The 115,343-nt window shown below is 37.0% G+C and carries 102 protein-coding genes, 1 tRNA gene and 1 pseudogene (1 of these 104 running past the window's edge); 56 read left to right on the top strand and 48 right to left on the bottom strand.

Annotated elements, in window-relative coordinates; all coding sequences use genetic code 11:
- Positions 1 to 739 carry the 3' portion of an acyloxyacyl hydrolase gene (locus BLW28_RS07790; RefSeq protein ID WP_073217690.1) on the top strand. Its footprint begins 527 nt before the window's first position, so only the last 739 of its 1,266 coding nucleotides appear in the window; the start codon falls outside the window, past its left edge; the stop codon is at positions 737 to 739.
- 151 nt (positions 740 to 890) lie between these two features.
- Here BLW28_RS07790 and BLW28_RS07785 read toward each other — a convergent pair whose 3' ends face one another.
- Both BLW28_RS07785 and BLW28_RS07780 read right to left on the bottom strand, forming a co-directional pair.
- Positions 891 to 1,838, bottom strand: a complete 948-nt coding sequence (locus BLW28_RS07785; RefSeq protein ID WP_073217720.1) for a phosphoribosylaminoimidazolesuccinocarboxamide synthase — start codon at positions 1,836 to 1,838, stop codon at positions 891 to 893.
- Positions 1,839 to 1,943: 105 nt separating this feature from the next.
- On the bottom strand, positions 1,944 to 2,897 hold the full coding sequence (locus BLW28_RS07780) for a PhoH family protein (protein ID WP_073217688.1): 954 nt from the start codon (positions 2,895 to 2,897) through the stop codon (positions 1,944 to 1,946).
- Positions 2,898 to 3,093: 196 nt separating this feature from the next.
- Here BLW28_RS07780 and BLW28_RS07775 point away from each other — a divergent pair, with 196 nt between their 5' ends.
- From BLW28_RS07775 to BLW28_RS07595, 36 genes and pseudogenes are all read left to right on the top strand, one after another.
- A complete protein-coding gene (locus BLW28_RS07775) occupies positions 3,094 to 3,933 on the top strand; it encodes an SAM hydrolase/SAM-dependent halogenase family protein (protein ID WP_073217685.1) in 840 nt (279 codons plus the stop codon).
- An 84-nt stretch (positions 3,934 to 4,017) separates the two neighbouring features.
- Positions 4,018 to 4,314 carry a putative quinol monooxygenase gene (locus tag BLW28_RS07770; protein WP_073217682.1) on the top strand — a complete coding sequence of 99 codons (297 nt, stop codon included), beginning with the start codon at positions 4,018 to 4,020 and terminating at the stop codon, positions 4,312 to 4,314.
- 61 nt (positions 4,315 to 4,375) lie between these two features.
- Positions 4,376 to 6,775 (top strand): gliding motility-associated ABC transporter substrate-binding protein GldG, encoded by a 2,400-nt coding sequence (gene gldG / locus BLW28_RS07765; protein WP_073217679.1) that lies wholly within the window; start codon positions 4,376 to 4,378, stop codon positions 6,773 to 6,775.
- A gap of 213 nt (positions 6,776 to 6,988) precedes the next feature.
- Positions 6,989 to 8,107, top strand: a complete 1,119-nt coding sequence (gene dnaN, locus BLW28_RS07760; protein WP_073217676.1) for a DNA polymerase III subunit beta — start codon at positions 6,989 to 6,991, stop codon at positions 8,105 to 8,107.
- 133 nt (positions 8,108 to 8,240) lie between these two features.
- A complete protein-coding gene (gene mnmE, locus BLW28_RS07755; protein ID WP_073217674.1) occupies positions 8,241 to 9,662 on the top strand; it encodes a tRNA uridine-5-carboxymethylaminomethyl(34) synthesis GTPase MnmE in 1,422 nt (473 codons plus the stop codon).
- 242 nt (positions 9,663 to 9,904) lie between these two features.
- A complete protein-coding gene (locus tag BLW28_RS07750) occupies positions 9,905 to 10,255 on the top strand; it encodes a helix-turn-helix domain-containing protein (protein ID WP_073217671.1) in 351 nt (116 codons plus the stop codon).
- Complete coding sequence (locus BLW28_RS07745) at positions 10,255 to 11,349, top strand: site-specific integrase (protein WP_073217668.1); 1,095 nt, start codon at positions 10,255 to 10,257, stop codon at positions 11,347 to 11,349. Before BLW28_RS07750 ends, BLW28_RS07745 begins: the two co-directional genes overlap by 1 nt.
- A complete protein-coding gene (locus BLW28_RS07740) occupies positions 11,346 to 12,362 on the top strand; it encodes a hypothetical protein (RefSeq protein WP_073217665.1) in 1,017 nt (338 codons plus the stop codon). The genes BLW28_RS07745 and BLW28_RS07740 overlap by 4 nt, the downstream gene beginning before the upstream one ends.
- A gap of 231 nt (positions 12,363 to 12,593) precedes the next feature.
- Complete coding sequence (locus BLW28_RS07735; protein ID WP_073217714.1) at positions 12,594 to 12,893, top strand: helix-turn-helix domain-containing protein; 300 nt, start codon at positions 12,594 to 12,596, stop codon at positions 12,891 to 12,893.
- The gene (locus BLW28_RS07730; protein WP_073217662.1) at positions 12,890 to 13,186 is read left to right on the top strand and encodes a helix-turn-helix domain-containing protein; all 297 of its coding nucleotides are present in this window, start codon (positions 12,890 to 12,892) and stop codon (positions 13,184 to 13,186) included. Before BLW28_RS07735 ends, BLW28_RS07730 begins: the two co-directional genes overlap by 4 nt.
- A complete protein-coding gene (locus BLW28_RS07725; RefSeq protein WP_083540702.1) occupies positions 13,173 to 14,093 on the top strand; it encodes a BT4734/BF3469 family protein in 921 nt (306 codons plus the stop codon). The genes BLW28_RS07730 and BLW28_RS07725 overlap by 14 nt, the downstream gene beginning before the upstream one ends.
- A gap of 91 nt (positions 14,094 to 14,184) precedes the next feature.
- The gene (locus tag BLW28_RS07720; protein ID WP_073217659.1) at positions 14,185 to 16,080 is read left to right on the top strand and encodes a DUF3987 domain-containing protein; all 1,896 of its coding nucleotides are present in this window, start codon (positions 14,185 to 14,187) and stop codon (positions 16,078 to 16,080) included.
- 119 nt (positions 16,081 to 16,199) lie between these two features.
- Positions 16,200 to 16,502 (top strand): helix-turn-helix domain-containing protein, encoded by a 303-nt coding sequence (locus tag BLW28_RS07715; protein ID WP_073217655.1) that lies wholly within the window; start codon positions 16,200 to 16,202, stop codon positions 16,500 to 16,502.
- 6 nt (positions 16,503 to 16,508) lie between these two features.
- A complete protein-coding gene (locus BLW28_RS07710) occupies positions 16,509 to 18,587 on the top strand; it encodes an HsdM family class I SAM-dependent methyltransferase (protein ID WP_073217652.1) in 2,079 nt (692 codons plus the stop codon).
- Positions 18,584 to 19,915 carry a restriction endonuclease subunit S gene (locus tag BLW28_RS07705; RefSeq protein ID WP_073217650.1) on the top strand — a complete coding sequence of 444 codons (1,332 nt, stop codon included), beginning with the start codon at positions 18,584 to 18,586 and terminating at the stop codon, positions 19,913 to 19,915. The genes BLW28_RS07710 and BLW28_RS07705 overlap by 4 nt, the downstream gene beginning before the upstream one ends.
- A gap of 229 nt (positions 19,916 to 20,144) precedes the next feature.
- Positions 20,145 to 21,041 carry an Abi family protein gene (locus BLW28_RS07700; protein WP_073217646.1) on the top strand — a complete coding sequence of 299 codons (897 nt, stop codon included), beginning with the start codon at positions 20,145 to 20,147 and terminating at the stop codon, positions 21,039 to 21,041.
- A 4-nt stretch (positions 21,042 to 21,045) separates the two neighbouring features.
- Positions 21,046 to 24,378, top strand: coding sequence for a DEAD/DEAH box helicase family protein (locus tag BLW28_RS07695; RefSeq protein WP_083540705.1), 3,333 nt, complete (start codon positions 21,046 to 21,048; stop codon positions 24,376 to 24,378).
- Positions 24,379 to 24,435: 57 nt separating this feature from the next.
- On the top strand, positions 24,436 to 26,547 hold the full coding sequence (locus BLW28_RS07690; RefSeq protein WP_073217643.1) for a Piwi domain-containing protein: 2,112 nt from the start codon (positions 24,436 to 24,438) through the stop codon (positions 26,545 to 26,547).
- A 19-nt stretch (positions 26,548 to 26,566) separates the two neighbouring features.
- A complete protein-coding gene (locus BLW28_RS07685) occupies positions 26,567 to 28,651 on the top strand; it encodes a DUF262 and DUF1524 domain-containing protein (RefSeq protein WP_073217640.1) in 2,085 nt (694 codons plus the stop codon).
- Positions 28,652 to 28,739: 88 nt separating this feature from the next.
- On the top strand, positions 28,740 to 29,450 hold the full coding sequence (locus BLW28_RS07680) for a hypothetical protein (protein WP_073217637.1): 711 nt from the start codon (positions 28,740 to 28,742) through the stop codon (positions 29,448 to 29,450).
- Positions 29,451 to 29,769: 319 nt separating this feature from the next.
- Positions 29,770 to 30,141, top strand: a complete 372-nt coding sequence (locus tag BLW28_RS07675; RefSeq protein WP_072765459.1) for a hypothetical protein — start codon at positions 29,770 to 29,772, stop codon at positions 30,139 to 30,141.
- Between the two features lie 117 nt (positions 30,142 to 30,258).
- On the top strand, positions 30,259 to 34,674 hold the full coding sequence (locus BLW28_RS07670; RefSeq protein WP_073217633.1) for a CusA/CzcA family heavy metal efflux RND transporter: 4,416 nt from the start codon (positions 30,259 to 30,261) through the stop codon (positions 34,672 to 34,674).
- A gap of 16 nt (positions 34,675 to 34,690) precedes the next feature.
- Entirely contained in the window at positions 34,691 to 35,950 is a 1,260-nt protein-coding gene (locus tag BLW28_RS07665) for an efflux RND transporter periplasmic adaptor subunit (protein ID WP_073217711.1), read from the top strand.
- Positions 35,951 to 36,065: 115 nt separating this feature from the next.
- Positions 36,066 to 36,404 (top strand): P-II family nitrogen regulator, encoded by a 339-nt coding sequence (locus tag BLW28_RS07660; protein ID WP_045079539.1) that lies wholly within the window; start codon positions 36,066 to 36,068, stop codon positions 36,402 to 36,404.
- Between the two features lie 15 nt (positions 36,405 to 36,419).
- Entirely contained in the window at positions 36,420 to 36,842 is a 423-nt protein-coding gene (locus BLW28_RS07655) for a Fur family transcriptional regulator (RefSeq protein ID WP_073217630.1), read from the top strand.
- Between the two features lie 44 nt (positions 36,843 to 36,886).
- Complete coding sequence (locus tag BLW28_RS07650; RefSeq protein ID WP_073217628.1) at positions 36,887 to 37,249, top strand: SpoIIAA family protein; 363 nt, start codon at positions 36,887 to 36,889, stop codon at positions 37,247 to 37,249.
- Positions 37,246 to 39,774 carry a heavy metal translocating P-type ATPase gene (locus BLW28_RS07645; protein ID WP_073217625.1) on the top strand — a complete coding sequence of 843 codons (2,529 nt, stop codon included), beginning with the start codon at positions 37,246 to 37,248 and terminating at the stop codon, positions 39,772 to 39,774. The genes BLW28_RS07650 and BLW28_RS07645 overlap by 4 nt, the downstream gene beginning before the upstream one ends.
- Positions 39,775 to 39,824: 50 nt before the next feature.
- Complete coding sequence (locus BLW28_RS07640) at positions 39,825 to 40,262, top strand: Fur family transcriptional regulator (RefSeq protein ID WP_045079535.1); 438 nt, start codon at positions 39,825 to 39,827, stop codon at positions 40,260 to 40,262.
- Positions 40,263 to 40,343: 81 nt separating this feature from the next.
- Positions 40,344 to 41,660, top strand: a complete 1,317-nt coding sequence (locus BLW28_RS07635) for an APC family permease (RefSeq protein WP_073217622.1) — start codon at positions 40,344 to 40,346, stop codon at positions 41,658 to 41,660.
- 174 nt (positions 41,661 to 41,834) lie between these two features.
- The gene (locus BLW28_RS15995; RefSeq protein ID WP_073217619.1) at positions 41,835 to 42,044 is read left to right on the top strand and encodes a GDCCVxC domain-containing (seleno)protein; all 210 of its coding nucleotides are present in this window, start codon (positions 41,835 to 41,837) and stop codon (positions 42,042 to 42,044) included.
- 59 nt (positions 42,045 to 42,103) lie between these two features.
- Positions 42,104 to 44,009 (top strand): annotated as a pseudogene (locus tag BLW28_RS07625) (heavy metal translocating P-type ATPase).
- A 1,852-nt stretch (positions 44,010 to 45,861) separates the two neighbouring features.
- Positions 45,862 to 46,026: a hypothetical protein gene (locus BLW28_RS15715; protein WP_159431758.1), complete on the top strand. Its 165-nt coding sequence runs from the start codon at positions 45,862 to 45,864 to the stop codon at positions 46,024 to 46,026.
- A gap of 61 nt (positions 46,027 to 46,087) precedes the next feature.
- Entirely contained in the window at positions 46,088 to 46,378 is a 291-nt protein-coding gene (locus tag BLW28_RS07615; RefSeq protein ID WP_073217615.1) for a helix-turn-helix domain-containing protein, read from the top strand.
- Positions 46,379 to 47,040: 662 nt separating this feature from the next.
- Complete coding sequence (locus BLW28_RS07605) at positions 47,041 to 47,682, top strand: DUF6266 family protein (protein WP_073217610.1); 642 nt, start codon at positions 47,041 to 47,043, stop codon at positions 47,680 to 47,682.
- Between the two features lie 283 nt (positions 47,683 to 47,965).
- Complete coding sequence (locus BLW28_RS07600) at positions 47,966 to 49,153, top strand: serine hydrolase domain-containing protein (protein ID WP_234946467.1); 1,188 nt, start codon at positions 47,966 to 47,968, stop codon at positions 49,151 to 49,153.
- 271 nt (positions 49,154 to 49,424) lie between these two features.
- A complete protein-coding gene (locus tag BLW28_RS07595; RefSeq protein ID WP_073217603.1) occupies positions 49,425 to 50,228 on the top strand; it encodes a hypothetical protein in 804 nt (267 codons plus the stop codon).
- A 70-nt stretch (positions 50,229 to 50,298) separates the two neighbouring features.
- Here the strand turns inward: BLW28_RS07595 and BLW28_RS07590 are convergent, their stop codons facing one another.
- The 4 genes from BLW28_RS07590 to BLW28_RS07575 all read right to left on the bottom strand — a co-directional run bounded on the left by BLW28_RS07590 (position 50,299) and on the right by BLW28_RS07575 (position 56,840).
- Complete coding sequence (locus BLW28_RS07590; RefSeq protein ID WP_073217600.1) at positions 50,299 to 52,005, bottom strand: potassium channel family protein; 1,707 nt, start codon at positions 52,003 to 52,005, stop codon at positions 50,299 to 50,301.
- Positions 52,006 to 52,399: 394 nt separating this feature from the next.
- The gene (locus tag BLW28_RS07585; RefSeq protein ID WP_073217597.1) at positions 52,400 to 55,060 is read right to left on the bottom strand and encodes a DEAD/DEAH box helicase; all 2,661 of its coding nucleotides are present in this window, start codon (positions 55,058 to 55,060) and stop codon (positions 52,400 to 52,402) included.
- Between the two features lie 268 nt (positions 55,061 to 55,328).
- Complete coding sequence (gene nagB, locus BLW28_RS07580) at positions 55,329 to 56,111, bottom strand: glucosamine-6-phosphate deaminase (RefSeq protein ID WP_073217594.1); 783 nt, start codon at positions 56,109 to 56,111, stop codon at positions 55,329 to 55,331.
- A gap of 231 nt (positions 56,112 to 56,342) precedes the next feature.
- Positions 56,343 to 56,840: a DUF4494 domain-containing protein gene (locus BLW28_RS07575; protein WP_073217590.1), complete on the bottom strand. Its 498-nt coding sequence runs from the start codon at positions 56,838 to 56,840 to the stop codon at positions 56,343 to 56,345.
- An 830-nt stretch (positions 56,841 to 57,670) separates the two neighbouring features.
- Between BLW28_RS07575 and BLW28_RS07565 the strand changes: the two genes are divergently transcribed.
- From BLW28_RS07565 to BLW28_RS07545, 5 genes are all read left to right on the top strand, one after another.
- Complete coding sequence (locus BLW28_RS07565; RefSeq protein WP_073217587.1) at positions 57,671 to 58,099, top strand: FKBP-type peptidyl-prolyl cis-trans isomerase; 429 nt, start codon at positions 57,671 to 57,673, stop codon at positions 58,097 to 58,099.
- A 309-nt stretch (positions 58,100 to 58,408) separates the two neighbouring features.
- On the top strand, positions 58,409 to 59,686 hold the full coding sequence (locus BLW28_RS07560; RefSeq protein ID WP_073217584.1) for an alginate export family protein: 1,278 nt from the start codon (positions 58,409 to 58,411) through the stop codon (positions 59,684 to 59,686).
- Positions 59,687 to 59,721: 35 nt separating this feature from the next.
- A complete protein-coding gene (nirK, locus tag BLW28_RS07555; RefSeq protein WP_073217581.1) occupies positions 59,722 to 61,191 on the top strand; it encodes a copper-containing nitrite reductase in 1,470 nt (489 codons plus the stop codon).
- 11 nt (positions 61,192 to 61,202) lie between these two features.
- Positions 61,203 to 61,970 carry a formylglycine-generating enzyme family protein gene (locus BLW28_RS07550; protein WP_073217578.1) on the top strand — a complete coding sequence of 256 codons (768 nt, stop codon included), beginning with the start codon at positions 61,203 to 61,205 and terminating at the stop codon, positions 61,968 to 61,970.
- 8 nt (positions 61,971 to 61,978) lie between these two features.
- Positions 61,979 to 62,599 (top strand): SCO family protein, encoded by a 621-nt coding sequence (locus BLW28_RS07545; protein WP_083540704.1) that lies wholly within the window; start codon positions 61,979 to 61,981, stop codon positions 62,597 to 62,599.
- 285 nt (positions 62,600 to 62,884) lie between these two features.
- Here BLW28_RS07545 and BLW28_RS15710 read toward each other — a convergent pair whose 3' ends face one another.
- From BLW28_RS15710 to BLW28_RS07440, 22 genes are all read right to left on the bottom strand, one after another.
- Positions 62,885 to 63,058 carry a hypothetical protein gene (locus tag BLW28_RS15710; protein ID WP_177165884.1) on the bottom strand — a complete coding sequence of 58 codons (174 nt, stop codon included), beginning with the start codon at positions 63,056 to 63,058 and terminating at the stop codon, positions 62,885 to 62,887.
- 15 nt (positions 63,059 to 63,073) lie between these two features.
- Positions 63,074 to 63,808 carry a sulfite exporter TauE/SafE family protein gene (locus BLW28_RS07540; RefSeq protein ID WP_073217575.1) on the bottom strand — a complete coding sequence of 245 codons (735 nt, stop codon included), beginning with the start codon at positions 63,806 to 63,808 and terminating at the stop codon, positions 63,074 to 63,076.
- Positions 63,809 to 63,991: 183 nt separating this feature from the next.
- Positions 63,992 to 64,438 carry a FixH family protein gene (locus BLW28_RS07535; RefSeq protein ID WP_073217572.1) on the bottom strand — a complete coding sequence of 149 codons (447 nt, stop codon included), beginning with the start codon at positions 64,436 to 64,438 and terminating at the stop codon, positions 63,992 to 63,994.
- Positions 64,439 to 64,565: 127 nt separating this feature from the next.
- Positions 64,566 to 65,987, bottom strand: coding sequence for a cytochrome c oxidase accessory protein CcoG (ccoG, locus tag BLW28_RS07530; RefSeq protein WP_073217570.1), 1,422 nt, complete (start codon positions 65,985 to 65,987; stop codon positions 64,566 to 64,568).
- A gap of 88 nt (positions 65,988 to 66,075) precedes the next feature.
- A complete protein-coding gene (locus BLW28_RS07525) occupies positions 66,076 to 66,966 on the bottom strand; it encodes a cbb3-type cytochrome c oxidase N-terminal domain-containing protein (protein ID WP_073217567.1) in 891 nt (296 codons plus the stop codon).
- 106 nt (positions 66,967 to 67,072) lie between these two features.
- The gene (locus BLW28_RS07520) at positions 67,073 to 67,270 is read right to left on the bottom strand and encodes a cbb3-type cytochrome c oxidase subunit 3 (protein WP_073217564.1); all 198 of its coding nucleotides are present in this window, start codon (positions 67,268 to 67,270) and stop codon (positions 67,073 to 67,075) included.
- Positions 67,271 to 67,272: 2 nt separating this feature from the next.
- A complete protein-coding gene (gene ccoN / locus BLW28_RS07515; RefSeq protein ID WP_073217561.1) occupies positions 67,273 to 69,474 on the bottom strand; it encodes a cytochrome-c oxidase, cbb3-type subunit I in 2,202 nt (733 codons plus the stop codon).
- A 13-nt stretch (positions 69,475 to 69,487) separates the two neighbouring features.
- A complete protein-coding gene (gene ccoS, locus BLW28_RS07510; RefSeq protein WP_073217558.1) occupies positions 69,488 to 69,694 on the bottom strand; it encodes a cbb3-type cytochrome oxidase assembly protein CcoS in 207 nt (68 codons plus the stop codon).
- A gap of 57 nt (positions 69,695 to 69,751) precedes the next feature.
- Positions 69,752 to 72,163 (bottom strand): heavy metal translocating P-type ATPase, encoded by a 2,412-nt coding sequence (locus BLW28_RS07505; RefSeq protein ID WP_073217554.1) that lies wholly within the window; start codon positions 72,161 to 72,163, stop codon positions 69,752 to 69,754.
- A gap of 123 nt (positions 72,164 to 72,286) precedes the next feature.
- Positions 72,287 to 73,501 carry a hypothetical protein gene (locus tag BLW28_RS07500; RefSeq protein ID WP_234946465.1) on the bottom strand — a complete coding sequence of 405 codons (1,215 nt, stop codon included), beginning with the start codon at positions 73,499 to 73,501 and terminating at the stop codon, positions 72,287 to 72,289.
- Between the two features lie 116 nt (positions 73,502 to 73,617).
- Positions 73,618 to 74,343: an iron-sulfur cluster repair di-iron protein gene (gene ric, locus BLW28_RS07495; protein ID WP_073217551.1), complete on the bottom strand. Its 726-nt coding sequence runs from the start codon at positions 74,341 to 74,343 to the stop codon at positions 73,618 to 73,620.
- Positions 74,344 to 74,487: 144 nt separating this feature from the next.
- Positions 74,488 to 74,955, bottom strand: a complete 468-nt coding sequence (locus BLW28_RS07490) for a hemerythrin domain-containing protein (RefSeq protein ID WP_073217548.1) — start codon at positions 74,953 to 74,955, stop codon at positions 74,488 to 74,490.
- A 6-nt stretch (positions 74,956 to 74,961) separates the two neighbouring features.
- Positions 74,962 to 75,255: a hypothetical protein gene (locus BLW28_RS07485; RefSeq protein ID WP_073217545.1), complete on the bottom strand. Its 294-nt coding sequence runs from the start codon at positions 75,253 to 75,255 to the stop codon at positions 74,962 to 74,964.
- A 241-nt stretch (positions 75,256 to 75,496) separates the two neighbouring features.
- Positions 75,497 to 75,931, bottom strand: coding sequence for an RrF2 family transcriptional regulator (locus BLW28_RS07480; protein ID WP_073217542.1), 435 nt, complete (start codon positions 75,929 to 75,931; stop codon positions 75,497 to 75,499).
- Positions 75,932 to 76,031: 100 nt separating this feature from the next.
- A complete protein-coding gene (locus BLW28_RS07475) occupies positions 76,032 to 76,460 on the bottom strand; it encodes an RrF2 family transcriptional regulator (protein ID WP_073217540.1) in 429 nt (142 codons plus the stop codon).
- A 115-nt stretch (positions 76,461 to 76,575) separates the two neighbouring features.
- Positions 76,576 to 77,844 carry an acetyl-CoA hydrolase/transferase family protein gene (locus BLW28_RS07470; RefSeq protein WP_073217537.1) on the bottom strand — a complete coding sequence of 423 codons (1,269 nt, stop codon included), beginning with the start codon at positions 77,842 to 77,844 and terminating at the stop codon, positions 76,576 to 76,578.
- Between the two features lie 222 nt (positions 77,845 to 78,066).
- A complete protein-coding gene (locus BLW28_RS07465) occupies positions 78,067 to 78,462 on the bottom strand; it encodes a transposase (RefSeq protein ID WP_200791523.1) in 396 nt (131 codons plus the stop codon).
- 257 nt (positions 78,463 to 78,719) lie between these two features.
- Positions 78,720 to 79,319, bottom strand: coding sequence for a thioredoxin family protein (locus tag BLW28_RS07460; protein ID WP_073217531.1), 600 nt, complete (start codon positions 79,317 to 79,319; stop codon positions 78,720 to 78,722).
- Between the two features lie 90 nt (positions 79,320 to 79,409).
- Positions 79,410 to 80,966 carry an L-aspartate oxidase gene (gene nadB, locus BLW28_RS07455; RefSeq protein WP_073217529.1) on the bottom strand — a complete coding sequence of 519 codons (1,557 nt, stop codon included), beginning with the start codon at positions 80,964 to 80,966 and terminating at the stop codon, positions 79,410 to 79,412.
- A complete protein-coding gene (gene nadA / locus BLW28_RS07450; RefSeq protein ID WP_234946464.1) occupies positions 80,966 to 81,913 on the bottom strand; it encodes a quinolinate synthase NadA in 948 nt (315 codons plus the stop codon). The genes nadB and nadA overlap by 1 nt, the downstream gene beginning before the upstream one ends.
- 66 nt (positions 81,914 to 81,979) lie before the next feature.
- Positions 81,980 to 83,299, bottom strand: coding sequence for a cbb3-type cytochrome c oxidase subunit I (locus BLW28_RS07445; protein ID WP_159431757.1), 1,320 nt, complete (start codon positions 83,297 to 83,299; stop codon positions 81,980 to 81,982).
- A gap of 4 nt (positions 83,300 to 83,303) precedes the next feature.
- A complete protein-coding gene (locus BLW28_RS07440; protein ID WP_073217521.1) occupies positions 83,304 to 83,732 on the bottom strand; it encodes a c-type cytochrome in 429 nt (142 codons plus the stop codon).
- Between the two features lie 231 nt (positions 83,733 to 83,963).
- Between BLW28_RS07440 and BLW28_RS07435 the strand changes: the two genes are divergently transcribed.
- The 3 genes from BLW28_RS07435 to BLW28_RS07425 all read left to right on the top strand — a co-directional run bounded on the left by BLW28_RS07435 (position 83,964) and on the right by BLW28_RS07425 (position 87,134).
- Complete coding sequence (locus tag BLW28_RS07435; RefSeq protein ID WP_073217518.1) at positions 83,964 to 85,388, top strand: L-serine ammonia-lyase; 1,425 nt, start codon at positions 83,964 to 83,966, stop codon at positions 85,386 to 85,388.
- 152 nt (positions 85,389 to 85,540) lie between these two features.
- The gene (gene panB, locus BLW28_RS07430; protein ID WP_073217515.1) at positions 85,541 to 86,359 is read left to right on the top strand and encodes a 3-methyl-2-oxobutanoate hydroxymethyltransferase; all 819 of its coding nucleotides are present in this window, start codon (positions 85,541 to 85,543) and stop codon (positions 86,357 to 86,359) included.
- A gap of 73 nt (positions 86,360 to 86,432) precedes the next feature.
- Positions 86,433 to 87,134: an RluA family pseudouridine synthase gene (locus BLW28_RS07425; protein ID WP_073217513.1), complete on the top strand. Its 702-nt coding sequence runs from the start codon at positions 86,433 to 86,435 to the stop codon at positions 87,132 to 87,134.
- On the opposite strand, the gene BLW28_RS07420 is transcribed toward BLW28_RS07425, so the two are convergent.
- From BLW28_RS07420 to BLW28_RS07405, 3 genes are all read right to left on the bottom strand, one after another.
- Positions 87,131 to 87,787 carry a response regulator transcription factor gene (locus tag BLW28_RS07420; protein ID WP_073217510.1) on the bottom strand — a complete coding sequence of 219 codons (657 nt, stop codon included), beginning with the start codon at positions 87,785 to 87,787 and terminating at the stop codon, positions 87,131 to 87,133. The genes BLW28_RS07425 and BLW28_RS07420 overlap by 4 nt on opposite strands.
- Positions 87,777 to 88,559, bottom strand: coding sequence for a sensor histidine kinase (locus BLW28_RS07415; RefSeq protein ID WP_073217506.1), 783 nt, complete (start codon positions 88,557 to 88,559; stop codon positions 87,777 to 87,779). The genes BLW28_RS07420 and BLW28_RS07415 overlap by 11 nt, the downstream gene beginning before the upstream one ends.
- A gap of 699 nt (positions 88,560 to 89,258) precedes the next feature.
- Positions 89,259 to 89,606, bottom strand: coding sequence for a hypothetical protein (locus BLW28_RS07405; RefSeq protein WP_073217500.1), 348 nt, complete (start codon positions 89,604 to 89,606; stop codon positions 89,259 to 89,261).
- Between the two features lie 353 nt (positions 89,607 to 89,959).
- Here BLW28_RS07405 and BLW28_RS07400 point away from each other — a divergent pair, with 353 nt between their 5' ends.
- Genes BLW28_RS07400 through BLW28_RS07390 form a run of 3 tightly spaced genes read left to right on the top strand, consistent with a single transcriptional unit; the run spans position 89,960 to position 93,504 of the window.
- On the top strand, positions 89,960 to 90,475 hold the full coding sequence (locus BLW28_RS07400; protein ID WP_073217497.1) for an acyl-CoA carboxylase biotin carboxyl carrier protein subunit: 516 nt from the start codon (positions 89,960 to 89,962) through the stop codon (positions 90,473 to 90,475).
- Entirely contained in the window at positions 90,471 to 91,910 is a 1,440-nt protein-coding gene (gene accC / locus BLW28_RS07395; RefSeq protein WP_073217702.1) for an acetyl-CoA carboxylase biotin carboxylase subunit, read from the top strand. The genes BLW28_RS07400 and accC overlap by 5 nt, the downstream gene beginning before the upstream one ends.
- A gap of 52 nt (positions 91,911 to 91,962) precedes the next feature.
- Positions 91,963 to 93,504, top strand: coding sequence for an acyl-CoA carboxylase subunit beta (locus BLW28_RS07390; protein WP_073217494.1), 1,542 nt, complete (start codon positions 91,963 to 91,965; stop codon positions 93,502 to 93,504).
- A 210-nt stretch (positions 93,505 to 93,714) separates the two neighbouring features.
- Here the strand turns inward: BLW28_RS07390 and BLW28_RS07385 are convergent, their stop codons facing one another.
- The 8 genes from BLW28_RS07385 to BLW28_RS07350 form a co-directional block, all read right to left on the bottom strand.
- Positions 93,715 to 94,176: a Fur family transcriptional regulator gene (locus tag BLW28_RS07385; protein ID WP_073217491.1), complete on the bottom strand. Its 462-nt coding sequence runs from the start codon at positions 94,174 to 94,176 to the stop codon at positions 93,715 to 93,717.
- A gap of 183 nt (positions 94,177 to 94,359) precedes the next feature.
- Complete coding sequence (locus BLW28_RS07380) at positions 94,360 to 94,551, bottom strand: cold-shock protein (protein WP_073217699.1); 192 nt, start codon at positions 94,549 to 94,551, stop codon at positions 94,360 to 94,362.
- Between the two features lie 579 nt (positions 94,552 to 95,130).
- Positions 95,131 to 95,709: an MliC family protein gene (locus BLW28_RS07375; protein WP_073217489.1), complete on the bottom strand. Its 579-nt coding sequence runs from the start codon at positions 95,707 to 95,709 to the stop codon at positions 95,131 to 95,133.
- 209 nt (positions 95,710 to 95,918) lie between these two features.
- Positions 95,919 to 96,551 carry an NAD(P)H-dependent oxidoreductase gene (locus BLW28_RS07370; RefSeq protein ID WP_073217485.1) on the bottom strand — a complete coding sequence of 211 codons (633 nt, stop codon included), beginning with the start codon at positions 96,549 to 96,551 and terminating at the stop codon, positions 95,919 to 95,921.
- Between the two features lie 5 nt (positions 96,552 to 96,556).
- Complete coding sequence (locus BLW28_RS07365) at positions 96,557 to 97,075, bottom strand: YceI family protein (protein ID WP_073217481.1); 519 nt, start codon at positions 97,073 to 97,075, stop codon at positions 96,557 to 96,559.
- A 35-nt stretch (positions 97,076 to 97,110) separates the two neighbouring features.
- The gene (locus tag BLW28_RS07360) at positions 97,111 to 97,398 is read right to left on the bottom strand and encodes a GNAT family N-acetyltransferase (protein ID WP_073217475.1); all 288 of its coding nucleotides are present in this window, start codon (positions 97,396 to 97,398) and stop codon (positions 97,111 to 97,113) included.
- A gap of 41 nt (positions 97,399 to 97,439) precedes the next feature.
- A complete protein-coding gene (locus BLW28_RS07355) occupies positions 97,440 to 98,153 on the bottom strand; it encodes a pirin family protein (RefSeq protein ID WP_073217696.1) in 714 nt (237 codons plus the stop codon).
- Positions 98,154 to 98,433: 280 nt separating this feature from the next.
- Positions 98,434 to 99,288 (bottom strand): AraC family transcriptional regulator, encoded by an 855-nt coding sequence (locus tag BLW28_RS07350; RefSeq protein ID WP_234946462.1) that lies wholly within the window; start codon positions 99,286 to 99,288, stop codon positions 98,434 to 98,436.
- A gap of 361 nt (positions 99,289 to 99,649) precedes the next feature.
- Between BLW28_RS07350 and BLW28_RS07340 the strand changes: the two genes are divergently transcribed.
- From BLW28_RS07340 to BLW28_RS07330, 3 genes are all read left to right on the top strand, one after another.
- On the top strand, positions 99,650 to 100,030 hold the full coding sequence (locus tag BLW28_RS07340) for a T9SS type A sorting domain-containing protein (protein WP_073217470.1): 381 nt from the start codon (positions 99,650 to 99,652) through the stop codon (positions 100,028 to 100,030).
- A gap of 43 nt (positions 100,031 to 100,073) precedes the next feature.
- Complete coding sequence (locus BLW28_RS07335; protein WP_073217468.1) at positions 100,074 to 100,286, top strand: hypothetical protein; 213 nt, start codon at positions 100,074 to 100,076, stop codon at positions 100,284 to 100,286.
- 635 nt (positions 100,287 to 100,921) lie between these two features.
- Entirely contained in the window at positions 100,922 to 101,329 is a 408-nt protein-coding gene (locus BLW28_RS07330) for an MFS transporter (protein ID WP_073222068.1), read from the top strand.
- A gap of 61 nt (positions 101,330 to 101,390) precedes the next feature.
- Here the strand turns inward: BLW28_RS07330 and BLW28_RS07325 are convergent, their stop codons facing one another.
- The gene (locus BLW28_RS07325; RefSeq protein ID WP_234946506.1) at positions 101,391 to 103,742 is read right to left on the bottom strand and encodes a patatin-like phospholipase family protein; all 2,352 of its coding nucleotides are present in this window, start codon (positions 103,740 to 103,742) and stop codon (positions 101,391 to 101,393) included.
- A gap of 272 nt (positions 103,743 to 104,014) precedes the next feature.
- Between BLW28_RS07325 and BLW28_RS07320 the strand changes: the two genes are divergently transcribed.
- The gene (locus BLW28_RS07320; RefSeq protein ID WP_073222071.1) at positions 104,015 to 105,832 is read left to right on the top strand and encodes a TonB-dependent receptor plug domain-containing protein; all 1,818 of its coding nucleotides are present in this window, start codon (positions 104,015 to 104,017) and stop codon (positions 105,830 to 105,832) included.
- Positions 105,833 to 106,009: 177 nt separating this feature from the next.
- Here BLW28_RS07320 and BLW28_RS07315 read toward each other — a convergent pair whose 3' ends face one another.
- The 5 genes from BLW28_RS07315 to BLW28_RS07295 form a co-directional block, all read right to left on the bottom strand.
- On the bottom strand, positions 106,010 to 106,582 hold the full coding sequence (locus BLW28_RS07315) for a hypothetical protein (RefSeq protein WP_073222073.1): 573 nt from the start codon (positions 106,580 to 106,582) through the stop codon (positions 106,010 to 106,012).
- A gap of 139 nt (positions 106,583 to 106,721) precedes the next feature.
- A complete protein-coding gene (locus BLW28_RS07310; protein ID WP_083540872.1) occupies positions 106,722 to 107,681 on the bottom strand; it encodes an endonuclease/exonuclease/phosphatase family protein in 960 nt (319 codons plus the stop codon).
- A gap of 70 nt (positions 107,682 to 107,751) precedes the next feature.
- Complete coding sequence (locus BLW28_RS07305; protein WP_073222076.1) at positions 107,752 to 108,504, bottom strand: 5'-methylthioadenosine/adenosylhomocysteine nucleosidase; 753 nt, start codon at positions 108,502 to 108,504, stop codon at positions 107,752 to 107,754.
- A gap of 97 nt (positions 108,505 to 108,601) precedes the next feature.
- Positions 108,602 to 109,039 (bottom strand): nucleoside deaminase, encoded by a 438-nt coding sequence (locus BLW28_RS07300; protein ID WP_073222079.1) that lies wholly within the window; start codon positions 109,037 to 109,039, stop codon positions 108,602 to 108,604.
- Between the two features lie 17 nt (positions 109,040 to 109,056).
- Positions 109,057 to 109,560: a cupin domain-containing protein gene (locus tag BLW28_RS07295; protein WP_073222082.1), complete on the bottom strand. Its 504-nt coding sequence runs from the start codon at positions 109,558 to 109,560 to the stop codon at positions 109,057 to 109,059.
- Between the two features lie 271 nt (positions 109,561 to 109,831).
- On the opposite strand from BLW28_RS07295, the gene BLW28_RS07290 reads away from it, so the two are divergent.
- A tRNA-His gene (locus tag BLW28_RS07290) sits at positions 109,832 to 109,907 on the top strand.
- A 719-nt stretch (positions 109,908 to 110,626) separates the two neighbouring features.
- On the opposite strand, the gene BLW28_RS07285 is transcribed toward BLW28_RS07290, so the two are convergent.
- Positions 110,627 to 111,631 carry a M28 family metallopeptidase gene (locus BLW28_RS07285; protein WP_073222085.1) on the bottom strand — a complete coding sequence of 335 codons (1,005 nt, stop codon included), beginning with the start codon at positions 111,629 to 111,631 and terminating at the stop codon, positions 110,627 to 110,629.
- Between the two features lie 26 nt (positions 111,632 to 111,657).
- Complete coding sequence (locus BLW28_RS07280; protein ID WP_073222089.1) at positions 111,658 to 111,993, bottom strand: hypothetical protein; 336 nt, start codon at positions 111,991 to 111,993, stop codon at positions 111,658 to 111,660.
- Between the two features lie 143 nt (positions 111,994 to 112,136).
- On the opposite strand from BLW28_RS07280, the gene BLW28_RS07275 reads away from it, so the two are divergent.
- Positions 112,137 to 113,522, top strand: a complete 1,386-nt coding sequence (locus BLW28_RS07275; RefSeq protein WP_073222106.1) for an MBL fold metallo-hydrolase — start codon at positions 112,137 to 112,139, stop codon at positions 113,520 to 113,522.
- Between the two features lie 86 nt (positions 113,523 to 113,608).
- On the opposite strand, the gene BLW28_RS07270 is transcribed toward BLW28_RS07275, so the two are convergent.
- Positions 113,609 to 114,091: a ferritin-like domain-containing protein gene (locus tag BLW28_RS07270; RefSeq protein ID WP_073222093.1), complete on the bottom strand. Its 483-nt coding sequence runs from the start codon at positions 114,089 to 114,091 to the stop codon at positions 113,609 to 113,611.
- A 277-nt stretch (positions 114,092 to 114,368) separates the two neighbouring features.
- On the opposite strand from BLW28_RS07270, the gene BLW28_RS07265 reads away from it, so the two are divergent.
- Positions 114,369 to 115,040 carry an NAD(P)/FAD-dependent oxidoreductase gene (locus BLW28_RS07265; protein WP_317042272.1) on the top strand — a complete coding sequence of 224 codons (672 nt, stop codon included), beginning with the start codon at positions 114,369 to 114,371 and terminating at the stop codon, positions 115,038 to 115,040.
- A gap of 59 nt (positions 115,041 to 115,099) precedes the next feature.
- Positions 115,100 to 115,343 (top strand): transposase (locus BLW28_RS07260; RefSeq protein WP_177165881.1); only part of this gene is annotated, 244 nt, incomplete at its 3' end.

The raw sequence follows: 115,343 nt of genomic DNA, 5'->3' as shown, positions 1-115,343 counted from the left end.
TGGACATACGCGACTTCTTAACATAGGTTACAATTCATTTTTGGTGAGTTTTTCGGCAGATATTAAAAATCCGTTACAACAGACTCCTGCCCTTTCTGAAATTATAATACAAAAACATAAACAAACGGTCAATAATTACTTTGCATTGCGCGGCGGATTGGGAATTAACACCCTAGCAACTGCTATTAACAATACAGACTTTGTTTACAATTTTGCTGGTGAATATGGGCGCATATATAATAATACATTTAAAATAGGCGTTGGTTTTTACTCAAGACTCTATCAGCATTATTACAATTATATAAAAGGCAACGAGTCGTTGGTACAGCCTGGAAGAGATTATGACTATTTTAGAAGCAATCCTTATTATTACGCATCCAACTTTGGCGTTAGTATTCACGGAGAAATCTTTTTAAATCATATAGGTATTGACCTGCAGTTGGGTTATAACTTTCATAAACCGGCCTATGAAATGGATTATCGCATGAATGAAGGGTGGGAAAACACGCCTCGTGAAATTCCTACAGACTGGGTTTTGGGGGCACTCAATACAAAATATAGTTTAAAATATAGAATTTCCTCTCGAATAGGTTTAAAATACTATTTAATAGGTATGGAAAAAGCACCAAAAAACAACTTCTATTTGGGTGCTCATATAAATGCAAATTTAGGACAAGCAGATTTTAGCGAATTTAGCTTTGGATACGTTCGCAGCTTCAATTTTAGGGAGAGGAGTTAAGATTTAAGCACAATCCCGGCTTGACGCCGGGATTGTATTATAGCAATTTTATTTCTGAAATGACAGGTGAGAATTGTGATATTATCACTCTAACAATTACACGATGGTATAGACAACACTAGTCATACAAACTGAATGTTCCCTAATTATATTACTTCAAATAATTAAGCACGTTTTTTTCAATACGCTCGTGAATATTGCTAACATCTGCCTTGACAAACTTTTCACCTGTAATGTTTTCATAAAGCTCAATATACCTTTCAGAAACAGTTTTCACATATTCATCACTCATTTCAGGCACTTTTTGCCCTTCCAAACCTTGAAATCCGTTTTCAATAAGCCACTGTCGAACAAATTCCTTTGAAAGTTGTTTCTGAGGTTCATTCTTTTTTTGTCGGGATTCGTAGCCTTCAGTATAAAAATATCGAGAAGAATCCGGGGTATGGATTTCATCGATTAAAACGATTTTTCCTTCTTTTGTTTTACCAAACTCATATTTTGTATCTACTAAAATCAGCCCTCTTTTAGCTGCAATTTCACTACCTCTTTTAAAAAGTTTGCGGGTATAATCCTCAAGTTGTAGGTAATCTTCTTCTGAAACTATTCCTTTTTTTATGATATCTTCTCTCGAAATATCTTCATCGTGATCACCCATTTCAGCTTTTGTAGCAGGTGTTATTATAGGTTCTGGGAATTTATCATTTTCTTTCAAACCCTCAGGCAACGGAACCCCACAAAGCAATCTTTTTCCCGCTTTGTATTCTCTTGCCGCATGACCACTCATATAACCACGAATTACCATTTCAACCTTAAAAGGCTCGCAGGCTTCACCAATTGCAACATTCGGATCAGGAGTAGCGACTAACCAGTTTGGAACTAAGTCTTCCGTATCACGCATCATTTTAGTTGCTATTTGGTTTAGAATTTGACCTTTATACGGTATACCTTTTGGCATAACCACATCAAAAGCGCTAAGCCTATCGGTTGCAACCATTAAAAGTGTATTGTTTTCTAATGTATAAACTTCGCGGACTTTTCCGTGATAAACACTTTTTTGTCCTGGGAAATTGAAATTCATAGCTGTTATCGTATTACTCATTTTAGATTCGGAATTCATTATGTTGGGATAAAGAAATCAGGAAACAGAATTTAGAGTTCAAGAAATTCTCTCGTACACTAAAAATTGTCACTTTTTCTTCTTTTTTTATTCTATATTTTCAATTTTTCTATACGCTGCGATAACCTCTTTCACCAAGCGATGGCGGATTACATCTTTATCGTCTAAATAAATCATGCCAACGCCTTCAACGTCTTTTAAAACCAAAAGTGCTTCTTTTAAACCTGAAGTGATGCGACGCGGCAAATCAATCTGTCCCGGGTCACCGGTAATCATAAACTTAGCGTTCTTCCCCATTCTTGTGAGGAACATTTTCATTTGAGCGTGTGTGGTATTTTGTGCTTCATCTAAAATAACGAAAGCATTGTCTAATGTGCGTCCACGCATAAATGCCAACGGTGCTATTTGAATTACTCCATTCTCAATATGTGAGGCCAATTTTTCTGCTGGTATCATATCGCGTAGCGCATCATAAAGTGGTTGCATATACGGATCGAGTTTTTCTTTTAAATCGCCAGGAAGAAAGCCAAGGTTCTCACCTGCTTCCACGGCCGGTCTTGTCAAAATAATTCGTTTAACCTCTCTTTCCTTAAGTGCTTTAACGGCCAAAGCCACTCCTGTATAGGTTTTACCCGTTCCAGCTGGACCCACAGCAAATACCATGTCGTTTTTTTGCATTAGCGCTACCAATTTGCGCTGATTTGCTGTTTGAGGCTTTACTGGTTTTCCACTTACCCCATGAACGATTACCTCACCGCTTTTTGTGGGCGTTTCGTATTCCTCCCTACTTCGGCTCAATAATACACGCTCGATCACGTTTTCATCTATCTTATTGTATTTGGAATATTGTTCTAAAAGCATTGTAATACGACGGTCAAATTCTTCTAGAATTTCCTCATCGCCATAGGCTTTAATTTTATTGCCCCGAGCAACGATTTTAAGTTTAGGGAAGTACTTTTTAAGCAGTTCTATATTGGCATTTTCCAGCCCAAAGAATTCTCTAGGGCCAATCTCTGTAAGTTCGATTATAAGTTCGTTCAAAAGGCGTAAAATTTATATAGGTATAGACGTTAGGTTTTGTATTTAATTACAGTTGAAGCCTTTGAAAATAGTCGTAAAAGCATCAATCCTCATCGATATAACTAATATTATTATATTCAGTAAAAATAGTTTTGCTACTAACAAAAGTAACCTATTTTTGTGGTACTTGTTTTAATAAAATATCAACAATCCCTTTATGGCTATAATCACACTTACGACAGACTTCGGAGAAAAAGATCACTTTGTTGGTGCGGTGAAGGGAGCTATTTACAGTGAATTGGAGGATGTGAAAATTGTTGATATCTCACATTTAATTTCTCCTTTTCATCTACACGAAGCCGCATATATTATCCAAAATGCCTACAAAAGTTTTCCGAATGGTACAATCCATATTATTGGTGTTGATTCGGAATTAAATCCTGAGAACAAGCACATTGCAGTATATATGGATAAGCATTATTTTATATGTGCAGACAATGGAATTATTTCGATGCTTACCGCCGAAATTAAGCCAGAAAAAATAGTAGAAATCAACATTCACGACAGAATATTGAGCAATTTTCCTGTGCTAGATGTTTTTGTAAAAGTTGCTGGACACATTGCCCGTGGAGGCACTTTGGAAGTTGTAGGAAAGCCTATTTCTGAAATTAAAGAAACGACCAAAATACGGCCCATTGTTAACAAAAACGAAAACCAAATTATCGGGAATGTTATTTATATTGATAATTACGGGAATGTTATTAGCAATATCAGTAAAAAACAATTTGACAAGGTAGGACGCGGCAGAAAGTTTGTTATTGGTGTTAGAACGACTAAAATAGATAAAATTCATACCAATTACAGCGATGCTATTAATTTTGACCAGCCTTCGGATAAACGAATAGAAGGCGGAAAAAAACTCGCTCTTTGGAATTCATCTGGATATTTAGAATTGGCTATTTACAAAAGCAATCCGTCGTCCGTAGGTGGCGCGTCTACCCTTTTTGGCTTAAATTTTCTTGATTCAATTACTGTTAACTTTGAACCAGAGTCATAAAGTGGTTCCTTTAGTTTGAGTTTTTCGATATCAAATTAATCAAGAAGAATATTTGAACTAGCCCAGCAATCTTAAATAGAGAATATGTTTACAAGAATAGTCAAGATGCAATTTAGACAAGAAGAACTAGAATCTTTTCTGTCTAATTTCGAAGAAGTGAAAGAGAAAATCCGCAATTTTCCGGGATGTCGTTTTTTAGAACTTTATCGCGATAAAAATAACGAAACAATCTTTTTCACTTACAGCCGTTGGGAAGATGAAGCCGATTTAGAAAAATACAGAAACAGTCCGCTTTTCAAAAAAGTATGGAGTCAAACAAAACCTATGTTCAGTAAGCGAGCGGAAGCTTGGAGTGTCGATACGCTTCTGTGCCTTCAATAATACGTATAAGAATTTAAGGAAAATTAAAAAATGGCGTTCCTACGCCTTTAGCGAAAAGTCAATGTTTACAATTATAAAACGCGAAATAAATTCATTTTTTTCAAGCACCATAGGGTATTTGGTTATTGCCGTTTTTCTAGTCATAAATGGTTTGTTTTTATGGGTTTTTAGTGGGAACTTCAATATCCTCGATTCTGGTTTTGCCGACCTCTCCCCCTATTTTGAACTTGCACCGTGGGTACTGCTGTTTTTAATCCCAGCCGTGTGTATGCGCGCCTTTAGTGATGAGATGAAAATGGGAACTATGGAGCTTTTGCTAACCAAACCCATTACACTAAAAGAAATTGTATTAGGAAAATATTTTGGGGCCGTTATTTTAATCATTATTGCGCTAATTCCTACAGGTCTTTATGTATTTACTATTTCAGAACTGGGCAATCCAGCAGGAAATTGGGATGTCGGTAGCACTATAGGTTCATATATTGGATTGTTTTTTCTCGTTATGGCCTATACCGCCATCGGAATATTTGCCTCGACCCTATCACAAAATCAAATTGTAGCATTCATCATAGCTGTATTTCTAAGTTTTGCACTTTATTACGGATTTGAAGGATTTGCATCTTCTGCTTTCGATATTTCAAATTTTGGAATGAAAGCACATTTTGAAAGTGTAGCACGAGGGGTTTTGGATACACGGGATTTAATATACTTTTTACTGCTCACAATACTTTTTTTAGCGCTCACTACTTTTAAATTAAATAAAGAAAAATCAAGTACTACGAAAAAGGGGCAAATTGCATTTTTAGTCCCAATTATTGGATTGGTGCTTCTTATTGCCTTCGGAAATAGTCTATACATGCGCTTCGATTTAACTCAGGATAAACGTTTCACCTTGTCTGAAGAAGCTAAGAAAATTGTTGATCAAGTACATTCACCTATTGTTATAGACGTGTTTTTAAAAGGGGAATTTCCACCTGAATTCAAAAGACTACAGAACGAAACCAAACAGCTTTTAGATGAATTTGCGGCATATAATTCCAATATAAGGTTCGCTTTTGCAAACCCTTCAGAAAAAGGTTCTGAACATTTTCTATCACAATTCGAAGAATATGGTCTAATTCCCGCACAAATTTCAGTAGTTGAAAGCGGAAAACAAAGTACCGAAATCATTTATCCTTGGGCATTGGCACACTATAATGGAAGGACAGTAAAAATTCCTTTGCTGAAAAATCAATTGGGAGCAACATCAGAAGAAAGAGTAAATAGTTCCCTTCAGAACTTACAATATTCATTTGCTGATGGTTTTAAAAAATTAGCAACCGAAAAGTCGAAAAAAGTAGCCGTTCTTAAAGGCAACGGCGAGTACGACGACCGTTACATTGCAGATTTCTTTTCAACGCTGAGAGATTATTATTTTATCGCTCCTTTCACCTTAGATTCAGTTGCTTCAAATGCTAGCAAGACATTAAAAGCACTTAATGGTTTTGATTTAATAATTGCCGCACAGCCTACCGAAGCATTTACCGATGCCGAAAAATATGTTTTGGATCAATACATTATGAACGGTGGCAATTCGCTTTGGCTAATGGACGCTACACAAATGCATTTAGACCCAGAATCGGGTAATGCGTTTGCCTTCGGAAAAGACCTAAACCTAAATGATTTTTTCTTTAAATACGGCGTTCGAATTAATCCAAACCTGGTTAAAGATGTGTACTCCGCACCCATCGTTTTGGCTACTGGAGAAGAACAAGAATCGCAATACAATAAATATCCTTGGTTTTTTAGTCCGTTAAGTAGTAGTGCTAATAACCATCCCATTGTGGCGAATCTTGAAGCCGTTAAATTTGATTATGCTAGTTCGATAGATACACTTCCAAATAACATTAAAAAAACGGTATTGCTTTCTACTTCTCCTATTACAAAAATTGTTGGGTTACCTTTTGAAATTAATTTTGATATTGAAATTCCGAATAGTCTTCAAATTGTTAACGAAGGTCCAAATCCCAACGAATATAATGCTGGAGAAGTTCCGCTCGCAGTGCTATTGGAAGGAAGTTTTACATCTGTTTTTAAAAACCGAGTTAAACCGTTTAAACTGCTTGATGGTCTAAATAATTACGACGACGGTAAGGCTTCAAAAATGGTAGTTATAAGCGATGGTGACGTAATTAAAAACCAAATGCAAGGTAACCGCCCCTTGGAATTAGGGTTTGACAATGGGACGAATTCATTTTATGGAAATAAGGAGTTTCTGCTTAATACTGTCAATTACCTATTAGACGACAGCGGACTTATAAACATTCGAACGCGAAAAATTGCGGTTCCGTTTCTCGATATTCAGAAAACTGCGTTGGAAAGAAACAAGTGGCAAATGCTCAATCTACTGTTGCCGTTGGGGTTACTGGCGCTTTTCGGAGTTCTGTTTACTTTATACCGAAAACGAAGATACACACGCTAACTGTTAATAAGTTTGTTTTATCTAAAACATCATTTGAAATATATTTGTACATCGGCGAAGTTTATAAGAAGCTAAGCTGAAATACTCAGTGAACTGAATGAATTTTTTGATTTATCGAGATGTTAGACACATTTACTAACCTTTGTAATTCTTCGTATTTTTAAATTTGCTGAGAAAACCTTTTGAGAATTATTTCATAAAATACATATCTAAATGAAATTCATAGTATCAAGTTCGTATTTATTAAAACATCTTCAAGTATTAGGCGGTATTCTAAACAACAGCAACACACTTCCTATTTTAGATAATTTCCTTTTTGATTTAGATGGCAATCAACTTAGTGTTTCTGCTTCCGATTTGGAAACTACAATTACTTCCAAACTAGAGGTTGAAAGCACCGAAAAAGGAATGGTTTGTGTTCCCGCAAAATTATTGTTGGAAACCTTAAAAACCTTCCCTGAGCAACCGTTAACCTTTATCGTTGAAGACAACAATACAATTGAAATAAGTTCAAATCACGGAAAGTATGCATTAGCTTATGCAAATGCTGAAGAATTCCCAAATGTAGTTGAGCTTAATGAACCTTCTTCTACAATAATTCAAGGTGATATATTAGCAACGGCTATAAGCAAGACTATTTTTGCTTCTGGTAATGACGATTTACGACCGGTTATGAGTGGGGTATTTTTCCAGTTTTCTACAGAGAACTTGATTTTTGTAGCTACCGATGCCCATAAATTAGTAAAATACACGAGAGATGACCTAAGTGCTTCACAAACGGCTGAGTTCATTATGCCGAAGAAGCCACTAACACTTCTTAAAAACATTCTTGCCGGAAACGAAGATGATGTAACTATCGAATATAACGAAAGTAACGCGAAATTCATTTTTGATAATACCGAAATGGTGTGTCGCTTAATAGACGGGAAATATCCAAACTACGAAGCGGTAATTCCAAAAGAAAACCCGAACAAATTGATTATGGACAGAAATTTACTTCTAAATTCTGTACGTCGTGTTTCTATTTTCTCAAGTAAAACAACACATCAAATCCGTTTAAAAATTGCAGGAGCTGAATTGAATATCTCTGCTGAGGATGTTGATTTTAGCAACAAAGCCGAAGAACGTTTAACTTGCGATTATCAAGGTGATGATATGCAAATTGGTTTCAACAGCCGTTTCCTTACCGAAATGCTGAACAACCTTACAAGCGATGAAATTTCACTGGAAATGAGTTTCCCTAACCGTGCAGGAATTCTTACACCTGTTGATGGACTAGACGAAGGCGAAACAGTTACTATGCTTGTAATGCCGGTAATGTTGAATAACTAGACTAGATACTAGAGAAATTAAAAAAGGTCTGCCAATTTGGTGGACTTTTTCAATTTAATATTGGTGCTCGTAAAATCTCAAGCTTCATTAAAGGTAGAAGCATTCTCAAACTTAAATCTTACCTTTGCAGGCAATGACACACACAGATACCATAGTAGCAATGGCAACTCCGGCTGGAGCAGGTGCGATTGCAGTAATTCGACTTTCGGGGCCTGAAGCACTTTCTATTGCTTCCACTCTATTTTCCTCCGTTTCAGGAAAAAACCTTGCCAATCAAAAAACACATACGGTCCATTTGGGACATATCAAAGATGGTGATAAAATAATCGATGAAGTACTGGCTACAATCTTCAAAAACCCAAACAGTTACACAGGCGAAGATGTGGTTGAGATTTCCTGCCATGGTAGTAATTACATTCAACAAGAAATAATACAATTGTGCCTTCGAAATGGATGTAGAATGGCGCAGGCGGGTGAGTTTACGTTAAGGGCTTTTCTTCACGGGAAAATAGATTTGAGTCAGGCGGAAGCTGTGGCAGATTTAATTGCAAGTGATAGTGCTGCAAGTCATCAATTAGCAGTTCAGCAAATGCGTGGCGGATTTTCTTCAGAAATAAAAAAATTGCGGGAAGAGCTGTTAAACTTTGCTTCCTTAATTGAACTGGAACTTGATTTTGCCGAAGAAGATGTAGAATTCGCGAACCGAGAGGAATTTCAGAAGCTTATTTCGAAAATAACGCTGGTTCTTAAACGGTTGATAGATTCTTTTGCAACAGGAAATGTACTGAAAAACGGAATTCCCGTTGCTATTGTAGGTGAACCAAACGTGGGGAAATCTACTTTGTTAAACGCACTTTTAAATGAAGAACGCGCAATTGTAAGTGACATTGCCGGTACAACACGAGATACCATTGAAGACGAAATTAGCATTGGCGGTATTGGGTTTCGATTTATAGACACCGCCGGAATTCGCGACACTGAAGACGTTATCGAAGGTCTAGGTATTCGAAAAACCTTTGAGAAAATAGAACAAGCTCAAGTTGTAATCTATTTATTCGATGCTCAAAAGTTTCAGGTCTCCCAGCACGGCGGGCAAGCGAGTTCCAAGTTTCAGGTTGAAATTGAAACTATAAAAAACAAATATCCACTAAAAAACCTGATTATTGTCGCCAACAAAGTTGATACGCTATCTGAAGTAGAATTAAAAAACCTAAATATCACCCTGAGCGCCATCGAACGGTCTACCCACTTACTTCTTTCTGCTAAAAATGGAATCGGATTAAAGGAGCTAGAAACTCAATTATTGGAATTCGTAAACACCGGAGCGCTACGAAGCAATGAAACTATTGTAACAAACTCTCGCCATTACGATGCCCTACTCAAAGCATTGGAAGAAATTATCAAAGTGCAAGAAGGAATTGATGCCAACCTCAGCGGCGATCTTTTAGCGATAGATATTCGCCAAGCGCTTTATTACTTTGGAGAAATAACAGGTCAAGTGTCTAACGATGAGCTACTTGGTAATATATTTGCGAATTTTTGCATCGGAAAGTAATTACATTTCCTTTTCTACCCTAAACCCTTCTTTTTCTTACTATTAGAGTGTTTTTCTTTCCTTTATTTGTTGCTAATTTTCCTTTTTATTGCTTATATTTGTTTCTAATCTGTTGCTAATAGCAACAGATCTGTTGCTAACAACAGATTTTTTAGACCGTGGCGAAGTGATGTTACATACAGATACATTCTGATATCTCCAGTTATCTCCGGTGACAGAAACAAGCCCAAAAAGATTATGCAATGAGCAGCAACATCGAAATATTAAAAATTTGTCAGCACTGCGAAAAGACATTTATCGCACGAACCACGGTAACCAAATTCTGTAGTCACAAGTGCGCTTCCAGAAATTACAAAAAGCGGAAGCGTGAAGAGAAAATTAAGCAAGTAGCTCCGGTAAGTGTTCAACGAATGGAATTCAATCAAGAGCAATTAAAGGACAAGGACTTCTTAAGTATAGATGAAACCTGCAAATTATTAGGTACAAGCCGAATGACGATATATCGTCAGATTAAGAGCGGAAACATAAAAGCCGGAAAAATTGGGAGACGTACCATTATCCAGAGAACCGAAATCGATAAACTTTTTCAATAATGAAGGTAACACTAAGAAAACGCAATCAAGGTGGTAAAACCAGTTTATACTTGGATTATTACCACAAAGGTAAACGCAAAGCCGAATACCTTAAACTCTACCTTGACCCCGCGGCCAAAACCAAAGAAGCGAAAGAAGTCAACAAGAAGACCTTGCAGTTAGCAGAAACCATTCGGGCCCAGCGACAAATCGAAATCCAAAACGGCGTATATGGTTTCAGGGACAACGAAAAACTAAAAGCCAGCTTCACCAATTATATTGAGTTACTTACTGAAAAAAGAAAAGACAGTACCGGCAATTACGGCAATTGGGACAGTATGCTAAAGCATTTAAAAGCTTACATTCCTTGGGATATTACTTTTGCCGAAGTAAACAGAGAATTTGTCCAGGGCTTTAAAGAGTTCCTGGATAAGGAAGTAAAAACGAAAGGCAACCAAAGTCTTTCCCAGAACTCCAAATACTCATATTTCAATAAACTTAGAGCGGCATTGAAACAAGCTGTTAAAGACGGCATCATTCCCACCAATCCGGCAGAAGGAATTGATGGTTTTAAGCAAGGCGAACCTCAGCGCGAATTCCTAACCCTTGAAGAACTTCAAGCTGCGGTTAAAGCGGAATGTGAAATTCCACAAATGAAAACAGCTTTCATATTTTCTTGCTTAACTGGATTACGCTGGTCAGACATAAATAAACTACTTTGGTCAGAAGTTCAGCACTCTAATGAAATGGGTTATTACATTCGATTTCGACAAAAGAAAACCCAAGGTGTAGAAACCCTCCCTATCTCAGAGCAAGCCTTCGGCTTGCTTGGTGAGCGTCAAGATAAGGACGAAAGAGTTTTCAAAGGATTAAAATATTCCGCTTGGCATAATCTAAAATTACAGCAATGGGTAATGAAAGCCGGTATATCTAAAACTATTACTTTTCATTGCGCCAGACATACGTATGCAACTTTACAGCTAACCGCAGGCACTGATATTTATACGGTTTCAAAACTTCTTGGTCACAGAGAGTTAAAAACCACCCAGATATATGCTAAAGTTATTGACGAAAAGAAGAAGGAAGCAGCAAACAAAATACAACTTGACTTATGAGTGTTCGTATAAAAGTATTAGATGAGATTTTAAATCACGGTTTACGTCCTTGGCTGGATCATAACAGCTTAGATGAAATATTCTATTCCAAATTCCATAGCTTAAAAGAATACAGGTCAAGACATCCTCTGCAATTTGAAATTAAATTTGAACGGCCATTTGACAATAAGACCAAGTATTACAATCTCTTAATCCGCAATGCCATCAAATCCCATTTTGATACCATTTACGAGGCTATGGTTGAAGATAGAAACGAGAACCTCATTCATTATTACCTAAACGATATTTTAAACAAGCGTTTAAAAACTCATTTAAAAGACCTTGGAAAACTTTTGAAAGAAAAGGATTTTACACTTTCCTACATTGACCCAAAAAACACATCCTATCAATTAGACCAGGTACATAAGGCGAATACTTTTATAATGCAATTACTCAAAATTGCGCTTATGCAGCTATATCTGGAAGTACAGGAAACCTTTAAAGAATGGGTGAACGATGAGTTTATTGTAGAGGACTTTTATACGCAGCTTCTTAATGAACCTATTCCCGATAAGCTTCCCATCAAGAAAAATGAGATTATAGAAGTTGAGCCGGAACCATCTCTAAGGCCTAAGGCGAATTTAAAAGAAAAGCCTATTCAATTCTATTCTTTCTTTTACAAGCAGTACAACACCAACCCCGATAAGCTACAAGATCTATGGGTTAGCCTAAAGCATAATAACTTTATTCATCCAGACACACATCTTTCATCATTTAAAAAGATTTTTTCAGGGACAGAAATTAATACTCCTATTACTTGGACTGGTTTGCCAAGTGATTTGTACTATTTTATAAAACGTATTCATACTGATTTAAAGTTAGTAGAATACTTAAAACTAAAAATATGGGAAGTCACAGTAATCTGTTTCGTAGATGAAAACGGCCAACCGTTTCAACGAAATCAGTTCAGGTCATTAAAAAGACCAAATCTCACTGGTGACAAAATCGATAACATTGTAAACCTATTAAAATAGGTTACTCTGCACTTTACACTTCTTATTCTTTTTCTATTTTTCTTTAGCCCTTGTTTTATCTTAACAAGGGTTCTTTCCTTTGTTCTACCACTCTGCACTCTGCACTCTACACTGCACCTACTTCCTTCACCCCATAACAGCCCAATAGTCACCCTACTTTAGCCCTGTATTCGGAAATCGAATATGACTTTTGGCCAAAAGTCTTTTACTAATTCTTTAATCCAAAATAAAATGGAAGAGATATTAAAAAGGCTTGAAATTATAGAAAAGCACGTATTAGATCAGAACATCATTCTGAAAAATGTACTCAACTTCAATGAAGCTTGTAAGTACTTAGAACTATCACAATCCCACTTGTATAAACTTACAAGTGCCGGCACTATTCCACATTACAAACCTAATGGTAAGAAGCTGTATTTCAATCGTGCCGAATTAGAGGAGTGGCTATTGCGTAACCGCAATACCACCCAAGAGGAAATCGACAAGGAAGCAGCTAACTATCTAATCAAGAAAGGGAGGGTAAAGCTATGATAGAAATAATTGATTTGCTCCAGGCACTCTCCCAAGAGCTAAAGGACATTAAAGACCGTATCGATATCATCAGGGCAACGAGAGCAGAACGCCTAAAAGATACGTGGATTGACAACCAAGACGTAATGCAAACGCTCCACATAAGTCAGCGCACCTTGCAGACGCTTCGTTCAAATGGAACCATACCATATAGCAAAATTCGCGGAAAATTTTATTACAAGGTATCGGACATAGAAAAGCTGTTACAGGCAAATTATTATAACCCAAATTTCAAATGCGATGGAAATAAGTAAAGAAGCAATTCTAAACAAAACGCATTATGGGTTGAAAATTTATGCCTACATCCTTCGGCAGTATTATCCTAAATCAGTCCTTTCCCTAAAGGGAAGGGACTGCGGGATAACCCGCAACCCATTTAATGGCGGTAAGGACACATTACAAATAAATATTGTTGATAATGTTGCCCGGCACTATGACACTGAATTAACCGATTTTAAAGGAGATATTTTTGATTTTGCATCCTATCATTTTAAAACCTTGAATGATGAGGATTTATTGCTAAAACTAAATGAAGAGTTACATCTGCGTATTGGTCAAAAAAACAGCTTTTACAATCAGGAAGAACTCCAACCTACGGTTGAGTTCCCTGATACCATAACACAGGCTTCGCCCGTGTTCAGCTATTTTCAAAAACCGATAACCAATATTATCCCAAATCGGCAAGCCTCTTTGGTTGAGGTGTTCCACCTCATTAGAGGAACTGATTTCGCTACGTGTACAAGTACACTACGCAAAATTCAAGACGTTAAAAAAGCTCGGAAATACAAAGCTTCTAATTTCGATTATGTTACTTTTTCTGGTGAATTTTCTAAAAGGAATGATAAGAACCTTAAAAAACATTCAGGTCTTCTAACCATTGACTTTGACCACATTCCTGATATTTACACTTTAAAAGAAAGTTTACTCCAGGATCAATATTTCGAAACTGAACTTCTATTTACATCCCCTTCCGGGGATGGTTTAAAATGGATAATTCCTATTGAATTAATCAAAGTCAAACATCAAGATTATTTCAAGGCAGTTGCCAATTACATCCAGCAAACTTATAGTCTGGAAGTAGATGGCTCAGGCAAAGACATTTCAAGAGCGTGTTTTTTACCGCACGACCCCAATGCATTTATTAATCCAAAATACCTTTAGATAATGGAGAAACCCAAAACACACACTTATATATCCTTTTACATATATGTGTTTTGGATTCACGAATACCTTAACTCAAAATTAAAAAAATATGAGTAAAAAAACGTTTAATCCGTTGGAGTGGATGGAAAACCCAAACCAACAGCAGCAACATACAGAACAGAATTATCAACAACTTACAGACAACAATTCAGAAGTAGAAAATGTAATTCAAAACATAGAAGCCAATCAAATTGATATAGCACCCAATTACAATGATTGGATAAACATAGGCTTCGCCTTTGCAGATGAATTTGGAGAGTCTGGAAGAAGTTTATTCCAAAGAGTAAGTCAATTTTACACCGGCTACAATTCAAAAGAATGCGATAAGCAATTTGACAATTGCTTAAAATCAAAAGGTCAAGGAGTTTCTCTGAAAACCTTTTTCTTTCTTGCCAAGCAAGCCAGAGTTTCTATTGTGGCACAATCCAATGTCCAGTATAATACTAACAATAGCAATTACAAATCATCAAAAGCTCCCCCTGTTCAAGAACACCAGGAAGAAGATCCGATAAAGGAAGTTATGCCTACCTTTCCAAAATCCTTATATTCTGAACTTCCTGAATTCTTGCAGCAAGTGGTCGCAATAGCGACCTTCAATGAAGAGAGAGATATTTTGCTTTTAGGCTCCTTAGGTGCAATTAGTGCGTGTTTCCCGAAGCTGAACGGCATATATGATGGCAAAAAAGTATATCCCAATCTCTTTCTTTTTATAACCGCTCAAGCATCGGCCGGCAAAGGTCGGTTGGTACATTGTAGGCAATTGGTAAACCCTATCCATAAAGAGCTGCGTGAAGAAGCCAAATTGCACAAACAACATTTTGAGCTGGAAATGGCTGAATACAATGCGAACAAAGGTAAAGTTGAAGGAATAGAGAAGCCAGCTCGACCACCCGAGAAAATGCTCTTTATTCCCGCCAACAATAGTTCTACAGGAGCATATCAATTATTGGGCGATAGTGATGGAAAGGGATTGATTTTTGAAACCGAAGGTGATACATTGGCACACGCCTTTAAAAGCGATTACGGTAATTATAGTGATGGTTTCAGAAAAGCCTTTCATCACGAGACCATTTCCTATTACCGAAGAACCGACCGAGAATTTGTGGATATTGAAAGTCCTTGTTTGTCAACAGTACTTTCGGGAACACCAAAGCAAGTTACAGCCCTTATTCCAAATGCTGAAAACGGCTTATTCAGCCGTTTTATATTCTACTTTATGAATATCAAACCAGAATGGAAAAATGTATTTGCAAGCACAACGGATAATGGTCTTGATGATTATTTTGAGAATTTGGGAAACCAGTTCTACGAACTGTATAAATTACTCAAAAGTAATGGTGAATTTCAATTTCACTTAACCGCAGACCAACAAGAGCAATTCAATACGTTTTTTAGTGAGATACAAGCCAAATACCTCAACCTTCAAGGGTTGGACTATATGGCTACCATTCGAAGATTAGGTTTGATTGCCTTTCGTTTCTGTATGCTCTTTACAGCATTGAGAATTTTAGAAATGCCACACCTCCAATTTGATAAAAACGGTGTGGCATTCGATGGCTCCACTGGAGAAATATATAATTTGGGCCATCAAACGGGAGACACTTCAAACAAGCTTATCTGTGAGGAAAGAGATTTTCAAGCTTCTTTAGTGATGATAAAAGTATTGATAAAACATTCAAGCAAAGTGTTCGGCGAACTCCCACAGGAAGAAACCAAACCATCGCGAATGAACCGTAAAGAAAAATTCCTCCACGGATTACCCAATCAATTCAATCGTCAGAAATACTTAGAAGTTGCCAAAAAGCTCAATATTCCTGCAAAAACAGCAGAGGGCTATATTACGAGCTTTATAAAAGCAAACCTCATTCATCGCGAACAGCAGGATACCTATTTAAATCTCTTTAGTGAGGAAAATAAGGATATTGAGGAACCTAAGGATAATTAGTCCTTGGTTTCCTCCATTTCCTTAAACTCCTGAATGTTAATAAATATATAACCCTTTTCCTTTTCTTATTCTTTTATACCCTATATTTGGCATAAACTGTCAAGTACAAAAATGCCACAATGAAGACTTTTGCAAACAAAATCAAGGACTTACGCATCCAAAAGGAACTTTTGCTTCGGCAAGTTGCAGCAGCTATTGAGGTAGATACTTCTATGGTAAGCAAGTTTGAAAACGGTGAGCGTTTCCCAACAAGAGAACAAATCGAAAAGCTCGCCACTTTTTTCAAAGTGTCAGAAGAAGATTTTCTCGTGGACGCCTTTAGCGACAAACTTGTTTACGATTTTAGCGAAGAACCCCTGGCATTAGACATACTTAAGCAGACCGTGAAAAAAATAAAATCTAAAAATATAAAATCACAGTAAAAAACTATGAACATATTAAAACACGAATCGGACATATGGAAAACTGCCGACCTACTTATTGGAGCAGGAATTAAGCAGTCCGACTTCCCAAAGTTTATGATGCCATTTTTTGCCCTTGTAATGGTTGAAAGCAGGCTTATCCGAGAAGCCCATCGCTTGGAGCAAGAGGTGGGAAAAGAAAATATGGATGACTTTATAGAAATGTTCCGTTTGGAGGAGTTGGGCTATAATGAATTTGTTATCCGAAATGGGAAAACATTAAAAACCATCTGTAAGAACGATAAAACCTTTGACATTGATTTTCAAGCTTATTTAGAGGCTTTTGATGGAGAGACCAGAGGTTTATTAGGTGTCAATAAAGGTTCAGGCGAAGAAAAATTCCTCGATATCTCCGGAGTTGCCGGATTGTTGAAAAAGAAAGACATTCTTTTTGATACCGTTAAAGCCTGGAGTGAAATCGATTTGACTCCCTTCAACAACTCCGAAATAACCACCCTGGAAGAACATATTAAAAGAAAGTGGGCAGATATTTCGGCCGAAACTGCAGGAGAGCAATATACCCCGGAAGATATTATTGATTTAATTACTGAAATCATCACAAGTAAACTTGAAGACAACAACAAGTTCCTAACCATATATGACCCTACCTGTGGCGGTGCCAACTTACTTTTTGGAGTAGAAGATAAAATCCAAAAAAAATTCAATCGCCCTACCAAAACCCACGGCGATGAATGGAACGACACCTTATATGCTTTGGCAAAAATAGAAAGCCGGTTTAGGAATGATAGTGAAATCCACCATTGCAATACCCTGACCGCTATCAAACACATTGAAAAACGATTTGACGTGGTCGTGGCCAATCCACCCTATGGCGTGGACTGGAAAGGCTATCAAAATGACATCAAAAACGATACAACCGAACGTTTTGTTGCCCTACCCTCCATTTCTGACGGACAATTCCTGTTTACCCAGCACATCCTGCACCATTTGGCAGATGATGGCTTGTCTGTTGTAGTTCATAATGGTTCCACACTTTTTAGTGGCGATGCAGGAAGTGGTGAGAGCCATATTCGAAAACACTTCTTTGACCAAGATTGGGTTGAAGCCATTGTACAAATGCCAACTGACGAATTTTTCAACACCGGCATTTATACCTATTTGTGGATTTTCAATAAAAATAAGCCAGCCGACAGAAAAGATAAAGTAATCCTCATAGACGGTAGCAACCACTGGGAGCTACTCAAAAAGAGCAAGGGGAAAAAGCGTCGACAAATGAATGAAACTCACAGAGCGCAACTTGTGGAGGCTTTTGTAAACTTTGAAGACAACGACTTTGCCAAGGTATTTGACAAATGGCATTTCTACTATAACAAACAGGCAATAATGCTCACCAATGTAGATGACCAAGGCAACGCAATCAAAATGCCAACGAAAACAAATCGTTCCGGCGAAACTGTAGAAGCAAAAAGCATAAAGATAGATTTCTCTACTGTAGCTAACCTAAATACTTTTGAAAAAGAAAAAATGAAGGCTATCAACAAAGCTGAAATTACCGATTTTAATAAGGAGAAGTATAAAAACCTAAAGGAGTATTATGATGCCGAATACAAAGATTTTGTCGCCGGATTTGATTATAAGGAAGAAGCTTTTGTAGTAATTGACAAGAAAGGAAACAGTTATACTTATGACACCGATAAGGAAACCATCCTTAAAACCGATAAGAACCAAAAGACATCACAGTTGGGCAATGGCAAAATAATCATCAAACCAGCGTATAAAAAAGCAACCAAAACCAAGGAAGCGGCTATTAGTATTACCGTGGAGCTTACCAAAGATTTAGAAAAAGATTACGAGATTATACCTTACAGTCCCGATAAAGACAATAACCAACAGACCATAGAAGCTTTTATGGACCAATACGTTACCAGGCCTTTTGAGTATTTGGACAATGTCGTGGGGGTAGAATTGAATTTCAATAAGGAGTTTTACAAACCAGAGGAGTTAAGGGATATAATCGAAATACAAGCTGATTTGGAACAATTAGAAAACGATTTGGAGCTGTTGGAAAAAGAACTGGCACTATGAAAAGATACCACACATACAAAGACAGCGGCATTGAATGGTTGGGCGAAATTCCTAAGCATTGGGAGGTAAGTCGAATTAAAGATATTTTCGACCAAATATCCTCTAATGGTTCCGAGCTTGAAGAGAATACATATGTTCCATTGGAAAACATAGAGTCATTTACAGGAAAATTATTAAAGAAAGTTTCAAATGACAATAACGAATCTACTAATCTTTTTAAAAGTGGAGATATACTTTTAAATAAATTAAGACCGTATTTAGGCAAAATATTATTGCCCGATTTTGATGGGGGTGTAAGCGGGGAAGTTGTTGTTTTAAGAAGTAATATACTCTTCAAAAATGACGTTGAGCCGAAATATTTTTTCTATAGATTCCTTTCCACAAAATTTATCTTTAAAATAAACTCTTTGTCAGATGGCGTAAAGATGCCAAGGACTAACCCAACTAAAATTCTGGGATTAGAAATGACAGTTCCCCCTTTCCCCGAACAAACCGCCATAGTCCAATATTTGGACACCAAAACCCAAGCCATAGACCAAAAAGTTCGGCTATTGGAAAAGAAAATTGGCTACTACAAAGAACTGCGGCAAAGCATTATCAATGAAGCAGTCACCAAAGGTCTTGATAACAAAGTAGAGTGGAAAGAAAATGAATTCGGTTTTAAAACACCCATAAAGTGGGTTAAAAAAAGACTCAAGGATTTAGGAACCCTTTACAGTGGTTTGTCAGGCAAAAGTGGAGATGATTTCAATCAAGATGATAACCCCAACAATAAAGGCTTTATTCCTTTTACAAATATTGCAAACAATACTTATTTACAAAAAGACAATTTAGGAACTGTGGTGGTTTTTGATGGAGAAAGACAAAATGAAGTAAGAAAAGGAGATATTTTCTTTTTAATGAGCTCAGAGGGCTATGGCGATATTGGAAAATCGGCAGTATTAGCGGAGGAACTTAAGGATACTTACCTAAATAGTTTCTGTAGAGGTTTTAGGATCAACCAAAAAACTTGTAACCCCTATTTTCTTAATTATCTTTTGCTTTCAGATTATTACAGACAGATTCTAATTATTGAGGGAAAAGGATTTACCCGCATCAATTTAAAAATGGAAAAAATAAACGATTTCGAAGTGTATCTTCCCTTAGACTTAGATATTCAATTTGAAATAGTTACTTATTTAGACCAAAAAACGCAAACCATTGACAAAATAATAGCCAACATCCAAAAACAAAAAACGGTTTTAAAAGAATTCCGAAAAACCCTTATAAACGAAGTGGTTACCGGTAAAAAGCGTGTATATGAACCTAAAAGCAGTGCTGTAGTATGACATTACATAAAAACATAAAAACCCTTAGGTACTTGCCTAATTTCAACAATTGTTGTATATTTGCACCAACAGTACCTGTATTGCTTCCCATAAGAACAGCTTGCAGGTCTTCTTTTTTTACACCCCTTCCACTTCGTTACAATACACCTCCTTTGCCTCTCACTGAGGCACACTTAGGAGGTATTCTCTTGGTGTCATCCCAGTCATTAATTCCAAACACAGTGAAGTAATGGCAAAACCGGCTAAAACCATACAAGAACAAGTGCAACTCCTTAAAGATAGAGGGATGCTCTTTCATAATATTGGCGATGCTCCACACTTCTTGGCCAATATCAGCTATTATCGGCTTAAAGGCTATTGGTGGGAAATGCAGTCAGATAAAGTCAATCACAAATTTCATCCCAACCACTATTTCGAGGACATTATAGACCTATATAATTTCGATAGGAATTTTCGCCTTATAATTTTTAATGCCATAGAACGTATAGAGATTGCTATTCGCGCAAAGCTTATTTATCATATGTCTTTGTCTTACGGTCCACATTGGTATAACGAAACTGCATATTTTGAGAAATATAAACATCATTTATTTTTTAAAAGCAAGCTCACCAGAGACCTTGCCAGCAGTAGTGAAGAATTTATAATTAAGCATTACAATAATCACGTAACGGAAGAGCCCGAATCGTGGAAAGCTTTGGAAATCCTCACCTTGGGCTCTCTTTCCAAACTGTACCAAAATCTCAATCATCAACTTCCAGAAAAAGCTGAAATCGCTAAGGAATTTGGTTTAAACAACCAAAAATATTTAGCCAGTTGGTTATTGAGTACCACTTATGTTAGAAACATAATAGCCCACCACGGCAGATTATGGAACCGGGTAATCATCAATAAGTATGACTGGCCGAAAAGCACACCATATCCGCTTTTAAGCTACATCCCAAACCAGCATCAAAGAAGAAAGATATTCCCTCTGGTTTCCGCAATAATTTATATGAATAACGTAATTAGCCCAGGACACCATATCAAAACGGAGTTATTGGACTTGTTTGAGCAATTTCCTAACACTCCTTTATACAAAATGGGCTTCCCGAAAAACTGGAGCAGTGAGCCTATTTGGAAAATTTAATATTATGACAGAATTAGACTTACAAGATAAATACCTCATCAACTTTCTCTGCAAAAGAACAGATGGTTTACAATACAATGAAGCCAAGGCAAATACAGCATCGGCCAATTTCTTTGTAATAGAAGACTTGAAAAATTTTCTTTCACAGACAGATTTAAACAAGACCAATTATAAAAAACTTTTACGCAAATTCCCATCCGAAAAGGAATTGCTACAGGCATTTACGGAGTTTTTGGAGGACCGCATCGGTTCCTCTATGAATATGGCCATTTTTATCAATAACAACCAAACCGTCACTTTCGAAGGAATAAAACTGCATTTGTTCTATCCCAGTGATTCGGTAACCCTGGGCGACAAACTGTTTCATCAAAATATTTTTTCTGTAGTCCAAGAACTGCCTTATACCTTTAAACATAAGGGCAAACAGTTATTTTCATTTAGACCGGACCTCAGCTTTTTTATCAACGGTATTTATTTAGGTTATGGCGAATTAAAGAGCAATTACAACAATCAGAACGCACGAAATAACGGGCGTAAAAAAATAGCTAAGGACTATCTTTCCGCAGCACAGGAATATCTGCGTATAGCGAAGGACAATGACCTCAACCAATCTATAAAGAAGTCTTTTTTAAAGATATTTGAAAAAGCCATACACATCACGGCAACAGATATCAATGAAACATTTATCATTAGGAACATTGCCAACCAATTTGAAGAGATAAAGAATACTGTAAATGCAGGTAGCTATGATTTTGATACCTATACCAAGAAAGTATTGAACGATTTTAAAGTTTATCCGGTAAAGGGAGCGCACAATAAAAGCACTGGTCGATTTGAGGAAGTATTTAAGGCCCTTTACGACAAAAGGATGATAGAAAAGGAGATACTGTACTACAATTTTATTGAGCGTGAATTAATCAAAAAGGAAAGAAGCAGAACCAAAGAATACAAGCATAATGATGGCCGATTGATTGCACCAAGACCCAAACAGAAATTTGGTGCAGACAAGATTATAAGTAAAATTGATGAATTTTTAGAACACGAAAACGAACCTAATTACTTTTTAAACAAATTAGAAAATGAGTTAAGAGCTCGTGGACTGGGGGAAGAACAGATTAAAGAACTGGTACAGAAAAGAAGTAAATACCAAAATAACAAGACGGTATATTCTCTTTTATTGCAATATGCAGCAGGATTTGGCAAGAGCAACATTATTGGCTGGACAGCATTACAGCTTAAAGACCTCAGAAAGAATGATGCTTACGTCTATGACAAAATAATGCTGGTGGTAGACAGGTTGCAGCTCCGCGACCAAATAGACAGTAAGATGCACAATATGAACCTTCAAAAAGGAATGTTTATAGAAGCCTCAGACAAAAAAAGCTTTATTAAAGCACTGACGAGTGACCGGCGTATCGTTATCGTAAACGTGCAAAAGTTTGCCACCATCCACGATATCTTAGATAAAGAAATCGTCGAAAAACTTTCCAAACTGAGAATAGCATTTTTGATAGACGAAATACATAGGAGCCAAAGCGGCATACAGCATTCCGAAATGGTGAGCATCTTTGATGAACTTCAGTCCAGTTTCGACAATAATAATGCTTACAAAAATCAAGCAACCAAAAAAAACCTCATAGTAGGTTTCACCGCCACTCCAAGCGATCACACATTAGCAAGGTTCGGTGAGTTTAACAAATATGCAGAGGCAGAAAAAATTTGGGTGCCTTTTGACAGCTACACAATGAAAGAAGCCATAATCGATGGCTATATCCTCAACCCAATCAAAGGCATTGTGCCGGTGTCTGCCAAAATGTATTTTGAAATCCCGGATAATGTTTTAAAAGGTTTTGAAGATGATTACGGTTATGAAACCATACCAGATAATACCGACACAGGCATAGATGACGATGGTAAAAAATATGCTATAAGAAAAAAGCGGATTTATGGCAATACCGACCGAATCAAAGCTATATCCAAATTTATTGCCCAACGTTTGGTCACAGCAGTCTATCCAAACATTCGAGGAACAGCCAAGGCTATGTTGGCAACCTCATCTATTCCAGCGGCAATAAAATATAAAGGCTTCATAGAAAAACAGTTTCAAAACTTGGTCAAAGAGAAGAAGTACGAACGGTTTAAGGATGCTCCTATTTACATCGTATATTCAAACAGTCAAGAATACCCGAGCAGTAGCACCCTCAATGATGGCTTGGGAGAAACTTCTGTATTGCAGAATTTTAAGTTATCCAAAAACGGCTTAATCATAGTAGTAGATAAATTACAAACAGGCTTTGATGAACCCAAATTGCACACTCTATTTTTAGATAAAGAAATAAGGGGGATTAATGCCATACAGACGATTTCAAGAGTCAACCGGACCACCAAACATAAAAATGATTGTAAAATAGTGGACTTCTCCTATAAAAACGTGAATGTAAAAAATATTCGCAAAGCATTTGAACACTATAGCAATGTCGTCGTTTCAGATTTTGACCCATTGGGCGATGAAGCTAAACTGGGTGTTTTTTACGATGAATTAAAAGACCATTCCCTCTACGGCTCCCACTTCAAGAACTTCAAAAAATTTCAAGATGGTAACGGTGATACTTCTATCATTCTTGATATGGTAGATGCCTTTGAAATTTATATTAAGGCAAACCCAAAAGAAGCAAAACACCTCAAAAAAAAAATTGGTTCATACTTCAAAACGCTAAACCTTATAGAATTTGTAATTGAGTTAAATCCAAAATTCAGTGATTCCATATTTCTTGAATTTTGGAGAAAATACAATACTATCTACAACCACATCAATAAACCAGATGAAATTATAGATGACGTTGAAATATACTTTGATAACAGAATAGGGATAGTTTCCCCAGGAGAAGAAGAAAAGGAAAAACCCAATAAGCCAAAGAATCCTGATCCTACCGATCCCGATCAACCCAACAAATACAAATACAATATTCTTAAGGTTATTGAAAAAAGAAACCAGGAGGAAGAAGCCATTGCAGAACTCATAAAAGACTTTGAAGATAAAATTGAAGCATTTTTTGAGTACATCAAAGCAGATAAAATGGGCAAAAGACTGGTTGCAAAGATAGCAGACGATGGCTCAGCATTTACCCAAGAAGAAATCTATTCCGACTTCGAGAGGCTGTACCGAAAGTATATTATCATAAATCAAAATCTTGGCGATTTCTTCAAAAGTGAAACCAGAGATATTCTCAACCAATTATGTGATGATTTTGAAAACACCTTAGGGAAAAAATATCCATTAGGTGAAGAGGGCCCTGCCACATTGTTAAGTGCCGCCGAGCCAAACGAACCTAAGTAAAAAGATATAACTAACAGTTAATCCCCAATTTATGAACCCGTAATAAACTCTGTAAAAATGGCCAACCTCTGTTTCAACATCCTGACCTTCGACCATCCAAAGGAAGAATTAAGATTATATTTTACCGATAAGGAAGATATTAATCTCACTCGTATGTATCACACCTTAGTCCCCGATGAGGTCATTCAAGAGTTTGGTCAACAAGAACATTATTACACCTCTTTTGAAGAAGAAAAAGAAGGTTTTTTTCCAGTCACCAAATCTGTCAATCCTACTTATGAAAAAAAGCTTGATAAATATGGAGAAGAATATTCCGCAAAGGTTCACAATACATCATTCTCTATTTCCATTTTAAAACGCTATTACAACGCTAAAATCCATAAGTATTTTACTGATAAAGGGTTAATGGTAAAGCCTAATTTCATTCACGATACAGAGGTTTGGCTACCAAGCAAGAAATACGACAGTTCGGGGAAATACAATCTATATGACCGCTATTGTCTCCGAGTTCAATTTAAAACCGTTAGTAAAAAACTGGAATTACTCGTTACTTTCGAAGGAGTTCCCAAAATATATAAAGAATCAGTTGAGGTACTCCAAGAATTCGTTTCTCCTACCGCTTTCAATTGGGTAATGTTTGAAAATGAGCTTCATAAATTTGAAGACTTGCCAAGTGCCGGCAAAAGAGCTTATGATAAAGTGTTTCCAATATGGAACTTCGATATCAGAGATGGTTTGGGCGAAGCTACCGAGGCTCCTGATAAATCCAACAAATACATTAAATTCAAAAATGGAATTGATTTCTTTTACAAAACGTATTTAAATAACGAAGAATTTAAACAGCTAATTCCACTAAATTCAAATGGATTTATCCCCGTAGAAGAATTTAGAATAGGAAAGGTGAAAAACAACAGTAACCAATTATTATTTGGTGAGAAAGATGGAATAAGACAATCCCACATCGTACCGATGAATGGGATAAAAGAATTTGGCCCCTATGATTTCAGCGATACCACCAAAATTCATTTTTTCTTTATTTACCATAAAGACGACGTACAAGCAACAAAAAAGATTGACAGCTATTTTAGGGGCACTGAAAGAGGCTTTGGTGGATTGTCAAAATTTATTCATACGCCATATTATACTGAAAAAGGGTTTAGTATATGTTTTGAGGACTTAGACAATCCTTGGCCCGAAATTTATACCAAAATCACCGACAAATATTTTGAACCTGATGTTCAATATATAGCCATTTACATCAGTCCTTTTTCTAAAAATTCCCCCGATAAGTCCAGAAGGAAGATTTATTACAGATTGAAGGAACTATTGCTAAAAAAGCGCATTTCCTCCCAAGTAATAGACGCAGAAAAAGTATTGGCTAATGACAAATATTTTTATAGTCTCCCTAACATTGCAATTGCCATTCTTGCTAAATTAAAAGGTACTCCTTGGCGTTTGGACAACACTATTAAAAAGGAATTGATTGTTGGTGTAGGAGCGTTCAAAAACCCTGATTTTGATATTAAATACATTGGTAGTGCTTTCAGCTTTTCCAATAATGGAAAGTTCAACCGCTTTGAGTGCTTTCAACAAAATCAAACAAGGGAATTAGCCGGTTCTATTATAAGAGCGGTAAAAGAGTATGCAAATCACAACCCTGATATAAAACGCTTAGTAATTCACTTCTACAAAACAATGGGTCAAGAAGAGCTACAGCCAATAGAAGATGGATTAAAAAAGTTAGGGTTAAGCATACCAGTATTTATTGTTTCAATAAATAAAACAGAATCTTCAGACATTGTAGCTTTTGATTTGAATTGGAAAGATTTGATGCCTATAAGTGGCTCATATATCAATATTGGTCGTCATAAATTCTTGTTGTTCAACAATACCAGATACAGTAATAACAATTTTAATTTCTCTGACGGTTATCCATTTCCTATAAAATTAAAAATATACTGTACACAAGCCGGATTAGTGAACGACACAAAAACTGTAAAGGAATTGATAGATCAAGTTTATCAATTTAGTAGAATGTATTGGAAATCAGTTCGTCAACAAAACTTACCAGTAACAATAAAATACCCCGAAATGGTCGCAGAAATGATCCCTCATTTTGAAGGCAATGAAATCCCCGAATTTGGAAAAGATAATCTTTGGTTTTTATAAACTGAAAAAATAAAATTATATGGAAGCAACACAAGCGCAGTTATTAAGCCTATTGGATGGTAAAAAACAACTTACTATTCCCATTTATCAAAGAACTTATTCTTGGCAGATTAAGCAATGTCAACAATTATTTAATGATATTTATAGGGTGGGAAATGACGCTTCTGAACTTTCCCATTTTATAGGGTCAATAGTCTATTTCAAACCCGGAAACTCTCCGATTACAAGTGTACCTGAATTGCTTGTTATAGATGGTCAACAAAGACTTACAACCGTCTCCTTGATGCTTCTTGCGTTAATTCACTTTTTAAAAGAAAATGACAACATTACACTTGAAGACGAAACTTGGGAGGAAATTCAGGAAACTTATCTTGTAAATAAGCATAGAAAAGATGACTCCAAATTCAAATTACTTCTTACCCGTAAAGACAAAGCCACTTTTACAAACCTGATTGATGAAATAGAACTTGATGGTAATTATTCTAAGAGAGTATTGGAAAATTATAAATTTTTCAAAGGAAAGCTTCATTCTGATAATGTTCAGGCTATATATCACGGTATCAAAAAGCTGATTATTGTTGACGTCATTCTGGAAAGAGATAAGGATAATCCACAACTGATATTCGAAAGCTTAAATTCAACTGGTTTAGATTTATCCCAAGCTGATTTAATCCGCAATTATATTTTAATGGGTCAGCCCTTGGAGCAACAAACTGTTCTCTATGAAAGATATTGGTATCCGATGGAACAAAGCTTCGGGGAAAACATAGGTGCTCTTGCTTGGTTTATTCGCGACTATCTCACAATGAAAGAGGCTTCCATTCCAAAAATCAATCTTGTTTATGAAACTTATAAAAATTTTCTGCATTCAAAAAATGGCTTCAAATCTGTCAATGAAGCTATAAAAAGCTTGCATAAATATTCGAAATTTTATGTTCGCATTGCACTTTTAAAGGAACAAGACCCGGATATCTCTAAAAAACTTAAAGAGATTACAAAACTTAAAATCGATACCTCTTATCCTTTTTTACTTGCTGTCTATGGTGATTATGAAGATGAGCTAATCAACAAGGGTGAATTTATTCAAATTATATCTTTAGTTTCAAATTATGTTTTCAGAAGAGCAATTTGCGGAATCCCTACAAATAGCTTGAACAAAACTTTTGGCACCCTCTATAAGCGCATAAAAAGAGAAACCTATTTAGAATCCGTACAGGCAGCATTCTTGCTAATGGACGGCTATAGACGTTTTCCCACCGATGCAGAATTTACAAAGGATTTACAGATAAAAGATGTTTATAATTTTAGGTCCAGAAACTATTTATTGGAATCTCTCGAAAACTGGAAACGTAAAGAACTGGTCAATGCTGAAAATTATACCATCGAACATATTTTACCACAGAATCAAAATTTATCTTTACAATGGAGACAAGAACTCGGTGAGGATTGGGAGCGGGTTAAAAATCAATATCTCCATACTTTAGGTAACCTCACTCTTACCGGTTATAATTCTGAATTATCTGATAGACCTTTTTCAGATAAAAAAACAATCGAAGGTGGTTTCAATACAAGTCCTTTATTTTTAAATGAATCAGTAAGAATAGAAGATAGTTGGAATAAAGAAGCAATTCTTAATCGAGCCTCAACTTTAGCTCAACGGGCTTGTATTATTTGGAAAACACCTCATTTGTCACAAGAAAGATTGGACATTTATAAAGAGCCTGGTCTCTCAAAGGAGCAAAACATTTACAACATTGAAAACTATGAGCATTTACAGGGCGATATGTTGGTGTTATTTCAAAACCTCGAAAAACGAGTTCTTAATTTGGATGCTTCTGTTAGAGTTGAATTTAAAAAACTTTACATTGCTTTTAAATCTCAAACAAACTTCGTAGACGTAGTGCCTCAGAAGAAAAGATTAAGACTTTCATTAAATACAGAATTTGACCGGATAAAAGACTCGAAAGGCATTTGTAAAGATGTATCCGGTTTGGGAAGGTGGGGTAATGGTGATGTTGAGGTTGGTTTAGAAAACCTTTCCGAATTAGATTATATAATGGAATTGATTGAACAGGCTTTTGAAATACAGGTCGAATCGGTCTAATTGTTTTTCTATCGAATCCGAGGTTGTAATAATAAGCTTAATTTTAAGCCAATAATGAAAAGGCTTGGTAGCTTTTTTAAAAAATACAATGAGAAATAAAGACACTTGCAAATTATGCGGAAACTTTGAAACATTAACTTTCGAACATATTCCTCCCCAAGGTGCTTTTAATTCCTCACCTGTTCTTTTTCAAGATAAAGAAAACTTATTAGACAAGTCCAGTTATCGTTATGGAGGTCGTAAGCGAAGTAACCGTGGTGCTGGTGGTTATCATTTATGTGGTTCTTGCAACAAGAATACTGGTAGCTGGTATGCAAATGATTATATTGATTTCGCCAAACAAGGTGCATATGTATTGACACATCGCGTCTATGCCAATAATTTCATTTGCGCAGAATATGAAATAAAACCTTTAAATGTCCTGAAGCAGATACTGACGATGTTTGTTGCCCTTGATAACAGCGGCTTCTTCCTAAAAAAACCAAGTATAAGGGAATTTATATTAGACAGGAAAAGTAAATCATTGCCACCAGACATTCGGCTTTTAATGTATATGTCCAGTGCCATAAGTTTAAGAAATCCATTATCTTGGTCAAATATGGATGGATACGCTCGAACATTCGGGGAAATCACTTTTATACCGTTCGGCTTTCATATTAGTATAGAAACGCCTACAATAAACCGCCCCTTTTGCGACATTAGTAATTTTTCTGATTTTGAATTCGGTGAAGAGAGTTTAATTACATTACCATTGCGGCATCTAATTCCTCAAAGCATATTACCTGGTCTGTATTTATAAAAATCCTTCAATCCATATTTATCAAAACACAAACATTAACTGTATTCGTCCGTCTTGAAGTTCACCTGTACAAAGTCCTACCCGCACACCCATTTGCTTCCGGTCGGTTCTTTTCGTTCGTTCGTGCCTCACTCTCTACAATCACCCACTTCCAGCAACGCGCAGCAAGAGTAGCCCACCATTCATTTCCGTTGCACTACAATTCATTCAGGGCCACACTTGCTATTTCAACTCCTGAGTATCATTATAATTGCACAACCTGTGCATCGATTAATTTGTATCTTTGTCAAAATTTATGAAAATATTCTTTTCCATATCAATGTCAATTTTATTCTTTTTTCAGGGAATTAGCATTGATATGGACTTTTGTGGACCAATTAAAGAAATTTCAAGCATTATTACCCATTATCAAGACCATAAAGTTTATGGAGACTCTTTCCTTGAATATGTAGTTGAAGATTACATTGACAATGATGCAAAAAATGAAGGGCATCATAATAACCCAGATAAGGAGAATACACCAGTCCATTCCCATCATCAATGTTGTCACCCTTTAGTATTAATTATTGCGAACAACAATTCGGCTTTAACCAATCGACTAAAGTTTGAAGAGAAAAAACAGTTTAACTTACATAAAGTAAACTTCACTTCCAGATATCTGGAATCGCTTTTCCAACCCCCTAAAGTATAATTCAGTTTTTTTAGGATAGCTATATCCTACCGTGATGCTTTTAAAAGTAAGTATCGCATCATAAACGCATTGCATCTCTTTGCATTGCGATGTTTAAACTGAATTAATACTTTTTCTATGATTAACAAAATCATTTCATTTTCCATTAATAACAAGTTTATTATTGGGCTCTTTATAGTGGCACTTGTAGGTACGGGCATTTGGTCTATGGCCACTATAAATCTGGGTTCTGTACCCGATATTACCAACAACCAAGTACAGGTTATTACAGTTGCCCCAAATTTAGGTACTGAAGACATTGAGCAATTTGTTACCTATCCGGTAGAATTGGCAATGGCAAATCTTCCTGACGTTATCGAGCTGCGTTCCGTTTCCCGTTTTGGTCTTTCTGTGGTTACCATTGTTTTTAAGGACGAGGCAGGTACTTATCTTCCCCGGCAATTGGTGCAGGAGAAATTAACCGAAGTTGCTGGAGAAATCCCCGAAGGCTTCGGCACACCATTTATGGCACCAATAACTACGGGTCTGGGCGAAATCTACCAATACACCCTAAAAGTAAAAGAAGGCTACGAAGATAAATACGATGCTATGGAGCTTCGTACCATCCAGGATTGGATCGTTAAACGTCAAATGGCATTAGTCCCAGGAGTCGTCGAGGTCAATGCTTTTGGAGGGTATGTGAAACAATATGAAGTGGCCATAAATCCTGATAAATTAAAAAGTTTTGGTATTACAATGAATCAGGTCTTTGAAGCCCTGAAAGTGAACAATGCCAATACTGGTGGTGCTTATATTGAAAAAAACCATCAGGCCAATTTTATCCGTGGCGAAGGCTTGGCCCGAAGTATCGCCGATTTGGAAAACACAGTTGTAACTACTCAAAACGGTAGTCCCGTTTTAATACGGGATGTCGCTGAAAAGGTTGGATATGGCAGCCAAGTACGCTATGGCGCTTTTACCCAAGATGGACACGAATCTGTGGGCGGACAAATTTTAATGCTGAAAGGCGAAAGCCCAGGCGACGTGATCGAAAATGTGGAAAAGCGTATTGTAGAAATTCAAAAATCCCTGCCGGAAGGCGTTTATATTGATGCTTTTTTAAGTCGAAGTGAACTTATTGAGGCAACCACAAGTACCGTTAAAACAAATCTAATAGAAGGTGCCCTTATTGTCATATTTGTTTTGGTCTTGCTTTTAGGAAGCTTCCGTGGTGGCTTGATAGCAGCGTCGATAATCCCTTTATGCCTATTATTTGCATTTATTTTGATGAAACAATTTGGCATTTGGGCAAATTTAATGTCCTTGGGTGCGATCGATTTTGGGATTATTGTAGATGGTGCGGTGATTATCGTGGAAGGAGCGGTTTTCCACATTCATCAACGGATGAAAAAATCCACAACCGCCATTAACCAAGCTGAAATGGATGAAATCGCCTATGACTCTTCAAGTAAAATGATGAATTCTGCCTTCTTCGGTCAACTAATTGTTCTTATAGTTTTTACACCTATTCTGTTTTTGACCGGTGTGGAAGGGAAAATGTTTCGACCAATGGCATTTACATTTGGTTTTGCCGTTTTAGGGGCAATTATTCTTTGCCTTACCTACGTACCAATGATGTCATCATTATTTTTAAAACCTGCTAAAAATCAAAATAGTTGGTTTGCCAAATTTGAAAACAAGATTGATAGGTTCAGTGATAAAATTATGGGGGTTCTGAATCGTATCTATCTGCCAATATTAAATTTTGCACTTCGCTTTCGGGCAGGTGTGGTTATAGGCGCGGTTGCCTTGCTTTTGATTGCAGGATTTATTTTTAGCAATATGGGAGCAGAATTTGTCCCTAAATTTGATGAAGGCGATATTGCATTTCAAGCATTGATAAAACCAGGGAGCAGTCTTTCAGAATCTATTGAGGCCTCAGAGAAACTTCAGAATTTAATCAATGAGTTTCCGGAAGTAAAAACAGTAGTTTCAAGGATTGGTGTGGCTGAAATACCAACAGACCCAATGCCTATGGATATTGCCGATAGTTATATTATTCTTGAAAAGGACAAGAGTAAATGGACATCCGCAGATAGTAAAGAAGAACTCATAGAAAAGATTCAAGAAAAAATTTCAGTAGTTCCCGGCGTAAATTTTGTGTTTACACAACCTGTAGAACTTCGTTTTAATGAATTGCTGACTGGTGTCCGTGAAGACGTGGCCATCAAATTGTACGGAGAAGATTTGGACGTTTTGGCAGACAAGATACAGGAAATCGCGGCAGTAATTAGGACCGTTCCCGGAGCGGCTGACATTAATGTGGAGGCTACAAGTGGTTTGCCACAAATGACGGTGGTATATAACCGTGCGAAAATGGCACAATACGGTGTAACCGTTGATAAGCTGAATGATTATGTAAGTGCTTCATTTTCAGGAGAACAGGCAGGAGTCATTTTTGAAGGGGAAAAACGGTTCGATGTGGTCATTCGTTTGGCAGAGGAATATCGACAAGACATCAATAGCTTAAAAAACCTTTATATAGACCTGCCAAACGGTGCACAAGTACCATTAAAGGAGGTGGCAGATATCAGCTATAAACCCGGACCAATGCAGATTTCAAGAGACAATACCTCTCGTCGTACTTCCGTGGGCGTGAATGTTCGTGGGCGCGATGTAAAATCGATGGTCGAGGAAATTCAACAAAAATTGGAAACGGATGTTAAACTGCCACCAGGTTATTTTGTAACCTACGGCGGATCATTTGAAAACCTACAACGAGCATCAGACCGATTGATGATTGTAGTCCCAATCGTTCTATTAACAATATTTGTTCTGCTTTACTTTGCTTTGAATTCAGTTACACAAGCCTTGATGATCTATATGGCAGTGCCTTTGGCGGCCATTGGTGGCGTTTTCGTTTTGTTGATTCGTGGAATGCCTTTCAGTATTTCCGCGGGAGTCGGATTTATCGTGCTCTTCGGAGTTGCCGTATTAAACGGACTCATACTCATAAATAAGTTCAATGAATTAAAAGACAGTGGAATGACAGATTTAAAAAAACGTATATATGAAGCTACGCACGAACGTTTACGTCCAATTTTATTAACAGCCATTACAACAATTATGGGCTTTATCCCAATGGCGATTTCTACCTCTGGTGGTGCCGAAGTACAGCGGCCCTTGGCGACAGTAGTCATTGGAGGAATGCTTACGGCAACATTTCTGACCTTGGTGGTTATTCCTATTCTTTATTATTGGCTTGAATCGAGAAAGGAACGAAACAATAACGATGGAGGTGTAAGCTATGTCAACAAATCAACGAACATTGTAACCGTATTATTGATGGTTGGCGGTTTGATGGCTTCTGGAACTGCTTTTGCCCAAGACACCAATCAAAATGGAACAATGCCAAAAACCTTGACTGTAGATGAGGCCATTGCTATGGCAAAACAGAATTATCCATCGCTTAAGGAAAGTCAGGCATTTATTGAACGGGAAAAGGCACTAAAGGGAACGAGTTTTGACCTTGGTAGCACACAAGTTTTCACGGGCAAAGAAGAATATGGCAATAATCTTCCTGGAGTGCAAACAACCGTTGGCGTGCAACAAGGCAACATTGATTTGCTTTCAGGATTTTCAAAATCGAAGTTTTATAAAGAGCGCATTGCCTTGGGAGAAAAGTTTTATGTGGCCAGTGAACAACAGTTGGTGCGCAATGTGATGCAAGCCTATGACCAAATTAATTATTACAAGGCACAGTTGCGTTTTGCAGACCAATTGGACAGTATTTATGCCAATTTTAAGTCCGCTGCCCAACTTCGGTATGACACTGGAGAAACAGGCAAGTTGGAATTTATTTCAGCCTCTTCCGAATTTCAACAGATTCAAGTGTTGAGGCAACAAGCTTTTGATGATATTGAAATTGCCAAACGTGCCTTAAAACAATATTTGGGAACGGATGAAACCATCGAGACGGTAGATGGTTTTTACGAGCCATTGGATTTTATGGCGACATTGGATTCAACTTCGGTTGCCAATAACCCAATGTTGCAATATGCCTTGCAAAATGCCGAAGTAAGTAAAGCAAATGTGGGCGTTGAAAAATCGCAATTCCTACCGAAATTCAGTTTATCATATGGCAGGCAGGTTGTGGATGATGTTTCAGGGTTTAATACCTATCAGGCAGGTATTAGTATTCCGTTATGGTTTTTTCCGCAGAAGTCAAGGGTTAAGGCAGCCAAGGCAGACGCAATGGTAGCAGAGAATCAATATTTGGAGCAAAAAGCGGTTACAGAAAGTCGTGTTTCACAATTGACCAAATCACTCGAAAAAACAAAGAAGATTTTGCAATATTACGAAGAAGGCGCACTATTGTTGGCAGAAGAACAAATTACCACAGCGCAGTTGGCTTCTAAAGAAGGCGAAATAGATTACGTCAATTACATCACGATTCTCAACAGTGCCATCCGCATTAAACAGACCCATTTACAATACATCAATCAGTATAACCAGCAAACCATTGATATGCAATATCAATTGGGCAATTTATAACCTTAAAAAAAGAGAAATGAAAAATATACTATTAGTAAGTACCGTATTATTTACACTTATGTTTATGAGTTGTAACGATGGCCAAAAATCTGAACTTGGGCATAACGAAGCTGAAGGCGTATCAAAAACCGAGGCTGGGGGCGAAGATACACACGGAGAAGAAGGCCACGATGAAGGAGAGGAAGAAGGTGGTCACAGCGAGGAAGAAGGCGTCGTCGAACTTACAAAGCAACAGGCTGAAACCATCGGTTTGGAAACGAAGCCTCTGGAGGAACGGAATTTAGGGAACAACATTAAGGTAACAGGTATGCTGGAACTTTTCCCACAGGATAAGGCGAACATCAGTCCGTTTGTTGGTGGAAATGTGAGTTCCATAAAAGTAATACCTGGAGATAACGTAAGCAAAGGACAGGTGTTGGCATATATAGAACACCCAGATATCATTGCAATGCAACAGGAATATCAGGAAAAAAATGATGAACTGGTCTTTTTGAAACAGGATTTTGAGCGCAAGCAGACCCTTTATGATAAAGGTGTTTCTTCTGGTAAGGAATTTCAGATGGCACAGTCAAAATTTCGTTCCACAACATCCAGCGTCAATGGTCTGCGTTCCCAATTGAGACTGTTGGGCATAAACCCGGACAAGGTGGCTGAAGGCCAAATATATTCCGCAGTTCCCATTACCACGCCCATAAGTGGCTATGTGGATGAAGTAATGATTAGCCTTGGCGATTACGTGGCGCAGCAATCCAAGATGTTCTCAATTAGCGATAACTCGAAGATTTATGTAAACTTTAAAGTATATGAGAAGGACATAAAGCAAATCAAGAAAGGGCAACAGATATATTTTTCAACGGCTTCTCGTCCAGACGAACTGCTTAAAGCAACCGTTAGGTCTGTTGGCAAAACCTTCAATACCGACCCAAAGGCTTTGGAAGTCCTTGCAGACATTGAGAACAAGGATAAAAACCTGTTGCCGGGTATGTACGTGGAAGGACGCATAGTGCAGGGCGAAAAAAAGGGTTTTGCCGTACCGGAAGCTGCCATTATAAAAGAAGGCGAGCAATCCTTTATTTTTATTTTGGATGAAGATGAAGCAATGGAAGCGAACAAAATGAAATTTAAAATGATACCCGTAACGGTTGGTATTACTGATTTGGGCTTTGTTGAAGTCAATTTACCTGCCGAAGTTTCAACGGTTGCCAAAGTGGTCATAAAAGGAGCTTATAACCTGTCTTCGGAAATGGTTAAAGGCGAACTGGAACACGGACATTAATTCAATAATAATCAAAGATTTTGATTCCGAGTTTGTTTATCGTCTTAATTGGTTAGTTAAAAATTAGAAAACAGGCTCGGTTCAAAATCGATTAAAAATTTAAAAAATTCATAATATGAAGGAAATAAAAGCATTTATAAAACCGAACCGAATCCAAAGAGTCATTGAAGCACTATCAGATAATGGATTTGAAAGTATGACCCTTTCACAAGCAGAAGGCACTGGCGCATTCAAATCAAAAGGTGCAAGACCGTCGTTGGATTTTCACGTAACAGATAGTCCAGTGGTTAAGTTGGAACTGGTCTGCCAAAATGAGGAAGCCCAAGCGGCCATTGAAACAATTATAGCCAACGCCAAAACCGACGGGCCTGGAGATGGTATTATATATATAGCAAATATTGAAGATGCCTTTCAGATTAAAACTGGAGATTCCTTAAAACGGTACGACCTATAAAACACTTTATCACAAATGGAAAAAATAGTCCAACTACTTGAAAGCAAAGGGATACGACCTACGGCTATGCGCCTTATGACTTATAAGCGTTTAGCAGAATTAGAGGTGGCCATCAGTCTTGGCGATTTGGAAAAGGATTTTAAGGTCAGTGAAAGAAGCACCCTATTTAGGACTATGAAAGCGTTTGAGGAAAAAGGTATTGTACATCAAATTGAGGATGGGACAGGTGTTATAAAATACGCCCTTTGCGAAGAAAATTGTGAGTGCGAGGTTGGCAACGACCTTCATTTACACTTTCATTGCAACAATTGTAATGAAACTGTCTGTTTAACAGAGCATAAAATCCCTCATATCAACTTACCTGATGGCTACATTACCGAGGACATTAACTTGGTGGTAAAGGGTATTTGCGAAAAATGCAGCGACAATCTGGATTAAACGTTTGGTTTTTAAATTCAATTATCATTTATAAATAGTGAGCAATGATAACAATCTATAAAAAAGAGGCTACTGTATATATGGTGGCAGAGAATAAGCTGGATGCCAAGGATTATGAAAACTTGATACCGGTCTTAATAGAACATATAACTGCATATCAGGAAGTTTCTTGGTACATCGAAATGCATAATTTTGAAGGCTGGACGGCAAACGCATATTGGAAGGGCATTGAATTAAATCTTCCGAATGAAACGCATTTAAAGCGTGTTGCTTTAGTGGGTAGCGTTATATGGCAGGAGCAATTTACCGAGGCATTGCTTCCTTTTTCAGAAGCTCATATAAAATTTTATAAGCCAGAAGAAAAAGACGATGCCAAAGAATGGATAAAAAAAAATAGTAAAAAATGAAAAAAATACAACTAAAAATTCCCGTTATCCTTCCGCAAGTTCCAAACGAAAAAGATACTTGTGTTGAGCGGCTTATAAAAGAATTACAGGCTAAAGAGGGCATCGAAAAAGTACACGTTGCCGATACAAAGGAAGATGACACACCACAGCTCTGTTTTCATTATGACCCCGATATCATTTCTATAGACCGCATTCAATCTCTCGCAGAACAGACGGGTGCCGAGATTACCGAAAAATACGGGCATTTGCTCATAGAGGTTAAAGGAATCAGACATACAAGACAGGCACGTTCCATAGAGAAAAGTCTTTTGGCAATCAATGGGGTTTTGGAGGCTTCCGTTTCGGTCTCTGGAATGGTGCGCCTTGAGTTTGATAAAAAGCAAACAAATTTTGATGAAATAAGTAAACAGATTGAAAAGGAAGACCTTCAGGTTAAGCGGAGTTCTTCAAACGAAAATAATTACACCGAAGCATCCAAAAAAAAACAGGAACGTTCAAAGAAGGAAGATACTAAAGAGCAAACTTCCACAGAGGGCCACGAGCACAAGGAGGGCGAGACCCACGAGGAAGGAGAAGAGCACGCCCACGGTGGGGTTTTCGGTAAAAATACGGAGCTTATTTTTTCCATTATCTGTGGGGCACTTCTCGGGATAGGTTTCGGGCTTTCTTATGTGGAATCCATCCCGGATTGGGTCAGTCTTACTTTGTACATTGGCGCGTACATTTTCGGTGGTTTCTTTACGGCCAAGGAAGCGGTTCAAACTGTGGCCAAGGGTGGTTTTGAAATTGATTTTTTAATGCTGGTCGCTGCCATTGGTGCCGCCATTCTGGGAGAATGGGCAGAAGGTGCACTGTTGTTGTTTTTATTTAGCCTTGGGCACGCCTTGGAACATTACGCAATGAACAAAGCAAGAAAAAGCATTGCTGCGCTTGCAGACCTTGCACCAAAAACAGCATTGCTTAAAAAAGATGGCAAGACCGAAGAAGTTGGAATTGAGCAATTGAGTATTGGCGATATTATAGTGGTCAAGCCCAATAGTAAAATATCCGCAGATGGCGTCGTGGTCAACGGAAAAAGCAGTGTAAACCAGGCCCCTATTACTGGGGAAAGTGTACCCGTGGATAAACTTCCCGTGGAAGATACAGGCAGGGACTATTCGGCAGACGATGATATCAAGGATGAAAATCGGGTATTTGCCGGAACTATCAACGGTAATAACACGCTGGAAATAAAGGTAATCAAAGAAGCCAAAGACTCTACCCTGTCCCGACTGGTCAAATTGGTCAACGAGGCACAGACCCAGAAGTCCCCCACGCAACTGCTGACCGATAAGTTCGAAAAATACTTTGTGCCATCCGTACTGATACTGGTTGGTATCCTACTCTTTGCCTTTCTGGTCATTGACGAACCGTTTAGTGCCAGCTTTTATCGTGCAATGGCGGTATTGGTAGCTGCAAGTCCCTGTGCACTGGCCATTTCAACACCAAGTGCCGTATTGAGCGGTGTGGCAAGGGCAGCACGTGGCGGCGTGCTCATCAAAGGTGGGCGACCACTTGAGGATTTAGGGGTCATAACCGCTTTGGCTTTTGATAAAACAGGCACGCTTACCGAAGGCAAGCCCAAACTTACCGAAGTAGTACCATTGGGGGATATTGAAGAAAATGAACTGTTAAAGATAGCCGTTGCCGTTGAAAACTTGAGCGACCACCCTTTGGCCAAAGCCGTCGTAAGGGATGGGAAAGAGCGTCTGAAAGGTACTGATATTATCGATGCGTCAGATTTGGAAGCAGTTCTCGGAAAAGGTATCAAAGCTTCTTTGGGCAAGGATAAAATCTATATTGGAAACCTTGACTTGTACGAAGACCTCGATGAAGCAAAACCATCCGAAGATATATCGAATAAAGTAAAAGAACTTGAAGGTGGTGGAAATACTACGATGCTCATAAGAAGGAACAAAGAATATATAGGTATCATCGCCCTGATGGACACCCCACGGGAAGCGGCCAAGGAAACACTGAAAAAATTAAAGGAAATCGGTATCAAGCGGATGATAATGCTAACCGGGGATAATCAAAAGGTTGCCGATGCCGTTGCTAAAGAAATTGGGTTGACCGATGCCTGGGGAAGCCTGTTGCCAGAGGAAAAGGTAGATGCCATTAAAAAATTAAAAGAACAGGAATCCAAAGTCGCAATGGTAGGCGACGGTGTGAACGATGCCCCTGCAATGGCAAACAGCACAGTAGGTATCGCAATGGGTGCAGCGGGCAGTGATGTGGCCTTGGAAACTGCAGACATTGCCCTAATGGCCGATAAATTGGAAACCCTGCCCTTTGCCATAGGCTTGAGCAGGAAGGCAAAGGCAATTATCAAGCAAAACCTTTGGGTAAGCCTCGGTATTGTGGCATTGCTTATCCCATCGACCATTATGGGTTGGGCCAATATCGGTATTGCAGTGGTCATCCACGAAGGCTCAACATTACTTGTGGTTTTTAATGCGTTAAGGCTTTTGGCTTATAAGAAATAGCATCAAATATATGTTTTGAAAAAAGGGTTTGCTTTTGAATTAATATTGCAATGACTAAAACGGAAAAGATACTATTAAATCACGGTATTCGACCTACTCAAATGAGGTTGAAGATATACAAGTTCCTGAAAAGGAAGCAAAGTGCCGTGTCCTTTTCCGATTTGAAAAAGGCTTTTGTTCAAAAGAGCGAAACCAATAAAACAGCAAACAGAACGACATTTTATCGAAATCTCAAGATTTTCGAGGATAAAGGGCTGATTCATCAGATTAATGATGGGGTCGGAGTGGCAAAATATGCTATTTCTGATGAAAACGCCAAAGATAAATACGGTATAGATTTACATCTGCATTTTCATTGTACCGATTGCAGAAGAACAATCTGTTTACCGAATAAGATATCGAAAGAAAGCTTGCCAGACGATTATGAAGTGAGAAATGTGAACCTGATATTAAAGGGAATATGTGAAAAATGCAGGCAAAAATATTAGATGGAAGTTTCAGAATTCTGAACCCTTGGGTCCAATGGTCAGGTTCAGGTTTCTTCCACCTTCTCTAACTTAAAAAATATTATGGCAGAATTAAAAAAATCATTGGGAACAATTCGCCTTACCTTTTATGGAGTAGGCACTATCGTGGGTGCAGGAATATATACTGTCATAGGCGCAGCAGCTGGACAAGCAGGTACCGACCTTTGGTTGAGTTTTGTTTTCGCCGCAATTGCTGCCAGCGTTTCGGCATTGTCTTATGCAGAGTTATCCTCTACCTATCCCAATGCAGGTGCCGAATTCATTTTTGTACGCAAAGCGTTTCCGAAAATTGACATTCCTTCCTTTCTCACTGGCTGGACAATTGCCTTTCACAGTTCTGCCACGATAGCCGCTGTATTGCTGGCCTTTTCAGGTTATTTCAACACTTTTTTTAGTGTGCCTTCCCTATTGATAAGTTATGGCGTATTGATAATTCTTTCATTGATAAGCATTACGGGAATCAAGAAATCATCTACTGCCAATATTATAATGGTTAGCATACAACTTTTGGGATTGTTCATTCTTATTGTGGTCGGGCTTGCAGAAACTGGCCCGCCAAAGGCTGAATTTTTTAAAGTTGAATCCTTTTCCGGTACTTTGGCGGCTACCGCAACCTTGTTTTTTGTCTATACAGGTTTTGAGCATATGGCTGCATTGGGTTCTGAAGTAAAAAACCCTGGCAAGACCATTCCTCGTGCCTTTCTACTGACAATGGTTTTTACAACCGTTATCTATCTGCTCATAGCTTTTACGGTACTTAACATTGCCGACCCGTCAGAACTGGCAAAAGTAGATTCGCCACTTTCACTTGCGGCATCAAATCTCAACAGTTGGTTGCCCGTGACATTGGCGGTCGCAGCACTTTTTGCTACTGCCAATGCGGCCTTTAGCGGTATTATCTCTATCAGCAGGCTGCTGTTTGGAATGGCAAGCGTGGGCGAACTTCCGAAATTTATGACCAAAACCAATGCACATAAAGTGCCGTGGGTTACTACCATTGTGGTTATGGCGGCAGTTGCGGGTTTTATGCTATTGGGCGATATTAAAATCGTAGCGGGAATGTCGTCATTGGGTGCGTTGCTCGTCTTTGTCGCCGTGAACATTGCCCTTATCGTATTGCGTTTCAGAGCACCAGATAAAGACAGGCCCTTTAAAGTTCCTTTATCTGTTGGGAAAGTTCCGATACTGCCAATTTTGGCGATAATCATAAGCCTCTCTTTGGTCATACAATTTGATTGGAAAGTTTATGCCGCGTTTGTGGGAGCTATTGCAGTAGGCATTATCTTGGATTATTTTTTGGACAAAAAGTCAAAAGATGAAATAGACCCTGAAAAAGAAAAGGAGCTTTTTAACCATTAATCTAATGTTATGGACTGGATGTTTGAAGATTTTAAAACCGAACTGGATAACCTAAATCCTTACGAAAATGGTAACGCGATCATTGAGTTTGACGATACTAAAACGAATGAAGGTGAAAATTGAGGAAGCAATTAATGCAACAAATTACAAGGTAACAAGAAAAAATAAAAATCAATGGAAGCTATATTAAAATCAGAAATTACCTGTCCAAACTGCGGACACAAAAAAGTAGAAGATATGCCAACAAATTCCTGTCAATTCTTTTATGAATGTGAGAAGTGTAAAACTGTTCTAAAACCAAAAGAAGGTGACTGTTGCGTTTACTGTTCTTATGGTTCTTTGCCCTGTCCTCCTATCCAGTTAACAAGAAAAGATGAATGCTGATGCAAATGCAATTCCTGTGCATAACCTTTTAAAGTATCTTTAAAGAAAATTTTAATAAAATGAAAGCAGCTACATCCCGGCCCTTAAGCCCAAAAGTTAATAAAGAAAAAACAGGCTGGAAAACCCACTGGGACCTTCTGCTTGCCTTGCTGATTTTGGTTATACTGTTAACATTGGAATATGGGTTTAACCTCGACATACCCACTATACCTTTATTGGCAATTAACCTCATTGCTTATCTTCTCGCCGGAAGAAAAGTTTTAGATCTCGCTTGGCGAAAGTCAAAAAGAGGCGATTTCTTCAATGAATTTGTATTGATGAGTGTGGCAACAATCGGCGCATTCATCATTGGAGAATATGAAGTAAGGTGTTGCCGTAATGGTATTTTACCAAATAGGCGAATGGTTTCAGGACTCGGCAGTTAAGCGCGCCAAAAGAAGCATTAAAGCCTTGCTTGATATAAGGCCTGATGAAGTTATCGTTCTAAGAAACGGAAAATCACAGGTTATACATCCTTCAGAAGTAGAAATAGGAGAAAAGATACAAGTGAAACCTGGTGAAAAGGTTGCCTTGGATGGTGATCTCATTTCTGAAAAAGCCTCTTTCAACACTGCGGCATTAACAGGGGAGAGCAAACCAGATACCAAATATAAAGGTGAACAGGTACTGGCCGGGATGATCAATCAAAATACACTTGCAGAAGTAAAGGTAACCGCCCTGTTTAGGGATAGTAAACTCAGCAAAATCTTGGAAATGGTACAGGATGCCACCGCACGTAAATCACAGACCCAACTCTTCATATCCCGTTTTGCCAAAGTATATACCCCAATCGTATTTTTCCTTGCACTGGCACTTTGTGTAACCCCAATATTTTTTGTGGATGATTATGTGTTTCGGGAATGGTTTTATCGTGCCTTGGTATTCTTGGTGATCAGTTGTCCCTGTGCATTGGTTGTTTCCATACCTCTGGGCTACTTTGGAGGTATCGGCCTTGCTTCCCGAAATGGAATCCTGTTCAAAGGCGGAAACTATTTGGATGTTATGACCCAAGTAAAAACAGTGGTGATGGACAAAACAGGCACCTTGACCAAAGGGGTCTTTAAAGTTCAGCAAGTAGTATCCGAAGGAATTGAAAAAGAAGAACTGATCAAAGTAGCAGCAGCTTTGGAAAAGAACTCGACCCATCCCATAGCCATAGCTGTAACGGATTATGCCGATAATAAACACCAAGGCCTACAAACTTCAAACATTGAAGAAATAGCAGGACACGGCTTGAAAGGCATCGTTGGTAATAAGGAAGTATTGGCTGGAAACCTTAAACTTTTAAAGAAATATGACATAGCTTATCCTGCCGAAGTCGAACAGATTGTAGATACCATAGTGGTATTGTCCATTGATAATAAGTACGCCGGTTATATCACTATTGCCGATGAAATAAAGGAAGATGCATATCAGGCCATCAAGGAAATGCACCGTCTAAACATAAAAACCGTAATGTTATCTGGTGATAAACAAACAGTGGTAGATCAGGTGGCAAAAGTTTTGGGAATTGATGAAGCTTATGGTGGACTGCTTCCGGACGAAAAAGTGGAGAAAGTGGAGGCTCTTAAAAAAGAAGGAGTAAAATTGGCCTTTGTAGGCGATGGTGTTAACGATGCTCCGGTTATTGCCCTCGCCGATGTTGGTATTGCAATGGGCGGTCTCGGTAGTGATGCCACCATCGAAACAGCAGATGTAGTTATTCAAAACGACCAGCCGTCAAAGATCGTTGCAGCAATAAAGGCGGGTAAAATCACCAAAAACATTGTCTGGCAAAATATCATTCTCGCTATGACAGTCAAAATTATAGTACTTGCATTAGGTGCAGGCGGTGTTGCTACTTTATGGGAAGCCGTTATCGCAGATGTGGGTGTAGCTCTTTTGGCTATATTGAATGCTGTGAGAATACAACGGAAGGATTTATAACATCCGCATACTTATCTTGGCTTCAAAAAGATTGTTTTTCTCGAACGAAAAAAATGTTCCTTGCTCTAGCGGTTGTTGCTATGTTCGCATCAAAAACTTAATAGACAACCCAGATGTCATTTATAAATTGCTCATTCCTCTACTGATATTTTTCATTGTGATATTTATTATTGGTCAAATCCTCAGGCAAATCCCTAAAGTTTAGCTATTCAGACAGGGTAAGCCTGACATTAACTACTACGGCAAGAAATTCACCTATTTCATTAGCCATTGCCGTTTCTGCTTTTTCTTATGAACCATTAATTGCATTATCATTAATTATTGAACCATTGGTTGAACTTCCAGTTTGGTTTTAACATCACTAATCATATTGTATTATTGTGCTTAATATACTGACCCTAATTTCCTCACCACTAAAGCTAACCTTATTCCTTCTATAGCGGAATTAGATGATTCCAATTTAAGGAAAAAAACCCACCGCACAGCCATTTGCTTCCAGTCGGTTCTTTACGTTCGTTCGTGCCTCACTCTCTACAATCACCCACTTCCAGCAACGCGCAGCAAGAGTACTCCTTCAATCGGTTCCGTTACTCTCCACCTCAATCAGTCGCACCCTTGCTTTTCCCCACGCACATCCCAACGCAGGTAAAGCGGTGTTCGTCAGTCGTTCCGCTTTGTTCCGCAAAAACATATCTGCAAGGGTAAAATGAACTCCCTGCGGTCGCCCTTGCATATACCGTTCACTTACCAGGTGCCTTGCGCTCCAGTGGGTGCTCGCCACCTGCCGTTCACTTGTTTTGCTTCACACGCTACTCTCCTTCCTCACCCGTGGCTACTCCATCCCCCCAAACCCCGATAAGGTGTTCGCTCCGCTCACCACTTTTTTAATTGGGGGTCTGCCGCCACTTGTTAATTGTGCGAGCCTGCGGGTCGCTGCGGGCTGATCGGGCTGTCACGTTTTTTGCAATCCGCCATTTGCTTTCAGTAGGTTCTTTTCGTTCGTTCGTGCCTCTCTCTCTACAATCACCCACTTTCAGCAACGCACACAAGAGTGGCTATTTCACTACACTGCGCGAGCCTTCGTACCTCCATTTCGCAATGCCCCAATGTCTACTTCAATTAACTTTTAACTTAATAAACGAAACAAAACACTCATCAAAATTGTAACTCTTTAGGCATTGCTCCATTACGGCTCCGGCACCGCTTCGTTTCGTTCAAACGCCACACTTGCCTTTTCCGCCGCTGAAGCAAAAAATCGCGCCAGCCCTGCCGTAAACGGTAGGCGTCTGCCGCCCTCCTTCCTCGGGCTTCTGCAGCCACCACCCTTGCTCCGCTCGCAGGCGGCTCGCTTTATAGTTCCAGCACTCCATTCCATTACTCTCCATTGCGTGCTTCCACTATAGCTACGCTAGTTTACCTGCGTTTGCGCACATTTACGTTTCCATATTTTTAGTAATTTAGTAACCGATGAAAAGTCTATTTGAAGATTTCTACTATTTACTTTTCCCAAAGGATGAAGAAGGTGTTTATAAAACTGATACCGACAGTCCGTTATAGGTCAAAATATTGATAGTGGCCTTCATCGTTTTTATGTGTTTTATAATGGCACAAATATCTTAACTCTTTAGGATTAAAATACTTCAATTAATCCACCGAATAGAATTTCGGAAGAAGAATTAACTCAAACAAAAAGCAAAGGTACAGGCGTGCGGATGCGAGAGCCGCAAGGGTTCGCTTCGCCTGTTGGAAAAAAAATCTCCACCCTATCGGGTAGTATTTTTTGTCCACAGCCCTTGCGTCAATCGCACCGATCCTGTGGTGCGGCATTTTGTTTAATTTAAATCTTTCATTTATGTACAAATCATTGTTTTCAGTCCGTTGTGGCAGCCGTTGGTTGTTGGCGGGCGTTCGGTTGTCAGGTCGTCCTTTCTTTGCGGGCGTGGTTCGTTGCGGTGTTGTAGATTATACCGTTCGGCTCTTTTGGCTAGAGCTTTCATTGTCAGAGCTCCCTTTTTAGGGAGTTCTTTTTTTTCTCGTAACAGGAAAATTTACATTTAAGAAACCTTAATTCAGAAGAAATGGTAGCGCGAACAATCGAAATTACAGAAGTATACGTTGACGAGTTAACAGATATTGTAGCAGAAAAATTGCTGCAAAAAATCAAACATTATTTAGATGATTTACATTCCGGCCAAGTGGACGTCTTTCTGACCAGAACAGAAGCAGCTGATTTTCTAAAAATCAATTCCTCAACCCTTTGGCAATGGACTAACAAAGGAAAAATTAAATGTTACGGTTTGGGCAACAGACGGTATTACAACAAAAAAGAGTTAATCGCACAATTAAAAGCAAATGAACTGCGACATTAACCCGATTTTCAAAGAAAATTAGTGCAATGTTTTTTCAAGTGAAAATTAAAAGAGAAAAGCGAAGATAGGCGGGTCCGCACCAGCAAGCCGCACAAAAGGATTGTAAAGGTCAAGCCCTACGGGTTTTGCAAAAAATCTCCACCCTCCGGGTAGTATTTTTTCCAAAAACCTTGACAACCCTCCCAGACCCGCCTTATTAAAAGCTTTCTCTTTTATTTTTTTTCCTTTTTTCTTTTCTCTTTTGAAAAAAAATATGGGAAATGGATGGCTGTTGAATTTGCGAACATCTTTGAAAATTAATATTGAAGTGAGCAATCGCGGAAGGCAAGGTTTTAATAGCTCACTGTAGGAAAACGTTTCAAATCAGACCTCATCGGCCGGTTGACACTTATTCCAACCCCCTTTTTTTTATCCACAATAAGGGATTGACTTCCGGGAGACAGATTATCTTGTAGAAACTATTTAGCCAATCATTCACATCCTGAACCCGGTACCTGACAAAAAATCAAATTCCACAAGGCAAACAAAAGCAAATAGAAGCAACAATTCCCTTGCCCGAATCATAGCATATATATTGAAGTAATTTTGAATGAAAGGGCAAAAGCCGAGTCAAGTCCGTGCCAAGTCCGAACATTTGTTTAACCCATAAATACATATAAATTATGGCAATCATCAATCAAGGTATTCTCGGCGGTGTATCCGGAAAAATCGGGAATGTAATCGGTGGGACCTGGAAGGGCATCGATTACCTACGAATCAAACCTTCCAGCGTAGCGAACCCCAAAACCGAAGGACAAGTTGACCAGCGCTCAAAGTTTTCAACCGTGCTTCGTTTCCTGCAACCTATGACAGACTTCCTACGGGTTGGTTTCAAATTGTATGCAAACAAGATGACCCAATTCAATGCTGCAATGTCTTACAACTTGTACAATGGAGTAACAGGATCCTATCCTAACTATTCCATTGACTATGGAAACGCTTTGGTAACCCGTGGTAATCTAACCGGAGTAGTTGGCGGTGCCGCGGCTTCCACAGTCGCATCAACGGTTGACATTAACTGGACTGACAATTCAGGCAGTGGAAGTGCAATGGTAACAGACAAAACTTTGATTTTGCTCTATAACGGGACAAGAGGAGAAGTAGTATTTACCACCGCTGGACCAACAAGGTCAGCCGGAACAGAAAGTATTTCAGTACCACCTGAATATACCGGCGAAGATGTGGAGGTGTTCTTAGGGTTTATTTCCGAAGATGGTTCTAAAGTGTCCAATAACGCTTATTTAGGTTCTGTAACAGTTGCGTAAAAGCGATTGACGTTTTCTTGGAAAACCGTCCTCATTTGGGGGCGGTTTTTTTATCTTTACACCTCCCGATTTTCTTATCTTTAGTCTTTAATTAGCTATAATTCAACACTTCTTGTTGCTTATTTGTATCTATTGATAGCTAATTAACTGATAATCAGACATACATTACATTTTGCATCGGGAAGTAGCACCAAGTATTGTACATTGAAATTCACGCAATTCCTTTCCAATTATTATAAACCTCACAAACTGCATGATTATTAAAAACCACCTATTTCTCATAATGCTATTCATTCTGGGAACATTGACACTAACTGCTCAAGATTGTCAAAGAATAGAAACTGAAGATGTAAAGAAGGAAATAGCAGATATTCCCGGGGAAACAATGGGACAGAAGCTTGAAAGTCTCCTCTTTTGGTCTCAGGAAGAAAAAGAACGCCGATTTCCTATTATGCAAGATATTTTTCCTAGCATTTTAGTTTCAACAGGAAGTCAAATCGTTTCATTCGAAGAAAGTAAAAACATCACTCCAAAGTGGGAAGACGAAACTACTTTAGCTTCTTATATAAACGATAATCGCGTTAAAGGCATAATTGTTTTAAAAGACAATAGAATAAAGCTGGAAGAATATGCTGAAGGAGTTGATAAAGAAACACTTTGGACTTCATTTTCTGTGGCTAAATCAGTTTCCTCAATGTTAGTAGGTGTTGCGTTGAAGGACGGCGATATTGAAAGTTTAGATGATCCTCTAAAAAAATATATTTCTGAATTAAATGGATATGATTACGGCGAAGTTACAGTACGACAGTTATTAACCATGACCTCCGGTATTGAATGGAATGAAGATTATGTAGATCACAATTCTGATGTTGCACAAATGTATCTAAGTCCGTGCGAAAATACTGAATCTCATATTTTAACGTATATGAAGCCACTTAAATTTACTCACGAACCTGGAACTACTTGGAACTACAGTACCGGAGAAACAGATTTGGTCGGAATATTAATACAGAAAGCTACAGGTAAGAGCCTAGCGGAATACCTTTCAGAAAAAATATGGAAACCCTTTGGAATGGAAAATTGCGCCTATTGGTTGGCCGACGAATGCAGTAACCTAAATATTGGCGGGAGTGGCCTTTCGGCGAGTCTAAGAGATTTTGCTCGTTTAGGCACTCTAATGTTACGCGAAAACCAATCTAACGTTAATAACATTATTTCGAAAGAATGGCTAAAAAATGCAACCTCAATTTTATATGAAGTCAACGAACAAGGAGGCGGTTACGGTTATTTGTGGTGGCGTTCTAAGGATGGAAGTTACGCAGCAGTTGGTATCTTCGGCCAGATGATTTATATAGATCCTAGCAAAAATCTTGTAATTGCACAAATAGCTGCTTGGCCCAAAGCCAGTTCCAAAAAGCTCGTACGGGACAGGTACAAATTTATAGAGGCCGTCCAACGGGCAATAGAATAAACACCAGACGTTCATTATAAAAAAGCAAGCTTATATCTTTCGTCTCTGGTTTATAGCCACTATGGCAAAAACCCTAGGGTTAATCTATTTTCTTTGGCTTACATCGGCATATCGTGCTCAGTCCTAAACCATAAGAAAATAGCGAGCTGGAAAACCGTTTTTAGCTGTTTGAAAACAAAACAATCCGTTATTTCCCAAATTTTTAAACAACAACGTTATATTGGACAAGACGATAGTTAAGGAAAATAATTATACTTAAACAAAAATACCGATGAGTAAACTATATTATGCCATCCCAAAAAAGATGTTCGATACAAATATTTTTCTAAGGAATGTTTCCAAATGGGATGGGGTGAACCATGAAAAGCGGGGAGAAAACACCATTTACTTATGGCTGGAAAACGAATCGACCCGCGGGATAGATGTAACCGATGAAGGTGATAAAATTGAAATACGCACTACGGTCCTATCTAACCATCACGATTATCAATTGGCCAACTGGGCGGCAGAAGCCCTTTGGGAAGAATTTGGATGCTCGTTTCAGGATGAAGACGATAACCACCTGAAACCGCCAGAAATAATAGATCTATCAAAAACGGCATCCATGATGGAATTTGATTACAATACGACCAAGATATTGGCACTCAACGTAAATGAGCTGGAAATCTTTGGTCCGCATAGGCAAGTATATATCGGTAAAGATCTAATTTCCAAAATAGAATCTTTTGAAGATGATGCTACAGAACAGTTGGAACTGGCCATAAGACATATTCAGTATGACATACCAAGACCGGCTGGCAATTATATGCAGATAGACACACCAACTGGACCTAAAACGGTCAACACGTTATGGCTTGATAAAAGACAGATCATTACTAAATATGATTATTTGGCAATCAATCTAAATGACGACAGACTTATATTGATTACCAACGACGACCTTAAAACGATTATGCCTCAAAAATGGCAACTACTGGATGAATATACAATCGACGCCGAACCATTAAACAATGACGAAATAAAGGTTCTACTTGAAAAAGCACTGCCTATGGACAGATATAAAGAGTTGGCATAAACAAGAATCCTATTGGGAAGCAACAATATATACGTTAAGAATAAAAGCAATATCAAAAAAGCCGGCAACATTAATTTTCAGTAACAAACAACTCATTGAATTTATCCCGCATCTCAATGTTTCCGAGCATGATTATCTCGGCTCCTTGCGGAAGAATCGTATTTGCCGATAGTAGTGTTTCCACCTCAGAATTCTCTTTTATAGCTATAACCGAAAGACCGGTTTTGGCACCTATACCCGATTCAGCCAATGATTTCCCCGCCAACGATTGCGGCATTGCAACACTAAACAATTTAATGCCCTCGCCAAGTATATTAAGCTCCTGCCCTTTTGAGATTGATAAAACCGCTTCGGAACCCAAGGTGGCATAGCTCAACACAAAATTGGCTCCTGCCCTATGGATAATATCAATATTCCTGGCTTTTGTTATCCGGCTCACTATGCGCACCTCTTTATTGAGCTTTCGACAGTAGGACGCAAGGTGGATGTTCATAGCATCATCGTGGGTAGAAAGTAGTACGGATGGAGCATCCATAATCCCAGCTTCCTTCAATAATTCATAATCGGAAGCCAATCCAGCAAATACCTCGTTACAATAGGGACTTGCTTTTTTGCATAACGCCGGCTCTTTATCGATTAAGTTGGCAGAAACTCCATTTTTATGCAAGGATTGCGCTGCTGCCAAACCCACCTTCCCACCACCAATAACCAATACGGGATTGGGGTTGGGTTTGTAATCATAAAACACCTCGTCAACGCTCAACAGTTGTTCTTCTTTTCCGATGATAACCAATACGCTGTCGTGCGATAATTTCTCATTTCCGGTTATAGGCTTTAATATTCCACGTTCCCAAATTCCAACAATACTTACTCCATATTTTTGCCTTAATTTCGTTTCCCTTATCGTTTTAGAAACCAAAGTGGTATGCTGAATAGTCAATTCGGCAATCAAAAGATTTTCGTATTGCCCAATGGGCTGCGATTTTGCGTGTTGTGCGTTCACCCTATTTGCCAGTTGTTCACCGAGCCACCTTTTTATAGGAAGTACGTGATCGGCCCCACTGAGTTGCTGCACATCTACCGACTCATCATCCGTGGCCAGGGCAACAATGGTAATATGGGGAGCAAGGTTTCGGATAATAAGGATGATTTTCGTATTCAAAATATCATCCCTGTTTACGAGTACCAATTTTGCCTCCTTGATATTGGCATGTAGAAAGGTTTCTTCCATGTCCAATTCTCCCAATAGCACAGGAACCTCGGCGTCATAAAGCTTAAGGGCTTTTTCTGGATCTTTCTCGATAATATAATACGGTGCGTTGTCCTGTTTTAACCGCTCTGTAAAATCCCTCGCGATGACATCATAGGAACATATAAGTATATGGTCTTTTGTTTTTTGCGGAACACTTCGGGGAACCCTGTTTTTCTTTTTCGATTCCAACAGCGGTACATAAAAATGCCTAATAAAAGCAAAAGGCAAAAAAATCAATAGCATGAATATACCTGAAAGCAATACCACAATACTGAAAAAACGCCCCAAGTCAGATTCAAAGGTTATATCGCCGAAACCCAGAGTGCTCATTACGGTAAGCGTCCAATAAAAGCCAGTAATCCACGAGTGGTTCTGCCCTTCAATCTCCATAATAAAATGGAAAAGAACAGAAAAAATTACAATGACGATTACAAGAAGGACCAAATATTTTAATAGAACCTTAGAGTTTCTTTTAAAATCCCTGTCGCTCAAATAATATGCTAATTGGCTACCGACAAATTTCATTATTTACGTTTTATTTCGAATAGAGCTTACAAAAAGGCCCTGATAAACCCCTAACCTACACAATTAAATTTATGTTTTTTCTATTTCGACCGTAATGTTTTGGTTGAGGAAATTCAATAGCACAAAAATAGGGGAATTTAAATTGGAAAGTAAGCGAAATCAGACCAAACAGCAGGGCTTTGCGCTCTGAATGAATAACAATGAATAACAACGTTGCCTATTATGATTGTGTAGTAATGACTAAGGGGTTTAGTTTTTAGGCTGAATAAAACCGTCTTGGAACCACTAATTGTTAAAGCTGAAATTGATTTCCCTAAAGTTCCCGCAGTTTTCGTTGGATATAGTTGGAAGTTTTAATATCCTTCATAATTGCATTATTAGTGTTTTAAGAGGTTTACAGTTCCATTTTAAAGGTAATTGAAACCTCTCCCGATTCTTTGTTCACACTTACCTTCGGCTTTCCCGCAGCTGCGATGTCCTTTCCGGTGCCCATCTTATAGATACCGGTTAAAAACTCCATGCCCTTGGTCATTACCGCTTCCATTTGCTCCAAATCGGTTATGTTTTTTCCGTTGTTTTCATTTTTGGCAGCTGTGGTTTGGAAATTTTGGCTTTTCGGATTCCTTACTTTTTTGTTAAGTTCATTATCCTCAAACAAGTTTGTTTGGACGGGTTCGGTGGTCAGTTCCAAAAGGGTGTCTTCCTCTTGAAACTCGAAGTTTGACGCATCCTTGCCTTTTGGACTTAATTCATCATCTTTTCCTAATACTTCTTCCAATTGCTGAATAAACTGAGATTTACCTTTATCTGAAAAATCCACATTATCAGTTAGGCTTTCCGAATTCAGTACGCCTTCAAACAGATTCTGTTTTAACACGAGGCCAGTAGCAATCTTCATTTCAATGGAATCATAAGAGAGCAGGTTAAACACGTGTAATGTTTGCTTCTTTTGGCCAATCCGGTCAATACGGCCAATGCGCTGGTTTTTCTTTGCTGGATTCCAAGGGAGTTCAAAATTAATCACGGTATCGGCAACCTGCAAGTTGAGTCCGGTTCCACCCGACTCGCTGGACAGAAAAATACTGCAATCTGGGTTATCCTCAAATTCCTTTATTAATGCACCGCGCTTCTTTACGGGTACTTTTCCGGTTAATATTGTGTAGGTAATACCTTCCTTTTTAAGCATTTCCCCAATAAGATTCAACATGGTTACCCATTCCGAAAAAATAATTATCTTTCTTTTGTTATTCTTTACATCCAAGTTTTCTAACAGAATTTCACGGAGTTCCACCAGCTTTGGCGAAATATGTGTTTCCTTGTCAATAAGATAGGTAGAATTGCATACCATGCGCATATTGGTCAGTAAGTGCATTAATTTTTGCCAGTCGTAGGTGGTTTTAAACTTCTTGCCTAGAATGGACGCTATTCCCCTCGCAAAACTGGCATGCAATCCAGCCTGTTCATCAGACAATGAAACAAACACATTTTTTTGGATTACATTGGGCAACTGCTCAAACACATCCCGCTTTTCCCTACGGATAAGTATTGGTTCCAACCGGGCTTTTAATTCTTGCAAATTATAATATCCCCGAATCTTATTCTTTGAATTGGTATCGAAAACACAATGCTGGTATGAAAACTCCCATTGCGGCGCCAGGTAATAAGGATCCAAAAACTGAACTATGGAATAGAGGTCCAACAACTTGTTCTCCAATGGAGTACCTGTAATTACCAAGGCGTGTTTTTTATGTATGGCTTTTACGGCGTTGGCGGTTTTGGTCTCATAATTCTTAATCTTCTGGGCTTCATCGAGTATGATGAAATCGTATCCAACTTTGTTTATAACGGGCAGATCCCGCAATACGGTTTCATAGTTGATTATATGGAAAAAAGAAGGATCGTTAAGGTACATTTGGTTGCGTTCTTCGGGGAGGCCTTCAACCACAATGGCCTGCTCATTGGTAAACTTCAAAACCTCGTTCTTCCATTGGCTTTTTACCGAAGCTGGGCAAATTACCAAGGTCTTTCCAAAATCAAATATCTCCTTTTTGAGGACCGCGGTCGCAATGGCTTGAAGGGTTTTCCCCAGTCCCATTTCATCAGCGATTATAACACCTTCTTTAAAGGCGGCAAATTCAACACCTTCTTTTTGGTAGGGGTACAAGGTTGCCCGTATAGACGAAAAGTCCAATGTTGTGTTTTGCTTCTTCTGCTCCAACTCGTTCTTCTCAAAATAAGCTTCTACTTTTTCAAACACCTCTTGGCGAATCTTAATGCGCTCCAGGTCCCTCGATTTATGTACGAAAGAAAAGAAACCGGCAATCTGTGAATCGCCGATATGGTTTTTGTTACCAAAATACGAGGTCAGTAATTTCCTTTCCTCCGTTCGTAGGGTTTCCGGATAATACCACGTAATTCTATAATCGTTCAACGGATCGGTAAAAATTTCTATAAATGGATATTTTTTATCCATTTTTCTAGTTTTCGAAGGATTGTTTTCCAAATAGTTGAACAGGTACATTATATGCTTGGTAGTGCCGAGCTTGTTTGTGCGCCAATCGATATTGTTGATATAACCGGTCTTATTCTCAAAATCGCGAAGGGTAATCCTATAGGATTTTCCTTTTTCGTTGGTTAAAATGTGCTCGCCGTGCAGGTTATTGGCCAAAACTACCTTATAATCAGCTTTTTTGGCTCTATCATAACGTTCCTCAATTACCCGCTTTATCATGCCTTCCCGGGTATATTTGATGCCTTCGGAAAGGGTTTCGTCCTTACATTTATTGGCTATAACGAACAGGGCGGTAAGGCCATATACATCCCATTCGGTAAGTCTATCGTTGGTCTTTTGGAAGAGTTCTTCTTCTCCGTTCACTGCTATCTGTACCGTATGCTCTTCCCCGTTTGCTACAAGTACCGTTATCTTTTCTTTCCCTTGCGATAGGATGGTGTGCTCGCCTTCGCCATAAAACCGTTTTGCTTCTTCTATTTCAGAATGGGTAAACAGTTCGTCTTCCATTATTGTTTTTATTTTATCTTCTACCAGACTAACCATTGCGATTACATTTTCAGTTATTTTTCAAATCTACTAAATCAGTGAAGCCTTTTTAAGATAACGAGAATCATTTTATACCTATTTATTAACCGCTAATTGTTGAAAGGTTGAAATCCGAACAAACACAATTTTGTAGGAGATTTGGACCACTTAATGCTGAAAGATTAATCTAAAAATGAAATATGGTTTGAGAGGAATGGCTAAAAAAGACCCGTTTTTTACTAAAGCCGTTTAAAGAATAATTAACACTAAATGAAAGCCCAATTAACTATTCTTGAATTAATGACGCAGCCTCCGCATCTAAAACAATTTCAACTTGTGGAATTGTTTGCAATATAGAAGCAGGAACATCGGTAGATACATCGCCTTTAAGTGCTTTGTTGATAATTTCTGATTTTCGCTCTCCTAAGGCCAGTAAAAGTATTTTCTTTGCTTGTGTAATTGTATGAATTCCAATGCTTATTGCTTGATGAGGAACCATTTCCATAGTTCCAAAATCCGCTTCGGCATCAAGTCTTGTTAGCGAATGTAAGTTCACCAAACGAGTGGTAGAATCGAACTTAGAACCAGGTTCGTTAAACCCAATATGTCCGTTTCTGCCAATACCCAATAACTGCAAATCTAAGCCGCCATAATTTTTTATTTTCGTTTCATAATCGTTGCAATATTGCAAAATACGATCAGGTGAAAGATCTGTATGAGGAATATGAATATTCGATTCGTCTATATCAATATGATTAAACAAATGATGTTTCATAAAATATGTATAGCTCTGGAAGCTTTCTGGATGAATTGGGTAATACTCATCTAGGTTAAAGCTAATTACATTATGAAAGCTCAAGCCTTCATTTTGGTGTAGTCTAACTAATTCTTGATACACCTTTTTAGGAGTATTGCCAGTAGCCAACCCTAATACCGCAGGCTTACCCAAATGTTGTTGCTGAACGATAAGTTCCGCTATAGTTCGTGCAACATATATAGAAGCTTTTTCAGCATCAGACCAAACGTTGAATCTATTGACTTTAGAAAGTTCATCAAAATTGTTTATCATAAGGAAACTTTGTTATATCAGTAGTGTCTAACTGAAATTAATTAAGCAAGAAAATTTGAATTAAATTTTAACTTATTCAAATTACTTAATATTATCACAAATATAGAAAAATGAACAACAGTAGCAACTTTTGATTGCACACTCATTAATTAAAAAGCACCTCTTTATTAGAGATGCTTTAAATCGTTAACTTTTATAAAATTATATTGAAATCACGATAGTACTTCTAATTTAATCTTCTTGTTCTACAAGTTCAGCCGTTTCTATGACATTAAATTTTTCAAGTTGTTCTTCTTCTCCAGTAAAATATGGGAATACATCTAAAATTGGAGATTCGGTAATTGACGGTATTGTAAAATCGCCCATGGTATCAGCCATCGCTTTAGTACTGTTTTCATAAGCTTCCTTTACGTCGTTGGCTTGAACTAACAAGTATATATTAGTCTTTTTCTCCTTACCGCTCTCTTCGTCGAGTGCTACCAGAGATACCTTAGATTTAAACCAACGATCGGAATTTTCAAACGGATGAACTTCTGAAAAGTTAGCCACCTTTATATTCATTATTCTAAAATCTTCCTCTGTGTAAGCTTTCATCTCTTCTGTAATTCTGGATTCAGCTTCGGTATAAGAAACCGCATCTAACAAATAGGTATCTGTAGTTACTTTTTGTTCTCCTGTCTCGTGTGTTTTTTTGTATTTCACCTTACATTCATACCAAGTTACGCTCATAGTAATATTTTTTAGAAAAGCGAAAATAGGACTTATAATAGAAACGAAATTGAAAGTTGAGAATAGATATTCACAATTTTAAGTGGTCCTACGTTAGTATATAAAAGTAGTGACTAATTATTAATAACCAATTGTCCGAGAAAAGAAACAAGACCCGCCCGCCTTATCATATTCATTTGGGCAAGAAAAGCACGTTCGGGCGGACCGCTGTCGCTACAAGAACCAAGTCTGCCCGTCTTGGAGGCGGGAGCCAAGACTATATTGTAAAACACGGAAAATGTATTTTTTAACATTTAAAGATTGAAAAGATTGAAAAATTTCGGTTCTGATACTGAACAAAAATGAAAATGAAGGTCATATTTAAAAAACCCTCCGAAAGTCTTTATTGACTTGGTCTATACGTGATTATAGAATTTTAGCCAGGCAACACTGATTAATAACCAATTGTTTGTTTCTTTTTATATAACATAGCCACGTCAATGCAATTTATTTCTTTATGCAATGCAACGAAAGCAACTTCCAACTTACGAATTAACTATTTTATTTATTAGATAACCTTAAAATAATATCACTTTATGAACATCACCTAATCTAGGCTAAAATATATTGCTTCCAAAGAAAAAGAAATTCTAGCTTTCGATTTAAAGGTTTACACTCAATCACCAAACCATTTAGTTTTGTTTAAACGAGGCACTATAAGATTACGTCATTTTGTTTTTTAACCAAATTTTATGACCTAAAATCTATATTATCTATCAAATTCTGTGGAATTGGTCATTCAAACCTATAGTTTTGCGCCTATTGATTAAATAATTGAAAAACAAAACAGTATGAATCAAGTAACAGGAAATGAAACCGTAAAACTTCATTACACCGGAAAATTAGGAGACGGGCAAATATTCGACAGTTCCTTAGAGCGTGAGCCTTTGGAAGTTAAGCTGGGCGAAGGTCGTTTAATTCCCGGTTTCGAAAAAGGATTGGTAGATATGAAGGTGAGTGAAAAGAAAACTATTACCATTCCAAAAGAGGAAGCTTACGGAGAAGTCCAAAAAGAACTTTTTCAAAAAGTACCTAATGAAAACCTTCCACCAGAAATTAAACCAGAAGTAGGAATGGGACTTGTGTCTAAAAATCCTGATGGTTCTGAACGCCAGATGCGCGTAGCAGATGTAAAAGAAGATTTCATTATTGTAGATGCTAATCACCCATTAGCAGGACAAGATTTGACATTTGAACTCGAATTACTCGAGATAAAATAAGCTCTATAAGAAATAGTAAAAAAGACTGCCATTTGGTGGTCTTTTTTATTTTCAAGTTTTAGCTAAGTTTTACGCTTGCATTTCCGTTACAACTTGAAATTGTTCTGTTTAGTATTAAAACTGCTTTGCGTTTATTTCATATTTAATTTTCTACCCTTTAGAAAATAATGCGTGCAAGATTTACAAAAAGAATAAATAGCGTAATTATTCTAAACTGGAGCTAAAAAAAATAAAAATAAAAGACTAATTTGTTTTGTTTTCTCAAAGCTAGAAACGACCTTTGTTCTACGGTTTTAACCACAAAAAATTATGAGCAAATTAAAGTCTCTTTTACCTCTTCTCCTCCTGTTTTTTCTTGAACCTGTTTTCGCACAATTTACTATTGATGCTTCATTAAGGCCTCGGTTTGAATACAGGCACGGTTACAAAACGCTTTTCCCTAACAACATAGATCCTGCAACGTTCGTTTCGCAGCGTACAAGACTTAACTTTAGTTATAAAACTGAAAAGTTACATTTTTATTTAAGCCCGCAAGATGTGCGTGTTTGGGGCGATGTTCCCCAACTTAATGTAGCCGATGAAAACGGCGTTTCCCTACATCAAGCTTGGGCAAATGTTTTATTAGTTCAGAATCTTTCACTTAAACTAGGTCGACAAGAAATTGTTTATGACGATCAACGTTTATTTGGAAATGTCGATTGGGCGCAACAAGGTAGAAGTCACGACGCCGCAATTTTAAAGTTTGAACCGAACAATACGAAAATTCATTTTGGTGCCGCCTATAATCAAGATAGAGAAGCGTTAACTGGAAATACTTTAACAAAAAAAACCTACAAAAGCTTACAGTATGTATGGTTGCATAAAAACATAAATAAAGTAAGTGCTAGCTTCTTATTCCTAAATAATGGACTACAATATATTGATGAAATCGACGAATCAAAGAACGAGACGCGATATAGTCAAACGGCTGGAGTACATATTGATGGGGCATTAAATAAATTTAAGTTCAGCTCAAATCTTTACTATCAATTCGGAAAAGATATTGCAAATAATTCTTTAGAAGCTTACTTAATTTCACTTGAAGCAGCATTTAAACCTACAAAAAACCTCAATTTAGGTTTGGGTGGTGAGTTAATTAGTGGAAATGAATATGGCGCTCCTAAAGACGGAAAAAACAATGCTTTTAATCCACTTTATGGTACTAATCATAAATTTAACGGATTTATGGATTACTTCTACGTTGGCAATCATATTGATGATGTTGGATTGTTAGATTTACACGGAAAAGTATCGTATGCATTTAACACCAAATCAAATGTTATCGTAAATTTTCATAAATTCTTTGCTGCTTCAAAAATAGATTCCGACCTTTCTAAAGATTTAGGGTTCGAATTAGATTTAGTAACTTCGTATTCAATCACTCAATTTGTTGGAGTAAAAGCAGGATATTCACATTACTTCACATCTGAAGGTATTGAAAGTGTAAAAAACAATTATGACGGTAACAGTAACAATTGGGCTTGGATCATGATAAGTATAGACCCCGTATTGTTTACCTGGAGTGAAAATAAAACCACAAATAAATAATTATTATATTAAAACCAACCTATAAAATTCGACTTATGAAATTCAAAATTAAACAAACATCATTAAAAAATGTTGCATTGACAATTGGAGCGATGGCATTGCTAACTTCTTGTGTTAATACACAATCTGACAAAACCTATGAGAATGCCGTTGACATACCGGTGAATCAAGAAATGGTTGCAGAACTTACCGATCCACCTTTTGTACCAACTCCTGTTGGAAATCGACTAGCTAAAAAATTAATCGTAGATCTCGAAATACAAGAACGAGAAGGCGAAATGGTTAGTGGAGTTAAATATATTTATTGGACATTTGGAGGAACTGTTCCAGGTAGCTTTATTAGAACACGCGTTGGTGACGAAATTGAATTTAGATTAAAGAACCACCCAGATAATAAATTGCCACACAATATCGACCTTCACGCAGTAAACGGACCTGGAGGTGGTGCGGAGTCTTCATTTGTAGCCCCTGGTCACGAAAAAGTATTCTCATTTAAAACACTTAATCCAGGTTTATATGTTTACCATTGTGCAACTGCACCAGTAGGAATGCATATTGCTAATGGAATGTACGGCCTTATTCTTGTAGAACCTGAAGGTGGTTTACCGCCAGTTGATAAGGAATACTACATTATGCAAGGTGACTTCTACACCGAAGGAAAATATGGTGAACGTGGGCTTCAAGCATTCGATATGCAAAAAGCAATTGATGAAAACGCAGATTACGTAGTATTTAACGGCCACGTGGGCGCCATGACCGGTGATAACGCACTTACCGCTAATGTAGGCGAAACAGTTCGACTTTTTGTGGGTAATGGAGGGCCTAACTTAGTTTCTTCTTTTCACGTAATTGGTGAAATTTTCGACAAAGTTTATGTTGAAGGAGGAGATTTAGTAAATGACAACGTTCAAACTACATTAATCCCAGCGGGAGGAGCTGCTATCGTAGAATTTCGTGTAGATGTTCCCGGTTCATTTATCCTTGTAGACCACTCTATTTTTAGAGCATTCAACAAAGGAGCTCTTGCTGTACTAAACGTACAAGGAGAAGAAAACGAAAAAGTTTTTGCAGGCGAAATCTACGAGGGTATTTACCAACCTGAAGGTAGTGTAATTCAGTCTATGCCAACTTCTGGAAGCAGTAAACCGAAAGAAGAAATTAAAGCATTAAGCTTTGAGGAAAAAATGAAATTTGGAAAAGACAAATATATGGCAACTTGTGTTGCTTGTCACCAAGGTAACGGACAAGGAATTGAAGGTGCCTTCCCTCCTCTTGCGAATGCTGATTACTTAAATGCCGATGTAGATCGTGCCATTGATATTGTATTACACGGAAAATCAGGTGAAATTACAGTAAACGGTAAAAAATACAACAGTGTAATGACTGCTCAAGCGCTTAGTGACGAAGACGTAGCTAACGTACTTACCTACGTTTACAACAGCTGGGGCAATAACAAAACCGATGTTACACCAGAAATGGTTAATGCTGTTAGAAATAGAAAATAAACTTATATACAATGAAATTATATAGCACCACCCTTTTCTTAGTCTGTTCAATCTTATTTTTTAAGGCAACTGCCCAAAACGATAGCATGGCCTTAGTAAAGGGGGGTGTTTATTTACCCTTATACGGTGCCGCTGGACAAACTGTAAAAGTGGATCCGTTTATGATGGATGTCTACCCAGTAACAAACGAAGAATACCTCAAGTTTGTAAAGGAAAACCCCAAGTGGAAAAAAAGCAATGTAATAAGCTTGTTTGCAGACAAGAGCTATTTAACCAAATGGGAAAACGACACAACATACACTGGTTTACCCAATGCACCAGCAACAAACGTTTCTTGGTTTGCAGCTAAAAAATACTGCGAATGTCAAGGCAAACGATTGCCAAAAATTGATGAATGGGAATTTGCAGCAATGGCAAATGAAAAAGTAGCCGATGCAAGGAGAATAGAATCGTACAACCAATACATTTTAAGCTGGTATGAAACTCCAAGAACGTTTAATAACCCAATAGGCGAGTCGTATAAAAACTATTACGGAATTTATGATTTGCACGGTCTAGTTTGGGAATGGACTCAAGATTTTAATACTGTCCTTATTACTGGGGAATCTAGAAAAGATGGCGATAAAAACCCGAATCTTTTCTGTGGAAGTGCTACTATTGGCGCATCAGATTTAATGAATTATGCTGCCTTTATGCGCTATGCATTTCGTGGAAGTATGAAAGCGCGTTACAGTTCTCAAAACTTAGGGTTTAGATGTGTAAAGGATATAGAAATTTAGAATTCGATATGATAAACAAACTTAAATATTTTTTAATCGCTCTTTCATTTGTTGCAATTTCCTGCAACAATTCAGCCAAAAAGGACTCAACAACTTCGGAAAATACAAATATGGAAACTTCCGAAACTGCTAAAATTTCGGATATGTCTATTTACAACCTTCCCTCCCATTGGACCACTCAGGATGGAGAAGAAATAGAATTAAAAGAATTACAAGGCAAGGTCCTGGCTATGGTAATGATTTACACTTCTTGTCAAGCGGCCTGCCCTAGATTGGTGGCAGATATGCGAAATATTGAAAAGCAAATTCCAGAATCTAAAAAAGATAATGTACAATATGTTTTTGTGAGTATCGATCCAGAAACAGACACTCCTGAGCGACTCACGGCATTTGCAAAAGAAAACCAAATGGAAGACGATAAATGGCTTTTTCTAAGAGGTACAGAAGAAGACACCCGCGAATTTGCTGCAGTATTGGCGGTAAATTACAAACAAATTTCACCAATAGATTTTTCACACTCCAACATCATCAGCGTCTTTAACCAAGGTGGCGAACTGATTCATCAACAAGAAGGTTTGGGGGTGAACAACAAAGAAACCGTTCAAGCCATTATAGATTTGGCGAAATAAGAAAACTACTTAATAAAGGCATTATTATAGGCTCAAAATTGGCTGTCACGCTAAAATTTGAGCCTATTTTACTTCAAATGTTCACAGTATTGCCCAGATTAACATCTTATTATCTCTCTACAAACATTTCCATATTACTAATCCTTTATCAACAAGCTGCACCCTTGGGCGTATGTCGTAAGCATTATATGTAAGTCATAAATAGAACCCTAATCAAAACCCTTGGTCATCTCTACGGTTTAAGGATTACTCAATACGTTTATAAGACAATGATGATGTTTATATTTATTCTAATGAATTTTCTTTTTTAGGAAAAACTTCATCATTACTGTCTTTCTTTTTTCCGCTAAGTACAAAGCTTATTACAATGGCAGACATAACTACGCATAGTACGGCAAAAAAGATAATAATCGCCGTTCCAGCGCCCCAATTAGCTAATGGTAAAATTGAATTTGTCATTGTTTAAATATTTAATTAGTTAGTAATTACTTCATTCCCTGAAATTATTGGTGCACAGTTTTGACTTGCATCAACTTGTTCGGTCATAGGTTTTGGTGAAATATAAGGAATCCCTAACCCTAAGCCACGAACAATAAAAAGACAACCAATAATAACAACTAAAACTGGAATCGCGCGCCGAATACGTTGCCGCACTTGTCCGTTTAAAAAATTTCCAAGATAAATAGCCGAAGTCATTAATGGAATAGTACCTATTCCAAACACAGCCATATACAAACTGCCTTGTAACGCATTTCCTGAAGCAATGGCACCAAAAACTGCCATATAAACAAGGCCACAAGGCAGAAACCCGTTTAAAAACCCAATAGTTAAAAATGTATCGGGTGTCTTCTTTTTAAGCTCCTTACCCAAAGCAGATTTCACCTTTGAAACTGCCATATAAATAGGTTTGGAGAAATTATACTTAATAAAAGTTTTTATAGGAATAAAAATAACAGCTATCATTAAAACCCCTATCAATATTGAGAGTTGTTGTTGAAGCCCAAATAAATTTAAGCTTTTTCCAACCAACCCAAACACTAATCCTATGATACTGTAGGCTAGAATTCTTCCAAAATGATATAAAAAAATCTGCCCAACTTTTTTAAAATTGTTAGTTCTATCAACCGGTAATAAAAATGCTATAGGCCCGCACATTCCCACACAATGGAAACTACCTAATAATCCAAATAAAAGAGCGGTGTATAACATTTTTTCAGTAGTCAGTAGTCAGTAATCATTGGTCCGTGGTCCGTGGTCAGTGGTCAGTGGTCAGTGGTCAGTGGTCAGTGGTCAGTGGTCAAAATAAAAAAAAACGTTTACCCTATTGACAAACTTCACATATAAACCCTTAAACTTTTCAACTCATAAACTCATCATCTCCGATTCGGATTTCTAATACGTTATTTCCTTTTTATACAAATAGTCCTCACCCTCATAATTCCACTGCACAATTGTATTCCAACGTCCAGGAACCATTCGCTCATCCGGAATTAATAATTCCGAACTAGAGAGTTTTAACGGAATTTCAAAGTCCAATTTTTTATTAGAAGGTCTATAAAGCGTGACTGTTCCCGATATTTTCGAGTAATCTATATTTTCTGGAAATGTAAGCATCCAGCCTTCGGGTATTTTCTTACCTGAAATATTGCTTTTTAACGTACTGGAATTTGCCTCGTCGTCCATTTCTTTTTGGAAAACCAGTTCTTTTTTATAGTATTCTTCGGTAACTAAATCAAAATCGTATTTTTCTTCTGTGCTAATTCTTATAACAAAATATAAAATAAATGCGATAAAAAGTCCCAACACAATCGCAATACCTGTACCCCAATTCATTTTCATATCAATACCTTTAAATATTTCACATTAAACATCTAGTAGTTGAAGCGCCTCGCCTACAATCTTGCCTTTGGTGAACTCCCGCTAGATATTTTTACGCATCCAGTATTTGCCACTAAGCACTTTTATACTATTTATAACTCCTTGGCCCCAAGAATGTAACGCTTGTTGTTTCTATTAAATCGTCTCCGCTATAAACTTCAATTACCGCTCGATTTTTATCGCCACTTAAAGCTGAATTATTAATTTCGATAAACAGTGTTCCTTCAGATAAACCTTGTGCTGGCACTACAATTTCGCCTTGTTTTACACTGTGAATAGTTCCTTTTGGAGATTTCAGTTTAAAGTGAATGTTTTCAAAATCTTTAGTCGTTTTATTGAGCAACTTATATGTGAAAACATTGCTGATAATATTGTTTTCTTTATGTTCATATAGTTGTCCTGGCAGCCTAAGTATATTTGCTTCTACATCACTTCGTAAGAATAACATACCCGTGAGCACACCAATTAAAATAATTAAAACGGCTGTATAGCCCTTTAACCTAGGTGTAAATTTAAATGGAGCTTTCTTTTCTATATTCTCTTCACTAGCATAGCGAATTAATCCCTTTGGAAGATTTACAGCTTCCATCATATCGTCGCAAGCATCCATACAAGCAGTACAATTAATACATTCCAATTGTGTACCGTTTCGGATATCAATACCTGTTGGACAGACATTTACACACTGAAAACAATCTATACAATCTCCTTTACCAGAAGCTACCCGATCTTCATTTTTTCTGAATTTTGCTCTACCTGCTTCCTTTTCGCCTCGTTTGTGATCGTAGGCTACAATAATAGATTTATTGTCTAACAACACACCTTGCAATCTACCATAAGGACAAGCAATAATACATACTTGTTCCCTAAACCAAGCAAAGATGAAGTAGAAGACTCCTGTAAAAATTAAAAGTGAAATTAACGTGCTCAGGTGCTCTAAAGGTCCTTCAAAAACGTATTGAATTAAACGATCGCTTCCTATAAAATAAGCAAGAAAAATATTTGCTATTGAAAAGGAAATAAGAAAGAATATAAACCACTTTAAAACTCTTTTCCTAATCTTTTCGGCATTCCACTTTTGTTTGTCTAACCGAATTTGAGCTCCCCTATCACCATCAATCCAATATTCCACCCTACGGAAAACCATTTCCATAAAAATGGTCTGCGGACATATCCACCCACAAAAAATCCTTCCAAACGCCGCCGTGAAAAAGATGATGAACACGACCCCGATTATCATCATTATTACAAATAGATAAAAATCTTGTGGCCAAAAAGGAAATCCAAAAATGTTAAATCGGCGCTCTAAAACATTGAACAGTAAAAATTGGTTACCATTAATTTTTATAAAAGGAGCAACAAATAGGAATGTTAACAAAACATAGCTCACATACTTCCTATATTGATACCACCGACCAGAAGGCTTTTTAGGATAAATCCAAGCTCTTTTACCTTCTTCATTTATGGTTCCGATACTATCTCTAAAGCTTTCGTTTTCTGGAGTTTCCAATTTTATATTGTTTTAAAGGATTTATTTCACTTAATAACGCAGAAGGAAAAACGGGTTCTCCTTCTGCGTATAATAAGGTAACCGTTTATTATTCAGCAGAACTTTCTTCTGTCCAGATTTCTCCTTCAGGTTCTTTCCCGTCTGATGGGTTTGTACCGTGCAATGTCATAACATAACTGGAAACCTGAGCCATTTCACTTGGTTTAAGATCTGTTTTCCAGGCAATCATACCTTTTCCAGCTCTACCTCCTTCACTAATGGTGGTATATATGTTTTTAATGCCACCACCTAAAATCCAATAATCATCGGTTAGGTTTGGGCCAATACCTCCTCCTCCACTGTCTTTATGGCAAGCTACACAGTTAGCTGTATAAATAGCTTTTCCGGCAGCCAAATCTGAAGGAGAATCTAAGAATTCAACAGTGCTAGCATCTATCAAATCTTTATTGTTCTTCTTGTATTCTGCAACCGCTACTTTAGCCTGTGCGACTTCAGTTTCGAATTCATCAATTTGATTAGGACCATCAAAAACTTCGTAATAAACTAAGTATACTCCTGCAAAAATGATTGTAGCATAGAACATATACACCCACCAAGGCGGAAGGTTGTTATCTAATTCACGAATACCGTCATAGTTGTGGTCTAACACAATTTCCTGCTCTTTTTCTATTGGTTTAGAATCAAGCATTTCCTGATACTTTCTTTTAAACCAGCCAAATTGGCTTTTTTCTCGATCTGCTGCCAAGGCCATATAACGTGCTTTAGCATTTTCATCAAGACCTTGATATAATATTCGTTCCAAAGTAGCTGCGACTACCTCAAAAGCAATTGAAAAAAGAAACACCATTCCTAAAACTACCCAAATAATTGGATATTTTACGATTGCCCAACTATCTCCAGAATCTACAATAAATTCTAGTATAAAAAAGGCAAGAATCATAAAGCCTATGACTCTAAAATATGAGGCTGTAGTTTTCATCTGTATAAAATATTTGATTGGTTAGTTAAAGATGCTCGCCCGCCTGCTCGACAGGGAATGCCCAAATCAGACATCTTCAGGTTTTTTTGATATGTTTCCGGACATTTCATAAAATTTGGTCTTTTTGATGTTTTGAATCGTCTTCCAATGGAATATTACTCACTTCGGCAATATGTTCCTTCTTTGCAGTAATCACCCAATAAAAAAGCGCTACAAAAAAGATAAAAAATATTAAAAGTGAAATCATCGGATATATTTGAACATTATCTATGTTCTCTAAATTTCCTTTTACAAATTTTAGCATAACTATTCGTTTTGAGCCGAAGCTTCATCGGCGTTTACTGCTTTAATATCAGTTCCTAATCGTTGTAGGTAAGCAATCATAGCAACGATTTCACGATTTTTCATTTCAATAAACTCTTCGCCGTTTTCTGCAGCATATTTTTTGTCTGCTTCATAAGTAGTAACAAAATCAGGATCGCTATATAGATTTTGTTCTATTTCAGTCCCTTGCTCGTCCATCCATTGTTGAGCTCTTTCAATTTCTTCATCGGTATACGGAACACCAATAGTAGCCAGGGCACGCATTTTAGCTTCGGTATTAGACTTGTCTAATTCTGCAGTTACCAACCACTTGTATGACGGCATAATAGATCCAGAAGATGTACTCTGTGGGTCGTACATATGGTTTAGGTGCCAACTATCAGAATACTTTCCACCCACGCGATGTAAATCTGGACCTGTACGCTTACTTCCCCACAAAAATGGATGGTCATAGACATATTCTCCCGATTTAGAATATTCGCCATAGCGTTCTACTTCACTTCTAAAAGGACGAATCATTTGCGTATGGCAGTTTACACAACCTTCTCGAATGTAGATATCACGTCCTTCTAACTCTAAGGGAGTATAAGGTTTTACGCTTGAAATTTTAGGAACATAATCATCTACCATTAACGAAGGTATAATCTGTACCATACCCCCAATTAAAATTGCAATTGTAGCGTAAATAGTCAATTTAACAGGACGACGCTCCAACCAAGTGTGCCATCCTTCGCCAGCTGTCTGCTTTTTAGTTACTGGAGTAAGTGGAGCTGCTTCAGCTAGTTCGTCTGTTACTTTACTGCCTCTTCTCGCAGTCATTATCATATTATAAAGCATAATAAATGCTCCAGTTATATAAAGGCTTCCTCCAATAGCACGCATCCAGTACATTGGCATAATTTGCGTAACCGTTTCAAGGAAGTTACCATAGGTTAGAGTTCCATCTGGATTAAACTGATTCCACATAGAAGCTTGCATAAACCCAGCTACATACATTGGTAATGCATACATAATGATACCTAAAGTACCTATCCAGAAGTGGGCATTAGCCAATGGTACAGAAAACAACTTAGTTTTAAAGAGCCTTGGCACGAGCCAATAAATCATACCAAATGCCAAGAAACCGTTCCAAGCAAGTGCTCCAACGTGAACGTGAGCAACAATCCAATCGGTAAAGTGAGCAATAGCGTTAACGTTTTTAAGCGACAGCATAGGCCCTTCAAAAGTTGCCATACCATAACCGGTAATAGCCACAACCATAAACTTTAACACAGGATCTACACGTACTTTATCCCAAGCGCCTCGCAAGGTTAAAAGTCCGTTAATCATACCTCCCCAAGATGGTGCCAATAGCATTACTGAAAACGCAACACCTAAGTTCTGAGCCCATTCTGGGAGCGCAGTGTACAATAAGTGGTGAGGGCCAGCCCAGATATAAATAAAAATCAAAGACCAAAAGTGAACAATCGAAAGCCTGTATGAATAAACAGGTCTGTTTGCCGCTTTGGGAACAAAATAATACATTAACCCTAAGAATGGTGTTGTAAGGAAAAATGCCACTGCATTATGCCCGTACCACCACTGAACAAGGGCATCTTGCACACCAGAGTACATTGAGTAACTCTTTAAAGCAGTTACAGGAATTTCCATACTGTTTACAATATGCAGAACGGCTACGGTTACCCAAGTTCCTAAATAAAACCAAAGAGCAACGTATAAATGACGTTGGCGTCTTTTAACCATTGTCATAATTAGGTTAATACCAAAAGCTACCCAAATTATTGCAATAGCAATATCAATAGGCCACTCCAGTTCGGCATATTCTTTTGAAGTTGTATAACCTAAGGGTAATGTTATAGCTGCTGCAACTATAATTGCTTGCCATCCCCAGAAGTTTAGGTTACTTAAAGCGTCACTCCACATACGTGCTTTTAGCAAACGTTGACTGGAGTAATATACTCCTGCAAAGATTGCGTTCCCCACAAAGGCGAAAATAACGGCGTTGGTGTGTAATGGGCGTAATCGTCCAAAACTAAGCCAAGAAATTCCATCCGTCATATTCGGGAACATAAACATGTAGGCCAGCAATAAGCCGACACTCATACCAATGAGTCCCCAAAATATGGTCGCATAGATGAATTTTTTGACAATCTGATTGTCGTAATAAAACTGTTCTGTTTGCATAGTGGTAATAGAATTATTTATCTGGATTGGTTAATTTTTCTTTTGGGGGATTGTTTTTTGATTTTGTGCCTTCTTTCACCAATTCATCTTCAAACAGCATTCTCACGGCGGGGGTATAGGTATCATCGTACTGACCTTTTCTCATCGAAAAAATAAACAGTACAAAAAAGACAAGAGCCACAAAAAGACTGATTGCCAGGAGCATATAAATTATGTTCATACCTAATTATTTTAATTCAAAAATATTGTTGAAAACGCCTTTAAAATATGACATTTATCAAGTTCCCTTATTTATATTCATTCTTAATTTCTTGCCAATATATTGTGTTGCAACGGTAGTAAAAATCACAATACTTATGGAACTTAAAGGCATTAAAATTGCAGCAACCACAGGACGTAAATGCCCTGTAACTGCAAATGTAATTCCTATTAAATTATAAAACAAGGATAGTACAAACGCCCATTTAATTATCTTTACCCCTTGTTGTGAAAAGCTCAAAAAGTCTGCAATTTTAGTAAACTTTGACGCATCCAAAATCCCATCACAAGCTGGAGAAAACACATTGGTGTTTTCCGAAATAACAAAGCCTACATCGCTCTGTTTTAGCGCTCCAGCATCATTCAAACCATCACCGATCATTAAAACCCGTTTGCCTTGCTGTTGCAATGATTTAATAAAATTAAGTTTGTCGTCTGGTTTTTGGTTAAAATACAAATTCACACCTTTTGGAAGCATAGCCTCCAATTTTTCACGTTCACCTTCATTGTCGCCAGATAAAACTATAACTTCCTTAGATGCTCCCAATTCTTCAAAAACCTGGGCAACACCACTTCTATATTCACTATTAAAAACATAACAACCTTTATAATTCTTGTTTGTGCTAATGTGTACAGTTGTTTTATTTTTTAATTCTACATCGGTTTCATTTGCGTATCCAACAAATTCATAGGACCCTACTTTTATAGAATTTTGATTAAATCTAGCAGAAATCCCCTTTCCAACTTCTTCTTCAAAATCATCTAAAGTCTGAATGTCATTTTTATCTAAGATACTGTACAGGGAGCGACTTAACGGGTGACTTGAAGCTCGAAGGGTACTTGTAAGTAATTGTTTTTCTTCTGTTGAAAGTGCTACACCTTCATAAGTAATCAAGTTTTTCTGATTTGTAGTGAGTGTTCCCGTTTTATCAAAAACCACTGTATCTAAATTTGCCATTTGTTCTATAACCGAAGCTTCCTTTAAGTAAAGATTTTCTCTTCCAAAGATTCGCAAAACATTCCCCAAAGTAAAAGGTGCTGCTAAGGCAATGGCACACGGACAGGCTACAATCAAAACTGCTGTAAACACGTTAAACGCCTTTGAAGGGTCTACAACCAGCCAAAAAATAGTTGAAACAAACGCAATGGTAAGAAGCGTAACCGTAAAGCGCTTACTAATACTATCCGTTAGCGATTCGAAAATGCCTGAATGATCTTTACTGAATACGTCGTTACTCCAAAGTTGGGTTAAATAACTCTGAGAAACGGGTTTTAATACTTCTACTTCAACTATTCCTCCTTGCTGTTTCCCTCCAGCAAAAAGTTTATCACCGCTTTGCTTGGAAATTGGTTCCGCCTCTCCAGTTACAAAACTATAATCAATAAGCGCGTTCCCTTTAATAAGAATAGCATCAACGGGGATGATTTCGTTATTCCGAATTAATAGTCGATCGCCTTTTTTAACGGTATAAACCTCAGCTTGTTCTTCAATTGTTTTTCCTTCTGCATTTTTAAATAGTCGTGTAACAGCAATTGGGAAGTACGATTTGTAATCACGTTCAAATGAAAGATAGCTGTATGTTTTTTGTTGAAAGAATTTTCCGAGGAGCAAAAAGAAAAGAAGCCCTGCTAAACTGTCAAAAAAACCGGTTCCCCAGTCCATAACAATGTCTATTGTACTTCTTATAAAAAGCACTGCAACCCCTAAAGCAATAGGAACATCAATATTTAAAATTTTTGACCTGAGCCCTTTGTAAGCTGAAGTGAAATATCCACTTGCCGAATAAAAAACAACTGGAAGCGAAAACGCAAACATTAACCAACGAAAAAATGGCTTAAATTGATCTAACCAAAACTCAGAACCTTCAAAATACTCTGGAAGCGACAGGAACATTATGTTTCCAAACGCGAATCCGGCAATTGTCAATTTGTAAATTAAGCTGCGATCTACATTTTTATCTTTTTTATCTGAATCATCCAGCGATATATAAGGCTCATACCCTATTCGACTTAAAAGAACAACAAGATTTTTCAAGGAATCGTCTTGTCCTGTGAACGTAATTCGAACCGTTTTTTCTGGGAAATTAACCTGAGAAGATTTAACTGAAGGATTCAGTTTATTAAGGTTTTCAAGAATCCAAATACAACTACTACAATGAATTGAAGGAATTACAAATGAGACAATTTGGAGATTTCCATCATTAAATTCCAATAGTTTTTCAACGATAGCTTCATTATCTAGAAAATCATACTTACCAGCAATTTCTTGAGGAGAAATACCTGGTGTTTTTTCTAAATCGTAATAATAGCTTAAATCATTATCGTGCAGAATATCATAAACCGTTTTGCAGCCATGGCAGCAAAAAGACTTTTCATCGTGTTTAATCTCAACATCTATACACGCATCTCCACAATGGAAACAGTTTACCATCTTCAAAAATTTGCTCATTAAACCAGTTGCAAATATTGCAATACCTACCTAAATTTCTAATGATAATTATCAGCTTTTACAACCTAATTAAGCACTAGAAAATAAGTTTTAAACTTAAACAGTTTAGGCAGAAAGATAAAGACTTTTAACCTGTTTAAAAAATAAAACTCCAACGGCGACTGGAAAAAGACAACTTAAAACAGTTAGAAAATTGTAGTATCCTGATAAGAAAGGAAGTCCGAGCCATATAGCTGTTGCTTTATAAAATATTAAAGCTTCGGTTGTGAAAAAAGCTATCAGAAAAATCCAAACAAAACTTTTGGGTAAATGAAGTAATTTAAAATATTTCAAAAAAGCTAGCATTGTAGTAACAACAATTCCTAAAAATACTAGATGCAGATACCCAATTACAAAATCAGGAAGTCGGAATGCTAATTTTGCAAAGTACGAATGCGCTGAGAATAACTGCATAATTAGCTTGATTACCATCAAGATAGAAGCTATTTTTAAAAGAAGCAACGACTTTTCATCAAATTTTTCTTTAATAAATGAAAATTGGTTTTGTAGAAGAAAGTATAAATCACCAAAAGCGAGCAGTTGTGCTATAGCCCCAATTCCGCCGAGTACATAAAAAATCTTTGGAGGCTGAAACCACAGCACCGAAAGAAAAAAAGTGAATATAATTCCAAAATTCAAAAGAAAAACAATAGATTTCAATTTTTGCGAATTAAACTGTACTCCTCTTTCTTCAAAGATAAAGAACAACAAGCCTAGAAGCGCTAGAATAAACCAACCATTATATTGAAAATGGAGGTAAAAATAGATGGAAGTTTTATACCAAATTGATGTTGATCCCAGTGTAGACATCACGCCGCCAATAGCCCACGGCCCGATACTCGAAATAACCAAATACCAAATTGAGGTTTTTATCAATTTCCAGGAAAATCGTTTTTTGAAATGCGCAGGTATGTGTTTTATTGCAAACCAGGCAAACCAATAAGATGCAAATAGGAAAAGTGTAGAAAAAATGATGGAATACAGCGCATACCCTTGAATAGGAAAGGTTATTAACATTCCAACGATACAAATATTGGTAAAGTAAAATATACGCTTGTACAGTTTTGGCTTTTCGGCCGACTCTAGAAAGCATTTATATACTAAGGTTGTTAGCCCCAAATAAATCCAACCTAGCAATGCTGTGTGCGAATGTGCGTGTAATAAAAACTTATAATTAAAAGGAAGTGAGGTTATTACATATAATCGCAATAAGACTCCCATTAACGCTACCAACAAAAAGTAGAAAAGCGCAACACCTATATGTTTCTTAAGATTTATCACCCATCAAAATTAGAAAAACAGTCCGGGATAGTACAATAAAAACTGTACTTCTTCCGGACTGCCAAAAAACCAATCAAAATGTAAAAAAAACTGGGGATTATATATAGAATTTTGGTTTACTTTTTTTGTAAAGTCTTTTCAAGCTTCAAGGCTTTTGGGAAAAGAATATTATTTTCTAAATGAATATGTTGGTGCAAATCTTGTTCAAACTCATCCAGTTTGGCATAAAAGGCTCTATAGGTGTTACAAGCTCCTTGCGGTGGTGTAAAACCACTACTCAATTCAGAAATACGCTTTAAAAAATCGCCTGCCTCTTCGTGCTCTTCTTCCATCATATGAATTGGGTTTTCAACCGATCCAAAGTGTGTAGCAGGCACCTCAGTTCCTTCAGCTTCCGCTTTAACAAGTTTTTTGATAAAAGGAAAAAGAATTAGTTCCTCCTTACGTTGATGAGCAGCCATAGCCTGAACCAGTTTAATGACCAGTTCTTCTATTTCATTTAATTCGGTGTAATGATGACCATGTACGTGGTTTACTCTTTTAGCGTATTGCAATAATAGCGGACTACTTTCTTCCACATATTGATGGTGTACGTTCAGAATATGATCTGTTAGAAAATCAAGTTTCCAACTGTTAAAATCAAAAGCACGATCAGGCGCTGTATTCAGATTTTGTAATTCTTCAATTAAAATCGTAGGATCTATTTTGGCTTTTTCGCAAGCGCGGGTAATACTAACTCCTCCGCCACAGCAAAAATCTATTCCGTATTTTTTGAAAATATGTGCAGCTTTAATGTTTTCGGTTACAACATCGGCTACCGTTCTTTCTTGTAGTGTAGTCATCTTAACAATATTTTTATATGAAACAATTTCTTTATTACGACACAAAGGTCTTATTTAAAACACTAATAGAATATGACTTAAATCATATTCTGACAAATTTATCAGAATTTATAATAAGCTTGATTTAGAAATGCTTAGCATCGTCTATTCATCCCAAAATGGATCTTCGTAATCAGGAGCTTTTTCAATATCTGAATGAATTTCCTCAATTTTATCTAATTGCTCTTGAGTTGCTACTTTCTGAATTTCGTTAAATAAAATACGTTCTTCAAAACGAATATGGGCATCTAACTCTTCCTCTAACCGATGAAGCGATTTTTCTGGATGTGCTGTATCTAAAAACAGGCGTTTTAATCTTCGGTGTTCCTTAAGGGCGCGTTCAATTAATTCATGACTTGGATCGAGTATGGGGAAAAGGTACTTCTCTTCATCATTAAAATGAGGTTCGATTTCGTGTGAATAAAACCAACTGGCGTATTTCATCATCCGTTCGGGAGCAATATTTTTAGCAAATCCCTTTCTGATTTTCCAACCAAAAAGCAACCCAAAATGATGTTGCCGGCTGAGTGGTTGCAATGCTTTATGTCGTTTAATAGGCTTATGTACTTCCATATCTAATTATGACTTTTCTTTATATTTAATGCGTTTTCCACCACATTTTGGGCAACGCATTATTATTCTCTTCTTATTTTTAAAACCTTCTACATGTTCCACCATAAACTTTCCAACTTTCACGTGTTTATCTCGATGATTTTTAACATCTATTTGCTTATCGTGGTTCGCTGTTCGCGATTGTGAATCATATTCCTGATATCCCCAGCAAAAAGCACAACCTTCTTTTTCATCCGTTATTTTAGGCTGAACTTCTGGTTTTGATTTAAAAATTCCAAACAAACGCTCTAAAAAGCTCATAAGCTTCAAATTCAAAAATACAATTTAGTTTTATCTTAACAGAATAGTACTGTTTTAAAGGGCTCGACTAAAGAAGACTGCCAAGGTTTTCTATATTATTTTATTGACTCACATCAGTCCTCTTGTATACCCTTTCCTAGTTATTACGTTCTCTTGAACACTCCCCCGCAACTACCTAAGTAAAGTATCAACCTTCAGTTTTAAATTATTACATTTTTATCAGAAATAACTATAAAAAAAGTTATCGTTTTAAAAATGACAAGCCAACATCTACTCCATTCGCCAATTCCAAAAGACTGGTATTCTCTAGCATTTCTTTTAAATTATCTCTAATATCGACAAATTTATCGTGCATTGGGCAAGGCTGACGGGCGTCGCAGTTATCAAAACCAAGTGCACAGCCGTTATAAATAGAATCTCCATCTATTGCGGAAACAATATGAGCCAATTTAATACTCTCCGCACTACCTTTCGGAATTTCAAAACCTCCCGTTGGCCCTTTCAAAGATTCTAAAATATTTTGCTTTGCTAATTGATGTAAGATTTTAGCCGTAAAAGCTTCTGGAGAATTAATGTTAAATGCGATATCTTTTAAACTTGTTCGAATTCCAATAGCCGATTGCGAGGCTATATAAACCGAAGCTTTAATTCCGTACTGACACGCTTTAGAGAACATACTTTAAAAATCTTGCACAAATATAGCAATAATTCTAATTTCTGATAAAATTGTCAGAAATTATTTGCGCTTACTGAAACATAAATGTAAATAACAATTATTAGATTTTCAAGAAAGTCCCGCCTTCATTTAAATCTAAAGCAAGATCTAGAACATTTGTATTCTCACACATTCGTTTTAAATTGCCACGTATATCTTCATATTGATCGTGAACTGGGCACGGATGAAGAGACGAACAAGCTTGCAACCCTAAGCAGCATCCCGTGAAAATGCCTTTGCCATCGATTGCTGCAACAATATCTATAAGTTTTAATTTGGAATCTTTTTCGAGATAAAAACCGCCATTAGGCCCTTTTTTTGACAATATAACTCCAGCCCTCGCAAGTTCTTGACAAATTTTAGCCGTAAATGGAACAGGGGAATCAACTGCTTTAGAAATTTGTGCGATATTAGGTCTTTTATCGTTCTGAGATTCTTTTGCTATAAATAGCACGGCTCTAATACCATACTCACAGGCTTTTGAAAACATACATTTACTTTTCTTCAAAAGTAAATAAACAAGCCTTAATTCAAATTAAAGTTTTCTTAAATATTTTAACGAAAAATTGGTTCTAAAATTAAAATAGTAAAGGTTCGATTAAGAATCACTTATTAAATCGCTTTCTAGCTTCCCTTTCTAATGCTTCACGATGGTCGGGGTGTGCGATAGAAATAAGTTCCTTTGCCCTTTGCTCTATTCCTTTTCCGAAAAGGTTTACCACACCGTATTCCGTTGCAACGTAATGAACATGCGCTCTAGTAGTCGTAACACTTGCGCCCTCCTTCAAAAAAGGTGTTATTTTGGAAATACCCTTATTGGTAACTGAAGGCATTGCAATAATTGGTTTTCCGCCTTCTGAAAGTGATGCACCACGTATAAAATCCATCTGTCCCCCTACTCCCGAATATTGATACATCCCTATACTATCTGCACAAACTTGACCAGTTAAATCTATTTCAATTGCACTGTTAATGGCCGTTACCTTAGGGTTTCGTCTAATAATTGCCGTGTCATTGGTATATGCTGCCTCTTTAAAATGAATGTTTGGGTTGTCATCAATAAAATCGTATAACTTCTTAGTACCCATTGCGAAACAAGTCACTATTTTTCCAGTCTTAATTTCCTTTTCTTCACCCGTAATAATTCCTTTTTCAACTAATGGGAGAATCCCATCACTAAACATTTCTGTATGAATTCCAAGCCTTTTATGATTCATTAAGTTGTGTAAAACTGCGTTGGGAATATTGCCAATCCCCATTTGAAGTGTTGCGCCATCTTCTACCAATTCGGCTACATTTTTACCAATTATAGCTTCAACTTTTGACGGTTCGCCTACCGGGGCTTGATAAATTGGCGTATCGATTTCCACACCATAATCAATGCTTTTTATATGGATAATACCATCTCCATGAGTTCTTGGTACATTTGGATTAACCAAAGCTACGACGTGTTTAGCTGTTTGAATTGCAGGTAATGTAACATCAACTGAAAGCCCTAAAGAACAATACCCATGCTTGTCTGGTGGCGAAACTTGGATAAATGCGACATCCAAAGGCATTATGTTTCTTCTAAACAACCAATGGATTTCACTTAAAAAAACTGGAATATAATCGCCGTGAATTGTATCTACACCCTTCCGAACATTATCGCCCACAAAACAACTGGCTAAGTGAAATGCATCGGTATACGGGGCGTAAGTGTATTTTGCATCACCATGCGTATGAATATGAACTATTTCAACATTTTTAAGTTCGCGATATCTTTCGCATAACGTGTCTATCAATAAATTAGGTGTCATTGCGGCACCCTGAAAAAACACACGATCATTTGATTTTACTATAGATACAGCCTCTTGAGCAGATACAATTTGCATGGAATATGATTTTTATACAAAGGTTGATAAATCATCAGGTTTTATAAATGATATCGGTCAGATTATTTGGAAATATGGGCGGTTTGAACCACGATGGTTTGAACCACGATGCCCTGTAGAGACGCGATGCATCGCGTCTCTACCATTACCAACGGCCAAAATCACCGCATCCAATATCCAATACCCCTAAAATGTTTTTGTTATACAATATTAAAAAAATCATCATTTTTTGTAAAATGAATCATTTTTCCAATTTAATGGATTGTTTATAATATAGGATTGGATTCTATCAAACGATCCTTGATTGCGGATTACGTGATCGTGAAACCGGGATTGCCATCCAAAATTGGAATCAATTTTACGGGCATTCACTGTTACGGCAGATTTGAAACCACGAATTATAGATGCCAAATTTTTTGATTGTGGACCAAATTGGTTTACTGGTTGTTTCGTTTTGGCGTGATTGGAATTATATTCATTACTGCCAATGCCAATTACGGCATGAAAATGATTCGGCATTACAATATATTCGCCCATTTCCAAATTCATGTCTGGTCGTAATACAAAGGTTTTCAGCCATTCGGTGTCCGCAATTTTACCAATTTGGGATAATTGCATTTTTGTGGACACGCGATGCATCGCATCTCTACGAATATCCCCGAAAAAACAAATTCTATTTTTCGTGCAAATGGTTACAAAATACATCGCGTTCCAACCATAATCCCAATTTTGTAGGCGGGTGGATGCAATTCGATATCTATTTCTGAATTTATCGGACATTTCAATTACCAAATCAGAAATTGAAAATACGAAATAAATTTTAAATTATTTGTATTCAGGGGGATATCCGATGCATCCTGTATTCACATTGGTTATTAATTTGATGGTATTTGTATTGTTTCCATAATATCATTCACAACAGAAACCCCTTTATCATTATTATACCAAACCTGCAATATCTCTTTAAAGGCATCGTCAATTACTCCGTGTTCTTTTTTGTAATCTGTTACCAATTTTGTCGCTGCTTTGGAACGTGGTCCAAAGGTTTGAAGCACATTCATAGCTTCATCTAGCATAATAATTATAGGAATTGACTGTGACCCATTGGTTAGAAACTGATTCATCAAATCTAGATTTTCATCACGAAGTACGATTTTTAAATCGATGTTATCTGAGTGTTGCGCTATCTTGTTTAAATATGGAAGCGTCTGAGCTGCATCGCCACACCACGGTTCACTAATTACAAGCCAAGTTTGCTTTTCTGAAACGTTTTTGAAAACCTTCATAGCTTCATCTGAAACTTTAGCCGTTTTGTCCAACCTTTTGGTACGACTAAAATTCAGTTTTGTGTAATCAACTTTCATTTGCGAATGCTCGCCAGTAGATTTTTCTTCTTCAACTAATTGTTTAAAAAGCAAATTGTATTGAGTGTAATCCATTGCTTTTTGAACTGATTGTTCTATCAAGGTCTTCATTTTTTTCTTTTATAATTTTTATAATTGATTGAATATATATGAAAGACAGCTATGTGTATTTCGTCCTATTCTTTTAAATTCATTTTTAGTTTATTGATTGTAATCTTCATTAAAATATCCCCCACGATTTTCTTTTCTAACCAAGGATTGCTGAATTATCAAATGCGCCACATTAACCATATTTCGAAGCTGACATAATGAGGTGTTCAGTTTGTGCTTTTGGTATAAATCTTCAGTTTCTGCATACAAACCTTCCAATCTGATTGAAGCTTCCTTCAAATCTTTATTATTTCTTACAACGCCTGCAAATCGTCGCATTAATTGTTGTAGTTCAACCGTTTTCTGCTGAAGAATTTCCGAGCTTTTTAACATCTCTACACCGCTTTCATTCCATTCAGCAATTGATATAGTCGTTCGCAAAGGTAGGTTCTTACTAATGTATTTAAAAATTCGGTCTGCATAAACCAACGCCTCCAGCAACGAGTTGGAAGCTAGCCTATTGGCACCATGTAACCCTGTGTGGGAACATTCCCCACACGCAAAAAGATTTTTTAACGACGTTTTACCATCAATATCCACCACCACACCACCACACAAATAATGCGAGGCTGGCACTACAGGAATCCAATCTTCTTCTAAATCAATATTATTTTTTAAACAGGTTTCGTAAATATTGGGGAAATGTATCTTCAGCTCTTGAATCTCCAGATGTGTGCAATCTAGGAAAACGCATTCTTCACCTGATTTTTTCATTTCGGAATCGATCGCTCGCGAAACGATATCGCGTGAAGCCAATTCGCCTCGAGCGTCATAATCCAACACAAATCTTTCGCCCTTTTTATTCCGAAGAAAAGCTCCAAAACCACGCACCGCTTCAGAAATTAAAAATGAAGATTGATTTTTTCCATCGTAAAAAGCTGTGGGATGAAATTGTATAAACTCCATGTTTTCAATACGGGCCTTCGCGCGATACGCCATTGCAATTCCATCGCCCGTAGCCACCGCAGGATTGGTGGTATGGCCATAAACTTGCCCCATCCCCCCCGAAGCCAATGTGGTACAATCGGCTTTTATTGCGAAGATACTTCCTGATATTTGGTCTAGAACATAAGTCCCGTAACAAGAAATTTCTTCGGTTTTCAATTCAGGAAAATGATGCTCCGTGATTAAATCTATCGCAAAATGATGGGGAAGGATTGTAATATTTTGCAACTGGTCTGTGCGTGCCAAAAGGGCGCGTTCAATTTCATTTCCAGTAGTGTCTTTATGGTGAATAACCCTAAATTTTGAATGGCCTCCCTCCTTCCCCAATGTAAGTTCGCCATCTGCGTTGGTGTCAAAATTAGCACCCCAACTCATTAATTCCCTTAACCTAAGTGGTCCTTCTTTGATTACCATTTCCACAACTTTCTTATCGCAAAGCCCGTCGCCAGCGATTAAAGTGTCTTCAATATGCTTTTGAAATGAATCTTCTTTCAAATCGAAAACTGCCGCCACACCGCCTTGGGCATATTTGGTGTTAGATTCTGATTGATGGGCTTTGGTAACAACCGTAATTTTTTTCTTTGGAAATTTCTCCGCAAGTTTCACCGCAAGTGTTAACCCCGCAGCACCAGAACCGATAATCAAAAAATTGGTTTCCATCATTATTTCGATAATTCTAGCATACGCTCAATGGGGACAATAGCTTTTTTTCGTACCTCCTCCGAAACTTCTATATGTGGAGTTTCGTGCAGCAAACAGTCGTAAAGCTTTTGCAACGTGTTCATTTTCATAAAAGCACATTCACTACAAGCACAGGTGTTGTCTTCTTCCGCTGGTGCAGGAATTAGCACCGCTTCAGGTACTTCCTGTTGCATCTTGTGCAGAATCCCAGCTTCGGTAGCAACAATGAATTTTTTTGAAGGATTCTTTTTTACGTAATCTATCATTCCAGCAGTAGAGCCTATATAAGTCGCAGTTTCCAAAATATGTGCTTCCGATTCAGGATGTGCAATAATGACAGAGTCGGGATGCTCTTGATAGAGTTTCAAAAGTTTCTCGATGGAAAAAGCCTCGTGAACAATACAAGCACCATCCCAAAGCAACATCTTTCTACCTGTTTTCTTTTGAATATATTTCCCCAAGTTTTTATCGGGTGCAAAAATAATCGGGACGTCTTTTGGAATGGAGTTCACGATTTTCTCAGCATTCGACGAAGTACAAATTATATCACTCAAGGCTTTAACTTCTGCAGAGCAGTTCACATAAGTAATTACTGTATGGTCTGGGTGGGCGGCTACCAATTCTCCAAACTTATCTGGTGGGCACGAATCGGCCAAGGAACAACCTGCTAGTAAATCTGGCAACAAAACTTTCTTGTTCGGGTTCAATATTTTAGCAGTTTCGGCCATAAAATGTACACCTGCAAAAACAATTATATCGGCATCGGTTTCTGCTGCTTTTTGCGATAATCCCAAACTATCACCCACGTAGTCAGCTACTTCCTGAATTTCAGGCACCTGATAATAGTGCGCTAAAATAACTGCATTTTTTTCTTTTTTAAGCGCTGTAATCTTCTCAGCTAAGGTCATTGTCATTGTATTCGGCTTCATTTTTAGAGAATTCAAAGTTAAGTTTAACAGAAGTGGTTTAAAATGATATTAATCATAGCTAAAACCTCATTTTCCTGGTTTCAATTTTAGCAGCAGCATTTTAAATATTGGAAACACCACGGTTACAAGAGAGATGAAAATTCCGATTCCGAAGATGAAGAACGATATGTAATAAATAACCATTGATTCTTCCATTTCTGAAAAAGCCCCCACTTTGGTAACATACATCCAATAACTCCTTTTAACGCCCGCTGCAAACAAGGAAGCACAAAAAAGGAATAGACTAATATTAAACGCAATAAAGCCACGCTTCACCCACTTTCTGTCAGTGTTATATTGTGGATATAAATGATGGATAATAAAAAACAATGCCGAAAAAAGAATGGTTGTATTGATGCCAATAGTTGTTCCCATTGAGTGCGCCACTGTAATATGCGTACCGTGTGTAAAATAATTAATTGCCGGAATAGAAAACAACAACGCCAAGATTATATTGAGGAAAACCCAGAGGTCTGTAGCCAATAAAAAACGGTATGCCATTGGGTGGTTTTCTTTTTCAACCTTTAAAACTGAACGTTTCCAATTATAAATAATAGATGCCAAAACTATCCACTCCGTCATACTAATTCCGTAAGCCACATACCTAATCCAAGGCTGTGTTGGCACGAGGTACGTGTGGTGCGCCCACCCAAACATTAAGTTGGTAAGCCCTAAAAAGTAGAAGAAAAACGCAACTTTATTGGTAGCCACATTGGTATCAGATTTTATTTTGGACATTAAATAGATAGAGATTCCGTACACCAACATATTCCACGAACCCGTAAAAGAACCTGTAGATTTCCATTGAACAGAGAAATCTTTTATAAAATCCAGTCTAAAAAAGTCGAATAGCCAAAAATGAGCTTCCATTAAGTGATATGTCATAAAAGCTATCCCTGTACCCCACATCCAATAGTAAACGGGCCATCCCCGCATATTTTGATAAAGTGTTTTGAAGTAATTAATACCGAACAAAATCCAACCAATTAAAATTGGGATCATCAAAAAAGATGGAAAGGCGAAATATTCCCGCCCTTCGGTATAATCGAATGTATAGGAATAATAAATGGCTGTTCCTGTTAAAAGGAAAATGATAAAGTGCAATTTGCCCAGTACGGGCGAAAACAACTTGAACTTTTCAACGTAGGTAAGAAAGAAATAGATACTCCCTGTTGCGGCAAGGATAATCCAAGCTATTACAGATGTAGCGTGAAAAGGTCGCAGTTTTGAAAAAGGAAAATAATCCTTTAAAAACTCAGGCATCACGTATTGAAAAGAAGCAGTCATTCCAAAGCACATTCCCAAAACAAGCGAGATAATGGCAAATACTAAAAAATAGATGGGCATTTTACTATTCATTTCGATACTTTAATTTTACCCAGCCAGTAGCTTCTATTTTGGCATCGTAGTTAGGATAAATTCCTGTTTCATCTACTTGTTTTAAATAGGCTACAATAGCCTCCTTTTCTTCTTCATTAAAGTTAAACTGAGGCATACTCTTCACGCCACTGTTCAAAAATGCTTTAATGTACAGCGGTCCCTTCTTTTCATCAGAAAACACATTAGTAAGGTCAGGTCCCAAATAACCACCTAAACCATAGAGTTGATGGCAAGACCAACAACGATTACTTTGAAACAATTGCTGCCCCTTTACAGCTTGTGGAGATAATTTCTCGACGGCAATATAACTTTCCGTAGTGTACACAACATAGTTGTACAACCCAAAAGTTACTAGCAAAAACGCTATTGCATACAGGTAAGGCTTTGAATTGACAGGCATTAAAGAATTAATTAATTGCCGCTAAAAATACTACTGAAATTGAAGGTGAAATATGACAAAAATCATATTTAAGACTTTTTAGTCTTAGTTTGTGGTGCTTTTTTCACTACCGGTTATGTTTAAATTATTTTTTAAAAAAAGGATTTGAAATTCTGGTGAAAAATTCATTTTGGAAAGCACAACCAAATTCTGAAACATACCATTATATTTGTACGTTAAAACAGAAATAAAATGGAAAGTATCAGTGTTTTCGATATGTTGTCTATTGGTGTTGGCCCTTCAAGTTCGCACACCTTAGGACCTTGGCGTGCTGCCTTGCAGTGGATTGACGAATTGAAAGAGAAGAAACAATTCGATAAAGTTGTCGGGGTTTCAGTCGATTTATATGGTTCACTGTCTCTTACCGGAAAAGGTCACGCTACCGACATTGCAGTAATGCTCGGACTTTCTGGCTTTGACCCAGTAACCTTTCCTATAGAAAACATTGAAAAAGAAATAGATTTTATTAATTCAGAAAACAAATTAAAACTGAATAACGAACGTGAAATCAATTTTATTCCAAAGGAAAGCATAATCTTCAACCGCAAGTTTTTAGAATTTCACCCAAACGGAATGACGTTTAAAGCAATTCTTGAAGACGGATCCAAAAAATCTACTTCTTTTTACTCCATCGGCGGTGGTTTTGTGGTTAAAGAAGAACGAAAATCGAAGAAGGTGAAGCTTGAAAAATTTTCACATTTCCCATTTCCTATTAAGCTCGGAACGGAGTTGCTTGAATATTGTAAAAAAGAAGGCAAACAAATTTGGGAGATTGTTCTTGAAAATGAAAAATCGCTTCGTACTGAAGCCGAAATAAACCAAGGACTTAAAGAAATTTGGGATGTAATGCTCGATTCTATGTACGTGGGCTGCCATACCGAAGGCACGCTCCCTGGTGGACTAAACGTTACAAGAAGAGCTTATAATATGAATAAGAACCTTATTTGTGACACTAAATATAGTAATGCCGAAGAATGGATTGAAGCCATTCGTGATACCGAAGTAAAATTCCGTCAAATATTGAAATGGGTTTCATGTTTTGCTCTTGCGGTAAATGAAGTCAATGCCTCATTAGGGCGTGTTGTTACAGCTCCCACAAACGGAAGCGCAGGTGTAATTCCAGCCGTAATAATGTACTATTTGGTTATTGAAAACCACGATGCCAATTTTGATGACATTCGTAAGTTTTTGCTCACTTCGGGTGAGATTGGTAGCATTTTCAAAAAAGGTGCAACCATATCAGCTGCTATGGGCGGATGTCAAGCCGAGATAGGCGTTTCCTCCTCAATGGCTGCTGGAGCTTTATGCGAATTGATGGGCGGTACTCCAGAACAGTGTTTAATGGCAAGTGAAATAGCCATGGAACATCACTTGGGGCTAACCTGCGACCCGATTGCAGGATTGGTTCAAATTCCTTGTATAGAACGCAACGCAATGGGCGCAATAAAAGCCATAAATGCTTGCGAAATGGCACTCAACAGCGACCCAAGCAAGGCAAAAGTACCTTTGGATAAAGTTATAGCAACTATGTGGGAAACTGCAAAAGATATGACTTCTAAATATAAAGAAACCAGTGAAGGTGGTTTAGCGGTTCAAGTGAATATAAGCGATTGCTAAAAAAACACACAAGAAGTCAATTTCATTTTCTTCAAGCCTTTCAAATTAAATATCATAGATCGCCAGCTAGCAGTGATTCGTTGATATTGTAAATTCTGAAGGGCATCCAAATCAAAATCACTATTTTTACAAATTAATTTAAGTTTTAAAATATGTCTGTAGCCAAAAAAGAATATAAGCGTATTACCACTAAAACCTTGGTGGATATGAAAAAGAAAGGCGAAAAAATTTCGATGTTAACCGCCTACGATTTCACTATGGCAAAAATTGTGGATAGCGCAGGTATTGATGTTATTTTGGTAGGCGATTCGGCCAGTAATGTTATGGCAGGTCACGAAACAACCTTGCCCATAACGCTAGATCAAATGATTTATCACGCAGCTTCTGTAGTCCGCGGAATTGAAAGAAGCTTAGTAGTTGTAGATTTACCTTTTGGAAGCTACCAAAGCGATCCTAAAGAAGCACTTCGCTCAGCAATTAGAATAATGAAAGAAAGTGGCGGACATGCAGTAAAACTTGAAGGTGGAAAGGAAATAAAAGAATCGATAAAGCGAATTCTGAATGCAGGAATCCCGGTAATGGGCCATTTAGGGTTAACCCCACAATCCATATACAAGTTTGGAACCTACACAGTTCGAGCAAAAGAAGAAGCTGAAGCTGAAAAGCTAATTGAAGACGCCTTACTTCTCGAAAAAACAGGTTGTTTTGCTATAGTTTTAGAAAAAGTACCTGCAAAACTTGCACAAAAAGTCGCTGAAACCATTAGCATTCCGGTTATTGGCATTGGTGCCGGACACGGAGTAGACGGCCAAGTGTTAGTAACCCACGATATGCTTGGGATGACACACGAATTTAACCCTCGTTTTTTGCGAAGATATTTAGATTTATATACCGAAATGAGAAGTGCTTTCAGTCAATATAGCGCCGATGTAAAAAGTGGTGATTTCCCAAATGAAAGCGAACAATATTAGATGATTGACGATTAACGATTAACGATTAACAGAATTTAAAAATAATAAACTACAAACCACAAATCAACTTCCAATTTCACCCACAAAAACCCATAGCTCCAAAGATAATCTTCAGGTTTTATATGAAGACAATCACTTAATTGTAGTAAACAAACGCCCAGGCGATATTGTTCAGGGAGATAAAACGGGTGATATGCCTTTATCCGAAGTAGTTAAAGAATATATCGCCGAAAAATACAATAAGCCAGGAGCCGTATTTTTAGGTGTTGTACACAGATTAGATAGACCTACCAGCGGAATTGTAGTTTTTGCGAGAACCTCAAAAGCTTTGGCTCGATTAAACAAAATGTTCTCTGCACGGGAAACTGAAAAAATATATTGGGCAATTGTAAAGAACACACCCTCACAATTAGAAGCAACGCTAGTTCATTATTTAAAAAGAAATCCAAAGCAGAATAAATCGTATGCACACAACAAAGAAGTTCCTGATAGCAAAAAAGCCATACTTCATTACAAAGTGCTAAAACAATTAAAGAATTACTGCTTACTCGAAATAGTGCTTGAAACCGGTAGACATCATCAAATTAGATCGCAGCTTTCGGCCATCGGGAGTCCGATAAAAGGTGACTTAAAATACGGATTCGATAGAAGCAATGCAGACGGTAGTATTCACCTACACGCCAAAAAACTAACCCTCGTTCATCCTGTGTTAAAAGAAGAAATGGTATTTGAAACTTCTACTTTAGATGACCCTATTTGGAATGCTTGTAGCTAGAGCTTTACGATTTCATGTTTTATGGCAAACATTACCAATCCTACCCTGTTTTTAATATTTAATTTTCGAAAAAGTTCTTGACGGTAACCGTCAATTGTTTTTGGACTTAAATTCATTTTTTCGGCAATTTCTTTATAAGTCATTTCAGAAGATGCAAGTTTTATAAAGGCTATTTCTTGTTCTTTAAAATTTAATAATTCTTCATTTTCAGAATAGCCAATAGAGTGAAGCAAGGCTTCCGAAACTTTATCTGAATGGTAATATCCGTTGTCGATAACTTCATTTAAAACACGCAGCAAATATTCTGGTTCAATATCTTTCAGCAGATATCCTTTGGCCCCATTTCTCAACATTTTTATAATACTAGTTTCTTCATCATCCATTGTCAATGCCAAAAACTGAACACTCGGATGCGTTTTACAGAGCCATTCTGCGGTTTCAAAGCCATTTAATACAGGCATATTAATATCTAATAAAACAATATCTGGGGTGACCCCGTCCTGTCCTAGCTTCTTTTGAAGTTCAAAGCCATTCCGAAGATTAAATGAAACTTCAAAATTTGGAAATGAGTTAATAAGTCTTTCCAAAGAACAAGCGAATAGAGCGTGGTCATCTACAATTCCAACTTTATATTGTAAAGGTTTATCCTGCATTTTTATAATTGTATCTCAAAAATAATTTGGCTCCATCCCCTGGCTTAGATGTTACTGAAAATGAAGCTTTAAGAAGTGCTGCACGGCTTTTCATCGTCTCCATACCCGAACTACTTGTTTTTAGCGATGTATCAAAGCCAACCCCATCATCGGTAGCTGTGATTTCAAGAAAATCTTCCTTATAGTCCAAACTTACGAATAAATTTGAAGCCTTAGCATGTTTAAGCACATTTGAAAGAAATTCCTGTAAAATGCGGAATATAATAATTTCAGAAGCTTTATTTATTGGCACAATATCTCCAACAATTTCCAAGGAAACGTCCAAGTAGCCTAAGCGCTTAAATCTATCCATCTCTAATTGCAATGACTCCAAAAGTCCATTTTTCAGGACAACATCGTTGTTTAACACTTTAGAAAGTGAGCGGATTTCCTGAACACTTTCTTGTATAACTCCTTTAGTCTCTAAAATTTGTTGATGAAAATTTTCTGGAACAGTTTGTTTTAAAATATTCAATTGCATATTTGCAACAGATAATAGTTGCCCAACATTATCGTGCAATTCCCAAGCAATGTTTTTGAATGTTTGTTCTTGAATTTCGATCCGGGAATTAGCCAGTTCGGTTTGATAGCGTTGTGCAACCTCGTATCGTTCTTTTAGAAGCTTGTTTTTTCTTCGTTGGAATGCTATAAAAAACACAACAACAAATATAACCAGAAGGAAAATTACGGTAATAAAGTATACTATTAGTAAAATTTCTTCTTTCTCGAGCATATTAAAAAACCAAGCGTAAAGGTGCTATAAGTAAAAATGTTTGCAAAAAATAATACATTTAAGTGCAATTTAACAAATAAATCGTTGCCATCTGTTATATTAAAATGTTGAGACAAGATATCGATGGGTGCAATACACAAATTAAACACCAAAACCCCTACCGAAATGTAGAAAGGCAGAAAACTCTTAAGTTGCAATAGCATATCACTTCTAAGCAATTCAAAATAGAAGAAAATCACACTAAAAAACAACAGTAAAGTGCCTGATAACGAAACTATTTGAGGCGTAGTTTCGAAAAAGGTATTTGTACTCAAAATTACCGCCATAGAGGCTACAACAAATGTGATGATTAGCCCATAAAAAGTGATTTTTGAATATTTGTTTTTTAAAAAAGAGGTGAAGTAAAAAGAAAAAAACGAAAAACTTAATACATTGTAAATGTTGTATAACCAATAATTATTTTTAAATGGTGTTCCCTCTACAAATCCAAAGTAGTTGTAATTAGAATAGTAAGCAACTATAACATAAGATGCTACAATTTCTACAAGCACGGTAAACCACAGAAATAAAACTAAATATTTAGAATTCTTAGACCGAGAACTACTTTTTTTTAAATAATAAGTTCCGGACAAAGCTGCTAACACCTCTATACAGATCGTAGAGAGAGGAAAAAATAATATATCGGATAATTCCAATTTTTTAATAGATTTTGGGAGGCATGCCCTGTAAAGACCTATTTATAGGTTCCAGTTTATAATTATTTTCAGACCCCACGGTTACTCCCAATGTTGGCGCTAAAAACACAGTTGCTTTATCTCGTTTTCCAGTACCGTACGCCCCAAAATAAATTCGGATTCCCGGAGTCTGATTACCAGAACCTGCCTTAACGTAATCCAAAAACGCTTGCAATTCATCTACACTAAATAAAAACTCACAGCAATCGGGCGCACCTAGCTCCTTTTCTATATACAAAGCCCGAGTTTTCATCCAATTATCTTGTAATTCTTTTGCTTCGGCAACTGTAATGCAATTAAATGGCTTTTTCATTTTTGGTTTTGTTTTAAATTAGTCCCACGAATTTAATGAAAATCAAAAGGAAAGCGTCATTAGTACTTCAAAAAACAGGAAAAACCCCTTTTTTCGGTAAGGTTTTTTCCTGACAGCTTAAAAAATCGCTGAAAAATTCGTAAAGCTAAAAGGCAATGATTCTACACCCAGAAAGTAATTAACTTCTATAAATTATAAAGTACCTTTAATCACACAAACTACTCATTTTCAGAAATTAAACAAATCAAAAGTAAAAAAGGTTGATTTTTTCTGAAAAATATTTTCAAATCAGGCACTTCACCCTTTTGCCGATACCTTAAACAAATCTTATCTTTATCAAATATTTTATACACATGAAACATCAATATAGTATTTCAGTGGACGAAAATTATCAATTCGAGCTAGGAGTTGACGATGCCACTAAATTAAATCAGTTAATCTTCTCAGAAGTTGAGGCGGGAACGAAAAAAGAAAAAATCCATATTCTACACAATCAAAAGTCTTTTTCTGCAGCAATTGTAAAAGAAGATTTTCTTAACAGGGTGTACACCGTGAAAGTTAACGGTAATTCGTATACAGTTAACATTGCAACACCTCTCGACCGGTTAATTAAAGAAATGGGGCTATCACTCGGAAATGCTTCTGTTGAAGACGAAGTGCTTGCGCCTATGCCTGGAATTATCTTAGAGGTAACCGTAGCAACTGGCGATGAAGTGAAACAAGGCGATTATTTATGCGTTTTGGAAGCTATGAAAATGGAAAACGCACTCACTGCCCCTAGAGATGGCGTTATAAAATCTGTCTATATTGCCAAAGGCGACACGGTTGATAAAGGAAAATTACTAATTGAATTCCAAAAAAATGATTAAAAAGATACTGATTGCCAATCGTGGCGAAATCGCGCTTCGAATCATGAAAACGGCTAAGAATATGGGCATCGCCACGGTTGCTATATATTCTGAAGCAGATAGGGATGCACCACATGTAAAGTTTGCCGACCAAGCCGTTTGTATAGGTCCACCCCCTTCAAACGAATCGTATTTATTAGGCAATAACATTATAAAAATTGCAAAAGAGTTAGATGTAAACGCAATTCATCCTGGATATGGTTTTTTAAGTGAAAATGCTGACTTTGCTGAAAAAGTTGAAGAAAGCGGAATGATTTTCATAGGGCCTAAATCGCACGCCATTCGCGTTATGGGAAGCAAATTAGCGGCAAAAGACACCGTGAAAGCTTACGATATCCCAATGGTTCCAGGCACTGATGAAGCTATTACAGATGTAAAGGCAGCAAAAAATATCGCCAAAGAAATTGGCTTCCCTATCCTCATTAAAGCTTCAGCTGGTGGTGGTGGAAAAGGAATGCGTATCGTTGAAAATGAAAAGGAATTTGAAGAACAGATGAAACGCGCTATCAGTGAAGCAGAAAACGCATTTGGTGATGGCTCCGTTTTTATCGAAAAATTCGTCACTTCTCCACGACATATTGAAATACAAGTTTTAGCTGATAAGTACGGAAATACAGTACATTTATTCGAGCGGGATTGCAGCATTCAGCGTCGTCACCAAAAAGTGGTAGAAGAAGCCCCTTCTGCTGTACTCACCCCCACATTAAGGGAACAAATGGGGGCTGCAGCGGTAAAAGTTGCCAAATCTTGCGACTATGTGGGCGCTGGAACAGTCGAGTTTCTTTTAGACGAAAACCTCAACTTCTATTTTTTAGAAATGAACACTCGCCTTCAAGTAGAACACCCCGTTACTGAGCTTATTACAGGGCTCGATTTGGTGGAACAACAAATCCATATTGCCAATGGCCAGAAGCTTGCATTTGTGCAAGAAGATTTAAAAATAACTGGTCACGCTTTCGAACTTCGGGTTTATGCTGAAGATCCGTTGAATAATTTTATGCCAAGCGTAGGAAAGCTTGAAGTTTACAGCCCGCCAAGTGCGAAAAATATTCGTGTAGACGATGGATTTACTGAAGGCATGCAGGTTCCTATTCACTATGATCCGATGCTTTCAAAATTGATTGTTTATGGAAAAACCAGAAATGAAGCAATGCAGTTAATGCTAGAAGCAATTTCCAACTATAACGTTGAGGGAGTGAGTACTACCCTACCCTTTGGAAAGTATGTGTTTAAGCACGAAGCCTTCCGAAGTGGGAACTTCGACACCAACTTTGTTAAGCATCATTATTCAGAAGAAAAGATACAAGCCAATAATGAGGAAGAGGCCAAAGTTGCTGCTCTTATTGCTTTAAAACAATATTTAAAAGATTCAGGAGTACTTCGATTACCGAAATAAAAAACTAAACCCCAAAGGTTTTTAAAACCTTTGGGGTTTTAATGGAATTAATATGACCGACAACAATAAAAAACTGCACGAAATGATTTCTGAAGCCAAAATGGGCGGCGGAGAAAAACGAATTGCAAAACAGCACCAAAAGAAAAAACTTACAGCACGGGAACGTGTTGAATATTTATTGGACGAAGGCTCTTTTGAAGAAATGGGCATCCTCGTTACCCACAGAACTACAGATTTCAATATGCAAGATGAAGTCTATTATGGCGACGGTGTGATTACAGGATACGGAACAATCGATGGCCGATTAGTCTATGTTTTTGCTCAAGACTTCACGGTTTTTGGAGGCGCATTATCTGAAACTCACGCAGAGAAAATCTGCAAAGTAATGGATCACGCTGTGAGTGTGGGCGCTCCAATCATTGGTTTGAATGATTCCGGCGGAGCACGTATTCAAGAAGGAGTTCGCTCCTTGGGTGGTTATGCCGATATTTTTTATAGAAACGTTCAGGCTTCGGGAGTAATCCCACAGATTTCGGCCATTATGGGACCTTGCGCCGGTGGAGCAGTGTATTCCCCTGCTATGACCGATTTCACGTTAATGGTTCAGGACAGCAGCTATATGTTTGTTACAGGACCCAATGTGGTTAAAACAGTAACAAATGAAACTGTAACTTCCGAAGAACTTGGAGGTGCTCGGACACACGCAACTAAAAGTGGCGTAACGCATTTTACTGCAGCCAATGACATTGTGTGTTTGGAACAAGTTAAGACTCTGCTTAGCTATATGCCCCAAAACAACAAAATGGTTCCTGAAAAACTTCCTTATGAGATTCAGGAGGAATATAGAGATGAGCTCGAAACCATCGTTCCAGATTCTGCAAACAAGCCTTATGACATGCACGATGTTATAAAAGGAATTATAGACGAAGACTCTTTCTTTGAAGTTCATAAAGACTACGCAGATAACATTATAGTTGGCTTTGCACGACTTGGCGGACGCAGTATAGGTATTGTAGCCAATCAACCAATGAGTTTGGCTGGAGTTTTAGATGTAGATAGTTCTATAAAAGGTGCTCGCTTCACGCGTTTCTGCGACTGTTTCAACATTCCGTTGCTGGTTTTGGTGGATGTACCTGGATTTTTACCTGGAACCGACCAAGAATGGAATGGCATCATTTTAAACGGCGCAAAACTGCTTTATGCCTTAAGTGAGGCAACCGTGCCAAGAGTTACCGTTATTACCAGAAAAGCATACGGAGGTGCTTATGATGTAATGAATAGCAAGCACATTGGCGCTGACATGAATTACGCGTGGCCAACAGCCGAAATTGCAGTAATGGGCGCAAAAGGTGCGAGTGAGATTATTTTCAGAAAAGAAATCGCTGCTGCGGAAGACCCTGCCTTAAAACTTTCAGAAAAAGAAGCCGAATATGCCGAAAAGTTTGCAAACCCGTTTAAAGCTGCTCAACGTGGCTTTATTGACGAAGTAATTCAGCCAAGGGAAACTCGTAGAAAACTCCTGAAAGCTTTTGCTATGTTGGAAACCAAGGAGGTTATAAGGCCAAATAGAAAACACGGGAATATTCCGCTTTAGAGACTAGAGACTAGAGACTAGAGACTAGAGACTAGAGACTAGAGACTAGAGACTAGAGACTAGAGACTAGAGACTAGAGACTAGAGAAAATATTTTAAAAATTTTATTACATCAAATTTTTAATATTATTTATCACTTTAACTCATGTTAATTAACAAGTTCATTAACAGGGGATTGCCGAGTGATTAATTTGAAAAAATAAAGATAGGCTTATTTGAGGTTGCATTGTTTACAGACTCCTTTTACCACTAAATTTACGTCTTTGGCTTCGTATCCATCAGGAAGGTTGATGTGAGGGATTTTATATTGGGTTAGGCAGACTGTTTCATTGCAATTAGTGCAGTGAAAATGTAGATGTAAATCCTGTTCAATTTGGCAATTACAACCTGGTTCACACAGCGCGTATTTTGAAATTCCTGTACCGTCATCAATTTGGTGGACGATTCCATTTTCCTCAAAAGTCTTTAAGGTCCGGTACAAGGTAGTGCGTTCGCAATTATCAAAATATGCTTCAATGTTGCCCAGACTAACAGCGGTTTGCTTTTCCAAAAGAAATCGGAAAATCAATAGGCGCATCGCTGTGGGCCGTACTTTCTTACTTTCGAGAAATTCCTCTATGGTATTCGTTTTAGGCTTACACCAATCGCGTAAAAGGCTTTTCTGTGCGTTCATAATTATTATTTGGAATGTAGTGTTATCCTTATTCAGGAAAATTGCAATTTTATCCTATTCCAAAGATACTAACTATTTCACGGAACGAGTGTTTGCAGCATACTTCTCAACAAAATTAAAATAACAAAGCCGCTTAAATTGCTTTAAACGACTTTATTAATAACTGATTAGAATGGTGTTCTATTACAACAATCGTACTTTTACTGCGCTAAGACCTTTATCTCCTTGCTCAACTTCAAACTGTACTTTATCATCCTCACGGATATTGTCTATAAGATTAGTTGAATGGACAAAAATATCTTGATCTGTGTCTGTTACTTTAATAAAACCAAAACCTTTGGCTTCGTTAAAAAATTTTACTGTACCTTCTTTCATTACTTCTGTTTTTTTATTTAATAGTTTGTTTATAAATTCTTTTAACATGATTCTTTTACTGTGTTTTAATTGAAATTTCTTGATGCGTAAACCCCTTCTCAATCCTTTGCCTTTCGCATTCCAAATTACAAAAGGTATAAGGGATAGCCAGTGCTATAAACAAGAAGCCGCAAATAGTGAATTGATTAAGATGAAAACTTTTGTGGAGAATATTTACTATTAACCCTGCTGGTCTTGACCATAAAACGCCCATTATACTGTGATTGTTTATGTATAAAAGGAAGCGAAGGTTTATTTAAAATTGGGTAGAAATTAAAAAAAGATAAGCTTACTAATTCGTTTATGCGGTAAATGTAACTGAAATTAAGCGGCCACATCCATGTTATATGTTAAAGAATGGACTAAAAGAATGCTTCCTCTCTTCACTTCTACCCTACTAACGCTTTCAAAACTTTCAATCATGAAATTATATTATGCGTGATATGATTGGAATAAACATGTACGCCAATTAAAAAGGGCCCAACTATAACTAGCTCGACCCTTGTTTTTATTCTTGTTTAGAGCGATTACCTTGAATCCTTAATTTTTAAATACTGTTTTTCCGTTTTTAGTTAATTCTACGCTTTCTCCTTTTCCTCTCAATTCGTATTGATCGTTTTTATACCATATTCCAGAGGCCGCTCTCTCTGCCACTAAATCTATCTGCTCGCCGCCGTTAAGGTAAGCTTTGGCGGTGCCTTCGGTGTTGTTGAATGTTATATCGAGTGTTTGTCCGTCTTTGTCCTTCAGGGTAGATTGAACAATATCGTCTTCATGTTCAAAAACTACTTTTCCATCTTTTTTTAACTGAAGGTTATTTCCTTTTCCGCGTAATTCGTACTTATCGTTCTGGTACCAAAAACCCGATGCAGCTTGTTGCTGAGGGAGTTCAACGGTTTCTCCTTCAAATACAAAAGTTGCTGTGCCTTGAGTATTGTTAAATACAACTTCTAATTCTTTACCATCTTTATCGATGGTTGTAGTAGTTACAAAATCATCAGACGTTATTTCAACTGTTTCTGTGGTTGTAACTTCTGCATTTTCTTGTTTTGGTGTTTCTTTACAAGAAGCTAATAATAAAGCTCCTAAAGCTGCGATTGTTAGAATATTCTTTATCATTTTTTTGTTGATTTTTGTTACTGTTTCATTTGTGTTCTTCTGTCAATATACTTATCATTTCAGAAGTTGCCACATCATAGTTAAGCAAGAAGTTTGCCACAAGAAAGACTTTTACAAAAGTTTATGAGTTTAATGAAACAAAAAACAATTTAAACATAAACTACAACCGTTTTTTAGTAATTATCAACTTTAAAATAGCTTAAATGAGATCAGTAAAGTAGCTCAAAAAGTGAAGAAATAGGCTTTCTTACTTTTTTATTGTTTTGAGCTATGTTATCAGCATATCTATATCCCACTGCTAGCAAAGCACTCGCATTGAGTCCTTTTTCCTTTAAACCTAATTTTATGTTGTAATCTTCAGCATCAAAGCCTTCCATTGGCGTGGCGTCAATTTGCAGCTCGGCGCACGCAATTAATGCGGTAGACAATGCCATATAAGCTTGTTTGGCTGTCCAATGAAACATTTCGACATCCGATTTTTCCTTCATTTTTTCTTTTACAAACTCGCCATAGCCAGAAATTTTTTCGATTGGAATGTTATTTGTTTTAGCTCTTAGTTGCATCATCCCATCTACGTCTTCGTCTGTCACCTTAATTTTATTGCAAAACACAAATAAATGGGAAGCATCTGTAATTTGTGACTGATTCCAGGATAAAGGTTTTAACGCTTCTTTTAAAGCTGGATCTTTAATTTCCAAAACTTTAAATGGCTGTAATCCATAAGAAGAGGCAGTTAATTGGACTGCCTCTTTTATGTAGTTTATATCTTTTTCTGACACTTTTTTGGAAGCATCATACTTCTTGGTGGCATAACGCCATTTTAGATTATCTACTAATTGCATTTATCTTATGCTTGCTTAGTGAATTGTACGTCAACCACCAATTTCACCTTGTCAGAAACTACAATGCTTCCAGCTTCTGTAACAGCGTTCCAAGTTAGGCCGAAATCTTTTCTACTAACTTCTCCTCTAATTTCCAACCCAGCTTTTGTTTGGCCATAAGGGTCTACTGCAACACCATTAAGCTCAGCATCTAATGTAACTTCTTTGGTTATGTCCCTAATTGTTAAGTCTCCTACCAATTTATCCCCATTAAATGATTTTGAAACAAATTTCATTTCAGGAAACTTCTCAGAGTTGAAGAAATCGTCCGATTGCAAATGCGCGTCCCTATCTTTGTTTTTGGTGTTTATGGATGCTGTTTTTGCGCTAAACTCTAAAACTGCACCGTTAAAATCGTCACCATCTGTTTTTGCAGTTGCCTGAAAATCTTCAAAATGACCTGTTACGGTTGAAATCATCATATGCTTTACTTTAAAAGCGATTTCTGAATGTGTGTTGTCTAATGTCCAATTTGTGTTTTTCATTTTATTTATTTTTAATTGTTATTAATTAATCTGATTTAATATTTTTTTAATACGTCTTGTATGTCTGGTAACTTCTTAAACATAGCATTAGCGAAAGGGCATAATGGTAAGATTTTAAGGTTTTTTTCTCGTGCCATTTCAACAATTTTATACAACAATTGCTTGCCCACTCCTTTGCCTTCAAAACCTGGGGCTACTTCTGTATGGTCTACGATAATAAAATCTGAAGCAGGTATGGAATAAGTCATTTCTCCAGCTCTTTTTCCGTCCTCACGAGCCATTGCAAAACCTTTACTTTCTTGTTCTTTTATGATTATTTCCATTTTATGTTTTTCTGAAGTTAATGTATGAATGAATTTGTTCGTTATAAAGACATTGGCACTTCCATTAACAGTACGCGCGCGTTTTCAGTTGCTTTTACATTAATAGAATCTGTATCCCAAATGCCCATTCCATCTCTTTTGGAAAGTTTTTGATTATTAATTTCCACATCTCCTTCAAGGATGAAAGCGTAAACACCATTTCCTTCTTTTTTGATTTTGTATTCATCCGAATTGCCCTTGGTGAATTTCCCAATATGAAACCACGCGTCTTGATTAATCCAAACGCCTTGGTCATTTTTGTTTGGAGAAAGTACTTGGTAAAACTCATTATTTTTTGCGATATCCCTAATTGAAATTTGGTCATAACGAGGTGCTAAATTCTTCTTTTTAGGGAAAATCCATATTTGAAGAAACTTCACTTCCTTGTCTTTATTTTTGTTGTATTCTGAATGCGTGATTCCAGTTCCTGCACTCAACACTTGAACGTCACCTTCTTTAATTACAGCAACATTTCCCATACTGTCTTTATGCTCCAAATCGCCTTCTAATGGAATTGAAATAATTTCCATATTGTCGTGTGGGTGTGTTCCAAACCCCATTCCTGCGGCTACCGTATCGTCATTTAAAACACGCAGTACGCCAAAATTCATGCGCTCCGGATTGTGATAATTTGCGAAGCTAAAAGTATGGTGTGAGTTTAACCAACCGTGGTTTGCGCTTCCTCTTGTTTCTGCTTTGTGAATTATTGTATTCATAGTAAGTATATTTATATTGGGTAAATGATTAAATCCTACTTTTTGCATCAATGTATCGTGAGTAGATTTTGTGTATTGGCTATCCGTTGCTTTAAGTAATTGCGGTGCAACAGTCCCAACTATCCCTGTTAAAAGGGCTTTTTTTATAAACTTCTTACGGTCCATATTCTTTGCTTTAAAAGTGTAGTACAAATATATAACCTGCTAGTAGTCTGTGGAATATGAAAAACAGGGATAGACTTATGAAAATCCGATGTTTTAAGACTAAACCGCTACTTTCTTAAAATTTGAAGGAGAAACCTGCGTGTTTTTTTTTGAAGAACGCACTGAAGTTTGCTGGCTCACTAAAACCCAATTCGTATGCAATTTCTTTATTCGCCAAGTCTGTAAAATAGAGTAGTCTTTTTGCTTCGGTAATAATTCTTGCTTGAATATAATCTTTTGCCGTTTTACCTATTCTCGCTTTTACTGTGCGGTTTAAATGATCTGGTGAAATATGAAGTTCATTAGCGTAAAATGTTGTAGCATGTTCCTTTTTATAGTTAGCATCTACCACTTTTTTAAACGCCCTAATTAAATTATCTCCAGAAGAATCAACATCAGATTCGATTGGGTTAATAGAACAAATATTATTACATTCTATTAAAAGAAGCTTTAAAAATGCACCAATAGACAAATTCTTCATTGCTGAATCGCTATTGAATAAATTAAAAATGTTTTGAGCAAAACCTTCTATCGCCCTAAATTGAGTTTCATTTGGCATTAACGGCGGACTTTGACCGTAGTTTTGAAAAAGATTCAAACTGTCTATAAACGATAAGGGAATAGAATTTTCTACTAAGAACTGATTCGAAAATGTCATTGCATAACCAATAGACTTTTCCGTTTCAATAACTTGGTGTACTTGCCCTGGAGCTACAAAGTAAATCTGTTTGTTGGACAAGTCGTAGGTGTTGAAGTCAATTTTATGCTCTCCTTTTGCCTTGTTGATAATTAAAACCGTGTAGTAATTGTGTCTATGAGGCTCGTCAACTTCTCCGTTTCGTTTTGTGTAAATATCCTCCATTTTAGATATCCCAAAACTCACATTCCTGTGATCAGCATTTACTTTTTGATAGGTTTTGACGGCACTCATATTTAATTATTTTTTAGCTTAAAAAACTACATCATAAACTTTGCTCAATCCGTCTATCGGGTATAAGCCACATAATTGCAACAATAGCGTAAAAAGCTATTGATACCAAAGGATGCAATAAAGCAGTTACAATTCCTAGTAAATAAAAAACTATTGAAATTTTTCCTTTTCTATCTGAGCCAACAACTTTTCTTAATGGAAACTCCTCGCCGTGTGATTTTATGATTTGTGCTTGCAAGATAAAATAAGCAATTGCACAAAACAACAATACTACGCCATAGGATAATACCGGTAGCACGTCTGTATAACTTTCGCCTATCCAAGCTGTAGTAAATGGAATTAAAGATAACCAAAAAAGTAAATGCAGGTTTACCCAAAGTATTTTGCCATTCACCTTTTTAAAGTTGATGGCGACGAACCATTAAGTGCTGCAACCGATCGATTCATTATAGGAGCAGAACAACGTTTAGCTATAGACGACAATAGTCTGCTTTCAGGAATCAGCCTCTTCCCTAACCCATTAAATGGAAACCTATTCTATATTAATGCGCCAAATTTAAACGGAGAAGAGCTAACAGTTAGCATCAGCGACTTGACTGGAAGAAGTATCTCTGAAAAGACTTTGGAGTGTCGTGATAATACGATAATTGTACCAATGGGCGATACTATAGCTTCAGGTGTTTATATGGTTACACTGAAACACGGTGGAGAAATTATTACATATAAATTGATTAAAACATAACAATTTAAAAAATAATTGTTATATTTAAAATAAAAATCAAGTTATGAGAACAGAAAAGAGATTTATTAACAGAAAAGCAGTACTCCTATTTACTGGTTTACTGATTGTTGGTAGTTTAACTGCAAATGCACAAATAGGGTTGCCTGGGGGAGATCCTAATATTCCAGATGCCCCAATCGATGGTTTCCTAAGTATTGGATTGATTGCTGGAGCTTGCATTGGCCTGCGCAAAAAAATAAAAGGACTAAAGAATTAACACTTCAAATGTTCACTATTTTAACTGAAGAGAGAAGCCCACCACTGGCTTCTCTCTTTTTTTCGTTACTAGGTGTTGTAACTTTTCTATATTTGAAAAAATGTTTCATCAGCAATAGCGTCCTAAACGTTTTTACTAATCTCTGCAAAACACCTTATTTTATTAATATTTTTGGAGGTTTAATGTTTTAAGGGGTTGAAAATTAAATGTCAAATCGGCCTATCGGAAATTTATCGTAAAATTTGAAATGAGAGCAGCGTTAAAAATTTTAGGCTGTTTGAGCATTATAAATTTTTATATTTAGCAAGAAATATCAAAGCGAGTTCCTAAAATTTAGCTGCCGAATGATAAATTTAGATAAAGTTTCGTCAGCCTAGACTTTTTTGTTTCTTTTTTGGGCGATGCAAAAAAGAAAAGAGGTCGAAAAAAATTAAAAAACTTTTCAAATGGACAACAAAATTTATTTAGGACAGGATTGTTTCATCAGCCAAGATTCATAAAAAACACAAGTTAAAATGATGCAAATCATTCAGCCAATTCAATTCTGAATGAATGATTGATTTAGTGAGTCAAAATTTCAAACATTAATAAAATAGGTTATAAAATAAATTACCAAACGTTAACCCCAGTCCCCTATGTCAGCTAAAATCAGAACACTAAAGATTATTCATATAGCAATTTGTGCTGGTATACTTTTGGTCTATTTATTTATAGGCAACATCTCCTTAGAAATCCTTGATTTTCCATCTATAGGGTCGTCGTCAAGTGTCTATTTATTTATTCCCGTAGCAGCTTTTGCCCTTGGAAATATATTATTCAACCAGCAATTAAAGCAAGTAGATAGAACCCTACCCTTAGAAGATAATTTTGGAACTTATCAAACTGCATCAATTATTCGATGGGCTATTTTGGAAGGGGCTGCCTTCTTAATATTATTTCTAGCTCCTCAATTCACACTCTTCGGACTATTTATAATTATCTATGTGATATTTTTAAGGCCTACAGAAGACAAAATGAAAACAGACCTTCAATATTTAGATTAAGGTACAGACCAGATATTTACATTTTATTGAGTTTATCGTAAATCTGTGTTCAGTTAATCATTTAATTTGAAGCATTTAAATGAAATCCAATGCCGATAAAAAATCGAAGTTTATCTATATTATTGACCCAAGAAACATCAAAATTTATAGGTCCGAGCAGCGAATTATATGAAAATGTAGTTCCTGTTGAAATTAAATAGCTGGATTCAGCGGCTTCAGACCATTTTGCATCAGAATTTATAGCGTTATTAATGTAATCTCCAAAATCTCCAAACCCGATTGAAGCGGCGTTTATATGGGGTGTAATGTAAATATTATTCATCGCATTAATTTGCATTGCTATAGTTAACTTTATAAACTGACTTACAACCAACTCCTCCTCTTGCAACCCAGGAAAAACGTGATAAGCACTTCTCGCTGCGTTTACATTTCCGCCAAGAAAATACTTAGAATTCAAAGTTGCATCAGAAAATAGAATCTCATCACCTGTTTTAGTATCTTCAAAAATAAAATGTCCAGACAATCCGAGAACGGTTACAACTTTATCTGACAAGCCAAATCGTTTATCTGCATCAATTCCCAGACGTGTAAAGCCATTTGTAGCTCCGTCATAATCTGGAATCGTATTATCTGTAAAAACTACATTTAAATTGCCATATAAAGATCTTCCTAGGTAACTTTTCAGGTGTGTTCCCTTAGTTGCAAAATGAACTTGATTCATGCTATTATAGTCATAATGTGCATACAACTCAATATCGTAATTGTTGTAATAACTAAACTTGAATAAGTTCTCGTTAAATTCAGGATTAACAGTCGGTTTAATATTGGTGTTGTCATATTTTAACCCAATCCCAATATAACTTCGAAGTGGACTTATATTCCAATTGGCTTGGTTGTCGAAAAGATGATATCTATTTCTAACATTTTCAACGTATTCCCCTTTTAGAAATACCTTTTGTTTTAGCTGTTGTCCATACAATTCAGCACGCCACCACCAGTTTCTATCGTGCCCAAAATTCTTTTGATACTGTAGTCTTAATTTAGGTTGTTCGGCAATGTCTGCAGTTATCAAAGTTCTCGATGCATTGCCTATAATATTCCTTCCTGTGTAATTAAAAACAACTCCAATGCCGTGGTATCCATCATAATGAAGACCGCCTTTTAATTGATGAGGCGAACGCTCAACACCGTTTAAGTGCAAGGCTACTTCATTCTCATCAATATCTAAATCATACGCTATTTGCGTAAAAAGAGTTGTTCCCATAGCTCTATTAACTCCAGCTATCACGTCTTCAATATAATAAAGTGTATCTACTTCTATATTTGCATGTGCTTTCACCAGTGCAAAATTTTCTTTACTTATACCATTATAAGTAATCGTATCTAAACTAAACTTACCTCGCTTTTTTGGTGCGCTAACCGTACGTTGCTCATACTGCTTTAACATTGTGGACAATGCCGTAAGCGTATCAATCTTTTCACTTAAAGCTTTTTTTCCATCTTCGTATAAAATATTCGCTTTATTAAAATCTGCGGTTGAATAAGATAACTTACCGCTATGATCGATCAAAATATCACAAAGGGCTCTGTTCTCAGGTCTTTTTATATTACTATTCAACATGGTTGCTTGAGACATTAATTTAGGAATTTTATTAAGAGTTTCCTTCGTAAATGGCTTATCTCCTACATCACTACCAATAATAATATCCGCTCCCATATTTTTGGCTACATCTACCGGAAAATTATTTAAAAGTCCGCCATCTATCAACAGAGTTTCTTCATAAGGAACAGCTTGAAACACTCCTGGAATTGACATACTGGCTCGCATTGCTAGGGCTAAGGAACCTTTATTTAAGACTACCTCCTTTCCGTTTACAATGTCTGTTGCTAAAGCCCTAAAAGGAATCTCCAAATCGTCAAAATCGGTTACGTCATACACGGGAAAGGTAAGGATGGAGATAAACTCTCTTAAACTCTGATCATTTACTAAAAAATTACCAAGTCGTAGATTGCCCTCTACCCAATCCATTTCAATGGCATAGCGTCCAAATTCAGCCTTTTCTTCAGGACTCACGTTTTGTAATGAAATACCACCACTCATCAATTCATCCCAGTTTGTTTTTTGTAAAATTCCATGAATACTATCTCCAGAGTAACCCATTGCGTAAAGTGCTCCAACAATACTCCCCATACTATTACCAACAACTAAATCTGGCACAATCCCCAACGAGTCGAGCGCTTGTAAAGTTGGAATATGTGCTAATCCTTTTGCTCCTCCTCCACTAAGAACCAAGGCTACTTTTGGCTTTTTGCCTTGGGGTAAAGTTGGTTTTTCACTCTTAGTATCTTGGGCATTAGCAACAGAACTAGCAAGGAGCCCCATAATTGTTAAAAATAAAATCACTCTATTCATAGATGGTTGGTTTACTGACTGTAATAAACAAATGGTTTTAAATTAATTAATTATTCTTACCACTCTTGATACTTTTATAACTAGTGCTGAAGTAAACATAAACACTATTAGTTAATAAAGTTAAACATTCGCAAAAAAACATATCGCAAATTACAAAAAAAATAAAACAGCAATAGCAATGAACAAAGGGCTTTTCAAGTAAAATATGTTGATATTTCTTGAACAATTTAGAATTAAGGTTTTGTATTTTCGCCCACTTTAAAAAACCAAAAATGATTAACAAACCTTTACTTCTACTTTTTCTAATCCCAGTCTTCCTCACCGCGCAAGAAAATCCAGAAACCCAAGAACAACTTAACGAAGTCGTGGTTTCAGCCAACAGAATCGATATTCCTTTTTCAGAAGATTCACGAACGATTACGGTTATTACAGCCGAAGATATTAAAGCAAGTCCCGCCTCTTCGTTAGTTAAATTATTACAGGAAACAACAGGACTGGATATCCGCCAACGTGGAACCGACGGCATGCAAGCAGATCTTTACATTCGTGGCGGTGGTTTTGACCAAACCCTACTCCTTATCGACGGAATAAAAATGGACGATTCGCAAACGGGACATCATACATTAAACGCCGCTTTACCGCTGGAAGTCATTGAACGAATAGAAATCATTAAAGGTCCCGCAGCACGTGTTTATGGGCAAAATGCATTTACCGGTGCTGTCAATATTATCACAAAGAAAAAAAGCAATAATCACCTTTCTGTAGGATTACAAGGTGGTTCATACGAACAATTAGGGGCTTCTGTTACCGCTAATAGTAATTTTAAAAACTCGAACCATTTGGTTCATTATTCCCGAAACGCATCGGAAGGATATCGCCACAATACAGATTACGATAACCAGAACTATTTCCTGAAAAGTGTATTCAATACTGAAAATAGACCTATTGAACTCTTAGCTTCGTTCTCCGAAAGAAAGTTTGGAGCCAATGGATTTTATGCCACTCCTGCCGCTACAGAACAATACGAAGAGACGCAAACCAGTGTTGTAGGGCTTTCAACAAAATATCAAATTAACAAGTTAACCCTTTCGCCACAAATCTATTGGAGAAGAAATCAGGATCTTTATTTATACAACCGGCAAAACCCAACAGGCTATCGCAACCTTCATATTTCCAACAAAATTGGAGCGCAAATAAACGGTTCATACACATCAAACCTTGGAATTACTGGCTTCGGAGCTAGTTTTGATAAAGTTTATATGTCGAGCAACAATTTAGGAAATCATTCCAGAGTAATGACTACTTGGTTTTTAGAACAGCGTTTTAAGTTTTTAAATGAACGTATCGATTTCACGCCAGGAGTGGCATTGGCTTATTATTCCGACTTTAAGTTTCATTTTTTTCCAGGAATTGATGCGGGAATCGATATAACCGATAACTTCAGAATGTATGCCAATGCAGGTTATACCTATAGAATCCCTACATACACCGATTTATACTATAGTGACCCGAATACTTTAGGCAATGATCAATTAAAACCCGAAGAAGCTATTGCAGAAGAAATTGGTTTTAAGTTTAATTCAACTAAAGTGCGGGCAACGTTGGTATTTTTCAACAGAGATTCTAAGAACCTCATCGACTTTGTGAAAAACACCGAGGAAGAATCGTATCAGGCTACCAATATTAGAAGTTTAAATACAAAAGGACTTGAAGCTTCCATCGATTATAGCTTTAATTTGGCTAATAAAAAACAAAGCATAAACCTAGGCTATACTTATATTGACGATGAGGTGAAGGAGCTAGCATTACCTTTTTCCCGTTATTCGATAAATTCACTAAAGCATCAGTTTGTTGCCAACTTTAAATCGCGATTTTTTAAAAACTTTTCTCAAACAATTCTCTTTAAATATGCTGCTCGTACCGAAGGTGACGATTATAATATTGTCGATGTTTCCCTAAATTATCAACAACAGCAATTTGAATTTTCTGTAACGGGAAATAACATTTTTAATACGGAATATTCAGAAGCCAACTTGGTGCCAATGCCCAAAGGAAATGTGTTGTTTGGGGTTAGTTATAAATTTGAATAACACTGTGAAGATGAAGTCGAAGATGAAGTGAAGTGAAGTGAATTTCAAACTAATCGAAGATATGAATCCGACTCTGGTAGATGAAATTAAAATTCGTGAATTCGTGGTTAAAGGCTTACCACAAATTCACGAATTTTTTTATTGTAATTCTTTAGTAATATAAAAAAAGTAGCGCGTTTACTGAATTGGCTGGCCTACTGCTATCGACCCTGTTCCTGTACACCGAATAATTTCGCCATTGCTAGTAAAAATATCGAAATCGCCATCAAATTGTAATGTATAACTTGCAGCACGAATTGCACTTGACGACTGTTCAATATTTTTACCGGTTATAGTAACTGTTCCTGAAACAGCTCTAAAAATCCGGTTGGTCGCTGTATCGTGAAGTTCTAGCAAAGACCCTTCTCGGCTTTGATAAGCGTTGTAATCCAAATTTAAGGGGTTTCCATTTTCTTTAAGAATAAAACCTCCTTTTATACTGTTGGAATCGTGATTAAAGTTTAGCGTCAAGGCTCCGTAATTTCCTATTCCTTCATCAAAATTTCCAACTTGTATAGCACTAGTTATAGATCCAGCATAGGCATACCTAAATGTGTTTGACCCTGTTTCATTCTGAAATACCATGTCGTAAGAATGAAGCTTGTTTCCTTGATTGTCATTGCTATTATCATCACTTTTACTGCAAGAAGAAAAAGCAACGATTAAACCGACCAAAACCAATTTTACTAAATTTTGATAAACAACTTTCATATAATTTTAAATTAAGTAATTATTTTTTTTGCAATATAAATATAAAAGAATAAAAACGCACAATTTTAAAAAAGAATGCAATAGAAACTTAATTTGTAGATAAAAAATGCAAAGACAATAACGAGTATTAGTAACAAACTCACATTACTTTAAATTCTAAATATACTGGTAGATGATCTGAAATTTTTCTAGCACCTTTTAACGCTACACAAGTTTTTACAAAGTCAACAATACCTGAAGTAATCAATTCAATTCCGGCTGCAAAATATATATTGTCGATATCGTGATTGCGATAGCTTCCGTTTAAACATGTTCGCTTTAAAGTAGTTGCTTCGTTATTTAAAGCACTTTTAAATCCTATATTATAGAACGGTTTCCATACCTTGTTACGTTCATTAAGGTTGAAATCGCCAGCAATTAGAATTTTATTTGAAAGAAACCGTTCGGGATAATTGATAAAATGTACAATTTCCTCTTCTGGTTTATCATCGTACTTTCGTGAATGATAATTCACCACGTAAAACTGCTCATTCTTTCCTTTCACCCTAAAGGCACCTATGTAAGGCTCCCTATAACACAAATCTTTCAAATCGTCATCCAAATAAGCTTTATGAACAATAGTTACTTTTGACGTCTTCCACAAAAAAGCATACCGCTCACTCATATAAACCGATGGGCTTTTGGTTGGATTACTAATTTGATAGTCCCACTTAGCTCCCATTCTGTTAAGTTCATCAGCGATTTTTGCAATGGCCTGTGCGCCAGCGGGATCCTTAGCAACTACTTCTTGTATGGCAACAACATCAAAATCGCGTAGAATGTTTGCAATTTCATAAATGCTTTCAGAGGATTTGGAGCGACCTAAATCTTGAATATTCCACGATACAAGACTTACAGTTTCAGAATTAAAACCATTTAATTTATTTTGAAGCAGCCTATTTTCTCCCTCTTCCTCGTGAATTAAATTATTTGTGATTTCTGAAGAATTCTCCCGCCAATTTATATCAAGGCTTGATTGACCAAACGTGAAGAAACAAAGAAGTGCAAGGAAAATTCCGATAGATAATTTCGAATAAAATCTAGATGATTTGTGTTTCATATATAACGCTATAGCTTACTAGTTAAACGGGATTTATTGCATAGTCTAAAAAATAACTAAGCATAGTAATTTAAGCATTTTCATGTTCAAAAAGCTCCCGAATAATTCCTTCGGAATAGTTACTTGCTATGGAAGCTATAAATTTGGTGAAGTCCATATCTGATTGTGTATCTGCCGCGTCGGATATAGTTCGGATAATAGTAAAAGGAATTCCAAATTCATAACAAACTTGTGCTACAGCAGCACCCTCCATTTCAACACAGGCAATGTTGGGTAATCCTTCTTCGATAATGTTTTTATCAGTATTAGAAGCTATAAACCTGTCGCCACTGGCTATATTTCCAATAATTACTCTTGGAGATTTTATTCTGAATTCTTCTAAATCTTCTGAAGAAATTGTTTTTTTTATATTCTTTAAAAACCTTTCTGCAGCAGCTTTTGCTTCCTCTTGTTTCTCCTGCTCTGTTTCAAAAAACAATTTATTTAATAATGGTATTTCATACTGCGCCATCAACGGTCGAGCGTCCATATCGTGCTGAAATAGTTTGTCTGAAATAACGACGTCGCCAACTTTAAGCGTGTGATTAATTGCCCCGGCCACTCCTGTAAAAATAAGTTCAGTCACCTTAAACTTCAATAACAATGTGCTGACGGTTGTAGCCGCTGCCACTTTCCCCCAACGAGAAAAAACAATGACGGCTGGCTTTGCAAATAGCACCCCTTCATAATAGGTTCTCATACCTATTGTGGTTGATTTTACATCTTTAAGTTGATCGAGAAGATTATTTACTTCTTCCGGCATTGCACCCATTATTCCAATCATTCCTATTTGGCTTTATTCGTTTTAATTATTGTTTTAAAAGAAATTGAAAACAAACTCTTTAATCCTATGTCATGCGTCAATTTACGCTATGCCGTGATTAAACCCCGATATCCTCATTCCACAGACTTGGCTTCTCTTTTATAAAAGTGTCCATGAGTTCTTTGCATCGGGCATCATCAACAACGATTACCTCAACGCCTCTTTCTTTGAGCAGCTTTTCTTCCCCCATAAAGGTTTTATTTTCGCCAATAATAACTTTCGGAATTCCATAAAGCAAGATGGTACCAGAGCACATTGGGCAAGGCGACAATGTAGTATATAGCACACTTTCTTGATAAACCTTTGCTTCTTGCCTACCTGCGTTTTCCAAAGCATCCATTTCGCCGTGGAGGATTACACTTCCGTTTTGCACTCTGCGATTGTGGCCACGACCAATTATTTTACCATTGTGTACCAAAACAGAGCCAATCGGGATTCCTCCTTCCGCCAAACCACGCTCCGCTTCTTTAACGGCTTCTATAAAAAAATTATCCATAAAATTTGTTTTTAAAATTATTGATGTGTTAATCGAGTGATTAATTTTTCATGTTTCGGATATTTAGAAACTAAATCTTTCCTGCTGGGAAGTGTGAAGTCGGCAAAGTCAAATCCTGGTGCCACTGTGCAACCTACAAGAGAATAGCTGTCTTTTTCACTAACTTCAGCAGCAAACCAACATCCCCCTGCAACGACCAATTGTGGCATTTCTCCTTTCGAAAAATTTCGTCCAATAGTATATGCTGAATACTCTCCGTTTTCAGAAATTACGTGAAGCTGAATTGGTGCACCTTCGTAAAAATGCCAAATTTCATCTTGGTTCACCTTATGAAAAGATGAAAAATTATTGGAGGTCATCAAAAAATAGATACAAGTAGAATAGTTTCGCTTTCCACTGTATTCATTCCCAAGACTATCTTTGTTAATTTCTCCAACACTTCTGTACGTTTCTTTAAAGTAACCGCCTTCAGGATGCGGTTGTAGTTCTAATTTTTCAATAAGATATTCAATAGGTGCCATATAGTATTCATTATTTTTTGCAATATACAAATTCTCGCTTTTAATAGATTTATTTTTATTTTTTCTAAATTATTTAAAGGAAATAGCAATAATACACTACAGAATCTTCGAATTTTTAAAATTATAATTTGTCAGACCACCTAATTATGAGTGCTTAGAATTGAAATAGGTAACGGAAATGATTAAAAAACATCGAAGTCTATTGCGCATCCTCAATAATTGATTTATATTTGCAACCGCTTAGAAAGTCAAAAACATTCTTTGCAAAAATGGTGGTTGTAGCTCAGCTGGTTAGAGCGCTTGATTGTGGTTCAAGAGGTCGCCGGTTCGAAACCGGTCTTCCACCCAAAAACCAAATCCTCCTTGAAAAAGGGGGATTTTTTTGTTTAGAACATATTTAATGAAAATAATATAGGTTGAGAAGTTTATCCTGAGCGACATCCTAAGTGCATTTTGAGTCCAAAGCTAAAACGACATTACTATATAAGCAACCTCGATTTATCTTGAGCATGGCCGAAAAAATGACTCTGAGAATATACTATGAAATGAACTTTTCACTTTCCCACTGATCAAAGTAGAAGTGCTTATAGTACCCTTTCTTCTCGGAAATCAATCTCTTTTTAAAATGTCTAAATTTTCAAGAATAATTGGAGTTTATACATAAAATTTTGTAAATTCACCTAGTAGCTTATTTTAAAGGCAGTTACAGCTGTTTTGAAAAAATTGGCAACTTTTCCAAAAAACTAGGCAACTTTTTAAAAAAACATGTGCAACTTTTGAATAAAAGTTGCACATGTTTTTTATATATCTCCCTAGACATTTCATGAAACTTCCTATTAGTTTTGATTATTTAATAGGATAAAACAATTTGAATGTCAAGAAGTAGTTTTAATAGCGTCGCAAAACAAGAAAAAATTGAATAAAATTCCGCTGATATTTAGGATAAATAGATGAAATTAAAAACAGAATTTCAGCAAAAACAAAATCCCCCTAAATTAGGAGGATTTTTAATTTAATGCGTCTAGACGCTAACAATCTTGATTCAAGATGTCCAGAGCATTTTTATCTAATCTAACTTAATCCGCTCATCGCGATTTGCCAATTCCCAAGCTGTTAAAAAGATAAGTTTTGAACGCTTAGCCAGCAAGTCATATTCAATTTTATCAGGCGTGTCGGTCATTTTGTGGTAATCTTCATGTACTCCATTGAAATAGAAAATTACTGGAATATTGTTCTTGGCGAAATTATAATGGTCACTTCTATAGTAAAAACGATTGGGGTCATTTGGATCATCAAATTTATAATCTAGTTCCAAATTGATGTATTTGTTATTAACTTCGGTTGAAACATCTTGCAATTCTTGACTTAACATATTACTCCCTATTAAATAAAGATAATCTGGATTGTCTTTTTTGTCTGGATCTATTCTACCAATCATATCGATATTAAGGTTAGCTACTGTGTTTCCTAATGGAAAAACAGGGTTTTCAACATAATATGCTGAGCCAAATAGCCCGATTTCTTCACCAGTTACGTGTAAAAATAAAATAGAACGTTTAGGGCCGTTGCCATCTTTCACTGCGTTTTGAAAAGCCGCTGCCATTTCCATCATTGCCACTGTTCCACTTCCATCATCATCGGCGCCGTTAAATACATTTCCGTCACTGTCTGTTCCTACGTGATCTAAATGTGCCGAAATAACAATCAATTCATCTGGTTTTTCAGATCCTTTAATATAAGCTAATACGTTTTCAGAAGGCTTATTGTTTGAGCGTCCGTTAAAATAACTAGCCGGAATTTCTTGATAATAATTGTCTCCGCCAAAAGCAGAAGCAACGCCGTTGGCCATGTAAAAATCACGGATATATTCAACCGCCTTCTTTTGTCCACTTGTTCCCGTCATTCTACCTTCCATTTCATCGCCAGCATACACATATAGCTTTTCCATGAGGCTTTGTGATGTAATAGTATTGGCGTAATCGAGATTAGAACTTTTTTCGCTTGTAGTTTGACTAGTTGAGTTGCAAGAAAGAAATAGCATTGCAGATGCTAAATAAAAAAATAATTTCATTGGTTAAGGATAAATTATTGTACAAATTATTCAAAAAAGGTAAGTTCAAATTGGTCTTTGGCAGCCTCAGCATCAGCTTTCTTTTTATAATGCATTTTGTGAACCTTCACTACCTCACTTCCAGATTGGTCTTGAGATTTTACGGTTACTTTAACTATATATTCTACATTTGGGCCATCTCCATCTGCAGGATTCGTTGTTAATTCAACAGATTCGTCACTAAACTCGGTACCTTTAGGAAGGTCTAACTTTTCAATAATATCTTTTTTTGCTAATTCACGAACTGTATCGTGATCTGATTTGGTATCTGAAGAACAGGCAACAATTGCAATTGTCAAAATAAGAAAGAATAACTTTTTCATGATAATTATAGTTTAGATTAGCTGTAAAGATAAAAGAAGTTTGAAGCCCTAATGCAAAAGTTTTGTGAAAATGCATCTTTGTAAAAGCTTCATTTATTTTATGACTTCGACAATCCTTATATTTGCTAAAAAAACAAGAGAAAATGAAGATTGAACAAATTTATACGGGTTGCCTATCGCAAGGTGCTTATTATATTGAGAGCAATGGCGAAGTCGCAATTATAGATCCACTTCGAGAAACCAAACCATATTTGGAACGAGCGGAAAAAGACAATGCAAAAATTAAATATATTTTTGAAACACATTTCCATGCCGATTTTGTTAGCGGACATCTTACACTCGCTCAACAAACAGATGCCGATATAATTTATGGACCTTTGGCAAACCCTTCATTCAAAGCTGTTATAGCCACAGATGGTGAAGTCTTTAAGTTGGGAAACATTACAATTACTGCAATTCATACTCCGGGTCATACAATGGAAAGTACAACCTATCTATTGAAAGATGAAAACGGAAAAGACCATGCTATTTTTAGCGGAGACACCTTATTTCTTGGTGATGTTGGTAGGCCTGACCTTGCCCAAAAAGCAAATGAAGTTACGCAAGAAGACTTGGCCGGGATTCTTTTTGATAGTCTTAGAAACAAGATTATGCCTTTAGCTGACGATGTGATTGTTTATCCTGCACACGGTGCTGGTTCTGCCTGCGGAAAGAATATGATGAAAGAAACCGTAGACACCTTAGGCAACCAAAGAAAGATGAATTACGCGCTTCGTGCCGATATGACCCGTGAGGAATTTATACAGGAAGTAACTGATGGATTGGCTCCACCACCACTCTACTTCCCTATGAATGTAAAAATGAATCGCGAAGGATATTCAGATTTTAATAAAGTTCTTGCCGATGGTACAAAACCATTAAGTCCCGAGGCATTTGAACGTTTAGCGAATGAAACTGATGCAATAGTTCTAGATGTTAGAAACCAAATAGATTTTATCGACGAACATATTCCACGTTCTATTTTTATTGGTTTGGATGGTGGTTTTGCTCCTTGGGTAGGAGCCTTGTTGGCCGATGTGCAACAAAAAATTCTTTTAGTTGTTCCTCCAGGAAGAGAAGAAGAGGCTGTTTCACGTTTGTCGCGTGTTGGCTTTGATAACACCATTGGTTATTTAGAAGGCGGAATTGAAGGTTGGAAAGCAGCTGGAAAAGAAATAGATACTGTAGATTCTGTTGATGCTGAAGGTCTAAAAGAAATTATAGAGGACGATCTTCCCGTTTTTGATGTTCGAAATGACGGTGAATATGTTAATGGTAATTTGTCGTGTGCAGCTCACGTTCCACTCGGATCTTTAAACGATTACGTTGGTGGTTTTCCAAGTGGAAACAAATGTTATTTATATTGTGCGGGAGGTTATCGCTCGGTAATTGCCGCATCAATTCTAAAAAGTAGAGGCATACATAATGTCGTAAATATTGCGGGAGGTTTTGCTGCTATTAAAGAAGCTGGAATTCCAATAGAGGCATAACACCCCATTAAACTAAATTACAAAAGCCCGAAACAGTGAAATGTCTCGGGCTTTTCATTATCAATTTTATTTTTCTGTGCCTATAATTAATCATTATCTGCAAGATCTTCCAATCGTTTAACTTGCGAAAGTGTTTGGTGAATTTCACTCGACTGCTTCTGTAGTACGCTTGACACCTGAGGTGGGAAATTGTACTTCTTAAGTTTTTCATCATATTCTTCTGCGCTCGCTTTTTCACCACGAATACACTCTTCAAGTACTGCTTCATCTTCATTTCCAACAACGGCAGTTTTTAAGTCAATCCAAGTTCTATGTAAATCTCCTGTTACACTTCCACTTTCTTTTGGTTCTTCATTTAAGTTACGAAGTTCTTGTGTTATTTCAGTTGCAAATCGACTTCGTTGAGCCGCTTGCCGTTTAAGGAATTGTTTTAAATTTTCACTTTTGGCGTTTCCCATAGCTTTGGCAAAACCTTTTTCAGCATCATAATTTTTCACCAACAAATCCTGTAGGTTACTAGTAATTTCATCATGAATATTTTGATCTGCAATTTCTTTTGTAGTTTTCATAGTTGTTATTTTTTTGTTTCAATAAATATAATTATCAGCATACGTAAAAGCTCTTATAGTTTTCTTAATTAATATGTGTTTAACGCTATTATCAGGGTTATTCATAAATATATCACAACAGCAAAACAACTTCACTTTCCTTTTTTGTAACTTTCAATAAAAAACTATGGATATACGATCAAACGAGCCGTATTCGCTTATTAAAAATGCTTTACCTCAGAGCTATCCTTCACTTAAAGAGTCTATTTCAACAGAGGTTCTCGTCGTTGGTGCATGAATTACGGGTGCCTTAATCGCTTTTAAACTTTTGGAAGCAGGAAAAAAAGTAGTAATCGTAGATAAACGCGACGTGTGTAACGGTAGCACCGCAGCTAGTACTTCCATGCTGCAATATGAAATTGACGTGCCGCTTCATCAACTAATCGAACAGGTTGGCTTAACTATAGCTGTTTCGAGTTATCAAAACTGTGAGGAAGCTATTAAGGAATTAAAATCTATCATCGATAAAATTAAAAGCGATTGCGGATTTAAACTTCAAAAAAGTATCTACTTCACTTCTACTAAAAAAGACATTTCTTTTCTTAAAAAAGAATTTGAAGCAAGAAAGAAATACGGATTTAAGGTTAAATGGCTTTCGAAAGTCGATTTTGAGAAATTAGGACTTAAAGCTTACGCGGGTATAGAATCTGCCTCGGGAGCAAGAATGGACGTATATAAATTCGCTAACGATCTTTTAGAATTCAATTGTTCCCAAGGAGCAACAATATACGACCGAACAGAAATTGACCTTATTAAAGAGACGGATAACGAGATAATTGCGAAAACAAAAAACGGATTTACCATTGAAGCAGATACTGTAATTCACTGCACAGGATATGAAAGTATAGAAACCGTTAATGAAAATATTGTAAATTTAAAAAGGGACTATCTCATAAAGTGTGTTAGTTAAAAAAATAGCGGGGGCCGGCCCCCGCTATTTTTTTAACTAATTTTAAATTTTTACACATTATGAAGAAAGATGATTTAATTTCAGATGATTTTCTGAAGCAGTTCAAAACTCACGAAGAGCTCACGGGCTTTTTGAAGCAGATCCAGAAACGTGGTATCGAAAAGATGCTCGAAGGTGAGCTCGATAGCCACCTTGATTACGACAAGTACCAAAAGTCTACTGACGCTAATGTGCGCAACGGTCACACCAAGAAGAAAATAAAAACTTCCTTTGGTGAATCCGAGATTGCCGTCCCCAGGGATA

It is taken from the genome of Aequorivita viscosa (assembly GCF_900106795.1).
Classification (GTDB): domain Bacteria; phylum Bacteroidota; class Bacteroidia; order Flavobacteriales; family Flavobacteriaceae; genus Aequorivita; species Aequorivita viscosa.
This window is presented reverse-complemented; position numbering and strand designations above follow the sequence as displayed.

What these genes read in the sequence shown, in the direction of transcription:
- BLW28_RS07525 (WP_073217567.1), bottom strand. Translation starts at nt 66,966, where the DNA reads ATGAAAACTACAGCCTCATATTTTAGAGTCATAGGCTTTATGATTCTT.
- BLW28_RS07700 (WP_073217646.1), top strand. Translation starts at nt 20,145, where the DNA reads ATGGCAAAACCGGCTAAAACCATACAAGAACAAGTGCAACTCCTTAAA.
- BLW28_RS07390 (WP_073217494.1), top strand. Translation starts at nt 91,963, where the DNA reads ATGACCGACAACAATAAAAAACTGCACGAAATGATTTCTGAAGCCAAA.
- BLW28_RS07675 (WP_072765459.1), top strand. Translation starts at nt 29,770, where the DNA reads ATGTCAATTTTATTCTTTTTTCAGGGAATTAGCATTGATATGGACTTT.
- BLW28_RS07605 (WP_073217610.1), top strand. Translation starts at nt 47,041, where the DNA reads ATGGCAATCATCAATCAAGGTATTCTCGGCGGTGTATCCGGAAAAATC.
- BLW28_RS07365 (WP_073217481.1), bottom strand. Translation starts at nt 97,075, where the DNA reads ATGAAAAACACAAATTGGACATTAGACAACACACATTCAGAAATCGCT.
- BLW28_RS07775 (WP_073217685.1), top strand. Translation starts at nt 3,094, where the DNA reads ATGGCTATAATCACACTTACGACAGACTTCGGAGAAAAAGATCACTTT.
- dnaN (WP_073217676.1), top strand. Translation starts at nt 6,989, where the DNA reads ATGAAATTCATAGTATCAAGTTCGTATTTATTAAAACATCTTCAAGTA.
- BLW28_RS15995 (WP_073217619.1), top strand. Translation starts at nt 41,835, where the DNA reads ATGGAAGCTATATTAAAATCAGAAATTACCTGTCCAAACTGCGGACAC.
- BLW28_RS07615 (WP_073217615.1), top strand. Translation starts at nt 46,088, where the DNA reads ATGGTAGCGCGAACAATCGAAATTACAGAAGTATACGTTGACGAGTTA.
- BLW28_RS07270 (WP_073222093.1), bottom strand. Translation starts at nt 114,091, where the DNA reads ATGAAAACTACAAAAGAAATTGCAGATCAAAATATTCATGATGAAATT.
- panB (WP_073217515.1), top strand. Translation starts at nt 85,541, where the DNA reads ATGTCTGTAGCCAAAAAAGAATATAAGCGTATTACCACTAAAACCTTG.
- BLW28_RS07380 (WP_073217699.1), bottom strand. Translation starts at nt 94,551, where the DNA reads ATGAAAGAAGGTACAGTAAAATTTTTTAACGAAGCCAAAGGTTTTGGT.
- BLW28_RS07655 (WP_073217630.1), top strand. Translation starts at nt 36,420, where the DNA reads ATGGAAAAAATAGTCCAACTACTTGAAAGCAAAGGGATACGACCTACG.
- BLW28_RS07310 (WP_083540872.1), bottom strand. Translation starts at nt 107,681, where the DNA reads ATGAAACACAAATCATCTAGATTTTATTCGAAATTATCTATCGGAATT.
- BLW28_RS07335 (WP_073217468.1), top strand. Translation starts at nt 100,074, where the DNA reads ATGAGAACAGAAAAGAGATTTATTAACAGAAAAGCAGTACTCCTATTT.
- BLW28_RS07690 (WP_073217643.1), top strand. Translation starts at nt 24,436, where the DNA reads ATGGCCAACCTCTGTTTCAACATCCTGACCTTCGACCATCCAAAGGAA.
- BLW28_RS07720 (WP_073217659.1), top strand. Translation starts at nt 14,185, where the DNA reads ATGAGTAAAAAAACGTTTAATCCGTTGGAGTGGATGGAAAACCCAAAC.
- nirK (WP_073217581.1), top strand. Translation starts at nt 59,722, where the DNA reads ATGAAATTCAAAATTAAACAAACATCATTAAAAAATGTTGCATTGACA.
- BLW28_RS07680 (WP_073217637.1), top strand. Translation starts at nt 28,740, where the DNA reads ATGAGAAATAAAGACACTTGCAAATTATGCGGAAACTTTGAAACATTA.
- BLW28_RS07550 (WP_073217578.1), top strand. Translation starts at nt 61,203, where the DNA reads ATGAAATTATATAGCACCACCCTTTTCTTAGTCTGTTCAATCTTATTT.
- BLW28_RS07670 (WP_073217633.1), top strand. Translation starts at nt 30,259, where the DNA reads ATGATTAACAAAATCATTTCATTTTCCATTAATAACAAGTTTATTATT.
- BLW28_RS07400 (WP_073217497.1), top strand. Translation starts at nt 89,960, where the DNA reads ATGAAACATCAATATAGTATTTCAGTGGACGAAAATTATCAATTCGAG.
- BLW28_RS07470 (WP_073217537.1), bottom strand. Translation starts at nt 77,844, where the DNA reads ATGCAAATTGTATCTGCTCAAGAGGCTGTATCTATAGTAAAATCAAAT.
- BLW28_RS07275 (WP_073222106.1), top strand. Translation starts at nt 112,137, where the DNA reads ATGAAGATTGAACAAATTTATACGGGTTGCCTATCGCAAGGTGCTTAT.
- BLW28_RS07325 (WP_234946506.1), bottom strand. Translation starts at nt 103,742, where the DNA reads ATGAATAGAGTGATTTTATTTTTAACAATTATGGGGCTCCTTGCTAGT.
- mnmE (WP_073217674.1), top strand. Translation starts at nt 8,241, where the DNA reads ATGACACACACAGATACCATAGTAGCAATGGCAACTCCGGCTGGAGCA.
- nadA (WP_234946464.1), bottom strand. Translation starts at nt 81,913, where the DNA reads ATGAAGCCGAATACAATGACAATGACCTTAGCTGAGAAGATTACAGCG.
- BLW28_RS07435 (WP_073217518.1), top strand. Translation starts at nt 83,964, where the DNA reads ATGGAAAGTATCAGTGTTTTCGATATGTTGTCTATTGGTGTTGGCCCT.
- BLW28_RS07635 (WP_073217622.1), top strand. Translation starts at nt 40,344, where the DNA reads ATGGCAGAATTAAAAAAATCATTGGGAACAATTCGCCTTACCTTTTAT.
- BLW28_RS07535 (WP_073217572.1), bottom strand. Translation starts at nt 64,438, where the DNA reads ATGAAAATGAATTGGGGTACAGGTATTGCGATTGTGTTGGGACTTTTT.
- BLW28_RS07650 (WP_073217628.1), top strand. Translation starts at nt 36,887, where the DNA reads ATGATAACAATCTATAAAAAAGAGGCTACTGTATATATGGTGGCAGAG.
- nadB (WP_073217529.1), bottom strand. Translation starts at nt 80,966, where the DNA reads ATGATGGAAACCAATTTTTTGATTATCGGTTCTGGTGCTGCGGGGTTA.
- ccoN (WP_073217561.1), bottom strand. Translation starts at nt 69,474, where the DNA reads ATGCAAACAGAACAGTTTTATTACGACAATCAGATTGTCAAAAAATTC.
- BLW28_RS07370 (WP_073217485.1), bottom strand. Translation starts at nt 96,551, where the DNA reads ATGCAATTAGTAGATAATCTAAAATGGCGTTATGCCACCAAGAAGTAT.
- BLW28_RS07715 (WP_073217655.1), top strand. Translation starts at nt 16,200, where the DNA reads ATGAAGACTTTTGCAAACAAAATCAAGGACTTACGCATCCAAAAGGAA.
- BLW28_RS07465 (WP_200791523.1), bottom strand. Translation starts at nt 78,462, where the DNA reads ATGCAATTATCCCAAATTGGTAAAATTGCGGACACCGAATGGCTGAAA.
- BLW28_RS07750 (WP_073217671.1), top strand. Translation starts at nt 9,905, where the DNA reads ATGAGCAGCAACATCGAAATATTAAAAATTTGTCAGCACTGCGAAAAG.
- BLW28_RS07315 (WP_073222073.1), bottom strand. Translation starts at nt 106,582, where the DNA reads ATGAAAGTTGTTTATCAAAATTTAGTAAAATTGGTTTTGGTCGGTTTA.
- BLW28_RS07350 (WP_234946462.1), bottom strand. Translation starts at nt 99,288, where the DNA reads ATGAGTGCCGTCAAAACCTATCAAAAAGTAAATGCTGATCACAGGAAT.
- BLW28_RS07460 (WP_073217531.1), bottom strand. Translation starts at nt 79,319, where the DNA reads ATGAAGACCTTGATAGAACAATCAGTTCAAAAAGCAATGGATTACACT.
- BLW28_RS07770 (WP_073217682.1), top strand. Translation starts at nt 4,018, where the DNA reads ATGTTTACAAGAATAGTCAAGATGCAATTTAGACAAGAAGAACTAGAA.
- ccoS (WP_073217558.1), bottom strand. Translation starts at nt 69,694, where the DNA reads ATGAACATAATTTATATGCTCCTGGCAATCAGTCTTTTTGTGGCTCTT.
- gldG (WP_073217679.1), top strand. Translation starts at nt 4,376, where the DNA reads ATGTTTACAATTATAAAACGCGAAATAAATTCATTTTTTTCAAGCACC.
- BLW28_RS07405 (WP_073217500.1), bottom strand. Translation starts at nt 89,606, where the DNA reads ATGAAAAAGCCATTTAATTGCATTACAGTTGCCGAAGCAAAAGAATTA.
- BLW28_RS07490 (WP_073217548.1), bottom strand. Translation starts at nt 74,955, where the DNA reads ATGGAAGTACATAAGCCTATTAAACGACATAAAGCATTGCAACCACTC.
- BLW28_RS07595 (WP_073217603.1), top strand. Translation starts at nt 49,425, where the DNA reads ATGAGTAAACTATATTATGCCATCCCAAAAAAGATGTTCGATACAAAT.
- BLW28_RS07735 (WP_073217714.1), top strand. Translation starts at nt 12,594, where the DNA reads ATGGAAGAGATATTAAAAAGGCTTGAAATTATAGAAAAGCACGTATTA.
- BLW28_RS15715 (WP_159431758.1), top strand. Translation starts at nt 45,862, where the DNA reads ATGTACAAATCATTGTTTTCAGTCCGTTGTGGCAGCCGTTGGTTGTTG.
- BLW28_RS07590 (WP_073217600.1), bottom strand. Translation starts at nt 52,005, where the DNA reads ATGAAATTTGTCGGTAGCCAATTAGCATATTATTTGAGCGACAGGGAT.
- BLW28_RS07285 (WP_073222085.1), bottom strand. Translation starts at nt 111,631, where the DNA reads ATGAAATTATTTTTTTATTTAGCATCTGCAATGCTATTTCTTTCTTGC.
- BLW28_RS07375 (WP_073217489.1), bottom strand. Translation starts at nt 95,709, where the DNA reads ATGATAAAGAATATTCTAACAATCGCAGCTTTAGGAGCTTTATTATTA.
- BLW28_RS07340 (WP_073217470.1), top strand. Translation starts at nt 99,650, where the DNA reads ATGCAGGTTTACCCAAAGTATTTTGCCATTCACCTTTTTAAAGTTGAT.
- BLW28_RS07740 (WP_073217665.1), top strand. Translation starts at nt 11,346, where the DNA reads ATGAGTGTTCGTATAAAAGTATTAGATGAGATTTTAAATCACGGTTTA.
- BLW28_RS07565 (WP_073217587.1), top strand. Translation starts at nt 57,671, where the DNA reads ATGAATCAAGTAACAGGAAATGAAACCGTAAAACTTCATTACACCGGA.
- BLW28_RS07520 (WP_073217564.1), bottom strand. Translation starts at nt 67,270, where the DNA reads ATGCTAAAATTTGTAAAAGGAAATTTAGAGAACATAGATAATGTTCAA.
- ric (WP_073217551.1), bottom strand. Translation starts at nt 74,343, where the DNA reads ATGACTACACTACAAGAAAGAACGGTAGCCGATGTTGTAACCGAAAAC.
- BLW28_RS15710 (WP_177165884.1), bottom strand. Translation starts at nt 63,058, where the DNA reads ATGACAAATTCAATTTTACCATTAGCTAATTGGGGCGCTGGAACGGCG.
- BLW28_RS07645 (WP_073217625.1), top strand. Translation starts at nt 37,246, where the DNA reads ATGAAAAAAATACAACTAAAAATTCCCGTTATCCTTCCGCAAGTTCCA.
- nagB (WP_073217594.1), bottom strand. Translation starts at nt 56,111, where the DNA reads ATGATAAACAATTTTGATGAACTTTCTAAAGTCAATAGATTCAACGTT.
- BLW28_RS07445 (WP_159431757.1), bottom strand. Translation starts at nt 83,299, where the DNA reads ATGCCCATCTATTTTTTAGTATTTGCCATTATCTCGCTTGTTTTGGGA.
- BLW28_RS07295 (WP_073222082.1), bottom strand. Translation starts at nt 109,560, where the DNA reads ATGGCACCTATTGAATATCTTATTGAAAAATTAGAACTACAACCGCAT.
- BLW28_RS07280 (WP_073222089.1), bottom strand. Translation starts at nt 111,993, where the DNA reads ATGAAAAAGTTATTCTTTCTTATTTTGACAATTGCAATTGTTGCCTGT.
- BLW28_RS07745 (WP_073217668.1), top strand. Translation starts at nt 10,255, where the DNA reads ATGAAGGTAACACTAAGAAAACGCAATCAAGGTGGTAAAACCAGTTTA.
- BLW28_RS07420 (WP_073217510.1), bottom strand. Translation starts at nt 87,787, where the DNA reads ATGCAGGATAAACCTTTACAATATAAAGTTGGAATTGTAGATGACCAC.
- BLW28_RS07725 (WP_083540702.1), top strand. Translation starts at nt 13,173, where the DNA reads ATGGAAATAAGTAAAGAAGCAATTCTAAACAAAACGCATTATGGGTTG.
- BLW28_RS07415 (WP_073217506.1), bottom strand. Translation starts at nt 88,559, where the DNA reads ATGCTCGAGAAAGAAGAAATTTTACTAATAGTATACTTTATTACCGTA.
- BLW28_RS07540 (WP_073217575.1), bottom strand. Translation starts at nt 63,808, where the DNA reads ATGTTATACACCGCTCTTTTATTTGGATTATTAGGTAGTTTCCATTGT.
- BLW28_RS07560 (WP_073217584.1), top strand. Translation starts at nt 58,409, where the DNA reads ATGAGCAAATTAAAGTCTCTTTTACCTCTTCTCCTCCTGTTTTTTCTT.
- BLW28_RS07600 (WP_234946467.1), top strand. Translation starts at nt 47,966, where the DNA reads ATGCTATTCATTCTGGGAACATTGACACTAACTGCTCAAGATTGTCAA.
- BLW28_RS07355 (WP_073217696.1), bottom strand. Translation starts at nt 98,153, where the DNA reads ATGAATACAATAATTCACAAAGCAGAAACAAGAGGAAGCGCAAACCAC.
- BLW28_RS07685 (WP_073217640.1), top strand. Translation starts at nt 26,567, where the DNA reads ATGGAAGCAACACAAGCGCAGTTATTAAGCCTATTGGATGGTAAAAAA.
- BLW28_RS07300 (WP_073222079.1), bottom strand. Translation starts at nt 109,039, where the DNA reads ATGGATAATTTTTTTATAGAAGCCGTTAAAGAAGCGGAGCGTGGTTTG.
- BLW28_RS07575 (WP_073217590.1), bottom strand. Translation starts at nt 56,840, where the DNA reads ATGAGCGTAACTTGGTATGAATGTAAGGTGAAATACAAAAAAACACAC.
- BLW28_RS07660 (WP_045079539.1), top strand. Translation starts at nt 36,066, where the DNA reads ATGAAGGAAATAAAAGCATTTATAAAACCGAACCGAATCCAAAGAGTC.
- BLW28_RS07440 (WP_073217521.1), bottom strand. Translation starts at nt 83,732, where the DNA reads ATGCCTGTCAATTCAAAGCCTTACCTGTATGCAATAGCGTTTTTGCTA.
- BLW28_RS07640 (WP_045079535.1), top strand. Translation starts at nt 39,825, where the DNA reads ATGACTAAAACGGAAAAGATACTATTAAATCACGGTATTCGACCTACT.
- BLW28_RS07710 (WP_073217652.1), top strand. Translation starts at nt 16,509, where the DNA reads ATGAACATATTAAAACACGAATCGGACATATGGAAAACTGCCGACCTA.
- BLW28_RS07705 (WP_073217650.1), top strand. Translation starts at nt 18,584, where the DNA reads ATGAAAAGATACCACACATACAAAGACAGCGGCATTGAATGGTTGGGC.
- BLW28_RS07695 (WP_083540705.1), top strand. Translation starts at nt 21,046, where the DNA reads ATGACAGAATTAGACTTACAAGATAAATACCTCATCAACTTTCTCTGC.
- BLW28_RS07385 (WP_073217491.1), bottom strand. Translation starts at nt 94,176, where the DNA reads ATGAACGCACAGAAAAGCCTTTTACGCGATTGGTGTAAGCCTAAAACG.
- BLW28_RS07545 (WP_083540704.1), top strand. Translation starts at nt 61,979, where the DNA reads ATGATAAACAAACTTAAATATTTTTTAATCGCTCTTTCATTTGTTGCA.
- BLW28_RS07475 (WP_073217540.1), bottom strand. Translation starts at nt 76,460, where the DNA reads ATGTTTTCAAAAGCCTGTGAGTATGGTATTAGAGCCGTGCTATTTATA.
- BLW28_RS07360 (WP_073217475.1), bottom strand. Translation starts at nt 97,398, where the DNA reads ATGGAAATAATCATAAAAGAACAAGAAAGTAAAGGTTTTGCAATGGCT.
- BLW28_RS07305 (WP_073222076.1), bottom strand. Translation starts at nt 108,504, where the DNA reads ATGATTGGAATAATGGGTGCAATGCCGGAAGAAGTAAATAATCTTCTC.
- BLW28_RS07785 (WP_073217720.1), bottom strand. Translation starts at nt 1,838, where the DNA reads ATGAGTAATACGATAACAGCTATGAATTTCAATTTCCCAGGACAAAAA.
- BLW28_RS07485 (WP_073217545.1), bottom strand. Translation starts at nt 75,255, where the DNA reads ATGAGCTTTTTAGAGCGTTTGTTTGGAATTTTTAAATCAAAACCAGAA.
- BLW28_RS07330 (WP_073222068.1), top strand. Translation starts at nt 100,922, where the DNA reads ATGTCAGCTAAAATCAGAACACTAAAGATTATTCATATAGCAATTTGT.
- BLW28_RS07480 (WP_073217542.1), bottom strand. Translation starts at nt 75,931, where the DNA reads ATGTTCTCTAAAGCGTGTCAGTACGGAATTAAAGCTTCGGTTTATATA.
- BLW28_RS07505 (WP_073217554.1), bottom strand. Translation starts at nt 72,163, where the DNA reads ATGGTAAACTGTTTCCATTGTGGAGATGCGTGTATAGATGTTGAGATT.
- BLW28_RS07665 (WP_073217711.1), top strand. Translation starts at nt 34,691, where the DNA reads ATGAAAAATATACTATTAGTAAGTACCGTATTATTTACACTTATGTTT.
- BLW28_RS07585 (WP_073217597.1), bottom strand. Translation starts at nt 55,060, where the DNA reads ATGGTTAGTCTGGTAGAAGATAAAATAAAAACAATAATGGAAGACGAA.
- BLW28_RS07730 (WP_073217662.1), top strand. Translation starts at nt 12,890, where the DNA reads ATGATAGAAATAATTGATTTGCTCCAGGCACTCTCCCAAGAGCTAAAG.
- BLW28_RS07320 (WP_073222071.1), top strand. Translation starts at nt 104,015, where the DNA reads ATGATTAACAAACCTTTACTTCTACTTTTTCTAATCCCAGTCTTCCTC.